Below are 115,343 nucleotides of genomic sequence, written 5' to 3' on the forward strand. Positions count from 1 at the left end.
CCACGTCCCGCCCGCCGGGGAGTGCTTCCACACCGAGCCCGCCGTCACGCCGTTGGGTCCGAGGGCGTTGGTGTACGTCAGGTAGAGCGAGCCGTCGCCGGAGAGCACGCCGTGCTGCGGGAACTGGCCGGTGGGCTGTCCGGGGACGGCCTGCCAGGTGCTGCCGCCGTCGGTGGACCGGTACAGGGAGGTGGACCTGTCGGCGACGCCGACGTAGACCGTGTGGCTGCCGACCGGGCCGTACGTCACGAAGGAGATGCCCGCGCCGCTGCTCGCCCCGTCCTTGACGGGGAACGAGGAGACCTGCCGCCATGTCACACCGCTGTCCGTGCTGCGCCACAGGCCGTTCTTGCGGGTGCCCAGCAGGAGGGTGCGGTTGTCCGAGGGGTCGATCACGAGCCGTTCGCCCGCCCCGCGGCCGTCCTCGTTGCCGCCCAGCTTGAACGGCAGATCGGTGCGCCGGAAGGTGCGGCCCCGGTCGGTGGAGCGCAGGAGCGCGCCGTTGCCCGCCCACTCGTTGGTGTAGGTGCCCGCCGCGAGGTAGAGCCGGTCGGGGTCGACGGGGTCGGTGGCCAGCGCGTCGATGCCCAGCAGGTTCCAGTCCTTCTCACCGAGCCAGTCGGTCAGCGGGATCCACTGCTCGGCCGCGCTGTCCCAGCGGTAGGCGCCGCCCATGTCGGTACGCGCGTACAGCAGCCCCTTCTCCCGCGGGTTGAACACGAGCCCGGTGACGTAACCGCCGCCGACCACCTGGGCGTTCCTCCACGTGTACGGTCCGGCCGCCTGCGCGTCGGCGACCTTCAGCAGCCTCCACTGCTGGTTGGCGCTGCCCCTGCCGGGATACTGGATGATCGCCGCGCCCTGAGCCGTGGAGCCTCCGGAGACGTCCAGGACCTGGCCGCTCCTGCGGGAGGTGAAGGTGACGGCGCCGGAACCGCTCACCTCGTCGATCCGCCACTCCTGGGAGGCGGAGGGGCTGTCGGTCTGCTGCTCGGCGGCGGCCGCCTGCGCGGTGGCATCGCCGGCTATGCCCAGCACCTTGCCGCTGTTGCGGTTCACCAGCTCGTAGTAGCCGTCGCCGGTGGGCCGCAGCCGCCACTGCTGGTTGGCGGTGTTCTGGTCGGTCCACTGCTGGATGCGGGTGCCGTCGGCGGTGGAGAAGGCGTTGACGTCCAGGGCCTTGCCGCTGCGCACGGAGAGCAGCCGGTAGTAGGCGTTGGCGTCGACGGTCGCGGCCTGCGAGTCCTCCTGGGTGAACAGGAGGTACGGGACGACGGCGGCGGGCACACCGAGCAGCAGGGCGGTGGCGCTCCAGCGACGACGGTGACGCCCGCGGCGCGCGCCGTTCGTGGGGTTGTTCATGAGGGGGGTGTTCTCCTTGGGTAACCGTGGATCGGGCGGGTCAGCGCTGCAGGGTGAGGACGCCCGGCCGGTACGGCAGTCGGTCGTAGGGGCCACCCGCGGTGCGGGACTTGCCCTGGTAGAGGAACTGCAGGTTGCAGGGGTCGATGGGCATGGTCTGATCGGGGTTGCTGCGGACCAGGTCACCGTGGCTGATGTCGTCGGTCCAGGTGGCTCCGCTGTTGGCCCTGCCCGCGAAGGGGTTGCTCTCGGTCGCGGCCTGTGGGGTCCACGCACCGCTCAGGCTGGAGGCCGTGAACGAGCGGAAGTAGCGCTGTTCGTTCACGCCCCGGGCCTCGACGATCATGAGGTACTGGTCCTGGCCCTTGACCTTGTAGACCTGGGGGGCCTCGAACAGGTTCTTCGCGGTGTCGCTCATGACCGTCGTGTACGACGAGCCGAAGCTGCCAGGGAAGTTCCCGATCGGCATGCTCGCCCGGTAGATCCTGCCGTTGTCACCGGCGAAGAACAGGTACATGTTCCGGTCGTCGGCGATGAGCGTCTGGTCGATCGGGCCGGTGCCGGATTCGGTGCGGGGGATGCTGCCGGTGAACAGTGGCTTCGGCGCGGACCAGCCGTCGGGGTCGGCGGGGTCGCTGGACGTGCGGTAGCTGAAGGGCGACGCACCCCACTGGTACGCGAGCACCCAGGTCTTCTTGGGCGCGAAGTAGAAGAGCGTCGGTGCCACCGCGTTCTGGTTCATCTTCGTCTGGCCGGCCGACGCCATGTCTGACCAGTTCGTGAAGGGGCTGAACGCCATCGAGCCGTACGAGGTTCCCGACGCGCTCGACGCGTAGACCAGGTGCTTGCCGTTGTGCATGGCGTGGGTGAAGTCCTCACCGCGGCCCATCCGTTCGCCGGCTGGGCGAGGGCGCCCGTCGAGCTCCACTTGTACGTCGAGGGAAGAGCACACGCGCCGCTGCCCGTCGCGGAGGGGGCGGTCCACTTCTGGTTGCCGACCGACGCGCAGGTGTACAGCTGGATCGTGGTGCCGTTCGCGGTGGCCGCGCCGACGGCGTCGAGGCACAGCCCGGCCTGGACGCCGGTGATCGTGCCGTCGGCGTTGATGTCCCACTGCTGGTTGGCGCCGCCGTTGCAGTCCCAGATGATCACCGGGGTGCCATTGGCGGTGCCCTTGCCCTTGGCGTCCAGGCACTTGTCGCCGTGGACCCTCAGCTGCTTGGCGGCGGTGTGGGTCCAGCGCTGGCCGGCCTGTCCGCCGCAGTCCCACAGGTGCGCCCGGGTGCCGTTGGCCGTGGCGGAGCCGGGGAGGTCGATACAGCGGCCGGAGGCCACACCCTTGATCTCCCCGGCACGGTCGGTCGGCTTGGTCGGCGTGGTGCCGGAGCCGGACGTGAGAGCGTTCATGACGGCGGTGTAGGCGGGCTTGGGCTTGCCGTTCCGGTCGAACAGCAGGGGGCTTTCGCCGCTCCGCCAGGAGTCGCTGTCACGGACGCCCCACACCGTGATGCCGGTGCACCGGGCCACGGACAGGCAGGTGCTGACCGTGTTCGCGTAGTGGGTGGGTGATGCCTGGGCGATGTCCAGCTCGGTGATCTGGACGTCGGCGCCCAGGGAGGCGAAGGCGGCCAGGGTGGTCCCGAAGCTCGCCGGTGGGCCACCCGCGCCGAAGTGGCTCTGGAACCCGACGCAGTCGATGGGCACGCCGCGGGACTTGAAGTCCTTCACCATGCGGTAGACGCCCTGGGTCTTGGCGTCCGACCAGTTCTCGATGTTGTAGTCGTTGTAGCAGAGCTTGGCCGAGGGGTCGGCCGCGCGGGCGGTGCGGAACGCTTCCTCGATGAAGCCGTCGCCCAGCACCTTCTGGAAGACCGAGTCGCGGAGCCGCCCGCCGCCGCCGTCGGCGAACGCCTCGTTGACCACGTCCCAGGCGTAGATCCTGCCCTTGTAGTGAGTCAGCTGGGTGGTGATGTGGTGGTTCATCACGCCGCGCAGCGTCTTCGCGTCGCGGATGGAGCCCACCCAGGAGGGAAGCTGCGAGTGCCAGACCGTGGTGTGGCCGCGTACGCGCTGACCGCGTGCCAGGGCACGGTCGACGATCCGGTCCGCAGGACCGAAGTCGAAACGGCCGCGGGACGGCTCGATGGCGTCCCACTTCATCTCGTTCTCCGGGGTGATCATGTTGAACTCCCGGTCGGCGATCGCGGTGTACGCCGAGTCGCCGAGCCGGCCTGCGGCCACAGCCGTGCCGAAGTACCGGCCCGAGGGAGCCGCCTCGGTACCCAGGGACGCGGCTCCGGCGGAGTTGGGGAGGAGCGTAAGGGCCCCGGCGACCACCGCGGCGGCCGACAGTCCTGTCGCCCAGGTCCGGCGACGGCGGCGGAGCCGGTGCAGGCCCTTCATGCCTTTCCTCGCGGGTCGCGGTTCGGGTGGGGGCGTTGCGTCATGGGAAGGCCTCTCTTCAGGGGGATGTGCCGGTGGGGGAAGGTCACCCCTGAAGTGGAGGCTGCCGAACTCGCGGTCGCGTAACAGAAAAGTCGCGCCGTCCGGAAGTTCGCTCAGTGACGCATGTCGCAGGCGGAAAGCGTTATGCCGAGCCCCGCGGTTCGGTCGTCCCCGCGGAGGCGGTGCGAGGCACCCGACTCTCTGCCTGGGGGAAACGGCGTGGCGCGGGAGCGACTCTCAGGACCAGGTCCGGCGCACGATGAACGACGCCTGCCCGGCGAAGGTCCGTGTTCCGTCGGAGCCGTCGAGCCAGATGCCTCCGTCACGGTGGCGGAGGACGGAGCCGGGATAGTTGTGCGCGTGCAGGGTCACCGACCCCGCGACCGACCCAGGGCGCGGACAGAAGGTCGCGTCTTCACGGAACAGATTGCTGCCGTCGTCGGCGCTCAGCCGCAGCCGGAGGTAGGAGTGGCGAAGATACCGGCCGTCCGCGGCGCGGAAGGTGACGCACCGTGTGTCGGCCAGCCCCGCGATGACCGTGAAGGTGCCCCGGTCGCGGGTCTGCGCGCCGCTGGACGCGGAGACCCGACCGAGCGTCGCGTGGTCGCCGGTACGGGTGACGAACAGGCCGGGTTCGTCCACGGACTCCAGCGACCGCGCGCCGAGCGGGACAGTGGCTGCGGCGGCGGACGGACTCACGGGGGACGGTTCGTCCGACGTCGTGGCGCGCGACGGGACCGGCGAGACGGTGCCGGCCGTGGGGGCGGCGATGACGGCGGGCACCCGAGACGCCGGTTCGGGCCAGGTCACATAGGTGGCGGTTCCGGCGATGAGCACCGCGCCGGCGGCGAGGCTCACCAGCGGGTGAGCGGTGATCGCCGCGAGTTTGCCGGTCACTGCGACGGGCAGGCCCCCTCCCCCCGTCGCGGTGCCGACAGCGAGGTGTGCCGCGGCCGGCCCGGCGGCGATCGCGGCGGTACCCGACAGCAGGCCCTTGGCGGCGAGCGCGGAGACCAGTCCGGCCGGCACGGCCAGTGTCGCGAGGCCGAGGGGGAGCAGCTCGACCGGAACCCGTTCCGCCGTCGGCGCCGTGCAGACCGGGCAGTCACGGGTGTGTCGCGCCAAGCGCTTGCGCCACACCGATGCGCGCAGGCCGTCCCAGCCGACGACGGCCTCGTCCAGTCGGGGACAGCGCGGGTCGGCCTCCAGCGCGGCGACGATCGTCCTGCACAGTTCCAGCTGCTCACGCATGCGTTGCAGGCGCACTCCGACGTGGGCGACCGTGAGCCCGGTCGCGGCGGCGATGTCGTCACGGCTCAGCGAACCGGCGCATTCCTGCCACCAGAGCGACAGCAGCACCCGATGATCCGGATCGAGCCATCGACCGGCCTCGACGACGCGACGGCGCTCGTCCGAGACATGCAGCCGCAGGATCGCCGTGTCCACAGGCTCCGCGCCGGCGTCCGGTATCTGGTGCGCCTCGTCGATGACCGCGGTCCGTTCGGCGACGGCGTGCTTCCGGTACAGGTGGGTGTTGATCTGGCGGAGCGTGATCGACACGAGCCAGGACCGGAAGCTCTCCGGGGCGCGCACGGCCGACAGGTCGCGCACCACACGCAACAGGGTCTCCTGGACGACGTCGTCGACGTCGGCATGGCCGCTCAGCGCTCGCCCTACGATGTTGTAGACCAGCGGCAGGTACGCGGCGATCAGCTCCTCGCGCGCACCGTCGTCACCGGCCTGCGCCGCGACGACCAGCCCCGCGTGGTCCACGTCGATGAGCCCCATTCCCACCCTCTCCAGGGAAGCGGTCCACCGGCGGACGGCGACCGGCCTCTGCGTCGGCAAAGAATACGACGTGAGACGGGGTCGGTCCGCCGGCGTCGCCCGGTGGGCGGTCGGCACAGGCGACGCTTCCCGGACGCGGCCCTGGCCCGCGACCATGGCGGGCCCGGGTGACGACCTGGCCCGCCACGTGGTCAGCGCTGGAGCGTCAGCAGACCCGGTCGGTAGGCCCACTGGCCGTAGTCGCCACCGGAGTTGGGATCACGCCCCTGGTAGAGGAACCGCAGGTCGCAGGGGTCGATCGTGAAGGTCTGGTCGGCGCCCGCGCGGATCAGCTCGCCGTGGCTGATGTCGTTGGTCCAGGTGGCTCCGCTGTTGGCCTTGCCGGCGAAGGGGTTGCTCTCGGTCGCGGCCTGCGGCGTCCACGAGCCGTTGAGGCTGGTGGCCGTGAACGAGCGGAAGTAGCGGTGCTCGCTCGCGCCCCGGGCCTCGACGATCATGAGGTACTGGTTCTGGTCCTTGACCTTGTAGACCTGGGGGGCCTCGAAGAGGTTCTTCTCCGTGTCGCTCATGACCGTCGTGTACGACGAGCCGAAGCTGCCCGGGAAGTTCCCGATCGGCATGCTCGCCCGGTAGATCCTGCCGTTGTCACCGGCGAAGAACAGGTACATGTTCGTCCCGTCGCCGATGAGCGTCTGGTCGATGGGGCCCGTTCCCGACCCGGCGATGCTTCCGGAGAACAGCTCCTGCTCCGCAGACCATCCGTTCGGGTTGGTGGGGTCGGTCGACGTCCGGTAGGAGAAGGCGGTCCTGCCCCACTGGTAGGCGAGCACCCAGATGTTCTTCGGCGCGAAGTAGAAGAGCGTGGGTGCGACGACGGAATTCGACATCTTGTTCTGGCCCGTCGTGGCCATCTGCGACCAGTCGGCGAACGGGGTGAAGTTCATCGAGCCCCAGCCCACTCCCGTCCCCGTGGTGCCGTGGGTCGTCGCGTAGACGAGGTGCTTGCCGTTGTGGGGGGCGACGGTGAAGTCCTTGAGCGAGGCCCATCCGGCCTTGGGCTGCGCCAGCGCGCCCGTCGACGACCAGCGGTACGTCGAGGGAAGGGCACAGGTGCCGGGGGTGGCGCCACCCACCTTCACGAACTGCCACTGCTGGTTGGCGCCGCCCCAGTCGTCGTACTGGACGACGTTCGCGTTGTCGGCGGTGGAGGCGCCCTGGACTTCGAGGGCCTTGCCGCTGTGGCGCGCGACGAGCCTGACGTGGCCGTCCGCGCTGTCGGCCAGGCGCCACTGCTGGTTGGTGCCGTTCACGTCGGCCCACTGGACGATCGCGGCGCCATTGGCCGTGGAACTGTTCTGGACGTCCAGGACCTTGCCGGAGTGCCGGGACTTGACGCGGTAGTAGCCGTCGCCTGAGGCGACGAACTGCCACTGCTGCTGGTTCTGGTCGTTCCTGGTCCACTGGGTGATGCGGGCGCCGTCACCGGTCGCCAGGTTGTAGACGTCCAGGGCCTTCCCGCTGTCGCGGTTGACCAGCACGTACCAGGCATTGGTGTCGACCGCCGCGGCGGCTGCGGGCGGGGCGGTGAGGAGAGAGGCCCCGAGCAGCAGCGACGACAGGACCGCGAGGACGAGACTCAGGACCAGGGGTGGACGGCGAAATCTCATCAGGAGAGCTCCTTCGGAGGGTGGGGGTGAGGTGACTCCGACGAACCGCACGGCGGCCGCGTCGGGAGGTCGGGGACGGGATAGGGACGGAGACGGCCGCACATGCCGAAGGCCGGGTCCTCCGGGCGCTCCAGCCGCGACACCACGCCGTGATCGAGGTGGGAGAGGTCTCCGGCCTTCAGCCCTGCCAGTTGGCAGCCGGTCGCGAGGGTCGCCGCCAGCGGGCCGTCCCGCCAGCGGACCCACCAGGCGTCGAGCAGCTCGCTCTTCAGGCGGTGCGCCGCGCTGTGGAACTCCCGCAGCCCTCCTTCGCGGCGCAGGGTCAGGAATCCCTCCAGCGCCAGGTCACGGCGGCGGCGCGCCGCCGCGGCATGGTCGCCGGTCAGGACGGCCGCCGCCCGGTAGGCGTCGGGATCGGCGAGCACGGGCGCGGGGAAGGTGAAGACGGCGTCGCCGGCCTCGGGGAGGCCGCTGTTCTGCATGAGGACCACGAGACGCAGGCCGCCGGCGTTGACGAGGCGGTGGATCGTTCCGGGGGTGAACCAGACGACGTCGCCGAGGCGCAGCGGGGTGTCGGCGAAACCGGAGGTGGTGAGGGTCTGGACGCTGCCCTCGCCGCCGATGACGACGTACGCCTCGGAGCAGACGAGGTGCATGTGCGGGGTACCGCCGCACAGCCCGTCGGCGGCCTCCCAGTCGTACACGGTCAGCCCGGAGATCCCCACCGCGCCGGGAAGCGGGGTCACCACGGGTGTTCCTCGACGTGGCGGGACAGGCGTGAGGGGGTCCACGCGCCGTCGGCCACGACGATCCTGTAGCGGCGCGACAGGGTGGCGCCCGGGGCCAGGCGCAGTTCCTTGTCGAACGCCAGGGACGGGTTGACGGCGGGGAAGGGCTCGCTGCGGACGAACCAGTGGCAGGGGGCGTCCGGATCGTCCAGGAACAGCAGCGTGGAGGAGCGGTCGACCTCGTCGTGCGTGCCGACGAAGGCCAGCCAGTCGCCCTGCTCGCCCATGCCGGGGCCGATCACCCCGCCGCCGGTGAAGTCGCGCGGGCCGCGCCAGAAGAGGCCCGAGTATCCGGCGAGTTCTCTGCCCTGGGTTCCGGGGCTGCCGAACATCAGGTCGGTGTCGAGGACGTTGGTCAGCGCGGTGGTGATCTCCAGGGTCCAGGAGTCGGCCTCGACGTCCCGCGCGGTGAGCGTGCGACGCTCGTCGATCCAGTGCTCCTCCGCCATCGTGTGCCAGGCCAGGCGCTCGGTGACGACGGCACGGCCGTGACTCGTCTCGCCGGACACAGTGAGGCTGCGCATCGTGCCGAGGTTCGGCAGGTCGACGTAGCCCCGGCCGCGCAGATAGGTGCCGCCGCCCCAGAAGTTCTGGCCCGACACCCATGACGCCGTGAACTGGACGCCCTTGTGCCAGCGGTGGTCGTGCGGGCGGTACGCGGTGACCACGTCGCCGGCGAGGGTGCGCACCGGATGAAGGTAGGGCTTCGGCGCCTCGAAGGGGTCCATGACCGGCCGGTGCACGTACCGGAAGAGGTCGGTGCCGCGTGCCCGGACGGTCAGCGCGTCCTCGTGCTCCAGGAGCTCGAAACGCTCCGGGAGTCCGACGTGCTCGGGTGGTTCGGACGTCATCGGAACACCTCCGGGTGGCCCCCGTCGAGCGAGCCGTGGAACGGGTCGGTCCCGTCGATCTCCCCGCGCCGGACCGGCAGGCCGGTGATCGCTGCCTTGTACAGGGCGGTGATCAGTTCCATGGTGGGTCGGCCGAGGTCGGGCCGGATGCCGGCCTCATAGCCGTCCAGGAACTCCGCGAGCTGGGCGGTGTGCGAGCTGGGCAGGTCGTCCGGCGGCTCCCACTTCGCGTGGGGCGACCTGGCGGTGAACGTCCAGTCCGCGTTGGAGTATCCGTACAGGTGCCGCAGCTCGACCGTGGCACCGGTGAGGTCGAACCGCAGGTAGCTCTCCTCGCGTGGCGAGAGGACGCTGTTGACGACCGTCGCGAGGGCTCCGTTCTCGAACCGGACCAGAGCCGTGGACACGTCCTCGGTCTGCACGTCGCGTGCGAGGCGGCCGGCCATCGCGCGCACCTCGGCCCATGGGCCGAGCACCGCGAGCATCAGGTCCATCTGGTGGATGCCGTGGCCGAGCGTCGGGCCGCCGCCCTCGCTCCGCCAGGTGCCGCGCCAGGGCACGTCGTAGTAGGCGTCGTCGCGGTACCACGCCGTGACGCACTGCGCGACCAGCGGACGGCCCAGGGTCCCGGCCGCGATCCGGTCGCGCAGGTACCGGGCGCCCGAGCCGTACCTGTGCTGGAACACGGCGCCCGCGGCGGCGGTGCCCTCGGCCGCGTGGATCCGGTCGAGCTCGGCCAGCGACAGGGCCACCGGCTTCTCGCACCACACCCATGCCCCGGACTCCAGGCAGGCCACGGCCTGTTCGGCGTGCAGGTACGGCGGCGTGCACAGGTGCACGAGGTCCGGCCCCTGCTCGTCGAGCATCGTGCGCAGGTCGGTGTAGACGGCGGGAATGCCGTGCTCGGCCGCGAAGGCCCCGGCGCGTGCGGCGTCCACGTCGACGGCGGCCACGATCTCGGCGCGGTGTGCCTGCGCCCGGAGAGCGGGTACGTGGCAGATGCCCGCGATCCCGCCCGCTCCGACGATCGCCGTCCTGATCATCCGCCCAGCACCTTCCTGATCGCGTGGTAGGCGGGCTTGGGCGCCAGGTTCTCGTCGTAGGGCAGCGCGGCGCCCTCACCGGGGAAGACGGAGGGGATCCACGAGTACTTGTCGGTGTAGTCCCAGATGGTGACGCCGACGCACTTCCTGACCTCCAGGCAGGCCTTGACGTAGTCGGCGTACCAGGTGGCCTGGGTGGCGAGCTTTTCCGGGGTCGCGGGGAGGTTCATCCGGATGTCGAGCTCGGTGACCGCGACCTCGACGCCGAGGTCGGCGAAGCGCTGCATGTTCTGCTTGACGCCGGCGGGGAAGCCGTACTGGAGCGCCAGGTGCCCCTGGATGCCGAAGCCCTCCACCGGGACGCCGTCGGCCTTCAGCTGCTTGATCAGGCGGTGGTAGGCATCGCTCTTGGGGCCGATCCCGTCGACGTTGTAGTCGTTGAGGTACAGCTTGGCGTGCGGGTCGACCTCGTGGGCCCAGCGCAGGGCGTCGGCGATGTAGCCGGGGCCGAGCGTCTTGTAGAAGACCGACTCGCGGTAGGTACCGTCCTCGTTGAAGGCCTCGTTGACGACGTCCCAGTGGATGACCTTGCCCTTGTAGTGCCGGGCCACCTTCTGGATGTGGTTCTTGAGCACGGGGCGCAGCTCTTCGGCGGTCCAGCTGCGCTCGGTGAGCCAGGCGGGGAGCTGGCTGTGCCAGACGAGGGTGTGGCCGCGGACCTTCTGGTGGTGGGCCTTGGCGAAGGCCACGACCTCGTCGCCGGCGGTGAAGTCGAAGACGCCGGGCTCGGGTTCGGTGGCGTACCACTTCATGGCGTTGCCGGGGGTGGTCTGCCCGAACTCGCCGCCGAGGAGCTTCAGATAGGCGGCGTCGGTGAACTCGGGGTTGTCGGTGGCCGAGCCGAAGTACTTGTGGTGCTTCCTGGCCAGTTCGCCGAGCGTCCTGGGACGCGGCTCGGCGCTCGCGGGCGCGGCGGCGAGGCCGGCCGCGAGGCAGACGGCGGCGGACAGGGCGATGAGGTGCCGGGACATGGACACGGACATGAATGACTCCTCGGAGGGGGTCCGTCGTTTCAGTCGAGGACGATCGTGGTCAGCGCGCGTGGGGCGAGCGTGGCCGTGAGGGTCGTACCGTGCGCGGAGGCGACGTCGGCCGGGGTGATCGAGCGGGTCTCGTCGGTGACGTAGCCCTCGGGGTGCCGGTCGTGGCCGCCGCGGAGGGCGAACTCGGCGGACTTCTCGGTGGTCGCGGTGTTGAGGATCTCGATCACGCGGCTGCCGTCGGTGTTGCGGAAGGCCGTGACGCTCAGGGCCGGGTCGGCGTTCGTGACCGGCACGCGGACGGCGTCGGGGCGGATGAACCGGCTGAAGGCGGCCAGCGCCCAGTACCGCTTGGACACCCGGTAGTCGTCACCGGGGTCGGCGAGCTGGATGAGTCCCCGGGTCGCGTTGAGGGACGCGCCGGTCCAGTAGACGTAGGCGTTGGCGTTGCCGACGGTCAGGGTGTTCTGGATGTCGGCGGCGACGGTGAGGCCGTCGTAACCGCTGCCGTCGTCCCAGTTCTCGTTCCAGGTGGTGCCGTCCGGTGACCACTCCGACATCCAGACCCGCTTGTCGGTCGGCTGCGGGACCGTGGTCGGACCGCTGTAACGGTGGCCGGTGACGGTCCGCACGGCCTTGTCGGCCTCGGGGTCCGCCTCGATGGCACCGGTGTAGGCGACCTGCCGGTCCCAGCCCGCTGCGTCGCAGCAGACGACGCCGGTCTTCAGTCCGGACGCGCGGACGGTCGGCCCGAGCACCTTGAGGAAGTCGATGGCCTGCCGCGGGGTGAAGCGCATCGAGGCGTAGGTCGCCGTCCAGTCGGGTTCGTTGGTGAACCCCAGGTCGGTGATCGGGATGCCTTCCCGCTGGTAGAACTTCGCGTACTGGACCAGGTAGTTCGCGTAGGCCTGACGCCATTCGGGCAGGAGCTCGCCGCCGTCGTTCTCGCTGCCGTTGGTCTTCATGAAGGCCGGCGCGCTCCAGGCGTCGGCGAAGAACCGCTTGACCCCGTACGCCTTGGCCTCCTTGGCGAGCCAGACTTGTCCACCGTCCCAGCCGTCCCAGACGTACTTCGGCGGGGCGCCCGGCCCGCCGGGATCGGCCGGCAGGATCGTCGGCATGTGGTCGTAGACCCGGTCGGTCGACGACCCGATACCCAGGCGCAGGATCGACAGGCCCGCGCCCTTCTCCTTGCCGAGCAGCAGGTCGAGCACCTCGCGCCGCTTGGCAGGGCTGAGGCCGCGCGCGCCGTGCAGCAGGTCGGCCCGCTGGAAGGCCATGGAGAAGCCGAATCCGTCGATGGGCTGGAGTTCGGTCCGGAAGTCGATAGCGGAGTCGGTGGCGGGTGGCGCGGGGTCAGCGGCGGCAACGTGGGTTGTTAGCGCTAACAACATGACTGCGGTCAGCACGGTCAGGCGTTTCACGGAGTCTCCTCGGGGGTGGAGGTCACGCGGGACAGGTCAGCCCTTGGTGGCGCCGGCGGTGAGGCCGCCGATCAGCTGGCGCTCGGCGACGGCGTAGAAAACGAGGGCGGGGACCATGGCGAGCACGATGTAGGCGAGGACGAGCGCGAAGTCGGTCGAGTACTGGCCCTGGAACTGCTGGACGCCGACCGGGATCGTCTGCCATTTCGGGTCGTTGAACACGAGCAGCGGCAGGAAGAAGTTGTTCCAGCTCGCGACGACCGACAGTACCGAGACCGTACCGAGCGCCGGACGCGCCATCGGCAGAAGGATCTTCCAGAAGAAGCGGAGCTTGCCGCAGCCGTCCATGGTTGCGGCCTCCTCGATCTCCGCCGGGATGGTCCGGAAGAAACCGCGCAGGATCACGATCGTCATGGGAAGACCGAAAGCCGCCTGAGGGAGGATCACTCCGAGCGGGTTGTCGAGCAGGCCGAAGGTGCGCAGCATGAGGAAGAGCGGCAGGACGGCCACCGCGAACGGGAACATCAGCCCGAGCGTGAAGAGCGTATAGAACAACTCCCTGCCCCGGAAGGCATAGCGGGCCAGTACGAACGCCGCCATCGCGGAGGCCGCCACCGTGCAGACCGTCGTGCCGATCGCGATGCCCGCACTGTTGGCGATCTGCCGCCAGAACATTCCGTCGCCGAGAATTCCGGTGTAGTTGCCGATCTTCCACTGCTCCGGCAGGCCGAACGGGTTCGTCGTGAGCTCGCCGGTGCTCTTGAACCCGGAGATCACCGCGTAGATCAGCGGCACGACGACGAACGCGGCGATCAGCCAGACCACGGCGTGCAGCGAAAGGCCGCGTGCCGTCCGACGGGCGTTCATCGGGCACCTCCCGAGGTGACGGCCCCGCTCAGGTCACGGCGGAGCACGTACCGCTGGTAGAAGAGGGAGAAGACCAGACTGATCATGAACAGGACCACGCTGATCGCGCTGGCGTAGCCGACCTGGTACCGCTTGAACCCGAACTGGAACATCGCGATCGCCATCGTCTCGGAGGAGTGGTTGGGCCCGCCCGCGGTCATCACCCAGACGAGGTCGAAGAGCTGGATGGACCCGATGATCGACAGGAAGACGCTGATCCGGATGGTCGGCCCGAGCAGCGGCAGCGTCACGTGCCGGAAGCGCTGCCAGGCGCCGGCGCCGTCGATGGCGGCGGCCTCGAGGATCTCGGACGGGATGCTCTGCAGTCCGGCGAGGAAGAGCATCATGTGGAAGCCGAAGTACTTCCAGATCATGACCACGAAGAGGGTCGGCATGACCGTCGAGGGATCGGCGGTCCACTTGCCCTGCAATCCCTCCAGGCCCAGGAGGCCGACGAGATGGTCGGCCATGCCGGCGCCGGGCAGGAAGATCATCGTGAAGAGGACCGCCGTGACCACCTCGGACAGGATGTACGGCGCGAAGAACAGCATCCGGTAGACGGCCCGGCCACGGAGCCTCTGGTTGAGCAGGACCGCGGTGAGCAGCGCGAACGGCAGCTGCACCGTGACCGACAGGACGATCAGGTAGAGCCCGCGCCCCAGGTCGCCGAGGAAGACCTGGTCGTCGAAGAGCTTGGTGTAGTTCGCGAAGCCGACGAAATCGTCCATGGGGCCGATCCCGCCCCATTTGAAGAAGCCGGTGTACACGGCGACGACGATCGGGGCGAGGACGAAGACGAGGAAGAGGACGAGGGCCGGGACGAGGAACCAGGCGACCGACACCCAGTGTCCCCATCCGCGCAGGCGCGACCGGGCCGGGCGTGGCGGGGGCGTCGGCACGGCCTCCTCCGTCCGCTCTTCTGTCAGGGTGGACACGGAGCTAGGCACTCTTCGCAGCCTCGGTGATCGAGGCGGTGACCTGTTCGGGCGTCTTCTTGCCCGCGATGAGGTCGGCGACGCTGTCGTTGACCTCCTGGCCGACCGCCGGCGGATAGGCCTGGTCGAGGAAGAGCTGGAAGCCCGTCGCCTTGACCAGGCTGCCGGCCACCACCTTCTTGTTGGCGTCGGTGAGCCGGCTCTCCGCTCCCTTGACCACCGGCAGGTAGCCGTTGGAGGCCAGCAGCTTGGGCTCGTTCTCCAGGACGAAGAACTTCAGGAAGTCCAGGGCCTCCTTCGGGGCGCCCTTGCGCAGCGCGAAGCCACCGCCGCCGCCGAACACCTCGGTGGCCTGTCCCACACCGCCGTCGACCGTCGGGAAGGGAAAGAAGCCCAGGTCCGCTCCGAGGTCGGCGCCCGCGTCCTTCTGCACCGACGGTCCCCACTGCCCCATCAGCTCCATGGCGGCCTTGCCGTTGCCCATGGTCGCGGCCTGCCCGCCGGGGGTGGCGTAGCCGGCGCCGAGAAAGGCCGTCTGGAACGGCTGGAGGTCGACGAGCTCCTTGAGGTGGACGCCCGCCTGGACGAAGCCGGCGCCGGTGAAGTCCTTGGTGGTCGCTGCCTTCTCCAGCGCGGGGAGGCCGGCGACGCGCATCGCGAGGTAGGCCCAGTAGTAGTGGCCCGGCCACTTCTCCTTGCCCGCGAGGGCGATCGGGGTGATGCCCGCCGCCTTGAGCTTCCTGACGTCGTCGAGGAACTCGGCCCAGGTGGACGGTGGGGTGGTGATCCCGGCCCTGGCGAAGAGCTTCTTGTTGTACCAGAAGCCGACCATGCCGATGTCGTAGGGCACCCCGTAGGTGCGGCCGCCGAACTGGTAGGCCTGCAGCGAGACCGGGGTGAGTTGGGACGACCAGTCCAGGAGGTCGGTGAGGTCCTCGACCAGCCCCGCGTCGACCTGCTGCTGGAGCACGCCGCCGCCCCAGGTCTGGAAGACGTCGGGGAGCTTGCCCGAGGAGGTGGTGGCGGTCAGCTTGGACTTGAACGCCTCGTTCTCCAACGAGGTCGTGTTGATCGCGACATTCGGGTGAGCGGTCGTGAACGCCGTGGCGATCTGCGGGAAGAGCGACTTGCCCGGTTCCGTCGTGGCGATGTTCCACCACTCGAACGTCACCTTGCCGTCGGCCGACGCACTGCCGCCCGACGCGCCGGCCCCGCAGGCCGCGGTCATGGAGACGGACAGTGCGGTCAAGCCCGCGAGCGCCAGGAAGTTTCGTCGGCTCGGGGGAGTGCTGGCCATGGGACCTCCGTGATGGGGATGCCGGGTGCGACGCCACTTCTGCGCCCGAAAAACTTTCGAAACACTCTCGAATTCTGTGGTGCCACAAACTAGGAACGCCAGGCTGCACGGTCAAGACCTCTCACCGATTTATCTCGGAACAGCGCGTGATCCTGGGCTTGACAAGCAGTCGCGCCGACCAGAAACTCTTCGAAAGTTTGCGATATCTATCGTCGATCGACGGCGACGAAGAGGAGAGAAGTTGAGCGAGCAGCGTGCGACTCTGGCGGTCATCGCCGCGGAGGCAGGGGTCTCCCAGGCCACTGTCTCCAAGGTGATCAACGGCCGCTCCGATGTCGCGCCCTCGACACGTGAACGGATCGAGGGCCTGCTGCGGTCCCACAACTACCTCCCGCCCGGCCGACAGGGCAGGGCCCGCAGATCGGGCCTGGTCGACCTGATCATCGGCGGTCTGGACAGCGCGTGGGCGGTGGAGATACTGCGCGGCGTCGAGGCCGAGTGCGCCCGACGGGGCGTCGGCACCGTCGTATCGCTCGTCCCGCCCGGCGAGGCAACGCCGTCGAGTTGGGCCGCACTGCCGGTGCTGCACCACAGCGACGGCGTCATCCTCGTCACCGCGTCGGTCACCCAGGCTCAGCGCGCCCAGGTCGAGCGGAGCGGGGTGGCGCTCGTCGTCATCGACCCGATCGACCTGCCGGGCAACGGCGTGCCGAGCATCGGCGCGACCAACTGGGCGGGCGGTCTCGCCGCCACCGAGCACCTGCTGGAACTGGGGCACCGCCGGATCGCCGCGATCGGCGGGCGCAAGGAGATGCTCTGCAGCCAGGCCCGCATCGACGGCTACCGGGCCGCTCTGGAACGGGCCGGGATCGAGGTCGAGCGCGACCTGATCCGGTTCGGCGACTTCCAGCACGAGGGCGGGTTCCGGTGTGCCCAGGAGCTGCTCGCCCTGCCCGATCCACCGACGGCCGTCTTCGCCGGGAGCGACCAGCAGGCGATGGGCGTCTACGAGGCCGCCCGGCAGGGCGGACTGAGCATCCCGCAGGACCTCAGTGTGGTCGGTTTCGACGACCTGCCGATGTGCGAATGGCTGTCGCCTCCGCTGACGACGGTGCGTCAGCCGCTGGAGGAGATGGGCCGGCTCGCCGCCCGCACACTGTTCCAGCTTCTGGAGGACCAGCCCCTGGTCAGCCCTCGGATGGAGCTCTCGACCGAGCTCAAGGTCCGGGTCTCCACCGCCCCGCCCCGTCCCTAGGAGAACCCCTTGACCGAGCCCTGGCGTGATCCTCTGCTGCCCGCTTCCGTGCGAGTCGCCGATCTGCTGAGTCGGATGACGCTGGAGGAGAAGGCGGGGCAACTCGCCGGCTTCTGGGCACTGCCCTCGAATCCCGGGACACCCGTCGCGCCGATGGAGGACGATTCCGGCGAGCCCGCGCCGCGTCTCGACGACATCGTCGGGCTCGGGCTCGGCCAGCTCACCCGGGTGTACGGAACCGCGCCGATCACCGCGGAAGCCGGGATGGAGCGGCTCGCCTCACTCCAGCGGCAGGTGGCCGGGGCCGGCCGGTTCGGTATCCCGGCGATCGCTCACGAGGAGTGCCTGACCGGGTTCATGACGTTCGGGGCCACGGTCTTCCCCGGGCCGCTCGCCTGGGGCGCGTCCTTCGATCCCGGGCTGGTGCGGCGGATGGCCGGCGCCATCGGCGAGGGGATGCGGCGGGTCGGCGTCCACCAGGGGCTGGCTCCGGTGCTCGACGTGGTCCGCGACTACCGGTGGGGCAGGACCGAGGAGTGCATCGGTGAGGACCCCTATCTCGTCGGAGCGATCGGCACGGCGTACGTGCGGGGCCTGGAAGGCGCCGGCATCGTGGCGACGCTCAAGCATTTCGCCGGTTACTCGGCCTCGCGCGGCGGCCGGAACATGGCCCCCGTCGCCTCGGGGCCGCGCGAGTTCGCCGACGTTCTGGTCGAGCCCTTCGTGCGGGCGCTGCGCGAGGGAGGCGCCCGGTCGGTGATGAACAGCTACACCGACGTCGACGGCGTCCCGGTCGCCGCCGACGAACGCCTGCTGACCGGACTGCTCAGGGACGAGCTCGGTTTCGGCGGCGTCGTCGTCGCCGACTACTACTCCATCTCCTTCCTGGAGAGCCGGCACGGCGTCGCGGGGTCGCGCGGCGCGGCCGGCGCGCTGGCGTTGACCGCCGGAATCGACGTCGAGCTGCCCACGGCACGCTGCTACGGCGAGCCGCTGACCGCGCTCGTACGGTCGGGAGACGTATCCGAGGAGCTCGTCGACCGGGCCGCGGAGCGGGTCCTGCTGCAGAAGGCCGAACTCGGTCTGCTCGACCCCGACTGGGAACCCGTCAAGCCCGAACCGGTCGACCTCGACCCGCCGGAGAACCGGGCACTGGCCAGGCTCCTGGCCGAGCGGTCCACCGTGCTGCTCGCCAACGACGGCATCCTGCCGCTGCGTCCGTGCCGGGTCGCGGTCAGCGGGCCGTACGTCGACGACCCCCACTCGTTCCTCGGCTGCTACTCCTTCCCCAACCACGTGGCGCTGCCCGGCGCCCCAGGGCTGGAGATCCCGACGCTCGACGAGGCACTCACCTCTGCCGGGTTCACGGTCACCGCGGAGGAGCCGGAGGTGAACGTGCTGGTACTCGGCGACCGGGCGGGCATGTTCGGCCGGGGCACCTCGGGAGAGGGCTGTGACGCCGAGACCCTCGACCTGCCCGGCGACCAGGCCGCACTCGCCTCCGCCGTGCTGGACTCCGGGGTGCCGACCGTCCTGGTCCTCGTCTCCGGACGCCCCTACGCGCTCGGCTCGCTGGCGGAGCGCGCGGCGGCCGTCGTCCAGGCCTTCTTCCCCGGCGAGGAGGGCGGGACGGCGCTGGCCCGGATCATCAGCGGGGCCGCGGAGCCATCCGGGCGGCTCCCCGTCTCCATCCCCCGCCAGGCCGGGGGACAGCCCGGCACCTACCTGCACTCCACGTTGGGCGGGCACACCGACTGGAGCTCGGTGGACCCGACCCCGCTGTTCCCGTTCGGGCACGGGCTGAGCTGGACCAGCTTCACCTGCTCGGATCTCTCCGTGGATCCCGTCGCCCCGACGGACGGAGCGGTCTCCGTCGCGGTCACGGTACGCAACGTCGGCGAGGTGGCCGGGACCGAGGTGGTCCAGCTCTACCTCTCGGACCCCGAGGCGTCCGTCGTGCGACCGAAGCGGTGGCTCGCCGGATTCGGCAGGGTAGAGCTGCGGCCGGGCGAGGCCGCCCGGATCACCTTCTCCGTCCACGCCGACCGGACTTCCTTCACCGGGGTCGACCTGCGCAGGAGAGTGGAGCCCGGAGAGATCGGCGTGGCCGTCGGACGGTCCAGCGGCGACCTCCCGCTCCAGGGCTCCTTCACCCTGCACGGCCCCGTACGTCACCCGGCGGCCGACCGGGTGCTGTCCGTGCCGGTCGAGATCGTCCCGGTACCGTGACCACGTCCTTCGGGGATCCCGTGCTGCCCGGGTTCCGGCCCGACCCGTCCGTCTGCCGGGTGGGGGCGGACTACTACCTGGTGACGTCCAGCTTCGAGTGGTTCCCGGGGCTCCCCGTGTTCCACAGCCGTGATCTCGTGAACTGGCGACGTCTCGGCTCCGCGCTGGACCGGCCGTCCCAGCTCGATCTCGACGGGTGCGAGCCCTCCCGCGGCCTGTTCGCGCCGACGATCCGCCACCATGACGGGCTCTTTCACCTCGCCTGCACGCTGATGGACGGCCCCGGACATTTCGTCGTCACGGCGGCCGACCCGGCCGGGCCCTGGTCGGAACCGTACTGGCTGGAAGGAGAGGGCTTCGACCCGTCGCTGTTCTTCGACGACGGGCCGGACGGCGACGGCCGGGCCTGGTTCACCGCCGCCCGTGTGCTGGACGAGGCCGCCGGCCGCACCGAGATCTGGATGCGTGAGTACCTTCCCCGCGAACGACGGCTCACGGGACCCGAGTACGTCCTGTGGTCGGGAAGCCGACCGGGCGCCCGCTGGTCGGAGGCCCCGCACATCTACAAGATCGACGGTACCTATCTCCTGCTCACCGCGGAGGGCGGTACCGACGTGGACCACAGCGTGGTGGCCGCCCTCGCCGACCACGTGACCGGCCCGTACGAGGGCGCCCCCGACAACCCTGTGCTGCCTCCCGCCACGGGCACCGTGACCTGCACCGGGCACGCCGACCTCGTGCAGACCTCGGACGGCGACTGGCGGGCCGTCCTGCTGGGCGTCCGCCCGGGCTCCGCCATCGGACGCGAGACCTTCCTCAGCAGGGTCACCTGGCACGACGGCTGGCCGGTCTTCTCCCCTGTCGACCACACGAGCCCCCGGCGCCGTCTCCAGGACGACTTCGCCGCGCTCTCCACCGACTGGAGCACCCTGCGCACCCCACGCGCGCCGTTCTGGACCACCGGCGACGGAATACGCCTCCAGCTCCGCCCCGAACGCCTCGGCGAACGCACCGTCCCCTCCCTCCTGGTCCGCCCGCAGGAACAGCCAGACTGCGACGTCTCCACCGAACTGCGCTTCACCCCCGCCGCGCCCGATGAACAGGCCGGCCTCGCCGTAGTCCTCGACGACGACACCCACCTCCTCTTCCTTCGCACCGAGGAAGGGCTCGTCCTCCGCCGCGGGCCCGAGGTCCTGGCCGGCGCTCCCGTCCCCCCGGGGCCCGTGCGCCTGGGGGTGCGCGTCCGGGGCTTCAGCCACACGTTCGCCCACGCGGCGCCCGACGGCACCTGGCAGGACCTGGCCACCGTCGAAGCCACGTTCCTCACGCCGCTGTTCACCAGCGTCCAGCTCGGCCTCTACGCCACCTCCCACGGCCACCCGTCCACGAACCACGCCCACTTCACGTGGTTCGACATCGCGTATCCGCGCCGGTCCTCCGGGGCGACGGGCATCGACGACCCGGAAATGTGAACCGAAGCAAGAACTCGCTTATGAACGGAGCAGTCCCTATCGAAATACTTTCGATAGGGACTGCTCCTTCATGGCGCTCCCGACATTCCTTGAGGATCCTTTCGAGAGGCCTCAAAGGCCCCATTATCGGCCCGCATCACCGAAACACCTTCGAAACACTTGACATGTTCCTGCAATGTTTCCAGACTGAATCCCGAGGCCGCCACTGCCCCTTGACCTGCGTGTCGCGGCGCCGGCCTCGCATCATTGCGCCCTGATGGTCCGCGTCCTTTTCCACGCACGCGGACATCACCCTCGCGGAATCTTTCCGCCGCGCTCGCATCCATCCGTGATTTCCGTACTGGAGGTCCAGCCATGCGTTCACATGCCATTCCCCCGTCCACCGTCCGCCGGAAAATAGGTGGCCTCGGCGCGGCGCTGATCGTCGGCGTCCTCGGTTCCGCCACCGTGCTGGTGGCGCCGCTGACCTCACACGCCGCCGAGAGCACGCTCGGCAGCGCGGCGGCGCAGAGCGGCCGGTACTTCGGCACCGCCATCGCGTCGGGCAGGCTCGGCGACTCGACGTACACGACCATCGCGAACCGCGAGTTCAACTCGGTGACCGCCGAGAACGAGATGAAGATCGACGCCACCGAACCCCAGCAGGGCCGGTTCGACTTCACCGCCGGCGACCGCGTCTACAACTGGGCGGTGCAGAACGGCAAGCGGATACGGGGCCACACCCTGGCCTGGCACTCCCAGCAGCCCGCCTGGATGCAGAACCTCAGCGGCAGCGCGCTGCGCCAGGCCATGAACAACCACATCAACGGCGTGATGTCCCACTACAAGGGCAAGATCGGCCAGTGGGACGTCGTGAACGAGGCCTTCGTCGACGGCACCTCGGGAGCCCGGCGCGACTCCAACCTGCAGCGCACCGGCAACGACTGGATCGAGGTCGCCTTCCGCACCGCACGTGCCGCCGACCCGGCCGCCAAGCTCTGCTACAACGACTACAACGTCGAGAACTGGACGTGGGCCAAGACCCAGGCCATGTACGCCATGGTCAAGGACTTCAAGCAGCGCGGCGTGCCCATCGACTGCGTCGGCTTCCAGTCGCACTTCAACAACGACAGCCCCTACAACAGCAACTTCCGCACCACCCTCCAGAGCTTCGCGGCCCTCGGCGTCGACGTGGCCATCACCGAACTCGACATCCAGGGCGCCTCGGGCACGACCTACGCCAACGTGACCAACGACTGCCTGGCCGTCCCGCGCTGCCTCGGCATCACCGTCTGGGGTGTGCGCGACACCGACTCCTGGCGAGCCGAGCACACGCCGCTGCTCTTCAACGGCGACGGCAGCAAGAAGCCCGCCTACTCCTCCGTCCTCAACGCGCTCAACTCCGCCTCCCCCAACCCCAACCCCACTCCGACCCCCTCCCCCGGCTCCGGACCGATCAAGGGAGTCGCCTCGGGCCGCTGCCTGGACGTACCCGGTGCCGTCACCACCGACGGCACCCAGGTCCAGCTGTGGGACTGCAACAACCGCACCAACCAGCAGTGGACCCACACCGCCGCGGGTGAGATCAGGGTCTACGGCGACAAGTGCCTGGACGCCGCCGGCACAGGCAACGGCGCCAAGGTCCAGATCTACAGCTGCTGGGGCGGCGACAACCAGAAGTGGCGCCTCGACCCCGACGGATCCATCGTCGGCGTCCAGTCCGGCCTCTGCCTCGACGCCGCTGCCAACGGCACCGCCAACGGCACGCTGATCCAGCTCTACTCCTGCTGGAACAGCGGCAACCAGCGCTGGACCCGCACCTGACACGCTGCGGCACACCATGGAGGGGAGCCGGGATGATCCTGGCTCCCCTCGGTGCTGTCAGGCGGAGGAAGAGTTGCCGTAGTAGGCGTCCGGGCCGTGCTTGCGTGTGAAGTGGCGGTCCAGGAGGTGCTGCGGAGGCTCGACCGTGCCCAGGGCGATGGTGTGGAGGGCCATCTCGGCCACCGCCTCACAGATGATGGCGTGCTCCAGGGACGCGGTGGCGTCGGCGCCCCAGGTGAAGGGGCCGTGGTGGGCGACCAGGGCACCGGGGACCTCGCGGGCCCGGGAGTCGTCACCGCCCAGCAGGTCCACGATGACCTGGCCGGTGTTGTACTCGTAGCCCATGGCGCACTGCTGGGGGGTGAGAGCCGCGGTGACGGGGACGGGGCCGTTGAAGGTGTCCGCGTGGGTCGTGCCGAGCACCGGTATCGGACGACGGGCCTGGGCGAAGGCGACGGCATGGGTGGAGTGCGTGTGGGTCACGCCTCCGATGGAGGGGAAGGCCAGGTAGAGGCTCCGGTGCGTCTCTGTGTCGGTGGACGGTCGCAGGTGGCCCTCCACGACGCTTCCGTCGGACAGGGAGACGACGACCAGGTCCTCCTCGCTCAGCACGTCGTAGGCCACACCCGAGGGCTTGATGACGAAGACGCCGGCTTGTCGGTCCACTCCGCTCACGTTGCCCCAGGTGAGGGTGGCCAGACCGGCCCGGGGGATGCGGAGGTTGGCCTCCAGCACCTCCCGGCGCAGTTCCTTGGAGACGGCGGTGCTCACGGAGGGCTCCGTCCTCGTGGGGGTGGATGGGGTGGCGGGGGTGCTCACAAGCTCTGGGCCAGACGGTGGTACGCCTGGTTCCAGCGCAGCTCGCGCGTGAAGGTCCGGACCGTGGTGCCCTCGTCGATGACGGCGAGTTCGGTCCGCAGCATCTCGGCGAGGTCGTCGAGCTCCTCGGCGCCGAGAGCGGTCGTCAGGACGGTGTGGTGCGGTGCTCCGGCCGTCAGCCAGGCCTCGGTGGAAGTGCGCAGGTCGGGACGGGGGCGCCAGACGGCCCGGGCGACGGGGAGCTTGGGCAGCGGCTCGGGCGGGGCGACGACGTCGACGTGGTTGGCGACGAGGCGGAACCGGTCGCCCATGTCGGCGAGACCGACGACGACGGCCGGACCGGGATCCGCGTCGAAGACGAGTCGGACCGGGTCCTCGCGTCCGCCGATCCCGAGCGCGTGGATCTCGCAGCTGGGCGTGGCCGTCGTGAGGGAGGGGCAGACCTCCAGCATATGGGCGCCTAGGATGAGTTCCTGGCCTGGTGTGAGGTCGTAGGTGTAGTCCTCCATGAAGGAGGTGCCGCCGGGGAGGCCGTGGGCCATCGCCTTCAGCGCGCGCAGGAGCGTGGAGGTCTTCCAGTCCCCTTCGCCGCCGAAACCGTAGCCGTCCGCCATCAGGCGCTGCACGGCGAGGCCGGGCAGCTGGCGCAAGCCGCCGAGGTCCTCGAAGTTGGTGGTGAAGGCGCGGAACCCGCCTTCCGTGAGGAAGGCGCGCAGACCGGCTTCGACGCGGGCGGCGTAGCGCAGGGATTCGTGGCGCTCGCCGCCGGGGCGCAGCTCGGGCGTGAGGGCGTAGAGGTCCTGGTACTCCTTGACGAGGGCGGTGACGGTGTCCTCGTCCGTGGCGTCGATCACGGCGACGAGGTCGTTGACGCCGTACGTGTTGACCGAGACCCCGAACCGCAGCTGCGCCTCGACCTTGTCGCCCTCGGTGACGGCGACGTCGCGCATGTTGTCGCCGAACCTGGCGAGCTTGAGGGTGGTGAGTTCGGAGCGGCCGACGGCGGCGCGGGCCCAGCCGGCGATGCGGTCGACGACCTCGGGGGTGGTGACGTGGCCCGCCACGGTCTTGCGCGGGACACCGAGGCGGGTCTGGACGAAGCCGAACTCGCGGTCACCGTGGGCGGCCTGGTTCAGGTTCATGAAGTCCATGTCGATGGTGGACCAGGGCAGTCGGCGGTTGGCCTGGGTGTGCAGGTGGAGCAGGGGCTTGCTCAGGGCGTCGAGGCCGGCGATCCACATCTTGGCCGGGGAGAAGGTGTGCATCCAGGCGATGAGGCCGATGCAGCGGTCGTCGGCGTTGGCCTCCAGGCAGATCGCGCGGATGGAGGCCGCGTCGGTGAGGACCGGCTTCCACACCAGGCGGACGGTCATCCGGGGCTGCCCGGCGAGGGTGTCGCAGATGGCGCGGGACTGGTCGGCGACCTGAGCCAGGGTGTCGTCGCCGTAGAGGGCCTGGCTTCCGGTGAGAAACCAGATCTCGCGGTCGGGCGGGGCGAGCGTCATGTCGGGTGTGCTCCTCGGAGGTGCTGGGGCGGAGAGGTCGGGCCGATGGAGGCCGGGGCGAAGAGGCGCCCCGGTCAGCCGGTGGTGACGAGGCGTGCGGTGTTGCGGATCCGTCGCAGGCGGTGCAGGAGGAGGTCCGCTCCGGTACCGAAGTGGTCGTGCAGGGCGCGGTACTCGTCGAACAGCGCGTCGTAGGCGTCCGCCCGTGCGGGGTCCGGCACGTACGCGTGGCGCTGGACGCTGCCCATCACGGAAGCGGCGGAACGGACGTCGGGGTAGGCGCCCGCGGCGACGGCGGCGTGGATGGCCGAGCCGAGCGCCGGACCCTGCTCGGAGGTGCCGACGGACACTGGGCGGCGGAGCACGTCGGCGTAGATCTGCATGAGCAGCGCGTTCTTCCTCAGCCCTCCGGTGACGATGAACTCCTCGACGGGGATCCCGCCGCCCTCGAAGGTCTCGACGATCATCCGGGTGCCGTAGGCGGTGGATTCGAGCAGGGCCCGGTAGACGTCCTCGGGCCGGGTGTCGAGGGTGAGGCCGGCGATGACTCCGGAGAGGCGGTGGTCGACCAGGGTGGAACGGTTGCCGTTCATCCAGTCCAGGGCCACCAGGCCGTGCGCGCCGACCGGCTGGTCGGCGGCCTTGCGGGTCAGGAGTCGGTGGAGGTCCTCACCCGCTGCCTCGGCCTCGGCGCGGTAGTGGTTCGGGACGCCCTGGCGGAGCCACCAGGCGAAGATGTCGCCGACCGCGCTCTGGCCGGCCTCGTAACCGTAGGCACCCTCGACGATGCCGCCGTCGACGACCCCGCAGATGCCGGGGACCTCGGCGAGGGTGGCGCCGTTGAGTACGTGGCAGGTGGAGGTGCCCATGATGGCGAGCATCCGGCCGTTCTCCACGGCGCCCGCCGCGGGTGCGGCGACGTGGGCGTCGACGTTGCCCGCCGCGACGGCGATGCCCTCGGCGAGACCGGTCCAGTGTGCGGCCCGGCTGCTCAGGGAGCCGACGCGGGAGCCCAGCGGGGAGAGGGGGTGCTCCAGGCGGGTGGCGGGGAAGTCGGCGAAGTCCGGGTGGAGTCCGGCGAGGAAGTCGGGCGAGGGGTAGGTCCCGTCCTGGTGGATGCCCTTGTAGCCGGCGGTGCAGGTGTTGCGGGACTCGGTTCCGGTCAGCTGCCAGACGATCCAGTCGGCCGCCTCGATCCAGCGGGCGCAAGCGGCGTAGACGGCCGGGTCCTCTTCCAGGACCTGCAGGGCCTTGGCGTACTGCCACTCGGAGGAGATCTTGCCGCCGTACCGTGCGATCCACTTCTCGCCGCGTGCGTGAGCGAGGGCGTTGATGCGGTCGGCATGGGCCTGGGCCGCGTGGTGCTTCCACAGTTTGGGCCAGGCGTGCGGGCGGTCGGCCCACTCGGGCGTCAGGGCGAGCGGAGTGCCGTCCTGGGCGGTCGGCAGGACCGTGCACGCGGTGAAGTCGGTGGCGATGCCGATGACGCGGGCCGGGTCGACCCCGGCGTCGGCGAGCGCCGCCGGAACAGCGGTACGCAGGACGTCGCGCCAGTCCTCGGGGTGTTGCAGGGCCCAGTCGGGGGGCAGGGGGGCGCCGGTGGAGGGAAGGTGGTCCTCGATGACTGCGTGGCGGTACTCGTGGACCGACGAACCGAGTTCTGCGCCGTCCCGGACCCTGACCACGACGGCGCGCCCGGAGAGGGTGCCGAAGTCGACTCCGATGGTGCATGCCTCGGACTGGTGAGGGGCTGCGGGGCCGGAAAGGGCGTGTGTGGTCACGATGCGGTCTCTCTCGTCATGAACAGGGCCAGAGGAGCACCCTGATTGTTAACGCTCACAATTGACTGGGCAAGAGTTGCGTGCAGTTCTGTCGAACATTCGGCAAGAAGAAGGGCCGCTGAAGTGAGCGCTCACCTATCGCCCCCGGGGGCAACCCGGCATCGCGACCGGCCTGCCGGGAGGCGGTAGGGCCGAGCGGACGGAACGGTCGACGGAGCGCTTGCGCGGGCGGACCGACGCGCGTGCGCCGCCGGACGCCGGACATCGGACGGCAGGCCCCAGTCGGCGGACACAGCAGACCGGAGACCTGTCACCGGCCTCCAGGACGGCCGCCAGGAGGTGGTGGGAGAGCCCGGCCCCCCGCGTCAGGACTCGTTCGAGGGGCGCGTGCTCGCACGCATGATGAGCTGCGGTTCCACCAGGAGGTGCTCGGCCTTCCGGGCGCGACCCTCGATGTGGTCCACCAGCAGCCCGATGCTCCGGCGCCCGATGGCGGCGAAGTCCTGGCGGACCGTCGTGAGCGGCGGAGGAAAGAACTCGGCCTCCGGGATGTCGTCGAAGCCGGCGACGGCGACCTGTCCGGGGGTGCGGATCCCGCCCTCGCGCAGCGCCCGCAGGACGCCGAGCGCCATCTGGTCGTTGGCGACGAAGACGGCCGTGACCGGTGTCGCCCCGCGACGGGCCAGGGCGAGTCCCGCGAGTTCCTGTCCCGCCCGGTACCCGGACAGCGGGCTCCAGTCCCCCGTCAGCACGCGCGGAGGGCGGATGCCGCCCTCCTCCAGGACGGCGCGCCATCCCGCGGTGCGGGCCTCGCTCTCCAGCCAGTCGTCGGGACCCGCCACGTGCCAGACGTTGCCGTGCCCGGCGGCGAGCAGGTGCTCCGTGACCATGCGGGCGCCGAGCTCCTGGTCGAGGGAGACGCCGGGCAGGTCGAGCTGGTGTCCACCCTCCACGGTGACCACGGGGAAGGGTGCGTCCAGCTCGGCGAGCGCCTGCACGTGCGAACGTTGCGGGGTGATGGCGACGACGCCCTCCACGCCCCAGGACGCGAGGTGGTCGATGGCGTCCTTGAGCCCCTGCCCCTCTCCGGTGCGCAGACTGACGGTCGAGACGAGGTAGCCCTGCTCCCGGGCCGCCTCCTCCAGGCCGGTCAGGGTGCTGGCAGGGCCGTACAGGGCGGTGTTGACGGCGATGACACCCAGCGTCCTCGTACGGCGCGTCACCAGGGCGCGTGCGGCGGAGTTGCGACGGTAGCCCAGCCGCTCGATGGCCAGGGTGACCTGTTCCCGGGTGGCCGCGCGCACGTTGGGGTGATCGCTCAGCACCCGGGAGACGGTCTGGTGGGAGACCCCCGCCTCTCGTGCGACGTCGGCCATCGTCGGCGGGCGGACGTCTTCCGCGGGATGCGCCACGTTCGCCTCCCTTCTCCGTGCTCACGGCTGTACATCGATGCGAGAAAAACCTTAGCGCCTCTTGTATCACGCTGTTGTGAGCGCTAACAATCAACCTCGACCGGGGCGCCGACGCCCCGGCCACCCAGCCGGAACGGCGCCGTCCCGGTGGTGCGAGCTCACGCGCCGCCGCCGGACCCGTCCCTCGGCCGGAGCCGCCCTCGACGACGGGATTGCCAGGTAACCCATGAAGAAGTTCCGATCCGCATCCGCTCTCCTGGCCGTGACCACCGGCTGTGCGCTGCTCCTGACAGCCTGCGGGCAGAACAGCGAGGGCGGCAGCCAGGAGTCGAAGGACACGAAGGACCTCACCATCGGCATCGCGATGCCCACCAAATCCTCCGAGCGGTGGATCGCCGACGGCCGCAACATGACCGAAAGCCTGAAGAAGGCCGGCTTCGCCACGACCCTGCAGTACGGCGAGGACGACCCCGACCAGCAGGTCTCCCAGATCGAGAACATGATCACTCAGGGCGTCGACGCCCTGGTCGTGGCCGCCATCAACGGCGAGGCACTGTCCAACGTCCTGCAGCAGGCGGCCGACGCCCACATCCCGGTCATCTCCTACGACCGGCTCATCCTCGGCTCCCCGCACGTCGACTACTACGCCTCCTTCGACAACGAGAAGGTCGGCGAGCTCCAGGCCACGTACATCGTCGAGAAGCTGGGGCTGAAGGCCGGCTCGAAGAAGGGCCCCTTCAACATCGAGTTGTTCGCCGGGTCCAACGACGACAACAACACCAAGTACTTCTTCAACGGCGCCATGAAGGTGCTGAAGCCCTACCTCGACAAGAAGCAGCTCGTCGTGCGCTCCCAGCAGACCCAGCTCAACCAGGTCACCACGTTGCGCTGGGACGGAGGGACGGCGCAGAAGCGCATGGACGACCTGCTGACCTCCTCGTACTCCACCGCCCGGGTCGACGCCGTGCTCTCCCCCTACGACGGCATCTCCATCGGCATCCTGTCCGCCCTGAAGTCCGACGACTACGGGAGCGCCGCCAAGCCGCTGCCGGTCGTCACCGGCCAGGACGCGGAGGTCGCCTCCGTGAAGTCGATCATCGCGGGCCAGCAGACGCAGACCGTCTACAAGGACACACGCGCACTCGCGCAGGTCGCCGCAGACATGGTGACCGCCGTCCTCGCCGGCAAGAAGCCCGAGATCAACGACGACGCCACCTACGACAACGGCAAGAAGGTGGTCCCGGCCTTCCTGCTCGATCCGGTCAGCGTCGACAAGACGAACTACCGGAAGGTCCTGGTCGACTCGGGCTACATCAACGCCGAGGAACTGCGGTGACGCCCGCCCCGGCCGACTCCCCCAAGGTTCCCGTCTCCGTCTCGCCCCCGTCCGGCCCCGTCCTCGAGATGCGGTCCATCGTGAAGACCTTCCCCGGGGTCAGAGCACTGTCCGACGTGACCCTGTCCGTGGAGCGCGGCGAGGTGCACGCCCTGTGCGGAGAGAACGGTGCCGGCAAGTCGACGCTCATGAAGGTCCTGTCCGGCGTCCACCCGCACGGCACCTACGAGGGCGAGATCCTCTTCGAAGGCGAACCGTGCCGGTTCAAGGACATCAGGGCCAGCGAGCGGCGCGGCATCGTCATCATCCACCAGGAGCTCGCACTCGTCCCCTATCTGTCGATCGCCGAGAACGTCTTCCTCGGCAACGAGCCGTCCCGGCGCGGGATCATCGACTGGCACGAGGCGCTGCGCCGTGCTTCCGAACTGCTCAGGCGGGTCGGGCTCGACGAACATCCCGAGACACGGGTCGCCGACATCGGTGTCGGCAAGCAGCAGCTCGTGGAGATCGCGAAGGCGCTGGCGAAGAACGTCCGCCTGCTGATCCTCGACGAGCCCACCGCGGCGCTCAACGACGAGGACAGCGCGAAACTGCTGCGGCTGATGCGGGAGTTGAAAAACCAGGGCATCACGTCGATCATCATCTCGCACAAGCTGAACGAGATCGCCCAGATCGCCGACTCCGTCACCATCCTGCGCGACGGGCGCTCCATCGAGACCCTCGAGGTCCGGGACCCCGCCACCACCGAGGAACGCATCATCCGCGGCATGGTGGGGCGGGACCTCGACAGCCGGTTCCCCGACCGCACGCCGTACGAGGGCCCGTCCGCCGCGGACCCCGCCCTGGAGATCCGTGACTGGACCGTACGTCACCCCCTCGACCGCGGCCGCAAGGCGGTCGACGGGGTCTCGCTCCAGGTCCGCCGCGGGGAGATCGTCGGCGTCGCGGGACTCATGGGTGCCGGCCGGACCGAACTCGCGATGAGCGTCTTCGGCCGTTCCTACGGCCACTACGAGCAGGGCACCGTACTCAAGGACGGCCGCGAGGTTCGGACCCGCACGGTCCCCGAGGCGGTCGCCCACGGCATCGCGTACGTCACGGAGGACCGCAAGCACTACGGTCTCAACCTCGGGGACTCCGTGAGCCGGAACATCTCGCTCGCGTCCCTCGGCGCCCTCGCCCGCCGCGGCGTCGTCGACGGGCATGAAGAGCGCAAGGTGGCCGAAAGGTACCGGCGGATCATGAACATCAAGGCTCCGAACGTCCTTGAGCCGGTCGGCCGCCTTTCCGGCGGCAACCAGCAGAAGGTCGTTCTCAGCAAGTGGATCCTCGCCGGGCCGGACGTCCTGATCCTCGACGAGCCCACCCGCGGCGTCGACGTGGGAGCCAAGTTCGAGATCTACACCGTGATCGACCGGCTCGCCGCCGAGGGCAAGGCGATTCTCCTCATCTCCTCCGAGCTGCCCGAACTGCTCGGCATGTGCGACCGCGTCTACACCATGGCCGCGGGCCGGCTGACCGGCGAAGTCGCCCGCGAGGACGCCACCCAGGAAGTCCTGATGCGGCACATGACGCAGGACACCCCCGCGCCACCGGCGGTCACCGCAGGCGCCACCCCCAGCGAAGGACACCAGGCATGAGCACCGACGTCAGCACGAAAACGACCACACCGGCGCCCCCGGGCCGCGGGGCTCCGTCCACCGGGGCACCGCTGACCCGGGTACTTCTGGACGGCGTCCGGCGGAACATGCGCCAGTACGGGATGCTCTTCGCACTCGGCCTGATCGTGCTCCTGTTCCAGATCTGGACGGGCGGCGACCTCCTGCTGCCGCGGAACGTCTCCAATCTGGTGCTGCAGAACAGCTACATCCTCATCCTGGCCATCGGCATGATGATCGTCATCGTCTCCGGGCACATCGACCTGTCCGTGGGCTCCCTGATGGCCCTGGTCGGTGGCATCGGGGCGGTGCTCATGGTCGAGCACCATGTGGCCTGGCCCGTCGCGGTTCTCCTCACCCTGCTGCTGGGAGCCGTCGCCGGCGCCCTGCAGGGCTTCTTCATCGCGTACGTCGGCATACCGTCGTTCATCGTGACCCTCGCCGGCATGCTGCTGTTCCGCGGGCTCACGGAGATCTTCCTCAAGGGGCAGACGCTCGGCCCGTTCCCGGACGGACTGCAGAAGATCGCCAACGGCTTCCTGCCGGAGGTGGGACCGCAGACCAACTACCACAATGCGACCCTGCTCCTCGGCCTGGGACTGGTCGCCTACGTGGTGTTCCAGGAGGTGCGGGACCGTCGTCGCCAGCGCGAATTCGCTCTGGAGCCGCTCCCCACGGGCCTGTTCGCGCTGAAGTTGACGGCACTGGTCGCCGCTGTCCTGGTCACCACCCTGCTGCTCGCAAGCTACAAGGGCGCCCCCGTGGTCCTCCTGATCCTGGCCGCGCTGCTGGTCGGCTTCGGCTACGTGATGCGCAACGCGGTGATCGGCCGTCACGTGTACGCGATCGGGGGGAACCTGCCGGCCGCCAGGCTGTCCGGGGTCAAGGACAAGAAGGTGACCTTCGCCGTGTTCCTCAACATGGGAATGCTCGCGGCGCTCGCCGGGCTCGTCTTCGCCGCGCGCTTCAACGCGGCCTCGCCGAAGGCCGGCGTGAACTTCGAACTGGAGGCCATCGCCGCCGCGTTCATCGGCGGGGCGTCGATGAGCGGTGGAGTCGGGACCGTCCTGGGAGCGATCATCGGCGGCCTGGTCCTCGGCGTGCTCAACAACGGCATGAACCTCGTCGGGGTGGGCACCGACTGGCAGCAGGTCATCAAGGGCCTGGTGCTCCTCGCGGCGGTCGGCTTCGACGTGTGGAACAAGCGCAGGGCGGGTGCCTGACACCGCTCCGGACATGGCTGTGCCCGCCGGCTCCTCCGCCGGCGGGCACAGCCATGTCCACACGGTCAGTCACAGGTGTCGAACCGCAGGACCGTACTCGACCTGTACTCCTCGCCAGGCCGAAGCACCGGAGACGGGTCACCGGCGCGGTTCGGCGAGTCGGGGAAGTGCTGGGTCTCCAGCGCGATGCCGGCGCCCGCCCCGTAGGGCGTACCGCTCTTGCCGAGGACCGTGCCGTCGAACTGACCCGCGGTGTAGACCTGGAGCCCGGGCTCCGTGGTCAGCACCTCCATGCGGCGGCCGCTGGCCGGCGCGTACAGGACGGCGGCGGGGCGCAGTGCCTCGTCGCAGTGCGGGCTCAAGACGAAGTTGTGGTCGTACCCGCCGTCCGCGCCGGGGCGGGCCAGGGCGTCGGCGATCCTCAGCGGCCGGCGGAGGTCGAACGCGGTGCCGGACACGGGGCGGTGGTCCCCGTGGGGAAGGAGGTCGTTGTCGACCGGAGTGTAGTGGGAGGCGTGCACGGCGAGTTCGTGTCCGAGGATGTCGCCGGCGCCTTCGCCGTCGAGGTTGAAATACGCGTGGTTGGTCAGGTTGACCAGGGTGGCCGCATCGGTGACCGCCGAGTAGGTGAGGGCGAGTTCGCCGGCGCGGCCGATGAGACAGCTGACGGTGACGTCCAGGTTTCCCGGGAACCCCTGGTCGCCGTCCGGGCTCCGAAGGCGCAGGAGCACACCGGTCCACTCCGGGGTGTGCACGCTCTCGGCTTCCCAGAGGCGGGTGTCGAAGCCGTCGGTGCCGCCGTGCAGGCAGTGGCCGTTCTCCTGCGTGGTCAGTTGGTACGGCTTCCCGTCCAGGGAGAACCGGCCGTGTGCGATGCGGTTGGCGTAGCGGCCGACGGTGGAGCCGAAGTACCGGGCGGTGTCGGCCGCCCGGGCGGGGTCGTGGGGAGCGAGGACGATGTCGGCCGGGGTTCCGTTCCGGTCCGGAGCCCACAGCCCGTGGAGGCGGGCGCCGCGAGTGTGCACCTCCGCCGCGAGTCCGCCGGGGAAGCCGAAGGTCCATCGTTGTCCGGCGTACGGATCGGGGCGGCAGACCGGAGGGACCCCCGTGAAGGGGGACGGTGCTGGGTTCATGGAGGTTCCTTGTCGGCGAGAGGGCGCAGCCGGAAAGGGGGCAGGGACGGCCCTGCCCCCGCCCCGGGCGCCTCCGTACGCGGAGGACGGCTCGGGGTCCGCATTCGGCGAGGGGTCTATTCCGCCTGGCGCGATCCTCCGAAGAGGCGTTGGAGGAGGATGAAGACGAACAGCAGACCGCCGATGACGATGCGGGTCCACCACGAACTGAGCGTGCCCTGGAAGCTGATGATGGTCTGGATCAGACCGAGGACCGTCACGCCCAGGGCGGTTCCCAGCACGAAGCCGGAACCACCGGTCAACAGCGTCCCGCCGACCACGGCGGCGGCGATGGCGTCGAGTTCCATGCCGACGGCGTGCAGGGCGTAGCTGGACAGCATGTAGAAGGTCAGCAGCAGACCGCCGAGGGCGGAACACAGGCCGCTCACGGCGTACACCGCGACCTTGGTGCGCCCTACGGGCAGGCCCATGAGACGGGCTGAGGACTCGTTGCCGCCCAAGGCGTAGACGGTGCGGCCGAAGCGGGTGTGGTGGAGGACGACGAAGGCGAGTGCCAGCACGACCAGGGCGATGATCACGGCGGGTGAGACGAACAGGCCCCCGGGCAGGAGCACCCGCGTCTGGGCGATCCGCGTGGTCGTCGGGTCGGTGAGGGAGATGGACTCGGTGCTGATCATGTAGCAGAGGCCGCGGCCGAGGAACATGCCCGCGAGAGTGACGATGAAGGGCTGGATCTCGAAGGCGTGGATCACCCAGCCCATGAGGGCACCGCCCCCTGCTCCCACCAGGAGGACCACCGGCACCGCCAGCGCGAGAGGCAGGCCGTTCTGTTCGACGAGCCAGGCCGTCAGCATGGTCGACAGGGCCACCATCGAGCCGACCGAGAGGTCGATCCCGCCTGTGAGGACGACGAACGTCATGCCGATCGCCACGACGAGCAGGAAGCCGTTGTCGATCAGGACGTTGAGCAGGACCTGCGCGGAGAAGAAGCCTTCGTACTGCACGGACCCGATCGAGAACATCGCGACCAGCAGCGTGGCCGTCACCATGACCGGCAGGCGGGCGGCGTGCCGTGCCGAGAAGCGGTGGAGCGGCTTGGTGAGGGTGGTGCTCACGAGTGGACCTCCTGCCGGCGGGCCGTCAGGTCGCCGGCCGCGGATGCCGGGTCCGGGGCGGCCGTTCGGCGACGGCGTGAGAGTCGCACGCGGAACGCGGGCGACTGGACGAGACACACGGCGATGACGACCAGGGCCTTGAAGACGAGGGTGGTCTCGGGCGGTACGCCGAGGGTGTAAATCGTGGTCGAGAGGGTCTGGATGATCAGCGCGCCCAGGACCGTCCCACCGAGGGAGAAGCAACCGCCCGTCAGGGCGGTGCCGCCGATGACGACGGCGAGGATCGCGTCCAGTTCGATCCACAGGCCGGCGTTGTTGCCGTCCGCGCTGGCCACGTTGGAGCTGATCATCAGGCCCGCCACCGCGGCGCACACGGCGCTGACGACGTAGACCGTGACCAGGAGGCCGACTGCCCGGATGCCGACGAGTCGGCTGGCGACCGGGTTGCCGCCCACCGATTCGATGAGCAGCCCGAGCGCGGTCCGCCGGGTGACGAGGGAGGTGACGGCGACGAGGGCCGCGGCGAGGAGGACGGCGAAGGGGAGGGTGAGCCAGTAGCCGCCGCCGATCATCTTGTAGGCGCTGCTGGACACGCTGATGATCTGGCCGTCGGTGATCAGCTGGGCCACGCCGCGCCCTGCGACCATGAGGACCAGCGTGGCGATGATGGGCTGGACGCCGAGCCGGGCGACGAGAAAGCCGTTCAGCAGTCCGATCGCGGCGGCCACGCCGACCGCCAGCGCTGTCGCGGACAGGACGGTGGACAGGCTCCCCGGGTCCTTCGCGGTGGCGATGTGCTCGCACGCGAGGGCGCCGGCGATGGCGACCGTCGAGCCGACCGAGAGATCGATGCCCCGGGTGGCGATCACGAGCGTCATGCCGAGCGAGACGAGGATCAGGGGAGCACCGAACTGCAGGATGTCGATCAGGCTGCCGTACAGGTGTCCGTTCTGGACGCGGACGGCGAGGAAGTCATGGGTGAACACGACGTTCCCCACCAGCAGGGCGGCCAGCACGGCGGCGGGCCAGAACAGGCGGTGCTCCATGAGCCGCCGGGTGCCGGGCGCCCGGACCGGGCGCCCCCCGGCGCCGGTGTCGTCAGGTGGTGTCATGAGGTGGCTCCGGTGGCGATGGCGCCCAGGATCCGGTCGGGCGTCAGGGTCGTGTCGTTGGGGAGGGTGGCGACGAGCCGGTGGTCGCGCAGGACGCCCACGCGGTGGCTCAGCCGCAGCACCTCCTCGAGTTCGGCGGAGATGAAGAGGACCGCTGTGCCTTCCGCGGCCAAGCTGGTGACCAGTTTCTGGATCTCCGTCTTGGCACCGATGTCGATGCCCCTGGTGGGTTCGTCCAGGATCAGCAGCTCGGGGTCGGTGAGCAGCCATCGGGCGAGCAGCACCTTCTGCTGGTTGCCCCCGCTGAGGTTGCGGACCTCTGCCTCGGGGTCGGCCGGGCGGATGTCGAGGACCTCGGTCCACCGGGCGGCGATCTCGTCCTGCCGGGTGCGGGAAAGGGGTCTGGTCCAGCCGCGTGCGGCCTGGAGGGCGAGCACGATGTTCTCGCGGACGGTGAGTTCGCCGATCAGTCCCTCCGCCTTGCGGTTCTCCGAGCAGAAGGCGATCTTGTGGGCAATCGCGGCGCGCGGCGAGCGCAGGACGGCGCGCTTGCCGTGGATCCGCAGCTCGCCTCCGTCGGCGTGGTCGGCGCCGAAGAGCAGCCGGGCCGCCTCGGTGCGTCCGGAGCCGAGGAGCCCGGCCAGGCCGATGACCTCGCCGCGGTGGATGTCCAGGTCATAGGGCTGGACGCCACCGGCCCGCGCGAGGCCGCGGGCGCTGAGGAAGGGCGTGTCCCCGGAACCGGGGTTGTCAGTAGTGCCGGTGTGGGATGTCTCGGCCAGTTCGTCGAGAATGCCCAGTTCGCTGCCGACCATGCGGTGTACGAGGGTGACGGGTGTCAGCTCGTCGATCCGGTACTCGCCTTCGAGGCGCCCGTTGCGCAGGACGGTCACCCGGTCGCACAGGTCGAAGACCTGGTCGAGGAAGTGGGTGACGAAGAGGATCGCGACCCCCCGGTCGCGCAGTCTGCGGACCAGGGTGAACAGCTGGGCGACTTCGTCCCGGTCGAGGCTGGAGGTGGGCTCGTCGAGGATGAGGACCTTCGCCTTGACGTCCACGGCCCGTACGATCGCGACCAGTTGCTGGACGGCGAGGGAGTACGTGCCCAGCGGCATGCGGACGTCGAGGTCGAGTTCCAGTTCGGTGATGAGCCGTGCCGCGCGTTCGTGGAGGGCCGACCAGTGGACCAGCCCCAGGCGCCGGGGTTCACGGCCGATGAGGATGTTCTCCGCGACCGAGAGGTTGGGGCACAGGTTCACCTCCTGGTACACCGTGCTGATTCCGGCGCGCTGAGCTTCCAGCGGTTCGGCGAATCGCTGGACGCTGCCGTCGACGGAGACCGTTCCCCCGTCGGACGGGTGGACGCCGGTGAGCACCTTGATGAGGGTCGACTTCCCGGCGCCGTTCTCGCCCATCAGGGCGTGGACCTCGCCGGGGAAGAGGCGCAGGTCCACGCCGTCGAGGGCGAGGACGCCGGGGAACGCCCTGCGGATGCCCTGGGCCTCCAGGACCGGCCGGTCGGTGCGGGTGGGTGTGGGGGTGGGTGGGACTGCCATCCGCCCTCCTCTCCTGAGGGGTCGGGGGCGGCGCGAGGACCGCCCCCGGTCTGTTGCGGGCGTCGGGTCAGTACTGGCGGCCGGGCAGGGCGGCCGCGGCCTGGTCCTGGGTGAAGACGCCCTCCGTGACCTCGACCCGTCGCGGGACGCTCTCCCCCGCCGCGACCTTCTTGGCGAGTTCCATCAGCTGGTCGCCGAGGAGCGGGTTGCACTCGACCACCACGTTGATCTTCTTCTCCTGCATGGCGACGAAGGCGTCCTTGATGCCGTCGACGGAGATCACCTTGATGTCGGTGCCCGGCTTCCTGCCCGCCTCCTCGATGGCCTGGATGGCGCCCAGGGCCATGTCGTCGTTGTGGGCGTACAGGACGTCGATGTCCTTGTGGGACTTGAGGAAGGCCTGCATGACCTCCTTGCCCTTGGCGCGGGTGAAGTCCCCGGTCTGCGACGCGACGACCTTGAACTTGGGGTCGCCCTTGACGACCTCGGCGAAGCCGGCCTTGCGGTCGTTGGCCGGTGCGGAGCCGGTGGTGCCCTGGAGCTCGACGACGTTGACCGGTTCGGAGGTCCCCTCGTACTCCTTCACGAGCCACTTGCCGGCCTCCTGCCCCTCCTTGACGAAGTCGGAGCCGAGGAAGGTCCGGTAGAGGGAGGTGTCCTGCGAGTCGACCGCACGGTCGGTGAGGATCACCGGGATGCCTGCGCTCTTGGCCTCCTTGAGGACGGTGTCCCAGCCGGACTCCACCACCGGGGAGAAGGCGATGACGTCCACCTTCTGCTGGATGAACGTGCGGATCGCCTTGATCTGGTTCTCCTGCTTCTGCTGCGCGTCGGAGAACTTCAGCGTGATGCCGGCCTTCTCGGCCGCCTCGCGTACGGACTTGGTGTTGGCGGTGCGCCAGCCGCTCTCGGCTCCCACCTGGGCGAACCCGAGCACCAGCTTGCCGTCGGAGGAGCCCTTGCCGGTGCCGCCGGTGGTACCGGTGGGCGCGGGCTCGGTGGTGCAGGCGGTCAGCACACCAGCGGCCAGAACGGCGGCGGTGATGACGCGGAGGGCTCTGTGGGCCATGTCGTGGTTCCTTTCGGGGACGTGCGTCGTACAGGGCGGTGCCCTGAAGGGGCCGGGCCCGGCGAAGGTGCGGCTGCGCAGCGGTGGTTGCGCTGGGCGAGGCGGAGTGTGCGTAGGCCCCCGACGACCGGCGGGCTGCCGAACGCGACACATTGTGAGCGCTAACAGACTCGCAACTCAAGGGTTCGTACGGGCGTTACCGGTTTTTGATGCGGAGAGACCAGTCGCTGCGTAGCCAGTCCAGACTCGAAGATGTGAGCGTTAACAGGCTACTGAGGGCCTCCCGGCACAGCGCTCCCAAGAAGGTGGCGTCGAAACCCTGCCACCACCTTGACGGCCTGTCAGGCCGTATGCGGCGCGCGAGTCAGCGCGGAAGGGCGCACGCGTGAGCGGGGAAGGGGGGCGCACCTAGAGCGCGGGCCGGAGCACGGGGCCGTACGCCAGGCCCGGTCGGGAGGCGGTTCGTCAGGCGCTGGCGCGGGTGACCAAACGCGTGGGGAGGATCAGTGGGGTGGGGGCCTGCCCGTTGATGAGCGCGACGAGCATGCGCGCCATCTCACGACCGAGACCCTCTACGGGCTGGTGCACCGTGGTCAGCGGCGGATCGGAGATCCTGGCCACGGCCAGGTCGTCGAAGCCGATCACGGCGACGTCGGCGGGGACGCGGCGGCCGGCATCACGCAATGTGCGCAACGCCCCGGCCCCCATGTTGTCGCTGGCGGTGAACACTCCGTCCAGCTCCGGGTGCCGCGCCGACAGCGCCGCCATGGCGGCCGCGCCGCTCGACTCGGTGAAGTCACCGACTTCCGGCGGATACGGTTCGAGGCCGGCCGCCAGCATGGCGTCCTGGTAGCCGCGGTAACGGGCGCGCCCCACCTCGGTGTCCAGCCGCCCGCAGATCGTCACGACCCTGGTCCGGCCGAGCGAGATCAGGTACTCGGTCGCCGCGCGCGCTCCTCCGAGGTTGTCCACGTCCACATACCACCGCGGGTCCAGACCGACCGGGCGCCCGCCGAACACCACGGGAATCTCCGCCTCTTCCGCCAGGCGGGCCAGCGGATCGTCCTCGCGCAGCGCCATCAGCATCAATCCGTCGGCCCCCTTGGACCGGAGAAGCTGCTCCACGCGCCGGCGCCCCCGGTCGGAGGCCGCCAGGCACAGCATCAGGTGCAGTTCGGCCTCCTCCAGCGCGGCCGAGGCACCCACGATCACCTGAGCGAAGAACGGGTCCGCGAAGATCGACGGATCCTCTCCCGAGACGACCAGGGCGGCCGCACCGGTCTGACGGGTCGCCAGCGCCCGGGCGGTCGGATTCGGCACGTATCCGAGTCGATGGACCGCCCGCTCGACGGCCTCGCGTTTCGCGCGGCTGACGTGCGGGGCGTTGTTGAGCACGCGCGAGGCCACCGATCGCGAGACGCCGGCCAGTTCGGCCACCTCGTCGAGTGTCGACTGCCGGTTCGGCACACCTTGCGCCATGAGCTGCCGACCTCCCGCCATCTGAACACCTGGAAGTCTGGAAGCGCTTCCAGTTTCAGGACTGTAAGCCCTTCCTCTAGTCCTGTGAAGTGCTGTTCAAGTGGGCGCACTTGACAGTCGCGATGGGCGCGCCACACGATACGGCCACACCTCGGCCGCACAGACCACGGCCTGGGAGCGCTTCCAGTGGGAGCGCTTCCACAGGTTCTTGTGCGTCCGGAGTGCGCTGGTGTCCCCGCCGGGGCACCGCCTCCGTGAGCCGCCGCACGGGGAACTTCGTACCACCGCAATTCCTCACCGCGTCGCACCGCTCGGGACGAGAGCGGTCGACGCGTCCGCCGTCAGGAAATCGAGGTACAGCCATGCGCCGCAGACTCCGCGCCCTCGTCGCAGCCCTCTCCGCACTGCCATTGGCGCTCGTCGTCGCCCCGTCCGCCCACGCCGCGGATCCCACCACCATGACCAGCGGGTTCTACACGGACCCGGACTCCAGCGCGAGGAAGTGGGTCGCCGCCAACCCCGGCGACGGCCGGGCCCCCGCGATCAACACCTCCCTCGCCAACACGCCCACGGCCCGCTGGTTCGGCGCCTGGAGCGGCACGATCGGCACGGCGGCGGGCGCGTACGTCGGCGCAGCGGACTCCCACGACAAGCTGCCTGTCCTGGTCGCGTACAACATCTACCTCCGCGACTCGTGCGGCGGGCACTCCGGAGGCGGAGCCTCGTCGGCCTCCGCCTACGCGACCTGGATCGCGCAGTTCGCCGGCGGAATCGCCAACCGCCCGGCCGTCGTCGTCCTCGAACCCGACTCCCTCGCGGACTACGGCTGCCTGAGCCAGACCCAGATCCGCGAACGCCAGGGCATGATCAGCGGCGCCCTCGCCGAGTTCAACCGCCAGGCCCCCCACACCTGGGTCTACCTCGACGCCGGCAACCCCGGCTGGGTGAGCGCGGCGACGATGGCCCAGCGCCTCCACGAAGCCGGGCTCCGACAGGCGCACGGCTTCTCCCTCAACATCTCGAACTACTACACCACCGCCCAGAACACCGCCTACGGCAACGCCGTCAACAGCGAACTGGCCGCCCGCTACGGCTACACCAAGCCGTTCGTCGTCGACACCAGCCGCAACGGCAACGGCTCCAACGGCGAGTGGTGCAACGCGGCCGGCCGCCGCATCGGCACGCCCACCCGGCTGGGCGGCGGCGCCGAGATGCTGCTGTGGATCAAGGCCCCGGGCGAGTCCGACGGCAACTGCGGCGTCGGAACCGGTTCCACGGCCGGCCAGTTCCTCCCCGAGGCCGCCTACAAGATGATCTACGGCTACTGACACCCGCCTCCTGGCCCGGTATCCGCCGCCCCGCGACCGGGCCACAGGCACCACCGGCCCTTCTCGCTCCCACCCCTCCGACCAGGAGCCCCCGTGAATCCACGCAGCCTCCGGCGCCGTACGGTCAGCCGGTACGACGCGGAAGAGGAGGCGGCGAAGTGGGGGGTCCCGGCGGCGGTTCGGGCCACACGAGCAGCACCGGGCAGGGGGCGTGGTCGACGACGAAGCGTGCGGCGGGACCGAGGCTGTGCGGTCCGACGTGGGCACGGTCGCCGTCCCGGGCCAGGATCAGCAGGTCGCAGCCCTCGGCCGCGGCGACGACCTCGCACTCGACTCGTCCGGTGCGCTCGGTACGCGTGCAGGGGCGCCCCAGACGGTCGGCGGCATCCTGGAGCAACTGCCTCGCGGAGTCGGCCGCGAGGTGTTCCAACTGCGTTCCGGGGTCCCTCCCCCAGCCTTCGGCGGGGCGGTTCCCCGAGGGGTGTCCACGGCCCATGAGCCCGGCGAAAGCGCCATGGGCCGCACCCGGGACGTCGACCGAGGTCACGTGCAGCAGGACGGTCTCGGCGTCCGCCGGGGTGTGCGCGCGGGCGGCGTCCACACAGGCGGGCCAGGTGCCCTCGGCGATCCAGACGACCACGGCCATGGGTATCAGCCTCCTCCGATGACGGTCAGCGAGAGCCACAGTGCCAGGACGGCGGCGAGGAGGCTCGCGGGGACCGCGTACACGCCGAGCCGGGTGAACTCCTTCAGCTCCACCTCACCGTCGTGGGCGTGGACGATACGCCGCCACAGCAGGGTGGCCAGCGAGCCGGCGTAGGTGAGGTTGGGGCCGATGTTGACCCCGAGCAGGACGGCCAGGACGGCACCGGGTCCCGCTGGGGCGGTCAGCGGCAGCAGCACGAGTACCGCGGGCAGGTTGTTGATGACGTTCGCGAGGACGGCGGCCAGCCCGGCGAGAGCGAGGAGTTCCGGGAGGCCGGTGCCGTCGGGGATCAGGTGCCCCAGGGCTTCGTCGAGACCGTTGTCCACCACCGCCAGAACCACGATCCCGAGAGCGAGGACGAAGGCGAGGAAGGGCACGGAGGCAGCCCGGACCAGGGCCCGGGGACCGGTGCGGTGGCGGATGAGGGCACGGAGGGCGAGCGCGAGTGCCCCTGCCAGGGCGGCCCACGCCGGGTCGACGCCGGCCATCGAGGTCAGCACGAAGCCCGCGAGCGTGCATCCCACGGTCACCAGGGCGAACAGCGGCAGTGGCGGCGGTTCGTCGGCGGCGGGCGCCCGCGCCCCGGCGTCCAGGTCGGTGGCGAAGAAACGCCGGAGGACCAGGTACTCGACGCCGATCGCCACCGCCCACGGCAGGGCCATCAGCGCGGCGAACCGGGTGAAGCTGAGCCCGCTGGCGGCGAAGGCGAGCAGATTGGTGAGGTTGGAGACGGGCAGCAACAGGGAGGCCGTGTTGGACAGGTGGGTGCAGGCGTAGACGTGTGGCTTCGGCCGGGCGCCGATCCGGGCCGCGGTGGCGAACACCACGGGCGTGAGCAGCACCACCGTGGCATCAAGGCTGAGCACCGCCGTGATCGCCGACGCGGCCAGGAACACCTGGGTGAGGAGCCGGCGTGGCCGACCCGCCGCCGTACGCGCCATCCAGGCTCCACATGCCTGGAACAACCCCTCGTCGTCACAGAGCTGGGCCAGCACCAGTACCGCCGCCAGGAACCCGATCACCGGCGCGAGCCGTTCCGCCTCCGCCAGTGCGTCGCCGTAGGAGACGGCTCCGGTCGCGATCACCACGACTGCGGCCGGGACGGCCACGACCGCCTCCGGCCACCCGAAGGGGCGCATGACCGCACAGGCCAGCACGAGAACGAGCAGGGCCACGGAGAGCGTCTCCGCCAACTGGGGGGCCAGTGTCCGTTCCTTCCCTCGCGACAGGTGGGTCACCTGCACCAGCGCGCCGAACGCTACCCCGGTGGATCACGCGCGTCGCGCTTCGACGGGCAGCCGACTTCGTGGTGCCCGCGTCGGGACCGTTGACGACGACTCCGGGCGTCGCTAATGTCCGCCGCAGATCTCTTTGGGAGCGCTCCCATCACTGTGCCCCACCAGTAGAGCCGACGAAGGAGAAGTGCGCCGCAGGCGGGAGTCGATACCCGCTCATCCGAGATGACCCCCGGCTCTCCGCCGGCCAGCGACGCCACCGGCGCTTCTTCCCGCTGACCCCCACATCCCGTAGGAGCCGCCCATGCCCCCCGCCACGGCCTCGTTACCGCGCCGCCCCGCACGCCTCTCCGCCACGCTCCTGACGGGTGCGCTCCTCGTCGGGGGTTTCGTGCCGGCCGAGGCTGCTGCGGGCGCATCCGCCGCGACGGCGGCGGCCACCACAGCCGTACGCGTCAACCAGGTCGGCTATCTGCCCGACGGGCCGAAGCGCGCCACCGTCGTCACCACGGCCGCGCAGGCACTCGGCTGGCAGGTGCGGGACGCGTCCGGGGCGGTGGTCGCCTCCGGTTCGACCGTCCCTCGCGGGGCGGACGCCCCCTCCGGACAGTCCGTCCATGTGGCGGACTTCTCCTCGCACCGGACGGCGGGCACCGGATACGTCCTGACCGTGGACGGCACCAGCAGCGCTCCCTTCGACATCCGCGTGGACCTCTACGACGCACTGCGCTCCGACACCATGGCGTTCTTCCACCACCAGCGCAGCGGCATCGCGATCGACGCCTCCCTCGTGGGTTCCGCCTACGCGCGCCCGGCCGGACACCTCGGCGTCGCACCCAACAAGGGCGACGTCTCCGTCCCGTGTCAGGCCGGCGTGTGCGACTACACCCAGGATGTCAGGGGCGGCTGGTACGACGCCGGCGACCACGGCAAGTACGTGGTCAACGGCGGCATCTCGACCTGGCTGCTCGTCAACTCCTTCGAGCGGGCCGAGCGAGCGGGCGAGGAAGCAGCGCTGGGCGACTCCACCCTGCGCGTCCCCGAGCGCGGCAACGGCATACCCGACGTCCTCGACGAGGCGCGGTGGGAACTCGACTTCCTGATGCGGATGCAGGTGCCCGACGGCAAGCCGCACGCGGGCATGGCGTTCCACAAGATCCATGACGCCGCCTGGACCGGCATGCCGACGCGCCCCGAACAGGATTCCCAGCCACGCGAGCTGCACCGCCCGTCCACGGCGGCCACCCTCAACCTCGCGGCAGCCGCCGCGCAGTGCGCCCGGGTCTTCCGGCCGTACGACTCCGCCTACGCCGACCGCTGCCTGTCGGCCGCACGCCGGGCGTGGAGCGCCGCGCAGACCAGCCCGGCGATGTACGCACCGGATTCCGACAGCACCGGCGGCGGGGCCTACGGGGACACGCGGGTCACCGACGAGTTCTACTGGGCCGCGGCCGAGCTGTACGCGGCGACCGGCGAGAGCGCCTACCGGGACGCGGTCACCTCCTCGTCCTGGCACACCTCCGCAGACGCCTTCAGCCCGTACGGTTTCGGCTGGGCGGACACCGCCGCACTCGGCCGGCTCGTCCTGGCCACCGTCCCGAACGGGCTGCCCGCCGCCGACACGGCCCGGATCCGCACCTCGGTGACCGCCGCGGCCGACGCCTACCTGTCCAGGATGGCCACCCAGGGGTACGCCGTACCCGTCCCCGCCGACGGCTACTTCTGGGGATCGAACGGTGCGGTCGCCAACGATGCCATCGTCATGGCCGTCGCCGGGGAGCTGACGGGCGACGCGCGCTACCGCGCCGGTGCCCTGGAGACCATGGACTACCTGCTGGGCCGCAACGCCTTGGGCGTGTCCTACGTCACCGGCCACGGCGAGTCGTCTTCGCAGAACCAGCACCACCGCTTCTGGGCACACCAGCTGGACGCCTCGCTGCCCCACCCGCCGGCCGGTTCGCTCGCGGGCGGCCCCAACAGCGCGCTCCAGGACCCCGTGGCCCAGGAGACGCTGCGCGGCTGCGCCCCCGCCGCCTGCTACGTCGACCACATCGACTCGTACTCGACCAACGAGGTGGCGGTCAACTGGAACGCGCCGCTGGCCTGGCTCGCCGCCTACGCCGCCGAGCGGACCTCCGCCGGCGGCGAACCGCCCACCGCCTCCTGCACGGTGACGTACGCGGTGAGCAACGTCTGGGCCACCGGCTTCACCGCGAACATCACCGTCAAGAACACCGGTCCGACGGCGGTGGACGGATGGCAGCTGGCCTGGACCTACCCGGCCGGCCAGCGCGTCACGAGCTCGTGGAACGCCGCCGTCACCCAGAGCGGCACCGCCGTCAGCGCCCGCCACACGGACTGGAACCGGACGATCGCCCCGGGGGCGACCGTGAGCTTCGGAGTCCAGGGAACCCATACCGGCTCGACTCCCTCTCCCACGGCCTTCACGCTCGACGCCGGCGCCTGCGCCTGACCCGACCGGCCGGGCCCGGACGGGCACCTCCGTCGGGCCCGGCCGACGCCCCGACACCGCCCACCCGTACCGCACGCCCACCAGCGGCGGGGCCGGCATCGGGAGCGGTCTCGACACGCTGGCGAAGTCTCCCTACGCTGCCGACGACTTCGCACGGGTGCGCTGGACCTCCTGCCCGTAAAGAACGTCGCTTCCCTCCGGCGTACGACACCGGCCCGGCGCCCCTCCGGGAGAGGGGTGCCGGGCCGGTGGTTCATCGGGTGGGTGTCAGCAGCCGCTGACGCATTCGCCGTTCACCCACGAGCGGTTGACCTTGAACTTCGGATCCGCGGGGATGGAGTCCAGCCCGGTCGGGCTGGCCATGCTGTCATGGGCGATCACCCGTGGCTCGACGCCCTTGCGGTACTGGAACACTTCCATGTCCGGATAGGGGTCGCCCTTCCGTGTGATCTTCACGTCCGTCTTCGTCGCCTCGACCGTGAGGTTGGCGTCCACCGCGAAGAGCCTCATGAGGCTGTTGACGGCGTGGATGCCCACGTCGAGCTTCTCCGGGGACACGCTCGCTCCCTTGTTGTGCAGATTGACGACGTTGTGGCCCTCGACGACCGTGTCACCGCTGAATCCGTCGACGTCGATCGGGCGGGCCGGGATCTTTCGGCCGGGGATGGTCGTCGTCTCCCACTTCCACGGCGCCTTGCTCCCCGGGTCCGCGGCCACCTTCTTGGCCTCGTTCCTCGCCGGTGTCTCCGACGCCGTGACGGTGAACAGACACTGGCCCGTGGCGGTGTCCCACAGAAGCGTCATCCGGAACGGCGCGTTCGGGTCGGAGGTCGATTTGCGGTTGTCGCCGACGAGCATGCCGAGGGCGGCCTTCTCCGTGTGGATGTAGAAGCGGACCATGATGATGCCGCGGTCCTCTCCCGGGCCGACCTCGAACGGCGCCCATCGGGAGCCTTCCGGGTGGTCGTTGAAGAGCTCCACGACCTCTTCCCACTCGTCCTCCGCGGACTCCTCCTCCTTGAGGCGGTCCCCGGCGCACTCCGACCGGTTCTGCCGGCAGTAGTCCCTCAGGTCGGGGTCGTACAGGCCCGTCGGATCGCTGGAGGCGAGCGGGTTGTTGTGGGCGTACGCGTAGCCGTTGATCTGCTGTGTGTCGCTGAGGTCCATCACCGGGTCGGCGGAGATGAAGCGGCCGATCGCCGGGTCGTACTCACGTGCCCCGAGGTGGGTCAGTCCGGTGGACACGTCGCGCGTGCCGCCGATGAAGCCCCGGTCCCCGGTCCACCCGGCGGGCTGGGCACCCCGGGCGGCCCCGAAGGGCATCGTCCGCCGCGTGGTGACGGCGTTCGTCGCGGAGTCCACCTGGATCGTGCCCGTGCCGTGGTGGTCGGTGAGGGTGAAGGACAGCTTGCCCTGGCTGCGCACCGCGACCGTGCCGCCGTTGTGGGCGTAGTAGCGCGTGCCCACCAGCGTGTTGTCCGGCTTCATCAGCACCTCGGTGCCGCCGGGCAGGGTGAGCGTGGCCCCGGAGGCGTCCTTGCGGATCAGCCGCTGTCCCTCGCTGTCGTAGACGTACGAGGTGGTCCTGGTGCCTTCGGTGACCTTGGCCAGGTGTCCTTCCTTGTCCCAGGCCAGCACCTGGGTGCCCGACGGCAGTTGCCTGCGGACGGTGTGGCCGGCGTTGTCGTAGGCGTAGGTCTCCGTCTTCCCGTGGTCCGGGCCGCCGGAGATGGAGACGGACGGCAGCCGACTTCCGGTGACGGGCGTGCCGTAGGTGCGGGTGACGTCGGCGGCCGGACCGCCCGGTGCCTTGTGCTGCACCTCGGTCCTGCGGTTGCCGATGGCGTCGTAGGTGTACGAGGTCCAGTACGCGTCCGGGCCCCCGACGGTGGTGCCCGACGGGGCGGCGGCGCAGCCGTCGTTCGCCGTCCACGCCTCGGTGATGCGGCGCAGGCCGTCGATGCCGAAGCACTGGGTGTCCGTGGTCAGCTGGGCGCCCTGGCCCGAGGCGGTGACGACCTTGGTCAGGTTCCCGGCCGGGTCGTACCCGTACCGGGTGTCGTCCAGGCGCTGCGGAGCGGTCTCGCGGTCGGTGACCGTGCGGGTCGGCCGGCCGGTGTGCTCGTCGTACTCGCTGACCTGCCGGACCTTCCTGCCGACCTCGCCCAGCTCGGTGCTGATGGTCCGCCCGTAGTGGTCGAAGGTGGTGGCACCCGCCAGCATGGCGCCGCCGACCGTGGTGGCGACGGGCAGACCGTCGCCGTCGTAGCGGATCGCGACCCGCTCCTTGGGGAGGCCGCCGACCGCGGGCTCCTCGGAGTACTCCGGCTTGCCCGTGTTGGCGTTGAAGCCGGCGGTCCACTTGTAGACGCCGGCCAGGGCGCCCTCCACGGCCGGGATGGTGAGCTGTGAGGCCGTGGCCTGGTAGCGGTTGTTGTACCAGGTGACCTCGGAGACGTAGGCGTGGCCGTCGACGTAGTGCTTGGCCGCGGTCTGCTTGCCCTTGGCCACGGTGTCGAAGACGTACTCGGTGGTCAGGACGCCGTTGACCTTGACCGCGGTCTTGCGTCCCAGGGCGTCGTAGTCGGTGTGGTGGACGGTGCCCAGGGAGTTCCTCGTGTCGGTCTCCCGGTCCCCGATGTCGTACGTGATCAGGGTGGTGCCGGTGTCCGGGTCGTCGACGGAGGTCTTGCGGCCGCGTACGTCGTAGCCGTACGTCCAGTTCCGCCCGGCCGCGTCGGTGACCTTCGCCAGGCGGCCGAGCCGGTCGTAGGCGTAGTGGGTGGACTCGTAGGCCGTGCGTGCGGTGTTCGTGTACTCCCGGGTCTCGACGGTCCGGCCGAGGTCGTCGGTGAGGGTGGTCCTGGCGGTGCCGCCCGCCGGCGGGACGATCGTGGTCCGGTCGCCCTCGTCGATCGTGGTGATCCGGCTCTGCTCGTCACCGAACTTCTTGCTGACGACGGCGGTGACGCGGCCGGCGCCGTCGAAGACGGTCTCGGTGGCGGCCGGGTACCTCAGCTCCGCCCCCGTGACCAGGACGTCGGAGGGGTCGCCGGCGGCGTAGTACTTGCCGGAGTTCCTCCAGTTCTGGTTGAGGGTGTTGAACGACGATTCGCTGACCAGTCGGCCGCCGCCGGGCGACGGCTGCTGGATCTGCCGGCTGCGGAGCAGGCCGTCCATGAACTCGTACGTCGTGCGGTAGCCGCTGTTCTCCGTGAGGGTGCTGGTCGCCACGACGATCGGGCCGTCGGTGCGTACCAGGTAGGTGTAGGAGAGGTGCGGGCTGTCCGGGTACGTGGCGGCCGCGCGGCCCGGGAGCCAGACCTTGGTCACCCGTCCGAGAGCGTCGTACTGGGTGGTGGAGACCTTCTTGTTGAGGTCCTCCTGGACGATCGGGAGGGCGCGCAGCGGCTCGTAGGTGGTCGTGGCGACATGGTTGAGCGGGTTGGTCACCACCGTCTTCGTGGCGACCTCGCCCGTGGCCGGCGTGTAGTCGGTCCGGGTGCTCTTGCCGTAGGGGTCGGTGACGGTGGTCGGGCGGCCGTACACGTCGTACGTGGTGCTGCCCTTGGGCGAGTAGCCGTCGCCGTCGGGGTTGATCACCTCGGTGCGGGTGACGTTGCCCTGGGTGGGCGCGCTGCCGTAGGAGCCGCCGTCGTACACGTTGCGGTGGTCGGAGATGACGTCGGCCGGGCGGCTGACGGCGGAGTCGCAGGAGACGGCCACCGTCTCGACCTGGGCCTGGAGTGACAGCAGGTTCAGTCCGGTGTTGCGGGCGTACTGGGTGCGCGTGCACTTCTCGTCGCCGCTGCGGGACTCGTCGCCGGAGTCGGCGGAGGTGGTCTCCATGCCGACGGAGTCGAAGGTGCGGGTGGTGGAGGTCCTGCGTTCGCCGGTGGAGGTCTTGACCCGGGTGATCTCCTTCTCCACTCCCCCGAACCGGGCCTCCAGGTCGGGCAGCCCGTCCCGGTGCCGGGTCGCGGTCACGTCGGACCGCCACGGGACGCTGGACGTGGCCTTGACCCAGGCGCCGCCCTCCCCGTCGTACACGATGCTCTCGCGGGTCTGGCCGGCGAACTCGGGGCGGTCGGTGACGACGGCCCCGGTCGAGTCGGCGACCTCGGCGCCGTCGATCCCGCGGAAGTGGCGGGACTCGGTGAGGGAACGGCGGTCGAGGCCGTCGCCCTTGCGGACCTGGATCCGGCCGTAGCCGCGGAAGTCTCCGTACGTGCGGTCCTCGGGCTTGGTGAACTCGTCGTCGCCCTGGGCCCAGGCGGCGCCGCCGAGGTAGCTGTAGCGGGTGACGACGTCCGGGGTCTCGGCCAGGTTGTCGCCCTCGTCGACCTCCTCGACGAGGTACTTGTTGAACCAGTCCAGCTTCGCGGTCTCGCCCTCGAAGGCCCACTTCACCGGGTAGCAGGTGGTGGTGTTCGTCGCGTCGGCCGGCGGCAGGGCGGTGGCGGTGCAGCCGGGGGCGGAGTAGATGATGCCGATGCTGCCGCCGGTGTCGGTGTTGATCTGGTAGACGCGGTAGCGGATGAAGGGCGCGAGCCCGTCGCCGAGTTTGTCGACGCGGTTGGCGAGCTGCTGGCCGAGGAAGGTGACCTTGGGCAGGGTGATGCTGCCGTTCGTGTGACCGGTGCGCTGGATGGTGGACAGCCACAGGGGGCGTGCGGTGCCGTCGCCGGAGGGCGGGAACGTCTGCTCCAGGGCCCAGGTGTCGACGTCCTTGTACGTGCCGCCGGTCAGCACCTTGGAGGTGATGCCGGTCAGCCGCTTCTTCGACCAGAAGGTCGGGCTGTACTGGCCTTCGCACTGGGCGGCGCCGTCGGCGCAGTGCTGGTCGACGGGTACGTCGGGCCAGTTGTCGGCGTGGTCCTTGTCGAACAGCCCGCACTCGTCGGTGCAGCGGTCGGCGACGTCGAACTTCACCTGGGCCATGGCCGGGGCGGAGTACACGGAGTCCGCGCGCAGACCGTAGTCGATCCGGTCGAGCCAGCCGCCGCGGGTGTACGTGGTGGGGGTGCCCTTGTCCGCGCTGGCGACGGCTCCGCGGTCGTAGTTGTTGGTCTCGGCGTTCCAGTAGTACGCCTGCGCGTTGCCGCGCACGTCCACCACGTGGTCCAGCTGCCAGCGCCAGGCCTGCTTGCACCAGCCGGCGGAGAAGGAGCTGTTGTGGCAGGGCTCCCCGGCGTGGTTGCCGTAGACCGGCACGGTCCAGGCGGAGTTGGTCTCGGTCTTGCCGGCGGACCAGCCCGGGAGGCGGTTGAGCCCGAAGAAGTACTGGGTGCCGTCCGTCGTGGTGACCTTCCAGTACTCGCCGTCGTCGTCGCCGTTGGAGGCGCCGGTGAGCTTCTCGATCCGCTCGCCGTTGTCGGACTGGGCGTGCCAGCCCTTGCCCTGCTCGAAGACGAGTTCGGTGGTCCGGCCGCCGAGGCTCAGGGTGGCGTTGTCGGTGAACCAGCACTGGTCACCGGACTTCTCGGTGTTGGTGCCGCCTTCCATGTCGTCGTTGCAGGAGCGGTAGCGGCGTTCGATGAACCCGGGCTCCATCGACCAGCCGTCGCCTGCCCAGCCGGGCTGGTTGTTCGTGGCGGAGGTACGGCCGTCCACGCTCTGCGAGGAGTAGTTCAACGACAGCTTGGGCGCCAGACCGGAGGGCACGGCGGGGAAACCGAGGGGGTAGGTCCAGCTGAAGCCGCCCGAGGAGCTGCCCGCACTCCAGGAGCCGGAGGCCTGCAGGGATGTGGCCTTGTAGTCGCCGTTGGTACCGGAGCTGCCGGCCTCGGCGGCCAGCACGGTCGCCGCCGCGCCGGCGGCGAGTGAACGGGCGGAAGACGTCCCGTCCTTGGGGGCCACGGCCACCGGGGCCGTGGCGGTCAGGCTGCCGGCTCCGGTGTCGTTGACCGTGGGCAGGGGGGTGCGCACGCGGCAGCGGGGCACGGCGGGGGTGGTGAGCGCGCAGCCCGGCAGTTGGACCAGGCGCAGGCGGGAGGCCCAGTCGCCGCCGTAGGTGTCCCGGAGCGCCGAGTAGTCGACGCGGATCTTCGCCCGGCCCGGGGCGGTCGACGTACCGGCCATGCTGAACAACAGCCCCTGGACTCCGGAGCGTCGGGCGGCCTCGTGGTCGGCGACGGTCACCTTCACGCGCTGCGAGGGCTTCGCGGGTGCCGCGTGGGGCGCCCGGCCGGAGAGCGAGACCAGGGTGACCGGGAAGGACTCGGCGTCCTCTGCACCACTGGCCGTCAGCTCGGCGGAATACGGTTTCGACGGCAGCCGACTCGGGTTCGGATGGCGCGAGGCGGCCGCCTCGGCCAGGGCCAGTGCCGTCTGGTCCGGCCTGCTGAGAGCGGCGCTGTGGCCGCTCCTGGCCGGGGCGACGGGTATCGCCGAGGGCTGCTTGAGCTGTGGGGGCTGCCAGCCCGAGGTGGTCACGGCCGCGGCGCTCGCCGGGACGAGCCCGGTGAGCACCAGCGTGGAGGCGAGAGCGTGCCGTACGGCCCAGCTCAGTGGCTTGCGTACCCGGGGAGAGCCCCCCGCGGAACGACTTGTGAACCTACTCACTTCAACTCCCAGGCTGAACCACATGGTTGGAGGCAGGTACGCTAACACCGCCGGATCAACCACAGTTGATTCCATTACAACTGGAATTGATGACCCCCACATGGGACAGCCTCACGTGAGCGATGGGCGCCCTCCGTGGTGGGGCGGTCGTGGTCCGCCGCAACATCAGCCCACAAAGGAGCAGTAGGTGTCTGCCTTGCGAGAAAGACCGTCCTTGCGGTTCCTCGGCCGCCGGGTCGCGGCCGCCGGACTGGCGACCGCCATGCTGGGCGCGGTCGCCGCCCTGCAGCCCCCGGTACCGCAGGCATCGCGCCTGCTCCCCGTCGCCGACGCCGCCCCCACCGGGGCCGAACCCACCGAGGCGGAGACGGCCTCGGCCCAGGCGAAGGCGACCGGGAAGCGCGCCGAGCTGCTCTCCCGCCGGACCGAGAACTCGGACACCTGGGCCAACCCCAACGGCTCGTTCTCGGTGGACCGTTACGGATCGGCGGTCCGGGTTCTGGTGGGCCAGGACTGGGTGCCCACCGACCCCACCCTGACCTTCGCCGCGGACGGCCGGGTCGTTCCCACGGCCACCACGGTGGCCATGTCCTTCTCCGGCGGCGCCGGCCCGATGGCCCAGGTCGCCGAGGACGGCCGGCGGATGGACCTGAGCTGGCCCAAGCCGCTGCCCAGGCCGACCCTGGACGGCAACGTCGCGACGTACGCGAACATCCTCCCGGACGTGGACCTTCAACTGAAGGCGGACGTCGACGGGTTCTCCCAGCTGCTGGTCGTCAAGACCCCCTCGGCGGCCGCGCACCCGGACCTGGCCACCCTCAAGCTCGGCATCGGCACGGTGGGGCTCTCCGTCACCGCCGATGCCACCGGCAACCTCTACGCCCGCAACCCCGCCGGCCAGGCCGCCTTCGTCAGCCCCGCGCCGATGATGTGGGACTCCACCGAGATCGCCGCGCCGGGGTCCGGTACGGCGCGGGCCGCGGCCGCTGACGGCGACGACCCCTTCGAGCCGGGCCCCGGTGCCAGGGACGCGCTCATGACCACCCGGGTCGTGGGGCAGTCCTTGGAGATCACCCCCGACCGCGGCCTGCTGACCGACCCCGAGACGGTCTACCCCGTCTTCATCGACCCGTCCTGGGCCGAGGGCAAGCGGCAGAACTGGACCCGCGTCTCGGCGGTGTACAAGGACAACACGTACTGGAACGCGAACGACGTCGCCCGAGTCGGCTACGAGAACAAGACGAACGGGCTGTCCCGCTCCTTCTTCCAGCTGGACACCTCCAACATCAAGGGCAAGGACGTGAAGGCGTCCACCTTCCGGATCAAGAACACCTGGTCCTGGTCCTGCCAGGCCCGTGTCGTCCAGCTCTGGGACACCACGGGCGGCATCCACGCGGGCACCAACTGGTACAACCAGCCGACCCAGAGGACGCTGCTGGACTGGAAGAACGAATCCAAGGGCTGGAAGGGCAGCTCCGACTGCCCCGAGGGCAACCTGGAGTTCGACGTCACCCACAAGGTCCGCCAGGTGGCGGCGGCCGGTGACAACTCGATCACCCTGGGCATGTACGCCGCCGACGAGGGCGACACCTTCGCCTGGAAGAAGTTCGACCCCAAGACGGCCGTCCTGTCCACCGAGTACAACACCGCCCCGGACGTCCCGACGGAACTGGGCACCAACCCGAGCAACCCGCTGATCGGGAACACCCACATCAGCGTCCACGCGCTCATCAACGACGCCGACGCCGGAAACCTCCAGGCCAACTTCCAGGTGTGGCAGCCCGGTCAGGCCCCCGTGGTCGACGAGCACATCTCCGCCCAGCGCGGCCGCATCGCCACCCTCGCCCTGCCCGACGCGAAGATCCCCACCGGCTCCTACCAGTGGCGGGTCCGCGCGAAGGACCAGGACGGCGCGTACTCCGGCTGGAGCGCGGTCAAGTCCTTCGAGGTGGACCGCGAACGGCCCAGCAAGCCGCCGACGGTGGCCTCTCCCGAGTACCCCGACGGCGACGCGGGCTGGCCCGCCGTCACGGGCAAGGCGCGTGTCACCGCCGGCAAGTTCACCTTCGGCGCGGCCGGCATCGGCGACGTCGTCGCGTACCGCTACCGCACCAGCTGGGACCCGCAGGAGCGCGGTGTCAACGTGAGCAGCGCACCGGGCAGTTCGGCCACCGTCACCATCACCCCGCCCGCCGTCGGCCCCGGCTACGTCTACGCGTACAGCCTGGACCGGGTCGGCAACCGCTCGGACGAGCGCGCGTACCTGCTGTACGCCAACGGCACCGGCGCCAAGGACCGCCCCGGCGACCTCAACGGCGACGGCAACGCCGACGCCTGGTCGCTCGACCCCTCCGGCACCCTGCGCAGCTACCTCGGCCAGGGCAACGGCAGGTTCGGCACGGCCGCCTACGGCGGCGCGGCCCTCCAGGGCGGCCTGATCAGCCACCGCGGCGACTGGAACAACGACGGCATCGAGGACCTCCTGGTCCGCCGGTACGACGACGTGGACAAGCGGCAGAAGCTGTACGTCTACCCCAACACGGGCTACGGCATCGTGCGCCCCGAGGACGCCTACGAGCTCACCGTGGCCTGCCCGCGCCACGCCGCCGAGGCAGGCGACTGCCAGGGCCCCGGCACGGACTTCTGGCACGACGCCGACACCCAGATCCTGGCCGTCGACGATCTCACCGGCGGTCCGCGCTCCCTCAACGGCACCCACGCCCTCGCCGACCTGCTGGTCCGCGAGGGGGACAAGCTGTGGCTCTACTACGGCTCCGAGAGCCGGTACCTGGACGAGCAGAGCGACCCCATCCAGATCGGCGGCAACAGCTGGCGCGGTCACACCCTGATCGCTCCCGGCGACACCACCGGCGACGGCATCGCCGACCTGTGGGTGCGCCGGGACGACACGGGTGACGTCTACCAGTACGTCGGCAAGAAGACGCCCGACGGGCGCTTCGACCTCGGCTCCTGGGGCGAGTCCGCCCAGCCCGTGAAGATCCTCACCGGGGTCGGCGCCTCCACCTACCCCGAGCTGTCCTCCAGCACCGACCTGACCGGCGACGGCCGCCCCGACCTCTGGGGCCGCGCACAGGGCAACTCCCTGACGGTCTGGCCCGGCAAGGGTTCCAGCCAGGGCGGCTACACGTTCGACACCCCGCTGACCGCCGGCTCCGCCCACACCGGTCCCAACCTCGCCAAGGGCGTCCAGGTGACCGCCACCACCAGCTACGAGGCCGATGGCTGGAGCAGGAGCGCCCTGGTGGACGGCCGGCGCGACTCCCAGCCCGGCTCGAACGGCTGGAGCACCACCACCGCCAGCCCCAACAGCGACCGCACCGAATCGGTGACCGTGGACCTCGGCGTACGCCAGGCCCTGAACTCGGTCGACCTGTACCCGCGCAACGACGGCGCCGACACCGGCAAGGGCTTCCCCGTCGACTTCACCATCGAGGTCTCCGAGGACGGCGCCACCTGGGACAGCGTGATCGAGCGCACCGGCTACCCCAAGCCGGGCAACGCCGCCCAGTCCTTCTCCTTCGAGACCGCCAACGCCCGTTACGTCAAGGTCACCGGCACCAAGCTGTCGACCGACCCGCACGGCGACTACCACCTGCAGTTCGCCGAACTGGAGGTCCACGGTCCCCAGAAGCTCGCGACGGGTGCCTTCAACTTCGCCAAGAACATGACCGTCACGGCCAGCAGCAGCTACGAAGGGCCCGGATGGACCCTGAACGGCCTGGTGGACGGCAGCACCAAGAGCGGCTGGAGCAGCGCCGACAACACGGGCGCCAGCCACACCGAGTCCGTCACCGTCGACCTGCGGGCACCGCGCTCGGTCAACTGGATCAACCTGCGTCCGCGCGGTGACGGCGCCAACACCGGAGCCGGCTTCCCCGTCGACTTCACCGTCGAGGTCTCCCCGGACAACGCCACCTGGACCAAGGTGGTGCAGCGGACCGGCTACCCGCGCCCCGACGCCGCCGCGCAGGAATTCCCCTTCGACACCCAGCAGATCCGCTACATCAAGGTCACCGGAACCAAGCTCTCCAAGGACACGCTCGGCGACCACCACATGCAGTTCGCCGAGCTGGAGGCGTTCAGCGACCAGGCCTACGATCCGCGGGTCCCGGACCTCGCCGTGGGCACGGCCGTGACCGCGAGCAGCAGTGTCGCGAGCGGACCCGCCGGCGCCCTCGTCGACGCGAACCCCTCCACGTGGTGGAGCAGCAACGCGTCTCTGGACAACCACACCGAATCCGTGACGGTCGACCTCGGCGCGAGCCAGTCGCTCAACTGGGTCAACCTGCGCCCGCGCAACGACGGTGCCGGCACCGGCTTGGGCTTCCCCGTCGACTTCACCGTCCAGCTGTCGGGCGACGGCACCACCTGGGGGACCCCGGTCGTCAACCAGACCGGTTACCCCCGGCCCGGTGACGCCGGCCAGTCCTTCTGGTTCCAGGCGCAAAATGCCCGCTACATCAAGGTGACCGGCACCAAGCTGTCCCAGGACCACCTCGGCCGCTACCAGATGCAGCTGGCCGCGCTGGAGGCGAGCGGCGGCCGCTACCTCCTCTCCTCCGCCGTCAACCTCGCCAAGGGCGCCCCGGTCACGTCGACGAGCAGCTACGAGGCCGACGGCTTCAGCCGCTCCCACATCGTGGACGGCCGGCGCGGCTCCACCGCCGCTTCGCAGGGCTTCAGCAGCAACGACACCACCGGCGCGAACCACACCGAGTCCGTGACCGTGGACCTGGGCACCCGCCAGTCGGTGAACTGGGTCAGCCTCTACCCGCGCACCGGCACACCGGAGTCCACGGGCTACAGCTTCCCGGTCGACTTCACCATCGAGGTCTCCGAGAACAACACCACCTGGACCAAGGTCGCCCAGCGCACCGGCTACCCCCGGCCCGGGAACGCCGTCCAGGCCTTCCCGTTCAACCATCGCAACGCGCGGTACGTCAGGGTCAACGCGACCAAGCTGGCGGTTCCCGGCGACTACCGGCTCCAGCTGTCCGAGATCGAGGTGTACGGCCAGAAGGCCTTCAACTCGGCTCAGCCCAACCTGGCCCTGGGCACCGCGGTCACGGCCAGCAGCAGCTACGTGGACGCGACCTGGAGCCCGGGCGGCCTGGTCGACAACAGCACCGCCACCGGCTGGAGCAGCTCCAGCGACATCGGCGCGAACCACACCGAGCACGTGACGGCCGACCTCGGCACCCTCCAGAGCCTCAACTGGATCACGCTGCGGCCGCGCACGGACGGGGCCGACGCCGGCAACGGCTTCCCCGTCGACTTCTTCGTCGAGGTCTCCCAGGACGGTACGACCTGGTCCAAGGTGGCCCAGCGCACCGGCTACCCCAAGCCCGACGGCTCACCGCAGCACTTCCTCTTCGAGCCGCGGCCGGGCAGGTTCGTCCGGATCACCGGGACGAAGCTGAGCACGGACAGCGGCGGCGAATACCACATGCAGTTCAGCGGGCTGGGGGCGTACAGCGGCAAGTCGCTGCCCCGGGAGAGCCGTAACGTGGCGAAGGGCGCGGCGGTGACCGCGAGCAGCAGCTACGCCGGCCCCGGCTGGTCGGCCGCCGCGCTCACCGACGGCAACCCCTCCGCACTGCCCGGCCTGCAGGGCTGGAGCAGCGACAACACGCCCACGGCCAACCACCAGGAGTGGGCCAAGGTCGATCTCGGCGCGTCCCTGCCGGTGGGCTGGATCAACCTCTACCCCCGCAACGACGGCGCCGCCGACACCGGCAGCGGCTTCCCGGTCGACTTCTTCGTCGAGGTCTCCCAGGACGGTACGACCTGGACCAGGGTGGCCCAGCGCACCGGCTACCCCAAGCCCGCCAACGCCGTCCAGCAGTTCCCGTTCCCGACCCAGAACGCCCGGTACATACGGGTGACCGGCACCAGCCTCTCCAAGGACTCCGCCGGCCACTACCGGATGCAGTTCGCCGAACTGGAGGCGCACGACCCGTCGGTGTCCTAGCCGACGGTCGCAGGACCGAGTGACACAGCGCGGGGCCGCCGGTATGACCGGCGGCCCCGCCGCGTCGTGGGCTCGGCACGCTTCACAGATCCTCCGGAGCGACTCCGCCGGCCGGGCCGTCCCGATCCCAGGCGGAAGGGTCACGGTGTCCACACGGTGCCCCGGGCCTCGTACTCCAGCATGGTCTCCACGCCGGTCGCCGTGTCGGCGCCGAGTTCGCGGCGGGTGAGCCAGAGGGCGAGTTCGAGGCCCGAGGTGATGCCGCCCGCCGTCACGAGGGCGCCGTCGTCGACGACCCGCGCGTTCTTCACCAGGCCGCCCTGCCGGGCGAGATCGGCCTTCGCCTTGTGGTGCGTGGTGCAGGGGCGGCCGCGGGTGAGCCCGGCGGCGGAGAGCAGCATGACCCCGGTGCACAGGGCCGCGACGGTGAGGCCGGGGCGGGAGGAGGCCGCCGCGAGGGCGCGGGGCAGGATGCCCCGGTCGATCTCGGCCCACACCCCGGGGCTGTCACGGCGGGCGTAGCCGCCGCCGGGGACGACGAGGACGTCCGCCTCGTCGGGCGCCCAGCGGTGCGGGCCCCTGACCTCCGTGCCGTAGGCGGCGATGACCGACCGGGCTCCGGTCGCCGACACGTAGCGGACCTCGACCGGGCGTGGGGTGAAGAACCCGGCCGCCGAGAAGACCTCGTACGGGGCGGCGAAGTCCAGCTCCTCGACGCCGTCGAACATCACCACGTGGACCCGCAGCGGCCCGCTCGGTCCGGTCGCTCCGGTCGCTCCGGCGGTGGACGCCTGGGCGGTCGTCGGGGCCGCGAGCGCGCCCGCGGCCCCGCCGGCCGTGGCGCCGACGGCCGTGGTCGCGCGGAGCAACTGCCTGCGATTCATGGGGACTCCTGCTTCGGAAGGGACGTCGGGGAGGAGGTCGGGCCGCGGTCCCCCGCGGTTCCCGCGGCGGTCCGGGAACTCGGCGGCCCCGCCGTACGACTCCTCCACCGCACCGGCACGGAAGCGGCGAGAGGCAGGGGATGGGCGGACTGGACATACGCATGCGCGGGGTCGCCTGCCGGCACGGCCGCGCCGAGGCCGTGGTGGGCGTGGACCTGGAGATCGCCGCCGGCGAGCGGGTCGCCCTGACGGGGACGAACGGGTCCGGGAAGACCACGCTGCTGCGGGCGGTCCTCGGGATGCACCGGCGGACGAGCGGCTCCATCGAGGTCGGCGGGCGCGTCGCGCGCTCGGCCGCCGACTGGGCCTGGCGGCGCCGGTCGTGCGCCTGGATCCCACAGAAGCCCGCCGCCGGCCGGTTCCCGCTGCGGGGCGACGAGCTGCTCGCGAGCAGCGGGGCGCCCGGCGAGGCGCTGCTCGCGGCCGGACGGCTCGGGGTCGGGGCACTGGCCTCGCGTCCCGTGGGCACCTTGTCCGGCGGGCAGTTGCAGCGCATGTACCTGGCGCGGGCGATCGGCTGTGTCGCGGCGGGCGCCCAGGTGCTGCTCGCCGACGAGCCGACCGCCGCCCTCGACTTCGAGGGGCAGGAGGAGGCGGCCGACGTGCTGGCCGCGCTGCCGGTCACGCTCGTGGTCGTGACCCACGACCGGGCGCTGGCGGACCGCTGCGACCGGGTCCTGGAGATGGCCGCGGGGCGGCTGCGGGAGGTGCGGTGAGCGCGCTCGCGGCGGCCGATCTCGGCGCCATGCTCCAGCTCGTACCGGTCCAGCGGGCGGGGGTGGCGCTGCTCCTCGCGGCCGTCGGCCTGCCGGTGATCGGCGTCGTCATCGTGGGCCTCGACATCATGCCGGTGCGGTTCGCGATGATGCACGTGGCGCTGCTCGGCATCGCCGTCGGGCTGCTGACCGGGATCGATCCGATGGTGTGCGCCCTGGTGGCGTGCGCATTGTCGGGGGCGGGTGTCGCGCCGCTGGCCCGGACGCCGGCGGGGCTCTCGGGGGCGATGGGTCTGCTGATGAGCCTCGCCATCGCCGCCGCGCTGCTCGTCCTGGCCGTCTCCGGCGTCAACGCGTCGGGGGCCTTCGCCCTGCTGTGGGGGTCGATCCTCTCGGTCGGCACGGCGGACCTCGTGGTCCTCGGCGCGCTCGCCGTGGTCGTCCCCGGACTGTTCTGGTGGCGGCGCCGCGAGGTGGCGCTGCTGCTGTACGACCGTGAGCTCGCCCAGTGCTCGGGGGTGCCGGTCGGCTTCCTCACCACGGCTCTTCTCGTCCTGGTCGCGGTCGCGGTCGCCGGCGCGATCAAGCTGACCGGGGCGCTCCTGGTCGACGCGCTGACCCTGCTGCCCGCGCTCGCGGCCCGCCGACTGGGCCGCTCGCTGGGGTCGATCACGCTGTGGGCGGTCGGCATCGGCGTCGCGGTCAACGTCACGGGCTTCCTGCTGGCCCTGTGGCTGGACTGGCCTCCGGGCCCGGTCCTCGTCCTGACGGCGGGGGTTGTCGTCCTCGCCGCGCATCTCATCCCCGAACGGAGAAACAGCCCATGGCGCGCACCCGCGTCCGTACCGCCCGTCTCGCTTCCCTCGTCGCACTGAGCGCGGCGCTGCCGCTGCTCGCGGGGTGCGGGGAGGACAAGCCGGCCTCCGGCACCGGCACCGAGGGGGCGGGGGACAAGCCGGTGGTCGTCGTGACGACCACCTGGGAGGGCGCCTTCGCCAAGGCCGCCGGCGCCGAGGACGTCACGGTGATCGTGCCGCGGTCCGTGCACCACGCGCCGGACTACGACCCGAAGCCGTCCGACCTGGCGGCCGTCGCGAAGGCGGACTTCGTGCTGTACGCGCCGTTCGAGCCGTACGCGGCGAAGATCAAGGAGGCGGCCGGCTCGAAGGCGAGGCTCGTCGAGGTGAACCTGGACAACGACCCGGCCGAGGCCGGAGCCGAAGTCGAGCGTCTCGGCGGCCTGTTCGGCACGAAGGACACCGCCTCGCGGTGGAAGGCCCGTCTCGACGAAGAGGTCACGAAGCTGAACGGCGAACTCAAGGCCGCCTGGCCGGACGGCAAGAGCCCGACGGTCGTCGCCCAGGTGTTCACCGCCTGGGCGGCCGGTCTCGCGGGTGCCACACCGGTGGGCACGTACGGCCCCGAGCCGGTCACCCCCGCGCAGCTGGCCTCCCTCTCGGCGAAGAAGCCCGCCTTCGTGCTCGACAACGCGCACATGTCGACCGGCACCGTGCTGCCGGACTCGGGCGCGAAGCAGGTCACGGTCGCGAACTACCCGGGCGAGGACCTGGATCTGCTGGCGGTGTACCGCGACGCGGCGGCCGAGCTGAAGAAGGCCATGAGCGGTTCCTGACCGCGCGGACCGCACGGCGGGGCGTAGAGCGAAGGGGGAGGGCCGTGGTGCGGCCCTCCCCCTTCGGTTCGTCCGGCGGATCAGGGCCGGGGGCCGCGCCCGATCCGCCGGACACGCCGTGCCGTCACGCGCGATCGGCGGGGCGAGCCCGCGTCGTCACGCTCGACCGGCCGGGCAGGCCCGTGCCGTCACGCCTGGACGAGAACGGCCTTCCGGTCCTCCTCGATCCGGGTCCGCAGCGCGGCGCGGTCGGGCTTTCCGGCGGCGGTGAGCGGCAGTTCGGGCAGGACGAGAAGGTGCTCGGGGTGCTTGTGCCGGTCGAGTCCGCGCTCGGCCAGATACGCCACCAGCTCGGCGAGGGACGGGGCCGTCGGGCCCTTGGCTACCAGGCAGGCGGCGAGCCGCTCGCCCATGAGCGGGTCGGGCACGCCGACGCAGACCGCGTCCCGGACCCTCGGGTGGGAGACGAGTTCGCGCTCGACCTCGGCGGGGCTGATGTTGGTGCCGCCGCGTATCACCACGTCCTTGAGGCGGCCGGCGACGTGCAGGACGCCGTCGGCGTCGAGGAACCCGAGGTCGCCGGTCCTGACCCAGCCCTCGGGAGTGCGGTAGCGGGCGTCGAGCTCGGGCGAACCCACGTAACAGAGCGGGGTCATGGGGCCGCGGGAGACGATCTCGCCGATCCGCCCGTCGGGCAGCGGCTCGTGGGTGTCGGGGTCGGTGATGCGGATCTCGGCGACCCGGGGGTCGGGCCGGCCGACGACGACACCGGAGCGGTCGGTGGGCGGCACGGTGTGCTGGAGCCCGGTGTGGCAGTTGACGCCGTCGGCCGATCCGTACAGGTTGACGACGGGACAGCCGAAGGCGTCGGCCGCGGCCTCGGCGGTCGCCTCGTCGAGAGGCGCGCCGCCGAGGACGAGCGCGGTCGGGGCGGGCAGCGGTTCGTCCGTCCGCTCCAGGGCCTCCAGCATCATGCGGATCATGGTGGGCACGCCGAGGATGTGGGTGGGCCGGTGGTCGCGTACGGCGGCGAGGGCGGCCTCGGGGGTGAAGTGGTCGAGCAGGACGAGCGTGCCGCCGTGCCGGGCGAGGGCGACGGCCGTGCCGTTGGAGCCGAAGGCCGAGGCCAGGGGAACCAGGAAGAGGCAGCGGGGCGGGGTGTCGTCGGGCATGAGGGAGGCGAGGAAGTTCCCTCGGCCCCCGGCCAGGGCGTTGTGGGAGTACGCCACCATCTTCGGCTCGGCCTCGGAGCCGGACGAGACGAGGATGCGGGCGGCGCTGTCGGGATCGGGGCGGGACGGGACGAATCGGGCGGGGTCCGTACGCAGCAACTGGGACAGCGGAATCGTTCCGTCGGGTGCGGGGCCACGGCCGGCGGCGATGACGTGCCGCAGGGCCGGCAGCGCCGGTGCGAGGGTCAGGAGGTCGGCGGCGTGGGTCTGCCCCCGGTGTTCCACGGCGGCGATGACCGCGACGGCCTCCGCGCGGCGCAGCAGGCATTCGGCCTCCACCGCGCCGCGCCCGACCGGGAAGGGCAGGGCGATCGCGCCCAGAGCGGCGAGCGCCAGGTCCGCGATGACGGCGTTGCGGTGGTTGGGCAGCTGGACGCCCACGACGTCCCCGGCGCCGACGCCGAGCCCCCGAAGGCCCTCGGCGAGGGATCGGACCTTACGGTCGAGGGCCGTGTAACAGAGCGTGCCCTTGGCGTCGATCACGGCGGTGCGGTGCAGATCGGCGATCTGTCTGGCCCGGTAGAGGCTGTAGACGTCGAGGTCGGGGCAGATGCCGTCCACCGCCCAGGAACGGCGGAGGTCGGCGGGGAGCAGGTCGGTCAGGGTGACGGTCACGCGAGGCTCCAGGGGTCGGGAACGGCGGGGGCTCCGTGCGCGTCCCGGCCGATCGGGCCGGACAGGCGCGGGTCGTGGTGAAGGGCGGACAGGTCGGTGGTGACGGCCGTGGCGGTCAGCCCGTGGCCGCGCAGCTGGTCCAGGGCGTCCTCGGTGCACATGCCCGTGACGTCGTACGCCGCGGCGGCCGCCGCGCTGGTGTCGCTCGGCGCGATCCAGCCGTCGGAGGTCCGGAGCGGGTGCCGGAACCCGGCGGGGCGGCGGGGTTCCGCGCCGGCGGCGGCCCGGCGCAGGGCGGGGGCGAGGAGGGTGTCGGCCGCGCCGAGCAGTGAGGATTCGGCCCGTACGCCGTGGCCCGTACGCTCGCGCAGGAGCAGGGCCGCGAGGACGGCCTCGGTGCCGTGCAGGCCGCCCAGGACGTCGAGGAGCGTCATGAGGGAGGGCACGGGCGGTTCGCCGGCCGGGTGGGCGGCCTCCCCCACGCCGGTCCGGGCCTGCACCATGAAGTCGGTGCCCATGGGGGCGTCGTCGATGCGGTCGGCCCAGCCGCCGGTGTAGGCGTACACGAGGGACGGGTTGACGGTGCTGAGGTGCTCGGCGTCGAGATCGAGCTCCGCCGCCTTGCCCGGGGCCCAGTTGTGCAGGAACACATCGGCCTCGGCGACGAGTTCACGCAGTCGTGTCCGGTCCCCGGGCGCCTTGATGTCGATCTCGACGGCCTCCTTGCCCCGGTTGAGCGCGAGCCAGCGGGCGGAGATCCCGGCGCAGGCCGGCGGCATGCCGCGGAGCGGGTCACCGCCCGGGGGCTCGATCCGGATCACGCGGGCGCCGAGCAGGCCGAGGAGGTGGGCGGCGAGCGGTGCCTGGATGCGGCGGCCCGCCTCCAGGACGGTCAGTCCGGCCAGCGGCCGGTCCCCCGTGGCGGCGGTGGCAGCCGTGGTCGTCGGGCGGCCCGGGCCGAGCGCGCTCAGGGACCAGGGGTCGGCGCCGTCGTCCTCGGCGGCGCGCTCGACGAGCGTGCGCAGCCGGCACACCTCGGCCTCGGACCGCGCGGCGGCCTGCCGGATCCGTGCCCACGGGTGCCGTCGGGTCACCTCGTGCAGGTCGACGGGAAAGGGCGCGCAGGCGGTGGCGTACCGGAACTGGAAGGGCCGCCAGCCCGCCCGTATCGCGTCGGCGGGAGCCTCCAGGGAGCGCCAGAACGCCGCCCAGGCCCCGGGGTCGAGCGTCTCCAGTTCGAACAGGACGCCGTCGGCGGAGGTGAACGGCGGCCCCCCTGGTGCGTGTTCGACGGCTTCCGGTTCCTCGGCACCGGCTGCCGCGAGGTACTGGGAGAGGGTGAGCAGCCCGGCCCTGTCGGCCGTGGTCGTCCGCACGCGGGCCGGCGGGCCGCCCCGGGCCTGGCCGACGAGCCCCGCGAGCAGGCCCTGGACGGCGAGCACACCGGTGGCGGTGGCCAGGTATTCGACGGCGAGGCCGCGCGGGGCCCCGTGTCGGCGGCCGTGGACGGCCATCACGCCGGTGACGGCCTGGGCGGTGGCCTCGTCCTCGATCCCGGAGCCGGGGGCTCCCCATGCGGTACGGGCGAGGACGGGCGCGAACTCCCCGCCGCCCAGGGCGATGTCCCCCGGACCGCCGTCCCGCACCGTCGCCCCGAGTCGTCGCAGATGGTCGGAGACGACCCTGGTCAGGGGCTCGGGGCCGCCGATGTCGCACCGCAGTGCGTCGAGCGGACGGGCTGTGTCGAGCGGGCGGCGGACCGCGGTGTGCGCGGTCGGCGATGACGCCATGCCTCTCCTCTCCTGGTACGGCGGCGATGGCCGTCGCACGGGGACTGTCACGGTCACGGGAACTCGCGGGCCGGTGGGCCCGACCAACTCCACGGGCAGGCAGTCGGACGCGTGTTCTGCCGAGTTCCCGAGACGGAGGAAACAGTGACGGATCATGACGTACCGGATGTCGATCTGCTGCGGAAGCGGGTCTCCGCGTTCGTCCGTGACCGCGTGTTTCCCGTGGAGCGGGTGCTCGACGCCGGCGGACCGCCCGCCGGGGACCTGCGCGAGCGGCTGCGCGAGGAGGCCCGGAGGGCCGGCCTGTGGGCGCTTCCCCTCCCGGCCGAACTGGGCGGCGGAGGACTGCCCTTGGGCGCGTACGCGTCGATCGCCGAGGCGGAGGGTGCCAGCGACCACGGCCCCGTGGCGCTCGGGTCGGCCTCGCTCCTCGACGTGACCATGCTGGCCCGGCGCGGTTCGGCCCGGGTGCGCTCGGCGTACCTCCCGGGACTGGTCTCCGGCGGTCTCCGCACCTGTTACGCGATGACCGAGCCGGACACGCCGGGGACGGAGCCGGCGCTGACGTCGACCCGGGCGGAGCGGCTGCCGGGCGGCGGCTGGCGCGTGACCGGCCGGAAGTGGTTCGTGTCGAACGCGGGACACGCGGACCTGGTGACCGTGCTCGCCCGGACGAGCGGATCTGCGGGGGACCGCACCGGACTCTCGCTCCTCCTCGTGCCGACCGGCTCACCCGGCTTCCGGGTCGTGCGCGAGCTGCCGATCCTGGGCGCGACCGGGCAGTACGAGATCGACTTCGATGGTGTCGAGGTCGCCGAGGACCATCTCGTGGGCGACACCGGGCAGGCCTTGGCGATCGCGGGCGAACGTCTCCAACTGGGGCGTACTCTCCGGGCGTTGCGGTGGCTCGGCCAGGCCCAGCGGGCCTTCGACCTCCTCTGCGACCGCGCCACCGGACGTCGGGGCGCCCGGGGCCCGCTCGCGGACCGCCAGCTCGTCCAACAGCACGTCTTCGAAGCCTTGTTGGCACTGAGGACGACGCGCCCGCTCGTGTACGAGGCGATGGCGCTGGTCGCGGACGGACGCGACGCCCAGGTGGAGGTCGGCCTGGCGAAGACGGCGGCGGCCCGCACCCTCCAGGACGTCGCGGACCGGGCGGTCCAGGTGTTCGGCGCTGCCGGGCTGGGCCCCGACACGCCCCTGCCGGCGCTGTTCCGTACCGGGCGGACGGCCCGGATCCTCGACGGGCCGGACGAGCAGCACATCTCCGCCGTCGCCCGGCGCGTCCTGCGGGGCCGCCAGGGCTCCGCCGTCACACCCGCCTGAGGTCGGCCCGGCCGAGGAGCGCCGCGAGCCCGAGAGCCAGGAAGAAGTCGCCCCAGACGAGTTCGTGGCGGACGGCCGTGCCGCTGTGCGCGTCGTAGCAGCCGTCGAGGAGCATCCCCGCCGGACGGGTTCCGCCCGGCCGGGTGAGGTGGTCGTGCGCGAGCCGGTGCAGCACAGCCTCCGCCCGGGCCGCGCACGCGGTCGACCACGCGGTCGACCACGCGGTTCCGGGGACGAGCGCGAGCTTCAGGAGGGCGACCGCGGTGATGGCGGCGGCGGAGGTGTCGAGCGGGCCGTCGGCGTGACGGGCGTCCGCCGGCGGGACCGGGGGTCCGACGAGCATCGAGCAGTCGGCGAGGAGGAGTTCGGCCGCTTGGGTGAGCCGGTCCACGCGCCAGGAGGCGGCTTCCGCGCGTGGCAGGGCGTCCGCGAGGAGCAGGGCGTCCGCGACGGCCAGGAGGAGCCATGCCTCACCGCGGGTCCAGCCGGGTGCGGGGTCGGCTTCGGCCAGCCAGCCGCGCGTCCGGTCCAGGCGCCACGCCGGGGCGGGCCGCCCCGTGCCGTCGTGGGGCAGGCACAGGTCCAGATGCCGGTGGAGGTGCCCGGCCGCCGCCTCCCGCCCCTCGGGTCCAGCCGAGGCAAGCAGGGGTACGAGACCGGGGACGCCGTCCGCACGGGCCCGTAGCCGCTCGCCGCCGAGGGCCGAACCCCAGGGGACGAGGCCGAGTTCCGGGTCGAAGGCGCCGACGGCGGCCTTCGCCGCCCGCTCCCGAAGGGCTGGCGCCGCCGTGTCCTCGGTGGCCGGGGCCGTGCCGTACCAGAGGATGAGGCCGCGGGTCGCGGTGTCCGCCTCGGCCCAGGGGGCGAGCCGGCCGGTGACGGCGGCGGCCGCCGTACGGTCCTCGTCCCTCCCGGCGCGGCCCGCCCGGAGCCACAGCAGACCCGCCCAGAAACCGCCCGCCCATGATCCGCGTCCTGTGGTCGTCCACCGGCCGTCGGCCGGATCGGCGTACAGGGGAAAACGGTCGCCCACCTGCTCCGAGGTCTCCCCCACCCGCCCCAGGAGAAGGCCGAGGGCCTCCTCGGCCCAGTCCGTGACGGTCACCACGGACCCTCGGCGCGGGTACGGCGGTCCGTGACGGTCATCGCGGACCGTCCACGCGGACACGGGGGTCCCGCGACCGTCATCGCGAACCGCCCGCGCCCGTACGGCGGCCCCGCGACCGTCACCGCAGACCGCCCGCGCCCGTACGGCGGTCCCGTACCGCCCAGGCGAGCGCGACCGACCCCGCGACGGCGAACTCCACCGCGACCAGCGCCCAGCCCTCCCCGTACCGCCCGCGCTCCGCGAGGAGTCCGAACAGGGGTGGGCCCACCGCGAATCCGGCGAAGAAGCCGGCGGCGACCAGGGCGGAGTCCTGCCCGGCCCGGCCGGGCGCGGAGCGCTGCATGACCAGGACCATCGAGACCGCGTTGCCGGACACGGCGAACACGCCGACCGCCACGGCCGCCGCCCACACCAGCAGGTCGACGTGGACGGCGGCGGTCAGGAGCACGGCCGCCCCCACCGCCCCGCCCGAGAGCAGCGCCGGCAGCCACGGAGCCCGGCCGGGCGTCGCGGCCCGGGACCAGCCGACGCGACCGCCGATCCCGGCGACGCCGAGGACCGCGACCAGGGCGCCCGCCACCGTCGGCCCCATGCCGAGGCGTTGGACTCCGAAGAGGGCGAGGTAGGTGTTGACGGAGGCGATGCCCGCGCCGAGGAAGAGCGAGAACGCGGCTAGCCAGGGCACGGGGCCACCGCGGCGGGACGGTGCCGGGCCGCCTGCGGCCCCCTTCGGCGGCGGTGACGCGTCGGCCGGCAGCGCTCTCCAGGCCCACAGGGCCGCGATGAGCGCGGCACCGGCGGCCACCCAGACGGCGCCCCGCCAGCCGATCGCGCCGGCGGCCACGGCGAGCGGCAACCCGGCTACGAAGGCCCCGAGTTGGACGCCGGACTGCTTGGCGCCGGTGACCGCGCCCCGCCTCGGCGCCGGTACGGACGCCAGGATCGCCTTGTTCGTCGCCGGGTTGGCGAGCGCCTGGGGCAGCCCGCCCAGCGCGACGGCCACGAGCAGCAGGCCGGGGCCGGGCGCGGAGCCGATCAGGCCCAGCGCCACCGCCGAGAGGGCGAGCAGGGCCACGAGGGCCCGGCGGGGGCCGACGCGGTCGACGAGCCTGCCTCCGACGGGAGAGAGCACGGCCGCCGTGCCGAAGCCGACCGTGGTGGTCAGTCCCAACAGGGTCTCGGAGACGTCGAGTCGGTCGACGAGACGCGGACCCAGCGCACCGAGCAGGAACAGCTGCATCATCGAGAAGGCCATGGCCGTCGTCAGGAGCGCGGTCAGCCCGCGGGCCGGTCCCGCTCCGGTTGCGGCGGGTGCCTCCGCCGCCGTACCCGCGCTCGTCACCGCGTACTCCTCCCCCGTTCGGCGCTCGGGCCGAACGCCGTCGCCTTCGAGAAGTCGTGGCGACCGTGCCGGAAGTTCCCGAGGCGCTCTTGTGGGACCCGTCACAGTCGCGTACTCATGTCCCGACAGGTCGTGGGGGCGGCCGCGGGACGGCCGCTCCCGCCCTCATACCTCCGGGGAGGGTGCAAGGATGGGCGCGCCATGACACCAGGCCGATGTTCGCGAGGGGTGAGGGCCGCGATGTTCGCGGCCGTCTGTGTGCTGCTCGCTGCCACCGGCCACATCCTGATGTCGGGCCAGGGAGTGCCCGCCTGGACCCTTTCCCTCGCCTTCGCCGCCACCATGGCGGTCACCTGGGCCCTCGCGGGACGCGAGCGCGGCCTCCTCGCCGTCACCGCGGCGAGCGTGGTCGTGCAGAGCGCGCTCCACACGGCCTTCTCGTGGTCCCAGACGACGGCCGTGCCGACGGCCACCACGCCGATACCGATACCGATACCGATGCCGATGCCGATGCCGATGAACGCCATGCACGCGGCGCACGCGCACATGGCGCACGCGGCCATGGGTCACGGAGACGCGACCGCGTCCGTCGGCATGATGTCCACGGCTCCGGCCGGGCACGACATGACAGACATGTCGTCGTCCTCAGGGATGCTGTCGGCCCATCTCCTGGCCGCGCTCCTGAGCGGCCTGTGGATGGCGTTCGGCGAGCAGGCGGCGTTCCGCCTGCTGTTCGCCGCCTCCCTGCGGCTCTTCCGCCCCCTGCGTCCGCTGCTCGCGTCCTTCGTCCCCGTCGTGGGGAACCGGCCCCGGCTCCGGCCGGTGCGAGCCGGTGACGAGCGGCCTCCGCGCCGGCTCCTCCTCGCCCATTCCCTCATCTCCCGAGGTCCTCCCCAGGCACTCGCTGTCCTCTGACAGCCGGCTCCCCGAGCTCGACGGCCCAGTTCCGTCCCTCGGGCATCGGTCTTGCCGCTTCCGCCCGGTCGCGGCCGGCCGTACCAGTCACCGGCCACGGCGCCGACCTCCTCCGCGTGCCCGGCCGGATTCCCTTTGCCTCGTAAGGACTTGTGGCGATGACTCCTGCCCACGACACCCTCCTTCAGCGCCCGACGAGCACCTCCCGCTCGGCGCACGCTCCGGACGCCGACACGGACGCGGCGACGACCCGGCTCGCGCTGGCCGCCCGGGACGGCGACCCGGCGAAGGCCGATCTCTTCGTACGTGCTCTGCACCGCGACGTCCGGCGCTATGTGACGTATCTCAGTGCGGACCGCCAGGCGGCCGACGACCTCACCCAGGAGGTCTTCCTCCGGGCGCTCGCCGCGCTACCCCGTTTCCAGGGGCGCTCCTCGGCCCGCACGTGGCTGCTGTCGATAGCCCGCCGGACGGTGGTCGACAGCCTGCGGCACGCGGCCGCCCGCCCGCGCCTGTCCGACCGGGACGACTGGCAGGCGGAGGCCGAACACACCCAGCCCCGGGGGCTTCCCGGTTTCGAGGACGGCGTCGCGCTCGCCGAGCTCCTGACGGCGATCCCGGCCGAGCGGAGAGACGCGTTCGTCCTCACCCAGTTGCTCGGCCTGCCCTACGCAGAGGCCGCCGAAGCCATCGGCTGTCCCGTCGGCACGGTCCGCTCACGGGTCGCACGGGCCCGGACCTCCCTGGTGGCCCTGGTGCGCGGCGCCGAGGAACCGGTGCCGTCGCCGGTGCTCGTCCCGGGTGGCGACGCTCCGGCACGCAGGCGGTTCACGCGGGCGCCCGCGCTCGCCTGACCGTTCGCCTGTCCGCTCGCCTCGCGTAGCCGACGGGAGCGGGGCGGGGTCGGGGTCAGGTCAGGTCGGGTCGGGTCGGGTCGGGTCGGGTCGGGTCACTGCAGCGCAGGCAGCGCGCCGCGATGCGCCCCGCCCCCGTCCCCGTGCCCGTAACCGCGCCCGCCCCGTCCCCGTACGCGTGCAGTCCCCGCCCCCGTACGCATCCCCTCTCTCGGGAACCGGACCGCCGGGCCATCCGACTCCTCCGGCAGCACGGCCCCACCCCTCCGGTGCCGTACGACGCGCTCTGGAGAGGCGACCGATGGAAAAGCCACGCGCATCCTCGTCCCCCGCGGGAGCCACGGGGCGGTTCGGTTCTCCTCCCGTCGTCCTGGGGGGCTTCCTCCTGCTCCTTGCCCTGGTGTTCACCGGGTCCTACGCCCTGGGATCGGCGGTGGGGCCGATCGGCCCCACGCCGGACCCGCCGCCGACGACCGCCCCGACGCCCGCCACGGAGCACCCGCACCACGGGGGTCACTCGTGACGCGCGGACCGGCCGCCGTGCGGGCGGACCTGGAGGGATCCGCCGGACAGATCCCGGGGCAATGACAGGGGCGACGAGGCGGGCTACTCGGCCGTCGCGTCCAGGAGTCTGCGGGTGCGGGCGCTCGCACCGCTCAGGGTGAGCGGGATGTTCAGGCTCGCGCACATCCGGTGGGCCCGGGCAAGGGCGCTGACGGTGGCCGGGGTGGGGTCGGCGCTCGGGACGGCGACGGTCACCCTGTCCGGGCGGATCATCTGGACCAGGGCCTGGATCTGGAGGGCGACGGCGGCCCGGTTGGTGACGTCCAGGTCGCGGTGGAGCGTCACGTGCAGCACATGGTGACGTACGACGTGGCTGATGAGCATGGTGTCCCTCCGCGCAGGACGACGAAGGCCCACAACTGGACACGCTGCGGGCGGTTCGTCCGAGGATGTCATGGCTACCGGCCCGGAGGCCTTCTCGTGACGCCGACGGCGTGGAGTGTCCGGCCGGACCCGGTCGACATGCACGCATATGAATCCGCGTGCGGTCCCGCGCCTCAGGCGGCTCCGGCCGGGAGAACCGATCGAGACCCTCGACGCCAACCGCCGCCCGTCATCGTGGAGTTCCCCGGGTACGGCGGGGGGGGGCTCGGCCTGCCGCACATCCGTCTGCTCCGGGCCCCCGCCTGGTTCGCGCACTTCGTGATGGACACCCGCGGCCAGGGCAGCGGATGGGCCACCGGTCCGTACACCCGACCTTCCAGCGGGCGGCCCGACTCCGCCGGCTGCCGGGGAGGCTGCGGGGCCACACCCGGTTGGTCGAGCCGGCCGCTCCGGCAGTGAAAGGATCACTGTCGTGAAGAGCACGCGTATATGGAGTGACGGACCGGTCGGCGACGAGGCGGCCGCGAGCGGCGGCCTGCTGCGACTGCTCGGCGGCGTCGGGGGCTGGACCGGAGCCGACGGTCGAGCCGATGCCGGGGCCTGGGCCGGGACCGGGGCCCGAGGGGCCGAGCGGCGGGTCGTGACCGGGCCCCTCGTCTGCCGGTACTGCGACTGGGACCGGTTCGAGGTGACGTCGGACGAGTGCTTCTGCGAGGGCTGTTGCCTGCCGCTCGACGTACAGGACGAGGAGGGGTGCGGGGGTGCGGACCCGGTGGTCCGGGAACTCCGGCCGCCCACGGTCCAGGCCCCCGTGACGGGCCTGAACATCGTCACGTGCCCTTCCGACCACGACCTTTTCCAGGTGGCCGCCGCGTACACGCTCGGCCCGGACGGCGACATGCGCCGCCTGTCGGTCGGTCTGCGGTGTCCCGTCGACGGCGCGCTCAGCCTGCTCGTCGACGACGCGCGCATGGCGCCGGCCACCGGCCGGTGAACCGCTACTCGGCCTGACCCCCCGGCTCCACAGCTCATCGGCTCCTCGTCGAGCGCGCGTCGTGCGCAAGGGCCGGAGCCCGAGCCGTGCAGCGGGCTCGGGCTCCGGCGAGGTGCACGGGTCTCGTGCACGGGCGTGGTTCCCGCCTCATGGACGGGCCGCACGCTCACTGGTTTCAGTGCCAGTACTTCATGGTCGTACCTCCTCCCCCGTGTCTGGACGCAGGGTGACCTCGAAGCGGTCGAGACCGCGGAGGGTCAGATTGCGCCGGTGTTCTGGTTCCGCGACCGCCCGTGCCTGCGGATAGTCCCTGGCCAGGGCGCCGAGGACGGATCCGGTGAGCCGGATCGCCATGGACGCGCCCAGACAGGCATGGGCCCCGCGGCCGAACCCGAGGTGAGGCTTCGGGGCGCGGTCGAGTCGCAGCTCTGTGGGGTGGGCGAAACGGAGCGGGTCGTGGTTGGCCGCGCCCAGGAAGAGCGTGACCGGATCACCCGCCTTCATCGTCACGCCACCCAGTTCGGTGTCGGTGACGCAGACCCGGGCGTCCGCCTGGACCGGTGCGTCGTACCGGATGAGTTCGTCCACGGCCGTGGCCGGGGTCGCCCGGAACGCTTCGAGCGCGCCGGGGGTGGTGAGGAGTGCGGCCGCCGCGTTGCCGAGGAGCCGGGAGGCGGATTCGTAGCCGGCGTGGAGGACGGCGCGCAGACTGTTGCGCAGAACCGTTTCTGCCACGCCGCTGTCCGCCGCGTGCTCGGCGACGTACGCGATCAGGCCTTCTTTGGGCGGGTCCGCGAGCCAGCCGCCCGCGTACTCCGCGAGCCGGGCGCGGGCCGCGACGGCCGGTTCGTGCTTCTCGGGCCAGAGGCCGGCGTCCATGCCGTCGACGACGGTACGGGACATCGGGACGAACCAGTCGAGCCCCGGGGCCTCGACGCCCAGGAAGGCGGTCACGAAGCGGAGCGCCACCGGCTCGGCGAGCTCCCCGACGAGGTCGAAGGAGGGGCGCCGGGCCAACTCCGCGAGCAGATCGGCGATCTGCCCCTCCAGGTCGCCATGGAGCGCCTGCCGGTCCTGTGCCCGGAAACCGTCGAGCAGCAGGTGCCTGATGGCGGTGTGCTCCGGCGGGTCGAGGGTCTGCACGCTGAGCAGCGGGGCGGGGATCTCCTCCCCGGCGCGCCGCCAGTCGGAGGCGAAACGGTTGCTGTCGGTGAGCACGGCGAGGCAGTCGGCGTGCCGGGTCAGGACCCAGGAACCGAGCAGTTCGTGCCAGAGGACGGGAGAGGCCTCACGCATCCGGGCGTACGAGGGGTACGGGTTCCGCAGGATCGACGGACGGGCCAGATCCAGAATCGGGTCCACGGCTGCCGCTTGCTCCACGAAACGTCTCCCCTGCGCATAGGGCCTGGTTGAGGCCTTGGCTGCTACCGAGTCGAGCGATACGAGGCGCCGGTCACCGGTGGATGGAGCGCCTCGCTGATCTGGTCACCGACTGTTCGCCGGTCCTTCTCCGAACATCAATCCGAGCCGAGCGCCGGTGACGCTACCACGCAACTGGGGTGGCTGGTATGACTACCTGCCAGAGATCTTTCACAAAGCTTCGGGGAGTTACGGAAGATGACCGGTCAAGAGCCGACAATCGTTCACGATGTCCCGGTAAACGTTGCCCAACAGCCCAATCCCTACCCGCTCTTCGAGCGCATCCGTGAGCACGGTGTCGTTCAGCGCGTGCGACTGAATCCCACTCTTGAAGTCTGGATGGTCACCGGTTATGACGAGTCCGTCGCCGCGCTCACCGACCCCCGGCTCAGCAGTAGTCCCGTCGGGGTGAACGGACTTGAGGAGGAGATGGCCCACCAGGAGCGCACCAACGTCCTGATGGCCAGCATGCTCGTCGCCAACGGCGAGGACCACACCCGGCTGCGCAACCTCGTCTCGAAGGCCTTCACGGCCCGCCGGGTGGAGCAGCTCGCGCCCCGCGTCCAGGCGCACACGGACACCTTCCTCGACGCCATCGCGGCACGCGGAACCGCCGATCTGGTCTCCGAGTTCGCGCTGCCGCTACCCATGGCCGTCCTCAGCGAACTCATCGGCATCCCGGCCGAGGGGCAGCCCGACTTCGCCCGCCTCGCGGTCGGTCTGATCATGCCGCCCAACACCCCGGAGCGGCTCGCCAAGGGCGCTCGCGCCCGGGCCGAACTCACCGAGTTCTTCGAGCCGTTGATCGCACAGCGGAAGGCGGACCCGAAGGACGACCTGCTGAGCGCGCTGTGCGCCGCACAGGCGGAGGAGCGGATCAGCGACCGCGAGCTGACGGCGATGACCATCCTGCTCACGCTCGCCGGACACGAGACGACGGCGAGCCTCATCGCCAACGGCGTCCACGCCCTGCTGCGCCACCCGGACCAGTTCGCCGCGCTCCGCGACGACCCCTCGCTGCTGCCGGGGGCGATCGAGGAACTCCTGCGCTACGAGGGCCCGGTGAGCCGTGGCGTCGCCCGTTTCACCACCGACGCGTACGAGATCGGCGGGGTCACCGTCCCGCCGGGCGAGATGATCATCATCGGGCTCGCCGCAGCCAACCGCGACCCGGCCCGTTACGACCGTCCCGACATCCTCGACGTGGCACGCCGCGAGGTTCCGCAACAGCTCGCTTTCGGCCATGGTATGCATTTCTGCCTGGGGGCCCCGCTGGCCCGCGCGGAGGCGAGGATCGCCATCGGTACGCTGCTGCGCCGCTTCCCCGACCTGCGGCTCGCCGACCCGGACGCGGACCTGAGCCGGCGCGACGGCATCCTGCGCGGCATGGCGACCCTGCCCGTGACCTTCACGCCCGAGGCCTGACCCGCCGTCCCGACGACGGAGAGACGAACGGAGACAGACGGATGACTTCGGCCTCCGGTACGGCGGAGTTCGACGCGATCGCCCCCGGCTACGACGCCTCGCGCGGCGGGACGGCCCGGGCCGCCGGCTTCGCCGAGCAGCTCGCGCCGCTGCTCGACCCCGGCCGCCCGGTGCTCGACATCGGGGTGGGCACGGGCATCGTGGCGGCCGAGCTGACCGCGCGCGGCCACGTGGTGTACGGGCTCGACCTGTCGACCGGGATGCTCGCCCGGGCCCTGGAGCGGCTCGGTCCGCGGGTGGCGGTGGCGGACGCCTGCCGCCTTCCGGTGCGGACCGCCTCGGTGAGCCAGGCGGTGTCCACCTGGCTGCTGCACACCGGGCCCGACCACGGCATGGTCTTCGACGAGGTCGCCCGGGCCCTGCGCCCGGGCGGCCGCTATCTGGTGATCCCGGCCGGGGGCACCCGACCCACGGACGACATCGGGGTCGTGGTGGGCGAGCTGGAGGACCGGCTCGACCCGCTCCGGACCCGCCAGGACGGGCCGTGGACCCTGGCGCCGATCGCCGAGGCGCGGGGACTCGTCTACCGGGGCACCGCCTCCGAACGCCCCACGACCTTCCGCGTGTCGCCCCGCGCGATGGCCCGCTCCCTGTCGGGCGGCCTCTTCACCGGCGCCTGGTCGGTCACGGGCGATGCCACCCGCCTGGTGGCGGAGGCCCAGGAGCGACTCCTCGCACTCCCCGACCCGGACGTTCCCCGCGTACGGGAGATGGCGGACTTCGTCATGGTGTTCGAGAAGCCCTGAGGCCGCGCGCCGGGGCCGGCGCGTCGACCCGGTCGCGCGCGGGCCCGTCCAGGTCCCGTCCCGCGGACCCCGCGAGCGCGGGCAGGTGTCCCGCGAGCTCAGGCGTGGGACCGCAGGTCGGATGTCGGCCTGGTTCCGCCGCGGCCGCGCAGGGCCGCCGCGTAGGCCTCGTCGGGGTCGAGGCGGCGCAGTTCCTCGGCGATCAGCTCGGCCGTCGTCCGGACCTTGAGGGCGAGGACCCGGCTGGGCTGACCGGGAATGGCGAGCCGCGCCACCGGCCCCTCGGGCCGGTCGATGCGGATCTCGCCGTCCGCGGTGCCCATGCGGACGGCCGTGACGACGGGCCCGTCGGTGACGACCCGGTCGACGGGGACGCCCAACCGGACCTCGAACCAGCGGGCGAGGAGTTCGGCGCTCGGGTTCTCCGCCTCGCTCTCGACGGCGGCCGAGGTCACGGTCAGCGGGGCCTGGTCGAGCGCGGCGGCGAGCATCGAGCGCCACGGGGTGAGCCGGGTCCAGGCGAGGTCGGTGTCGCCGGGTGCGTACGAGGCGGCCCGCTGCTCCAGGGCGGCGAGGGGGTCCTCGACCGCGTACATGTCGGTGATACGGCGCTGGGCGAGTGAGCCCAGCGGGTCGAGGGACGGCACCGCGGGGGCGTCGACGGGCCACCAGACGACAACGGGCGCGTCGGGCAGGAGCAGCGGCAGGACCACGGAGTCGGCGCGGTCGCCGAGTTCGCCGTGGAGCCGGAGCAGCACCGTCTCGCCCGAACCGGCGTCGCTGCCGAGCCGGACCTCGGCGTCGAGGCGGGTCTCGTGGCGCCCGTGGGGCGAGCGGGCGTGGCGCTTGATGACCACCAGGATGCGGGAGGGGTGCTCCCGGGAGGCCTCGTTGGCGGCCCTGACCGCGTCGTAGGCGTTCTCCTCGTCGGTGACGACGACAAGGGTGAGCACGACACCGGCGGCGGGTGTGCCGACGGCCCTGCGGCCTTCCAGGATCGCCTTGTTGATCTTGCTGGAGTTGGTGTCCGTCAGATCGATCTTCATGCGCGGCGACCGTCCCTTCCTCTGCGGCGAGCCTAACCCTCCCGCGCGGTGGACGCGTGCGGGCCCCCGCTCTCGACCGGTTTCACGCGGACTCCGGTCCCGCCTCCTCCGCCGCGGCCGCCGCGGCGGCCTGCTCGTCGGCCCGCCGGTTGACCACGGCCGCGGCGGCGATCGCGGTGCCGAGGAAGGCGGTGACCACCACCCAGGGACGGTCGAGGACATGGTCCGTGGCATGGTCGAGGGAGTACCGGCCGGCGCCGGTGACCCCGATCGCGGCGGCGACGAAGCCCAGGAACGCCGGGTACTCGTAGCCGCCGCTCTGGGCGAAGAAGCCGGCCGGTGCGTGGACGGCGACGGCGCCGGTCATGGCTCCGGCGGCGGCGGCTCCGGCTGCCGGGGTGGCGAGGCCGAGGGCGAGCAGGGCGCCGCCGCCCGCTTCTCCGAGACCGGCGGCGATGGCGCTCTCCCGGCCCGGGTGGAAGCCCATGGCCTCCATGGCCTTGGTGGTGCCCTCGATGCCGCCGCCGCCGAACCAGCCGAAGAGCTTCTGGGTGCCGTGCGCGGCGAGTACGGCTCCGGTGCCGACCCGCAGCACGAGAAGCCCGAGGTCGCGTCGGTTGGGGTGGCCCATGTGATGCTCCAGGTGCGGGAGGAGGAAAGGGCGGACTCGTACGCGGTCCACTGTCGTCGCCCTGTCCGGCCCCCGCCGCCCGACGCCCCGGGGGAATACTCCGTTCGAGTCACCTTTTGCGGCAGTTGTCCACTGGTGCTTGGGTGAGAGGGCCGTCGCCGTCCCGGGCTCCGCGAGCCGCGCCCGCCACGGCCCGAGGGAAGTGGGTACGCATGACCGCCGAGTCCACCGGGACCGCAGCCCTGCGGGAGAAGGTCCGGGCCCTGATGCCCCGGGCGAAGGAGGACCTGACCGAGCTCGTGGCGATGCGGTCGGTCGCCGACCCCCGCCAGTTCCCGCCGGAGGAGTGCGCGAAGGCCGCCGACTTCCTCGTACGGGCCTTCACGGAGGCGGGGCTCACGGGCATGCGGCGGGTGACGACCCCCGACGGCACGGACGCGGTCGTGGGACACGCGCCGGGCCCCGAGGGGGCGCCCACCGTGCTCCTGTACTGCCACTACGACGTACAGCCGCCGCTGGACGACGCGGCATGGGAGACCCCGCCGTTCGAGCTCACCGAGCGCGACGGTCGCTGGTACGGCCGCGGCGCGGCCGACTGCAAGGGCAACATCGCCATGCATCTCACGGCCCTCCGCGCGCTCGGCGGTCCTGACGGCCGCGGCTTCCCCGTGAACATCAAGTTCGTGGCGGAGGGTTCGGAGGAGCAGGGCACCGGCGGCCTGGAGCGGCTCGTCCCCCTGCAGCCCGATCTCTTCGCCGCCGACACCCTGCTGATCTGCGACACCGGCAACTTCGCGCGCGGCCTGCCCACCGCGACGACCTCGCTGCGCGGGCTGGCCAACGTCGTCGTCACCGTCTCCACCCTCAAGGGGGCGATGCACTCCGGCATGTTCGGCGGTCCCGCGCCCGACGCCCTGGCCGCGCTGATCCGGATCCTCGACAGCCTGCGCGACGAACACGGCAACACCGTGATCAAGGGGCTGCCCGGCGACGGCGTCTGGGACGGGGTGGACTACCCGGCCGAACAGTTCCGCACCGATGTCGGCGTCCTCGACGGGGTGTCCCTCGTCGGCACGGGTTCGGTCGCCGACGAGCTCTGGGCGCGGCCCGCCGTCACCGTGCTCGGTATCGACTGCCCACCGGTGGTGGGGTCCTCGGCCGCCGTGCAGGCGACGGTCAGCGCCCGGGTCAGCCTGCGGATCCCGCCGGGGGTCGACGCCGACGACGCCCAGCGCGCCCTCGCCGCCCATCTGACCTCGGCCGCCCCGTGGGGCGCCCGGGTGGAGGTGGAGCCGGAGAGCGGCGGCCAGCCGTTCCGGGCGCGTACCGACGGCCCCGCCTACCGGGCCCTGGCGGCGGCGCTCCGCGAGGCGTACGGGAAGGACATGGTCCAGTCCGGGCAGGGCGGTTCGATCCCGCTCTGCAACGTGCTCGCCGCCCACTTCCCCACCGCCGAGATCGCCCTGATCGGCGTCGAGGAACCCGGCTGTCTCATCCACGCGCCCAACGAGAGCGTGGACCCCTCCGAGATCGAGCACATGGCGCTCGCCGAGGCGCTCTTCCTCAGCGGTTACGCCACCCCGCTCTGACCCGACCCCAGTTCCGCCCACCCCCTCCACGGAAGGACGGGAACCGTCCATGGCACAGACTCAAGAGGGCCCGAGGCACCAGGACGTACCGCCCGGCCCGCTGAGCGCGCTCGCGGGCGCCGCCTGGCAGGCGCTCCTCTTCGCCGGATTCGCGTCCCTGGTCCTCGGCATCATCGTGCTGGTCTGGCCGGACGCCTCGCTGTTCGTGGCCGGCCTGCTCTTCGGCCTCTTCCTGCTGTTCAGCGGTGTGATGCAGCTGGTGGCCGCCTTCGGCACGCACACCACGACCGCGCTGCGCGTCATGGCCTTCATCAGCGGTGCCCTCTCGATCCTGCTCGGTCTGCTCTGCTTCCGGGGCGCGACGCAGTCAATCCTGCTGCTCGCGCTCTGGATCGGGATCGGCTGGCTCTTCCGCGGCATCACCGAGACCCTCGCGGCGGCCTCGGACGCCACGATGCCGGCGCGCGGCTGGCACATCTTCCTCGGCATCGTCAACGCGCTCGCCGGTGTGGTCCTCATCGTCTCCCCGCTGGAGTCGGCCAGGGTGCTGATGGTCCTGGGAGGCATCTGGCTGCTCGCCGTCGGCGCGGTCGAGATCGTCACGGCGTTCAAGGTGCGCGCCCGTGCCAAGACCCTGCCGCCGGGGGCCTGACGGCGTCCGCGCCTCCCCTACCCCCGGCCGGTCGCCCGACCGCTCCCGCGACCGCTCGCCGTCCGCCCGATTCCCGGGCGGGCGGCGAGTGCTGTTGACGCGTGCGCTACATTTTGCCGGTCCTTGACCACCGATCCCCCGTGATCGTGATTCCCCGGAGACCGGCACACCATGAGCGACATCGTCAACGGCCTCGGCCGGGCCGGCGCCTACGGCGCCCTCGGCGTGGTCCTGCTGATCCTCGGCATAGTCCTCGTGGATCTGCTGACCCCCGGGAAGCTCCGCCGGCAGATCTGGGAGGACCGCAACCGCAACGCCGCGATCCTGCTGAGCTCGGCGCTCCTGGGCATCGGCGGCATCGTCTTCACCTCGATCTGGACGACGTACGAGAACTTCGGCAAGGGCCTGGTGTCGACCGCCGCGTTCGGCCTGCTCGGCCTGGTGATGATGGCCGTGGCGTTCCTGGTCGTGGACCTGGTCACGCCGGGCAAGCTGGGCGCCACCCTGGTCGACCCCGAGCCGCACCCCGCGGTCTGGGTGACCGCCTCCTGCAACATCGCGGTCTCGGCGATCGTCTCGGCCTCGATCGCCTGAGCCCACCGGGGACGCCCGAGACCACCGGCGCCGTCCTGGACGCCGGGGACGCCGGGGACGCCCGAGCCCATCGGCGCCGTCCGGGCCCTGCGGTGTTCAGCCCGCCATCGGCTCCACCTCCAGGAAACGGCGCCCGCGCGGCCCCTTGTACAGCAGGGCCTCCCAGCCGAGTCGCGTCAGGGCGGGTACGCATGCGCCGAGGGCCTTCGCCTCCTCCTGGGCGGCTCCCGAGCCGGCCGGGCCCAGCCACTCGACCACGGCCGTTCCCGTCCGGTCCCCCGGCCGGACGCGGTAGCCCGTGGCGATCCGCGCCCCGGAGGCGTCCACCGCCGAGGGCGTGAGGCCGCCCGACTCCAGGGCGAGGGCCACCGCGCGCACCGGCTGCCGGCGCTCCCAGTCCGCCGGGACGGCCTTCGGACCGCCGCCGTCCCGGCCGTGGGTCAGCCGTCTGATCTGTCGCAGCCCGTCGAGGGCGGCCCTGACCTCCCTCGACCTCTGCTCGGCGTCCGCCAAAGACACCGGCGGGCCGTCCCCCGTGGCCGCCTCGAACGTGCCGCCACCCCCGTGGCCCGCCGTCACTGCAGCCGCCGGATGTCACCGCGGACCCGGTAGAAGCCTCCCGCGGCCGCGTGCAGGGCATCGACCACGTACCGCGCGCCGGGCTCCCGGATCGCACGCGGGAACTGCACGTTCCACGCGGAGTCGTAGCCCTCGGAGACGACCCGGACGCGCGTCCTGCCCGACTCGTTCACGCACTCCACTACCACCGAGCCGGCCGGGGCGACCGTGACGGTCGTGACGGCGCTGACCGTCGTCGCCGGCTCGTACACCGGCATGGCCGCGGCGAGCTTGATGTCCCGCGCGACGGGCACCGTGCCGCCCTGGGCGGCCTGGATCGCCGCCTCGCTCGCGTCCACGCACACCAGCGAACCGTCCGTGGTGACCAGGTACAGGCGCTCGTCGCGGTACTGCATGGAGAGCGCGGAGCCCCCTCCCGTACCGAGCTTCCACAGCCGGGTGCCGTCCTCCGCGAAGCAGTAGACGGAGGAGGCCGAGTCGGCCGCGAAGACGAACCGGCCGCCGGGCGAGGTGGCGCAGGAGTACACGGGGCTGTCGCAGCTGTAGACCGCCTCGACGCGCCCGTCCTTCTTCGCGAGCCGCTGGACCTTCTTGCGGGCCGTGCCCGCGTAGACCGCGGTGTCCTCCTGCCAGCCGAAGAGCACCCCGCCCTCGGTGGCCGTGTGCCACAGTTCCCCGCCGCCGTCCGGCGCGTGGGCGGCGACGCCCCGCGTGTCCCCGTAGTAGACGGCGTCCCCGTCGGCGCGGACCATCCAGGCGTGCTCGCCCTGGCCGCCGCGCGCCCACTGGTGCTCGTCCTCGTGGTCGATGACGGTGAGCCGGCCCGAGCGGTCGGCGACGTGCAGGACGCCCTCGTGGATGTCGAGCCAGAAGATGTCGACGTCGGTGGCGATGTCGTAGGCGGCGAAGGGCAGCTTGGACGACAGGTCGTACACCTTGCCGTCGTCACAGCCTGCGTAGATCCAGAAGTCGTCGGCGACCAGGCACTTGACGCCGTCCGGCAGGCTGAACCGGGCCTGCACCTCGCCGGAACGGTCGAGCGTGAAGACGTCCCCCGCCTGGTTGCCGACCCAGCAGCGCTCCTCGTCGACATGGATGCCGAACGCGGCCGACCCGGTCCGGAAGCGCCACAGGACGGGGGCGACGGCGCGCGCGGTGGAGGGCGCGGAAGTCACCGCGCGGCGCGTCACGGCGCGGGCCGCCCGCTGTCCCCGGACCGCCGGGGCGTATCCCTTGCGGACCTTCTCCCCTATCTTCTTCGCCGCGGCCGCCTGCGCCTTCGCCGCCGTGGGGAACGTGGAGCTCTGCGTCTGGCCCGCCGTCCCGATCCGGCCGTAACGGACCGACACCGCGAGGTCCTCGACGGTCACTTCGTAGAACTTGTGGGCGCCGCCGTCGTCCTGCGACAGCTCCAGATAGGTCGTCGTCGTCATGGAGAAAACGGTAGGGGCACCCACTGACAACGGCCCGCGGTGAAGCCTTGGCCAAGGGACCTAAGTCCCCGACATTCGGGACGTTCGTCGCGGCATTCCGGACATACACCCCTGTGACGATGGTTCCTGAAGATCATCCGACGTGCCGTCACCTCAGGAACGGCCGGAAGGGCCTCATGACCGAGTACCAGAAGCGGCCCCTGCCCGTCCGTGCGCGCCGGCACGCGGACGGCATACCGATGGACGACCTCTTCCGGTCGGACCCCGCCCGGCGACCGACCGCACCCCTGCCCGGGACCACGGTCCTGACGAAGGGTCGGACCGAACCCGAACCCGAACCCGGACGCGGACGCGAACGCAGACCCGGACGCGGACGCGGACCCGAATCCGAAGTCGCCGACCCCTCGGAGCCGTCGGAGCCGTCAGCGTCCTCCGGAGCGCCGGAGGCGCCGGAGGCGCCCTCCGCCCCGCTCCCCCGCCGCCCCCCGCCCGTCGCCCCCGGCCTCCAGGAACGCCCCGGGCCCGCCGTCCCCGGCTGGGCGGCCGTCCTGACCGGACTCACGGCGCTCACCGGCATCGCCACCACGCTCTGGCGGGCCCGGCCGCTCCGCGAGGCCGAACTGCCGTCCTGGCAATGGGCCGCGCTCGCGAGCTGCGTCGTCGTCGCCGTCGTCTCGTTCGGCGGCCTGACCCGCGGGCGGACCGGTTCCGCCTGGGTGCTCTCGCTTTTCGGCCGCTACCGGGGCAGCGTCCGGCGCACCGGCCTCGTCTGGATCAGCCCCTTCGTGCTGCGCCGCCGGATCGACGTACGCCTGCGGCACTGGCGCAGTGAGCCGATCGCCGTCGTCGACGCCGAGGGTTCGGCGCTGCGTGTCGTGGTCCTGGTCGTGTGGTCGGTACGGGACACGGCCCGCGCGCTGCTCTCCGTCGACGACCATCTCGGCTATCTGCGCGAGCAGGTGGAGGCGGCCGTCGCACGGGTGCTCTCGCGGCTGCCCGCCGACGCCTTCCGGGGCGACGCGCCGACCCTGCGGGACGCCGATGCGGTCGGCGACGCGCTGACGCGCCTGCTCGCCGCCGAGTGCCGGCCGGTCGGCGTCGCCGTCTTCTCCGCCCAGCCGACCCGGATCGAGTACGCCCCCGAGGTGGCCGCCGCCATGCGGCGCCGGCAGATCGCCGTCCTGGACGCCAAGCACCGGGACTCCGTCCTCACCGGCGTGATCGACGCCGTGGACGACACCGTGACCCGGCTGACCGCGCGAGGCCTCGTCGAACTCGACGACTTCGAACGCCAGGCCCTGGTCAAGGACTTGACCGTGGCCTTCTACACCCGGGGTGGCAGCCCGGCCGACCCCCGTCAGGAGTGATGAGGAACATGGACACCACCGACGCGTTCACCGCCCCCGCGTTCACCGATGAGATACCGCTGGGCTGCGCCTGCCTGGGCTGCGCCGACGCCGCTCGGCGTACGGCCACGCACGGTTCACGCCCCACCGCCACCCTGCACGGTGTGCGCCGCGCGGTCGTCGCGACCGTGGGCGCGGTCGCTCTGGCGGGCGCGGCGGCGGGACCGGCCGCCGCCGAACCCGCCCCGGCGCACGCCGGCTGGGACGGCTCGAAGTACTGGTTCCGGAACGCGGCCGGCGAGTGGCGCTGGACCAGCCACGCCACGACGTACCGGCAGCGCACCGGAGCGTCGGCCGCCGCGTCCGCCGGGGGTGGCAGCCGGAGCGGTGAGCCCGTGTTCCGGGGGCGGCAGGGCTGGGACGCCCGGGACAGGGTCTACTGGTTCACGTCCCGCGGCCACTGGCACTGGACCAGCCACGCCTGGAAGTACCGGCAGCGGACGGGCCTGTCCGGCGACACCTCCACGCCGTCCGGGCCGTCGAAGCAGCCGGAACCGCTGAAGCCGTCCACGCCGTCCGGCTCCTCCCGCGGCTGGACGGCCCCCGTCTCCTCGTACGTCTACACCGGCCACTACGGCCAGCGCGGTTCCTGGTCGAAGGGGTATCACGGGGGGCAGGACTTCGCCGTGCCGACGGGGACGACAGTCCGCTCGGTCGGCCCCGGCCGGGTGGTGACCGCCGGGTACGGCCGCTCGTACGGCTACGAGGTGGTGATCCGCCACCCGGACGGCCGCTACACCCAGTACGCCCATCTCTCCCGTATCGACGTGACGCCCGGCCGGCGCGTGTCGGCCGGGCAGCGGATCGCGCGGTCGGGGGCGACGGGGCGGGTGACGGGTCCGCATCTGCACTTCGAGGTGCGGACCACGCCGTCCTTCGGTTCGGACATCGACCCGCTGGCCTACCTGCGCGGCCACGGCGTACCCGTATAGCCGCCACGAGCCGGACCGGTCGGGGCGGTCGGGGCGGTAGGGGCGGTAGGGGCGGTAGGGGCGGTAGGGGCGGTCGATCAGGCCTCGACCGGGTCCGAGGCAGGCTCCGACGCTCGCTCCGACACCCGGTCCGGTGTCGCCGCCCGGGGGTTCTCCTTGATCGTGATCCGGCCCTTGCGGATCGTGGCGAGGCGGGGCGCCCGGCGGGCGATCGCGCTGTCGTGGGTGACCATGACGAACGTCAACCCGTGTTCCTTCCAGAGTCCTTCGAGCAGCTCGACGATCTCGTCGCGCATCGACTCGTCGAGGTTTCCGGTGGGTTCGTCGGCGAGCAGCACCTTCGGGCGCTTCACGAGCGCGCGGGCGATCGCCACCCGCTGCTGCTGACCGCCGGAGAGCTCGGACGGAAGATGCCCGCTGCGTTCGCCGAGCCCGACCGACTCCAGGGCCTCGGCGGCCCGGCTCCGCCGCTCGGCGGGCCTGACGCCGAGCGGGACGAGCGCGGTCTCGACGTTCTCCTGGGCGGTGAGCGTGGGGATGAGGTTGAAGCTCTGGAAGACGAACCCGATGTTCTGGCCGCGGACCGCGGTCAGCTTGCGCTCGGGGAGCGCGGCGAGGTCGGTGCCGTCGAGCAGGACCTGGCCCGAGGTGGGGCGGTCGAGGCCGCCGAGCATCTGGAGGAGCGTCGACTTGCCGCCACCCGTGGGCCCTTGGATGACCAGCCGGTCACCCTGGGCGAGCGTGAGGTCGATCCCGGCGAGCGCGTCGACTCTCTCCTGCCCCCGCCGGTACTGCTTGGTGACGCCGATGAGTTCGTACATGGTCCAACTCCTTTGGTACGTGGGTGGGTTCGGGCGCAGCTACTCGACGCGGCGCAGCGCGTCGGCGGGGCGCAGCCGCGAGGCGCGCCAGGCGCCGAAGGCTCCCGCGACGAGGCCGCCGCCGAGGGCGAGGAGGACGGCGAGACCCACCGTGGTGACGCTGACCGGTGCGGTGAGGGCGATGTCGACGGTCCTTCCGGCGGCCGTGGCCGCGGGGCCGCCACCGAAGGCCATGCCGCCTCGGCCGCCTCCCCCGCCGAACATGCCGCCGGTGGAGCCGAGTTCGGCGGTCAGCGTGGGACTGACGGCGGTCACGGCGTACGCGCCGGCCAGGCCGATCGCGATGCCGAGGGCGCCGCCGATGAAGCCGTTGACGAGGGCCTCGCCGACGACCTGGCGGGTGACGCGGCCGCTCTTCCAGCCGAGCGCCTTGAGCGTTCCGAACTCACGGACCCGGCGGGTGACGGCGGAGGAGGTGAGGAGACCCGCGACGAGGACGGCGGCGAACAGCACGGCGTACGAGAGCCATTTGCCCACGTTCGAGGCGAGGTCGGCCGCGGTGTCGAGCGATCCGGAGACCGTCCGGGCCAGGTCGGCGGAGGTCGTGACGGTGGTGCCGGTGACGTTCTTCTGGATGGCGGTCTTGACCGCGTCGATCCGCGTCGAGTCGGTCGCCTTCACATAGATCGTGGTGATCTTGGCCGTGGAGGCCGAGAGCGTCTGCGCCTGCTTGAGCGGCAGATAGACCTGGGCGGCGGACTGCCCGCGGTCGGCGGTCGCGATGCCGATGATCTCGAACGTGACGTTCTTCACGGCCATTTCGTCGCCGACGGCGAGGTCTTTCTCCTGGGCGTAGGCGCTGTCCACGACGGCGACCTCGGCGTCCGTCTCGGTGGCCTTGAACGTACGGCCCTGGGAGACGGTGGAGGTGGTGAGGGGGCCGAGGTCGGGGGCGGTGACGTCGGTGCCGTAGAGCGTGAAGGAGTCGACGTCGAAGGCCGCGCCGCCGCCGGTGACGGTGTCACCGGGACCGGAGCCGCCACCGTTCCCGCCGCCGCCGGTGTTGCCGCCGGTCTCGGCGCCCGGCCCGCCCTGCTGGGTCTGGCCGCGCTGGATCCGGCCCCGCGCGAACTCTCCGTTGATCTTCAGGTTGACGAGGCTGAGTCCGCCCACCGCACGGTCGACACCGGGCTGTCCGGCGACCGTGGCGACGGTGGAGTCCGCGAGGGTCTGGAAGCCCTGGACCATCAGCCGGTCGCTGCTCTGCTCCTCGCCCTCGTCCTTGCCCTGGAACTCGAACCGGGGGCGCTGCGGCTGCGCCCCGTCCGCCGGCCGTTCCTGCGCCTTGGTCACCGTCAGGTCCGTACCGAGGCCGTAGAGGGACTGGAGGACCTTGCCCTGTGCCTGGTTCATGCCGGAGGACACGGAGTTGACGACGATGACCAGCGCGATCCCGAGCGCGAGCCCGGAGGCGACGACGAGCGCCGCCTTTCTGCGGCGGCGCAGTTCGCGCCGGAGGTAGGTGAAGAACATGGGCGTGAAGCTAGGGGCGGCGTGTGATGACGGGATAAGGCCGGCGTGAGAGCGGGATGAGAGTGATCGATCTCCTGTACGCGCAGGCCCCGGCGGTGGCAGGGTCGGTGTCATGGCGAGCAGCGGTGAGATGACGCGGATGGGCCCGGTGACGGCACTCCTGGACGCCACCGGGCTGTTCTTCGAGTCGGCGCGGGACGCCTTCCCCGGGGCGGTGGCGGCGGACTGGGCGGCCGCCGCGGCCCTCGACCCCGGTGCGGTCGGGCCCGACGGAGCGTGGCGGCTGGACTTCCGCTGCTTCGCCGTCGCCGAACCGGACGGTTCGGGCTGGACGCTGATCGACGCGGGCGTGGGGCCCGCCGAGGGCCCCGGGGCGCCCTGGTGCCCCGTGCCCGGCCGGCTGCCGGACGTCCTCGCCGGGGCCGGCGTCGACCGGGCCGACGTCCACACCGTCGTTCTGACGCATCTGCACGAGGACCACACCGGATGGGCCGCCGACGCCGCCGGCCGGCCGTTCTTCCCGGACGCCCGGTACGTCGTCCAGCGCGCGGAGACGGCGGCCCTCGACCGCCTCGACCCGGTGTGGGACTGGGTCGTGGCGCCGCTCCGCGCCGCAGGGCAGCTGCACGAGGTCGACGGCAGGCACCGGCTGCGCCCGGGCGTCACGCTGCTGCCCACCCCCGGGCACACCCCCGGCCACCAGTCCGTCCTGGTCGAGCGGCCGGACGGCCGGGACGTCCTGGTCACCGGCGATCTCCTCGTCCACGCCGTGCAGCTCGCCGCGCCCGCCGTGGCCTACGCCCACGAGCGTGACCCGGCGACCGCCCGGACCTCCCGTGAGGAGCTGCTCGCGCGCGCCGCCGACAGCGGGGCGGTCCTCGCGACGGCGCACCTGACCCGGCCGTTCGTCGAGGTACCGGGGAGTCCCGCGGGGTTGTGACGGCGGGGGCGGCCCTCGGACGGGCCCCCGGACGGGCTCCTCGGACGGCCCTCGGGCGGCCTTCGGTGGTCCCTCCGTCAGGCCCCCCGCCCCATCCCCGCCCCTGTCCCCGCTCCGGTCACCGTGGCGTACGCCAGGGGGTCGGCCAGGACGTCGTGGAGGACGAGGGCCGCCGCGCCCCGGGAGGCGTCGGTGGCGGCGGAGGCCGGACGGAGGCGGCCCACGTCCGGGCTCCAGAGGCCGGAGACGACGCGGTCGGAGAGTTCCTCGGCCAGGGTGGGGACGAGCCACGGCATCAACTGCGGGTAGATGCCGCCGAGGACGACCGCCTCGGGGTCGAGGAGGTTCACGGCGCCCGACAGGGCGCGCCCGAGCATCCTGCCCGCCTCGGCGAGCGCGGCGAGGGACCGCGGGTCCCCCGCCCCGGCGCGGTCCGCCAGTTCGGGCACGTCCGCGGCCCCAGCCGCCGCGAGGAGCGCGGCCTGGCCCGCGTACTGCTCCAGACACCCCCGGGAGCCGCAGCGGCAGCGCGGGCCCTCGGCGTCGACGACCAGGTGGCCGATCTCGCCGGCGAAGCCGTGCGCGCCGCGCAGGAGTTCGCCGTTGACGACGATCGCGCCGCCCACGCCGATCTCGCCCGTGAGGTGCAGAAAGGTGCGGCGGTCGCCGAGCGAGCCGAACCACAGCTCGGCGTGGGCCGCCATGTTGGCCTCGTTGTCGGAGATCAGGGGGAGGCCCGCGGTGCCGGGGCGCAGGGCGGTGAGGGCCTCGCCGAAGAGGCGCTCGGCGTCGACCTCGTACCAGCCGAGGTTGGGTGCCTGCCGGACGGCTCCGCCGGAGACGAGGCCCGGCAGGGCGAGTCCGGCCCCCGCCGGGGCGAGGCCTCGCCCGGCGGCCGTGTCGAGGACGTCGGCGGCGATGCGGGCGGCACGGGCCAGCACGTCGGGGGCACCGGCGGCGCGGTTGTCGAGGCGCTCGGTGCGGCGGACGCGGTCGGTGCCGGTGAGGTCGACGACGCAGACCGTCACGTAGTCGACGTTGATCTCGACGCCGAGTCCGGCGGGGCCGGTGTCCGCGGGTTTGAGGACGGTGCCCGGCCGCCCCGCCTGCCCGCTGAACGTCTTGCCCGATTCGACGAGGAAGCCCAGTTCGAGGAGCTGCTCGACGAGGGAGGAGACGGCGGGCCGGGTGAGTCCGACGCGGGCGGCGACGGCCGCCCGGGTGGTCTCGCCCGCGTCATGGACGGTCCGCAGGACGAGACTCAGGTTGTGCCGGCGCACGCCCGACTTGTCGGCCTTGGGTTCCGTGGGCTGGTTCATGGTGAGCGCGAGCCTAGCCGTCCCTTTCGCTCACCCGGAAACGTCTCCGCCGCCGGAGACCTGCACCGGCCCGCCATAAAGAGTTCAGTCACCGAACTCTTGTGCGCTAGGGTCACGGCCATGACGCTTCCGCGTGACTACCGCGGTCAGACCTGCGCGCTCGCCCGCTCCATGGAGATCGTCGGCGAGCGCTGGACGCTGCTGATCCTGCGGGACGCCTTCTACGGGGTCCGCAGGTTCGGGGAGTTCGCCGCGCACCTGGGCGTGCCCCGGGCCGTGCTCACCGACCGGCTCACCACCCTCACCGATGCGGGCGTCCTGGAGCGTCGCCCCGGGACGGGCACGGGCCGCCGCGAGGTGTACGGGCTCACGCCCAAGGGCGTCGCCCTCTGGCCGGCCGTCCGCGCGCTCACCGCCTGGGGCGAGGAGTTCCACCCGGCGGACGGCGGCCCGCGCCGCGTCTTCCTGCACGCCGGGGACGAGGCCCCGCTCGACGCGGGCGGACGCTGTACGGGCTGCGGCACGGCCGTACCCGTCGCGGACGTCGTGGTCGCCCCGGGCCCGGGCCTTGCGCCCGCCACCCCGGACGACGACCCGGTGACGGCCGCGCTCGCCCGGCCCCACCGGCTGCTCCGGCCCCTGCTCCGCCCCCCGCTCACCACCGCGCCCCCGGGGCGCCCCACGAGAGGTCCACAACGATGAAGATCCTGGTCGTCGGCGCCGGTGCCACCGGTGGCTACTTCGGCGCCCTGCTCGCCCGCGCCGGACAGGACGTCACCTTCCTGGTCCGCCCGGCCCGTGCGGCGGCGCTGCGCGAGCGCGGGCTGCGGGTGGTGGGCCGGGACGAGGAGTGGGTCCTCACGCCCCGCCTCGTGACGGCCGACGCGCTCGACACCCCGTACGACCTCGTGCTGCTGTCGGTGAAGTCCACCGGCCTCGACCAGGCGATCGAGGACATAGGGCCGGCCGTCGGACCGGACACGGCCGTCGTGCCGCTCCTCAACGGTCTCGCCCACCTCGACGCCCTCACCGCCCGCTTCGGGGCCTCGGTCGTCCTCGGCGGCGTGGCCAAGGTGGTGACCACGCTCGACGAGACCGGTGACATCCGGCGCCTCGCCCCGCTGGCCCATCTGACGCTCGGCGAGCAGGACGGCACGCGCTCCGCGCGCGCGGCGAGGTTCCGGGCGGTGCTGGAAGAGGCGGGCATCGCCTCGCCGGAACCGGAGCACGTGGTCACGGCGATGTGGCACAAGTGGGTGTTCATCACGACCTTCGGCGCCGTGACCAGCCTGATGCGGGGCACGGTCGGCGACGTGTACGACGCGCCGGGCGGTCCCGCCCTGGCCCCGGCGCTGCTCGCCGAGGCGTCGGCGGTCGCCGCCGCGGCCGGACACCCCGTACCGGAGACGGAGCAGGCGGCGTCGCTCGCCGTGGTGGCCGCGTCGGGGTCGCCGATGGTGCCGTCCCTCTACCGCGATCTGACGGCGGGCCGCCCGACCGAGGTCGAGCACCTCTTCGGCGACCTCACCACGCGCGCGCGTGCCCTGGACGTGGCGACCCCGCTCCTGGACCTGGCGACGCTGCACCTGCGGGTGCACCAGCGCCGTGTGACGGCGGGGGCGGGCGTGGACGGCGGGGCCTGAGGGGAGGGCGGGTCGGGCATCGGCGGGGGCCGGACGCCGATGCCGGATGGCGGATGCCGATGGCGGAGCCCGGACGCCGGTGCAGGACGCCGGTGCCGGACGCCGGACGCCGTCGCCGCCAGGCCCCGTCGGCCGGGCGCCGGACGCCGGACGGAGTCGCGGCCGGACCGGACGCCCGAGGCCGGACGCCGTCGCCGCCAGGCCCCCTCGGCCGGGCGCCGGACGCCGGACGGAGTCGCGGCCGGGCCGGACGCCGTCGCCGCCAGGCCCCGTCGGCCGGGCCGGACGTCGGACTCCGGGCCTCATGGCCGCCAACCCGGTCGGCCGGGGCTCGGACTCCGGGCCCGGGCCCGGGGAATCGCCGCCGGCGGCGGCTCGCTGGGCCCGCTCCCCGGGGGAACCGCCGAGTTGGACTCTCGTGCCACTTCTTGGATCCTCGGCGAACTCCGTGGCACGCTCCCGGCCCGCTCACGATCATGACGTCATGAACGTCGACACCTCACTCCCCCTCGGCCTCGACTGGGTGACCGCCCCCGCCGCCTGGTCCCTCACCGACGGTGTCCTCACCGTCACGGCCGCCCCGCACACGGACGCCTTCACAGACCCGGTCGGCGGGGCGGCCCGGCGTGACGCCGCCGTGGCCCTGACCACTCCGCCGGACGGCGACTGGCAGCTCTCGGCCCGCCTTCGCGTCGGCTTCCGGTCCGCATGGGACGCGGGGGCCCTGTTCATCCGCTCCGACGACGACCACTGGGCCAAGCTCAACTTCGAGCAGGCTCCCGACGGAACTCCCAGCGTCTACTCCGTCGTGACCCGCGGCCGGTCCGACGACGCGCTCGCGGGCCCGGTCGCGGGAGAGGCCTTGTGGCTGCGCGTCAGCCGGATCGGCGAGGGGTTCGCCTTCCACGTCTCGGACGACGGCGCGTTCTGGCGCCTGGTGCGACAGTTCGCCCTGGACGGACCGGGTCCCGTCCGGGCCGGCATCGAGGTCCAGTCACCCGTCGGCGAGGGATGCCGCGTCGACTTCGACGACATCCGCCTCACCCCGACCACCCTGGCCCACCTCTTCGACGGTCGATGACAGCAATGTCGGCGTCGCGGCCGACAGGACCCCCGCGATGCGGTTCCAGGTCTCCTCGTCGCGGCCGACCGCGGGCAGGACCTCGCCCGTCCCCGTGCCCCAGGCCGTCGTCAGGGCCACCGGGTCCGTGCCCGTCACCGCGCCCGCCGCGAGGGCGGCGGCGCCGAGGGCCACGAGTTCCTCGGCGGCCGGGACGACGAGGGGGCGGCCGGAGAGCCTGCGGACGGTCTCGGTCCAGGCCCGGCCGCGCGCCCCGCCGCCGATGAGGCGCAGCGGCCGGTCCCGTACGTCGGGGGCGGCCGGGTCGAGGCCGCAGGCGGCGAGGAGGTGGTCGAGGGCGCGCAGCACCGTGAAGGCCGCGCCCTCGTAGGCGGCGCCGAGGATCGACCGCGGGTCCGTGGCGTGCCGCAGGCCGGTGACCAGGCCGGCGGCGTGCGGCAGGTCGGGGGTGCGTTCGCCGTCGAGGTACGGCAGTACGACGACGCCACCGCCTCCGTCGCCGCTTCCGCCCGGTGCCGCGTCCTCGCGGTCCAGGCCGAGGAGCGTGGCGAAGCGGTCGACGGCGAGGGTGCAGTTGAGGGTGCAGCCGAGGGGGAGGTAGGTCCCGTCGGTGGCGGCGAACCCCGCGAGTCCGGGGTCCGCCGGGCGCGCGCGGGTCGCGGCGAAGACCGTGCCCGAGGTGCCGAGGCTGACGACCGCGTGGTCGAGGAGACCGGCACCGCCGAGTCCGAGGCCGACGGCGGCGGCCATGTTGTCGCCGGTCCCGGCGGCGACGACGACGGTACGGGGCAGTCCGAGGGCCTCGGCGGCGGCCGCGGTCAGGGTGCCCACACGGGTGGCGCCGCCGGGCGCGACGGCGGGCAGCAGAGCCGGGTCGAGTCCGATGAGGTCCAGGATCTCCGGGTCGTACGTACCGGAGCCGTACGCACCGCGGTCGTACGCACCGCGGTCGTACGCACCGCCGTCGTACGCACCGCGGCCGCCCGCACCCGTCCCGTACCAGCAGGTCCCCGACGCGTCCCCCGGGTCGGTCACCGCGATTCCGGTCAGGCGCTCCGTCAGGTGGTCGTGCGGGAGGCGGACCCCCGCGACGGCCTCCGCGTGGCGGGGTTCGTGTTCGCGCAGCCACTGCCACTTCGCGGCGGTCATGGAGGCGACGGGGACCGAACCCGTGCGGGCCAGCCAGCCGGCCGGGCCGCCCAGGCGGGCGGCGAGGGCGGCGGCCTGCGGGGCGGAGCGGGTGTCGTTCCAGAGCAGTGCGGGCCGCAGGGGGCGGCCGTCGGCGCCGAGGGTGACGAGACCGTGCTGCTGTCCGGCGACGGCGATCCCGGTCACGGCCTCGGCCGGGACGCCCGCGTCCCGTACGGCCGCGCGGACGGCCGTGACGAGGGCGGTCCACCACTCCTCGGGGTCGCTCTCGCGCGCGCCGGCGGAGCCGGTGACGGTGTGCGGGGCGCGGCCGACGGCGAGGAGCTCGCCGGTGTCGGCGTCGACGGCCGCGGCCTTGGTGGACTGCGTGGAGCTGTCCACGCCGATCACGACGGAGCGCCTCGTGGGCACGTCCTCACCTCTTCCCTGTGGTGCGTCACGGTAGGTCGTCACGGGGGCCGATTCGTGGCTGGGGCTGGCGCCCCGGTGTGTCCGTCCCGTATTAGTTATCTCAGAAAACAAATCCCGAGAGCAAGAGAAGGACACACCATGCCGGACCTCTTCGCCCCCACCCCCGAGGACCGTTTCACCTTCGGCCTGTGGACCGTGGGCTGGCAGGGCCGCGACCCGTTCGGCGAGGCCACCCGCCCGGCCCTCGACCCCGTCGAGACGGTCGAGCGCCTCGCCGCCCTCGGCGCCTACGGCGTCACCTTCCACGACGACGACCTGATCCCCTTCGGCGCTCCGGAAGCCGAGCGCGACGCGATCGTCAAGCGCTTCCGGGCCGCGCTCGACCGCACGGGGCTCGCGGTGCCGATGGCCACCACGAACCTCTTCACCCACCCCGTCTTCAAGGACGGCGGCTTCACCGCCAACGACCGGGACGTGCGCCGCTTCGCGCTCCGCAAGACCCTCCGCAACATCGATCTGGCCGTCGAACTCGGCGCCACGGTGTACGTGGCCTGGGGCGGCCGGGAGGGCGCCGAGTCCGGCGCGGCGAAGGACGTCCGGGTCGCGCTCGACCGCATGAAGGAGGCCTTCGACCTGCTCGGCCAGTACGTCACCGAGCAGGGCTACGACCTGCGCTTCGCCATCGAGCCCAAGCCGAACGAGCCGCGCGGCGACATCCTGCTGCCCACCATCGGGCACGCCCTGGCCTTCATCGAGCGTCTGGAGCGCCCCGAACTCGTCGGCGTGAACCCGGAGACGGGCCACGAGCAGATGGCCGGGCTCAACTTCCCGCACGGCATCGCGCAGGCGCTCTGGGCGGGCAAGCTCTTCCACATCGACCTGAACGGCCAGTCCGGTATCAAGTACGACCAGGACTTCCGCTTCGGGGCGGGCGATCTGCGCCAGGCGTTCTGGCTGGTGGACCTGCTGGAGACGGCCGGCTACGAGGGCCCGCGCCACTTCGACTTCAAGCCGGTGCGGACGGACGGCTCCGACGGGGTGTGGGAGTCGGCGAAGAACTGCATGCGCAACTACCTGATCCTCAAGGAGCGCGCGGCGGCCTTCCGCGCCGACCCCGACGTCCAGCAGGCCCTGGCCGCCTCCCGTCTGCCCGAACTCGCCGTCCCCACGGCCGCCGACGGCCTCGCGGGGCTGCTCGCCGACCCCACGGCGTACGAGACCTTCGACCCCGACGCGGCGGCCGCCCGCTCCATGGCCTTCGAGCACCTCGACCAGCTGGCCCTGGAGCACCTGCTCGGCGTCCGCTGACGCCCGCGCCGCGGGAAGGTCGGTACCCGTCGAGCGGCGGACGACCGGTTCCGGCTGGAGCACCACGTGCTCGTGCCGGCGGTCGGCCGCCCGCTCGCCGGTCACGTCCGGGGGGGCCGCCGGGCTCATCGGCGAAACAAGCGCGAGGCGTCGGCTCGTCGCACGCACACAGCCCCTGCCACACTACGAACCCGTGAAGGCAGAGCAGCGCGTGAAGGCAGAGGAGCCCGAGGACCCCGTGAAGCGTGTCGCCCTCTTCGTGACCTGCGTCAACGACGCCGTCTTCCCCGCGACGGGCGTGGCCACCGTCCGCGTCCTCGAACGCCTCGGCGTGGAGGTCGACTTCCCGGCCGCGCAGACCTGTTGCGGACAGCCGCAGTTCAACACCGGGTACCGCGCCGAGACCGCGCCACTGGTACGACGCACGGTCCGGGCCTTCGAGGGGTACGAATACGTCGTCACCCCGTCGGGCTCGTGCGCGGCGATGGTGCGCCACCACTACGCCTCGTTCGGCGCGGAGGCGGCGGACCTGGCTCCGCGCGTGTACGAGCTGACGGAGTTCCTGGTGGACGTGCTCGGGGTGACGGACGTGGGCGCGTACTTCCCGCACCGGGTGACGTACCACCCGTCCTGTCACGGTCTGCGTCTCCTCGAGCTCGGGGAGCGGCCGCGCCGGCTCCTGGAGGCGGTGAAGGGGCTGGAACTGGTGGAGCTGCCGGGCGCGGAGGAGTGCTGCGGCTTCGGCGGCACGTTCGCGGTGAAGAACCCGGACGTGTCGGCGGCGATGGGCGCCGACAAGATCGCGAACGCGCTGTCCACCGGCGCCGAGGTCCTGTGCGGCGCGGACAACTCCTGCCTGCTGCACGTGGGCGGCATGCTGAGCCGGCAAGGGGCGCCGCTGCGCGCGGTGCACCTGGCGGACATCCTGGCGAGCACGGAAGAGGAGCCCTGGCGATGAGTGAGACGTCCGGCGGGACCTTCGTCGGCATGCCGGCGTTCCCGGAGGCGGCGCGGGCGGCGGTCGGGGACGCGACGCTCCGCGCCAACCTGCGGCACGCGACCCACACGATCCGCGACAAGCGGGCGCGGGCCGTGGCGGAGCTCGACGACTGGGCGGAGCTCAGGCAGGCCGGGAAGGAGATCAAGGACCGGACGCTCCGTCATCTCGACGAGCACCTGCTCCGGTTGGAGGAGGCGGTGACGGCGGCGGGCGGCACCGTGCACTGGGCCGCCGACGCGGCCGAGGCCAACCGGATCGTCACGGGCCTCGTCAGGGCGACGGGCGAGACGGAGGTGGTCAAGGTCAAGTCGATGGCCACCCAGGAGATCGGGCTCAACGAACACCTGGAGGCCGAGGGGATCGCCGCGTACGAGACGGATCTCGCGGAGCTGATCGTGCAGCTCGGCGACGACCGGCCCTCGCACATCCTGGTTCCCGCCATCCACCGCAACCGGGGCGAGGTCCGTGACATCTTCCGGGAGAAGATGGGGAGTTGGGGGCGGCCGGCGCCGGAGGGGCTGAGTGACACCCCGGCCGAGCTCGCGGAGGCGGCCCGGCTGCACCTGCGGGAGAAGTTCCTGCGGGCCAAGGTCGGGATCTCCGGGGCGAACTTCATGGTCGCCGAGACGGGCACCCTCGTCGTCGTCGAGTCCGAGGGCAACGGCCGGATGTGTCTGACGCTTCCCGAGACCCTGATCTCGGTCGTCGGGGTGGAGAAGGTGGTGCCGGCCTGGCGGGATCTTGAGGTGTTCCTCCAGACGCTGCCGCGCTCGTCGACCGCCGAGCGCATGAACCCGTACACGAGCATGTGGACCGGCACGAGCGACGACGACGGGCCGTCCGCCTTCCATCTGGTGCTCCTCGACAACGGACGCACGGACGCGCTCGCCGACGAGGTCGGGCGGCAGGCGCTGCGCTGCATCCGCTGCTCGGCCTGTCTCAACGTCTGCCCGGTGTACGAGCGGGCAGGCGGTCACGCGTACGGCTCCGTCTACCCCGGGCCGATCGGCGCGATCCTCACCCCGCAGCTCCGGGGCACGGTGAGCGAGGTCGACGCCTCCCTGCCGTACGCCTCCTCGCTCTGCGGGGCCTGTTACGAGGTGTGCCCGGTGGCCATCGACATCCCCGAGGTCCTGGTGCATCTGCGCGAGCGGGTCGCGGCCGAGGGCGGGAAGGGACACCGGCTCGAACGGGCGGCGATCAGGGCATCCTCGTGGGTGCTCGACCACCCGACCGTCCTCGCGGCGGGCGAGCGGATCGCCTCCGCCACGCGCGCGCTGCACCCGAAACGGCTGCCGGGGCCGGGCGCCCGCCAGTGGTCCGAGCACCGGGACCTGCCCGAACTGCCCGCCGAATCGTTCCGCGACTGGTGGAGGAAGAACCGCCGATGACCACCGACTCACGCGCGCGCGTGCTCGCCCGCATCCGCGCCGCCGTCGCCGACGCGCCCGAGGCCCCGGCCGTCACCCGCGCCTACCGCGCGAGCCACAGCGCCGAGGACCCCGACGCGCTCCTCGACCTGCTCCACGAGAACCTCGCCGACTACCGCGCCCACGTCCACCGCTCCACGCCGGACGGTCTGCCGGAGCTCATCGCCCGGCTCCTCGCGGACCGCGGCGCCCGCAGTGTCGTCGTACCGCCCGGGCTGCCCGAGGAGTGGCTCGCCGCGACCGGCGCCGAGCGGCGGACCGACGCGCCCCGGCTCACCCCGTACGCACTCGACGGCATCGACGCGGTGGTGACGGGGTGCGCGCTCGCGATCGCCGAGACCGGCACGATCGTCCTCGACGGCGGTCCGGGGCAGGGCCGTCGGGCCCTCACCCTCGTGCCCGATCTGCACGTGTGCGTGGTCGGGGCCCCCGAGCAGGTGGTGGCCTCCGTGCCCCAGGCGCTCCCCCGGCTCGACCCGACCCGTCCGCTGACCTGGATCTCGGGGCCGTCCGCGACCAGCGACATCGAACTCGACCGGGTCGAGGGCGTCCACGGCCCCCGGACGCTGGAAGTGATCCTGGTCCAGGCCTAGGCCGATTCCCTCCGGACCAGCCGCGTCGGCAGGATCACCGTCGCCGGGTCCTCGCCCGCTATCCGGGCGAGGAGCGTCCGTACCATCTCGGTGCTGATCCGGTCCCAGGGCTGGCGGATGGTGGTCAGCGAGGGGCGGGAGGACAGCGCCGCCGGGGAGTCGTCGAAGCCGCCGACGGCGATGTCCTCGGGGACCTTCCGGCCCGCGCGGGAAAGGGAGTCGAGGACCCCCTGTGCCATCAGGTCGGAGGCGACGAACACGGCGTCGATGTCCGGGGCCCGCTCCAGGAGGGCGCGGGCCGCGTCCTCGCCGCTGGCCCGGCTGTAGTCGCCGCAGGCGATCAGGGTCTCGTCGGCGGGCAGCCCGAACTCGGCGAGCGTCTCGCGGTATCCGGCGAGGCGCTCCACCCCGCCGGGGGTGTCGAGGGGGCCGGTGACGGTGGCGATCCGGCGCCGTCCGGAGGCGTACAGGTGGCGGACCATGTCGCGGGCGCCCTCGCGGTCGTCGGCGGCGACGTAGCCGATCCTGGCGGTCTGGCCGAGGGGCTTGCCGCAGGCGACGACGGGGACGCCGGCCTCGTGCAGCCGGGCCACCACGGGGTCGCCGGAGTGGCTGGAGACGAGGAGGACGCCGTCGACGTGACCGGCCTCGATGTAGCGGAGGTTGCGGCGGCGCTCGTCCTCGGTGCCCGCGATCATCAGGAGGAGCGGGATGTCCTGGGCCGCGAGCGCCTGGGTGCAGGCGCGGAGCAGCACGTTGAAGTTGGGGTCCTCGAAGAACCGTTCCTGGGGCTCGGTCAGGAGGAAGGCGACCGAGTCGGACTTGCCGGTGATCAGCGAGCGGGCGTGCCGGTTGACGACGTAGCCCGTTCTGCGGATCGCGGCGTCCACGGCCGCCTTGGCCGTGGGGCTGACGTAGTGGCCGCCGTTGAGGACACGGGAGACGGTGCCGCGCGACACCCCGGCCTCGCGGGCCACGTCGTGGATGGTCGCCGGGCGGCGCCTGCTCGCTGCTGTGCTCATGCTGTGTGTTTCCCCTCGATCCCCTGTGCTCAGGACTTTACGGCGCCGGACAACAGGTCGAGGCTCCAGAAGCGCTGGATGACGAGGAACAGGGCGATCAGCGGGGCGATGGCGAGGAGCGCGCCGGTGATCACCAGGGTGTACAGGGAGGGCTGGGAGGCGCCCTGCTTGAGCAGGGTGAACAGGCCGACGGTCATGGGGAACTTCTCGTCGTCGCCGAGCATGATGAAGGGGAGCAGGAAGTTGTTCCAGATGGCGACGAACTGGAAGAGGAAGATCGTCACCAGGCCGGGGGCCATCATGGGGACGGCGATCCGCCGGAAGATCCGCCACTCGCCCGCGCCGTCCATGCGGCCGGCCTCGACGAGCTCCATGGGGATGGCGGCCTCGGCGTAGACGCGGCCGAGGTAGACGCCGTACGGGGAGAGGATCAGCGGCAGCAGCACCGAGGCGTAGCTGTCCGTCAGGTCGGCCTCGGCCATCAGCAGGTACTGCGGGATGGCGAGGATGACCGGGGGCATGAGGACGCCGGTGAGCATCACGTTGAAGAAGGCCTCGCGGCCGCGGAAGCGGTAGATCGCGAGGGCGTAGCCGGCGAGGGCGGAGACGACGGTGGACAGGACGGCGCCGAGGCCCGCGTAGAACACGGAGTTGAGCATCCAGCGCCAGTAGATGCCGTCGCGGTACGCGCTGAGGTCGGTGACGTTGTCGGCGAGGCCGCCGCCGGGCAGGAAGGTGAAGGTGGAGAAGAGCTCGTCGTCGGGCTTGGTGGCGGCGACCACGACCCAGGCGACGGGCAGCAGGCAGTAGAGCGCGCCGAGGACCAGGGCGGCCGTGGGGAGCAGCGCGGTGCGGCGGGGGCGGCATGGGCCCTGGGGGGTGCCGGGGGTGGTGCCCGCGGCGGTGGCTTCCTCGTGGAGCGGCGGGGAGGCGAGCCCGGTCATCGGCTGGCTCCTTGCGTGGTGCGGCGGTTGGAGATCCTGAGGAGGGCGAAGGAGAGGACGAAGGTGGCGAGGGCGAGTACGACGGCGGTGGCCGAGGCGGCGTGGATGTTCCCGCCGGTGAAGGCGTCGTTGTAGACCTTCATGAGGGGGCTCCAGGTGGAGGGGATGCCGTTGGTGAGCGGCTTGAGCGTGGTGGGCTCGTTGAAGACCTGGAGGGTGGCGATGATCGAGAAGAAGAAGGTGAGCACCAGCGAGGGCACCACCATCGGGATCTTGACGCGCAGGGCGATCTGGAGTTCCGAGCAGCCGTCGAGCTTGGCCGCCTCGTACACCTCGGCGGGCAGCGAGCGCAGCGCGGTGTAGATGACGATCATGTTGAAGCCGGTGCCGCCCCAGACCGCGATGTTCGACATCGCCAGGTAGAGCGGTCCGCCGTCCATGAGGTCGGGCTGGGGCAGGCCGAGCTCGTCGAGGACGTAGTGGAAGGGGCTGACGTCCGGGAGGTAGAGGAAGCCCCAGAGGACGGCGGCGATGACACCGGGGACGGCGTACGGCAGGAAGATCGCGAGCCGGGCGAAGGAGCGGCCCCGGACGCGCTCGGAGTCGAGCAGGAGCGCGAAGAAGAGGGCGAGGCCGAGCATCACGGGGACGACGATGGCGCCGTAGCCGAGCACGCGGAGGGCGCTGGCGGCGAGTTCGGAGTCGGTGAGGGCCGAGGTGTAGTTCTCCAGGCCGGCCCAGACCTCGGATTTGGCGCCCTTGCCGAGGCCGAGGCCCTTGACCTCGACCTTGTGGAAGCTGAGCCACACGGCGTAGCCGATGGGGAGGGCGAAGAAGAGGGCGAAGAGGACGGCGGCGGGGAGGAGGAAGAAGTAGGGGGCGCTTCGCGGTCGTTCGAGGGTGGTGGTGGGCGACGGGTGGGCGTACGGGGCCGCCTTGACCCCGTACGACCGGCGCGCGCCCTTGGGGGGCTGCGTCACTTCGCGACCTCGAAGCCCTGCTTCTTCAGGTCCGTCACGGTGGCGGACTGGACGGCGGCCAGGGCGGTGTCGAAGCCGGACCTGGCCTTGGCGGCCTTGCCGAACTCGTCCTTGAAGGCGGTGTAGGCGACGTTGACGTTGGGGCCCCAGGCGGCGGGTGCGGTGGTCTTCGCTATCTCGGCGGCGCGGGTGTAGAAGTCGGGCTGGTTGGCGAAGTAGTCGGGGGCCTTGGCGAGGGCGCCGCTGGTCTGGGCGGCGGTGGCCGCCGGGTAGATGCCGCTCTCCTTGACGAGGGCGGCGAGGGCGACGGGGTCGGTGTTCAGCCAGGTGGCGAACCGCGCGGCGGCCTTCTTGTGCTTCGAGTCGGTGGTGACGGCGGTGGAGGAGCCGCCCCAGCTGCCGGTGGACGAGCCGCCCTCGGTCCACTGCGGGAGGGGTGCCATGGCCCACTTGCCCTTGGTGTCGGGGGCGGCGGTGGTCAGGGTGCCGGGGGCCCAGACGGCGGAGACCCAGGCGAGCTGCTCGCCGGTGTTCATGGCCTTGTTCCAGGAGGGGGTGTACATCGGCTGGTTGTCGATGGCGCCCTCGGCGACCAGGCCGCCCCAGAAGTCGGAGACCTTCCGGGTGGCGGCGTCGTCGATGCCGACCTTCCAGGTGTCGCCCTCGAAGGTCCACCACGTGGCGCCGGCCTGCTGGGCGAGTCCGGCGAAGAGGCCGGAGTCGTTGGCGGAGAAGGTGGTCAGTGACTGCTTCGGGGCCTTCTTCTTCAGGTCGCGCGCGGTGGCGGCGAACTCGTCCCAGGTGGTGGGGACGGAGAGGCCGTACTGCTTGAAGAGGTCCTGGCGGTAGAAGAACATCAGCGGCCCGGAGTCCTGCGGCAGGGCGTAGACGGCGTCCCCGCCGAAGGTGGTCTGCTGCCAGATGCCGGGGGCGAACTTGTCCTGGACACCGGCGACATCGGGGGCGATGTCGGCGAGGGCGTCGTTGGAGACGAGGGTCGGCAGGGCCTGGTACTCGGCCTGGACCAGGTCGGGGGCCTTGTGCGCCTTCGCGGCGGTGATGATCTTGGTGACGAGGTCGTCGCCGGAGGCCTGCTTCTGCACCGTCACCTTGATGTCGGGGTGTTCGGCGTTCCAGAGGGCCACGACCTTGTCCATGCCGGGGGCCCAGGCCCAGTAGGTGAGCGAGACGGGACCGGAGTCGGCCGCCGCCTCGTCCCCGGATTCGGAGGATCCACAGGCGGTGAGCGCGGTGGCGCCGAGCAGGACGGCGGTGGCGGCGGCGAGGCTGCGGCGCATCGTGTGGGGCATGGGGTGCTTCTCCCTGACCGAAAGGGCCTCTCCCTAGGGCGGGGAGGCCGACCATGCATCTGTGAGCGTTCACAGTAGAGAAACGTTCCGGACACTTGTCAATGGTTGTTCGTGTGCGGTTATGTTGCGTCGTCACATCGATATCGACTGTGTGCACGTTCACAACGAACCAGAGCTTTCATCGTTCGAGGCTTCAGGAGAGACCCATGCCGCAGACCACGCCCAAGGGCCTGCACCGGCTCGCGTTCGGCGGGGACTACAACCCCGAGCAGTGGCCGGAAAGCGTCTGGCAGGAGGACGTCCGGCTCATGCGGGAGGCCGGCGTCACCATGGTGAGCGTCGGAATCTTCTCCTGGGCCCTCCTCGAACCGGAGCCGGGCCGGTACGACTTCGCCTGGCTCGACCGGCTCCTCGACCTGCTCCACGAGCACGGAGTCCGCGTCGACCTGGGCACACCGACCGTGGCGCCGCCCGCCTGGTTCTACCGGGCGCACCCCGAGGCGCTGCCCGTCACCGCCGAGGGGATGCGCCACTCGTACGGCTCACGCGGGGCGATCTGCCACAGTTCCGCCGCCTACCGGACGGCCGCCGCGGGCATCACCACCGAGCTGGCCCACCGCTACGGCAGCCACCCGGCGCTCGCGCTCTGGCACGTCCACAACGAGTACGGCGTCCCCGTCAGCGCCTGCTACTGCGACGGCTGCGCCGCCCACTTCCGCCGCTGGCTCGACGGCACATACGGCTCGGTGGAGGCGGTGAACGAGGCCTGGGGCACCGCGTTCTGGGGGCAGCGCTACTCCTCGTACGCGGAGATCGACCCGCCCCGGGCCACCCCCACCGTCGGCAACCCCGCCCAACAGCTCGACTACCGGCGCTTCGCCGACGCCACCCTCCGGGAGAACTTCCGGATGGAACGGGACATCCTGCACGAGCTCGCGCCCGGCGTCCCCGTCACCACCAACTTCATGACCGCGCTCAGCCAGTGCGACTCCATCGACTACTGGGCCTGGGGACGCGAGGTCGACCTCGTCACCAACGACCACTATCTGATCACCGACGGCCGCCGCACCCATGTCAACCTGGCCATGGCCGCCGACCTCACCCGCTCCGTCGCCGACGGCGCGCCCTGGCTGCTCCTTGAGCACTCCACCTCGGGCGTGAACTGGCAGCCCCGCAACCCGGCCAAGCGCCCCGGCGAGATGGCCCGCAACTCCCTCGCCCATGTCGCCCGCGGCTCCGAGGGAGCCCTGTTCTTCCAGTGGCGCCAGTCCCGGCGCGGCGCCGAGAAGTTCCACTCCGCGATGGTCCCGCACGGCGGCACCGACACCCGGATCTGGCGCGAGGTCGTCGCCCTCGGCGCCGACCTGGAGGCCCTGGAGGAGGTACGCGGCAGCCGGACCGTCCCGGACGTCGCCATGCTCTGGGACTGGCACTCCTGGTGGGCGCAGAACCTGGAGTGGCGGCCGAACGCCGCCCACGACGCCCGAGAGCGCGCCGACAGCTTCTACGAGACCCTCTACGACCGGCACCTCACCGTCGACTTCGCCCACCCCGAGGCCGACCTGTCCGCCCACCCGCTGGTCGTCGTCCCCGCGCTCTACCTCATGACCGAGGCCGCCGGGCAGAACCTCCGGGAGTACGTCGAGAACGGCGGCACGCTCGTCGTCTCGTACTTCTCCGGGATCGTCGACGAGCACGACGCGGTGCACCCCGGCGCCTACCCGGGCGCCCTCCGGGACGTCCTCGGCCTCACCGTGGACGAGTGGTCGCCGCTCCTGGACGAGCAGCGCGTGCGGATCACCGGTCCCGGCGGCGCCTCGCTCACCGGCGACGTGTGGACGGAGTTCGTCCGGCCACGCGGCGCCGAGACCGTGTGGACGTACGCCGACGGGCCGGCCGCCGGCGGCCCCGCGGTGACCCGGCACCGGCTCGGGCGGGGCACCGCCTGGTACGTCTCCACCCGGCTGGACGCGGCGTCGCTCGACGCGATCGTCGCCGCGGCGTGCGAGGACGCGGGGGTCGCGGCACGTACCGCGCTGCCGCGTGACGTGGAGGTCGTGCGCCGCGCGGGTGACGGCGGGCGGTACCTGTTCGCCCTCAACCACTCCGCCGAGGACGCCGAGGTGCCGCTCGACGGCTCCGGGACCGAGCTGCTCGGCGGCGCCTCGGGGGGCACGCCCGTCGGCGGGAAGGTCACCGTCCCGGCCGGTGCCGTGCGGGTCGTGCGGCTCGACGCCTGACCCCACCCCCCTCCCCCGGCCGGCCGGGGGTCCCTGATCCCACCCGGGGGCGGCAGCGCCCGCTGCGCCGCCCCCGGGTGGACCGCACCACCCGTGAGGAACCACCCGCACCACACTTCTCATTGGCCACCGTCGAAGGGACTCGACGATGCACCCCACCACCGTCAGAAGCCGCATCCGCCTGCGGGCCGCCGCCGTCGCCGCCGTACTCGGGGCCCTGCTCCTGGCTCCGCTGCCCGCCGCACCGCGGGCCGAGGCCTCCGCCACCCTCACGAACGCCGGGTTCGAGAGCGACGCCACCGGGACCGCGACCCCGGCCGGCTGGTCGACCTACTCGGCCGCCGGGCAGAACGCCGCCTCGTTCACCGAGGCCGGGGGCCACAGCGGCGGACACCGCCTCAGCCACTGGTCGGCGTCCGCGTACAAGGTGGAGACGTACCAGTACCTCTCCGGGCTCGCCAACGGCACGTACACGCTGAGCGCCTGGGTGCGCTCGGGCGGCGGCCAGAACTCCGCCTACCTCGCCCTGCGGAACTGCGGCTCGGCCGAGCAGCGCACCGACCTGCCGGTGACGTCCACCTGGATTCGGATCGTCACTCCCGTCACGGTGGCGGGCGGCGCCTGCACCATCAGCATCAACTCCGACGCGAAGGCGGGCAATTGGCTGAACGTCGACGACCTGACGTTCACCTCCGGCACGACCGGCCTGGCGGTCAGGGGCGTCGACGTGTCCTCGCTCAGGAAGAGCGAGGATCTCGGCGGGACCTACAAGTCGAGTTCCGGCGCCACGGGTGACGCGGTCGCCCTCCTCAAGAACGCGGGCGCCAACTACGGCCGTCTGAAGGTGTGGGTGAACCCGGCCGACGGCTACAACGACAAGGCCCGCGTCCTCGCCACCGCACAGCGGATCAAGGCCCAGGGCATGAAGCTGCTCGTGGACTTCCACTACTCCGACATCTGGGCCGACCCGGGCGCCCAGACCAAGCCCGCCGCCTGGCAGGGCCACTCGTACACCCAGCTGAAGACGGACGTCTACCACCACACGTACGACGTCCTCAACGCCCTGAAGGCGCAGGGCACCACGGCCGACATGGTGCAGATCGGCAACGAGATCAACACCGGCATGCTGTGGCCGGAGGGCTCCACGAGCAACTGGTCGCAGCTGGCGGGGCTGCTCGGCTCCGGCGTCTCCGCGGCCAGGGCGGTCTCGTCGAGCACCCAGATCGCGCTGCACCTCGCGAACGGCGGCGACAACGCCCTGTACCGCACGTGGTTCGACAACGCGACCGCGCAGGGGGTGAGTTACGACGTGATCGCGTTCTCCTTCTACGGCTACTGGCACGGCGCCCTGTCCTCGCTCCAGGCCAACCTCGACGACATCTCCGCCCGTTACGGCAAGAAGGTGATGGTCGCCGAGACCGCGTACCCCTTCCGGCTCGACAGCGAGGACGCCCACGAGAACATCATCGACCTGTCCTCGGAGCTGGTCGCCGGCTACCCGGCGAGCACGGCCGGCCAGTCGGCCTGGCTGCGCGACGTGATGAACGTGGTCGAGGCGGTCCCGAACGGCCGCGGTCTCGGGGTCTTCTACTGGGAGCCGACCTGGACGGCCGTCACGGGCAACGGCTGGGACCCGGCCGACTCCTCGTCCGGCAACGGCTGGGAGAACCAGGCCCTGTTCGACTACGACAGCAGGCTGCTTCCGGCCGCGAACTGGCTGGCGCACCGCTGACCCGACCGCGCGCAAGGCCGGCGCACCGCCGACCCGAGCCGCACAAGGAGGGGCGGGCTCGTGCACGAGCCCGCCCCTTCCGCACGCACCGGCCGCCCGTCGGCGAGGGAGCCGCCGTCGCGCCGCCAGGCCGGGTCGCGCCGGCGGTGACCGGCCTCGGCGCCTCAGCGATCGGCGTACGGAACGCCCGGCGATCCCCTCACACCCGGGCGGCAGACGAACAGCCGCCCCGCGTCCGGCTCCGCCGCGCGGCGCCGCTCGGGCAGGCCCTCCGCGGCCGTCGTGACGACCAGGACGTCGAGGTCCGGTCCGGCGAAGGCGCAGCCCGTCACGTGGGAGGCGGGCACCTCCACGCGCGCGTGGAGGTGGCCTTCCGGCGTGAAGGCGAGGACTTCGCCGCCGCCCCACACCGCCACCCACACCCGTCCCCCGGCGTCCACCGTGAGTCCGTCCGGCACCCCCCCGGTGGAGGACCGCGAACGGCCCGCGGTCGGTCAGGGCGCCCGTGGCGACGTCGCAGGCGAAGACGTCGACCCGGCCGGTCGGGCTGTCCGCGTAGTGGAGAAGCGTGCCGTCCGGGCTCCAGCCGAGGCCGTTCGAGATGGTGACCGACTCCAGGAGCGTGGTGAGGCCGTGGCCGTCGAGACGGGCGAGGTCCTCCTCCGCCCCTGAACCGGTCCGCTCAGACCGCCCAGACGCCGTCCCGCATCAGGTGGCGCCCGGCCAGTTCGGGCTCCTCCAGCCAGGCCTCCACGGCGGTGGGGCGGACCCGGAACCAGCCGTACGAGGGCCCCGAGTTCCGCGGGTCCCAGCCGCACTTCGCGGCGAAACCCTCGATCGCCTCCGTCGGTACGTCGCCGACGACGAGGGTCGTCACGTCGCCGTCGATCAGGACGACGTCCCGGGTGTGCCCGAGCGCCAGCCGGGTCCGTCCGCCGGCGGCGAGGTTGCGGCCGGTGGGATTCGTCAGCCGGGTGCACAGCCAGACGTCCGTGCCGTCCCAGTGGAAGGCCAGCGGCACGAGGTAGGGCCGAGCGTCGGCGCCCGCCGAGGCCACCCAGATGTCCACCTCCTCCACCAGCCGGGCCAGCACGTCCTTCTTGCGCTGTTCGGTGTCTCGTATCGTGGGATGCGTCGTCATGGGCCCGACCCTACGCCGCCGCGATCACCCGCCGCCTGCTCCCAGGACGCAGGCCGTGTACGGGCGTTCCGTGACCCTCACTCTCACCCGCGCCCGCGCCTCCGGGGACGCCTGCGGCGTCAGGCCGTCCCGTCCCTTTCACCATCCGGTCCCGCGCGACCGGACACCCTCCGGAGAAAGCGCTTGCGCGAACCATTGACGAAACACGAACGCCCCCTTAGCTTCATGCCCGTTGCACTTCGTACGTCATATATGAGACGCGATACACGAGATCTGAGAGTGCTCCATGGCCTTCGCCCCCAGCCCCATCCCGTCCCGCACCCAGTACGTGCTCGAAGCGATCAAGCACGACATCCTCACCGGAGGGCTCAGACCCGGCCAGGCACTCGTCGAGGCCGAACTCGCCGCACGTTTCGGGGTGTCGAAGACCCCGGTCCGTGAGGCGCTGAAGACCCTCGCGGGCAGCGGGCTCGTGGTGATGAGCCAGTACAAGGGCGTCACGGTCCGGATGGTCGACGCCGACATGGCCCGCGCCGTATACGACGTACGCCTCCTCCTGGAACCCGAGGCGGTCCGCCGCGCCGTGGCGTCCGGCGCCCCGCTCGAAGAGGCACGGGAGGCCCTGCGCCGGGCGGCCGGGGCCGAGGACCCGGCCGAACGGTCCCTGGCCAACCGGGCGTTCCACCGGGCGCTCTACCTGCCCTGCGGCAACCCGCTGCTCGGCCGGATGCTCGACGAGGTCCGCGACCAGGCCGCTCTGGTCTCCACCGTCGCCTGGGCGGCCATCCCCTCCTGGGAGCGGGAGGCCGCCGAGCACGAGGAGATCCTGCGGCTCGCGGCCGCCGGCGACGTCGACGGGGTGGGCCGCGCGGTCCACGACCACATCGCGTCCTTCGTCGAGCGCGCCTTCCCCCAGCACCCCGAGAACCAGTCCCCCCTGAACAGCGAGTGAGCATGGAATTCGAGACGATGAGGGCCGCCCTGGCCGACGTCGTGGCCATCCCGGTCACCCCGTTCGCCGAGGACGGCTCCGTGGACACCGTCACCCACCGCGCGCTGCTGCGCCGGCTCCTCGACGGCGGGGTCCGCACCCTCACCCCCAACGGCAACACCGGCGAGTTCTACGCCCTCACTCCCGAGGAGCGCCGCTCCCTCACCGAGATCACCGTCGACGAGGCCGGCGACCGTGCCGCGATCCTCGTCGGCGTCGGCCACGACGTGCCCACGGCGGTCGAGGCCGCCCGGCACGCCCGCGCCACGGGCGCCCACATGGTGATGGTCCATCAGCCGGTCCACCCGTACGTCTCCGAGAGCGGCTGGGTCGACTACCACCGGGCCATCGCCGAGGCCGTCCCGGAGCTCGGGGTCGTCCCCTACCTCCGCAACCCGCTGCTCGGCGGGGCCCGGCTCGCGGAGCTCGGCGCCGCCTGCCCCAATGTCGTGGGGGTGAAGTACGCGGTCCCCGACGCGGCCCGGTTCGCCGGCTTCGCCCGGGACGCGGGCCTCGACCGCTTCGTCTGGGTGGCGGGCCTGGCCGAGCCGTACGCCCCCGCCTACTTCGCGAGCGGCGCCACCGGATTCACCTCCGGCCTGGTCAACGTCTCCCCCGCGCTCTCCCTGGAGATGCTGGACGCGCTGCGGTCCGGGGACTACCCGACCGCGATGAAGGTCTGGGAGCGGATCCGCCGCTTCGAGGAGCTGCGCGCGGCCAACGGCAGCGCCGACAACGTGACGGTGGTCAAGGAGGCCCTCGCCTCCCTCGGGCTCTGCCGCCGGGCGGTCCGCCCGCCGAGCCGTGAACTCCCCGACAGCGAGCGGGCCGAGGTCGCCACGATCGCGGCCGGGTGGCCGATATGAGCGGCGAAGGGCCCGCCGACGCGGGCCGGCGCGCCACGGAAGGCGGACGGCGCCCCACCGAAGGCGGCGAGCGCCCCTCCGAAGGCGGACGGCGCCCCGAGGACCTGCGCAGTCACCAGTGGTACGGCACCGACGGTCTCCGCTCCTTCAGCCACCGGGCCCGCACCCGGCAGCTCGGCTATCTCCCCGAGGAGCACCTCGGGAAGCCGGTGATCGCGATCCTCAACACCTGGTCCGACATCAACCCGTGCCACGTCCACCTCCGCGACCGCGCGCAGGCCGTGAAGCGCGGGGTGTGGCAGGCCGGCGGCTTCCCGCTGGAGTTCCCGGTCTCCACCCTCTCGGAGACGTTCCAGAAGCCGACCCCGATGCTCTACCGCAACCTCCTCGCCCTGGAGACGGAGGAGCTGCTGCGCTCGTACCCGGTGGACGGGGCGGTGCTGATGGGCGGCTGCGACAAGACGACCCCGGCACTCCTCATGGGTGCGGCCTCGGTCGACCTGCCGACGGTGTTCGTTCCGGCGGGGCCGATGCTGCCGGGGCACTGGCGGGGCGAGACGCTCGGCTCCGGTACGGACATGTGGAAGTACTGGGACGAGAAGCGTGCGGGGCGGATCGGCGACTGCGAGATGGCGGAGCTGGAGAGCGGACTCGCCCGGTCCCCCGGCCACTGCATGACGATGGGGACGGCGTCCACGCTGACCGCCGCCGCTGAGACCCTCGGCGTGACCGTCCCGGGTGCCTCCTCGGTGCCGGCGGTCGACTCGGGGCACGACCGGATGGCGGCGGCCTCGGGGCTGCGGATCGTGGAACTCGTACGACAGGACCTGCGGCTGTCGCGGATCCTGACGCGGGAGGCGTACGAGGACGCGGTCGCCGCCGTCCTGGCGCTCGGCGGCTCGACCAACGCGGTGATCCATCTGATCGCGATGGCGGGGCGCTCGGGGGTGAAGCTGACGCTCGACGACTTCGACCGGATCGCGCGGACGGTGCCGGTGCTCGCGAACCTGCGGCCGGGCGGGCGGTTCCTGATGGAGGACTTCCACTTCGCGGGCGGGATGCCGGGCTTCCTCTCCCGGCTCACCGACGTCCTGCACCTGGATCGCCCGACGGTCTCGCACACCACGCTGCGGGAGCAGCTCGACGGCGCGCTCGTGCACGACGAGGAGGTGATCCGGGACCGTTCGAGGCCGCTGGCCGCCGAGGGCGGGGTCGCGGTGCTGCGGGGCAACCTCTGCCCCGACGGAGCCGTCATCAAGCACATCGCGGCCGAGCCGCGGCTGCTCAAGCACACCGGTCCGGCGGTCGTGTTCGACGACTACCGGTCGATGCAGCGGACCATCGACGACCCGGCGCTCGGCATCACGCCCGAGCATGTGCTGGTGCTGCGCGGCGCGGGCCCTAAGGGGGGCCCGGGGATGCCGGAGTACGGCATGCTGCCCATCCCCCGGTACCTGCTCGAACAGGGTGTGCGGGACATGGTGCGGATCTCCGACGCCCGGATGAGCGGGACGAGCTACGGGGCGTGTGTGCTGCATGTGGCACCGGAGTCCCATGTCGGCGGACCCCTCGCCCTCGTCCGTACGGGCGATGCGGTCACCCTCGACGTCGCCGCACGCTCCCTCCACCTGCACGTCACGGACGAGGAGCTGGACGTCCGCCGGGCCGCCTGGACACCGCCGCCGGCTCGGTACGAGCGCGGCTACGGCGCGCTCTACATGGAGCAGATCTCCCAGGCCGACACCGGCTGCGACTTCGCGTTCCTGGCGCGTCCGGGCACCACCCCCGATCCGTACGCGGGTTGAGAACCCGCCCACGGCACCTGCCGGTTCACCGGCCCTTGCCATCGATCCGCGCCACCCTGCCCGAAATCTCGAACGTCGTTCGCGAAGCGCTTCACCGAGAACGGAGCCGCCGTCATGGCCTCAGCTGTGACCCCACCGCCCCAAGCCGTCACGGCACGGCGCCGCCGCCGCACGGGGGCGACCCCCCGCCGACTGCCGTACCTACTGATCGCCCCGGCCGGTCTGCTGATGCTGGGCTTCATCGCCTACCCGGTGATCAGCGTCTTCTACTACAGCCTCCAGCACTACAACCCCACGAAACCCTGGCGGAACGGATTCGCGGGGCTCGACAACTTCACCCGGATCTTCACGGACGACCCGCGGTTCTGGGGAACGCTGACCTTCAGCCTCAAGTGGGTCGTCGTCGAGGTGACGCTCCAGCTCCTCTTCGGGCTCGCCCTCGCGCTCATCGTGAACCAGACGTTCGTGGGCCGCGCCCTGGGCCGGGCCCTGGTCTTCTCCCCGTGGGCCGTCTCGGGCGTGCTCACCTCCGCGATCTGGGTGCTGCTCTACAACTCCCAGACCGGGATCAGCCGTTACCTCGCGGACCTGGGCCTCGGCACGTACGGCACGTCCTGGCTCTCCGACACCTCGACCGTGTTCCCGGCGGCTGTCGTCGCCGACCTCTGGCGCGGGGTGCCCTTCTTCGCCATCCTCATCCTGGCCGACCTGCAGTCGGTGCCGAAGGACCTGTACGAGGCGGCCGAGGTCGACGGGGCCGGCCGGGTCCGGCAGTTCGTCCACATCACCCTGCCGCACATCCGGGACGCGATCGTCCTCTCCACACTGCTGCGCGCGGTCTGGGAGTTCAACAACGTCGACCTGCTGTACACGCTGACCGGCGGCGGCCCCGCGGGCGAGACGACCACGCTGCCGCTGTACATCGCCCACACCAGCGTCGACGCCCACAACTTCGGATACGCCTCCGCCCTCACCACGGTGGCGTTCGTGATCCTTCTCTTCTGCTCGATGGTCTATCTGCGTTTGAGCAAGTTCGGAGGCGACGTCACATGACGGCCGAGTCCACCCTGACCGCCGCCCCCTCCCCGGGGACCGCGCAGGTCCCGCCACCCCCCGACCGGACCCCGCCGGCCACCGCCCGCGCCAGGCGCAGGGCGTGGGACGAGGTGCCCCGCTGGCAGATCTACCTGCCCCTCGGTATCTACCTCGTCTTCACCCTGGTCCCCTTCTACTGGATCCTGCTCTTCGCCGTACGCCCGGCCGGTTCCACCTCGCTGCTGCCCTGGCCGATGACCACAGCGCACTTCGAGAAGGTCTGGAACGAGCGCAGCTTCGCCGTCTTCTTCCAGAACAGCCTGCTCATCGGGGTCGCGGTGCTCATCAGCACCACCGTCGTCGCCCTCGCCGGCGGTTACGCGCTCGCCCGCTTCGACTTCAGGATCAAGAAGGGCTTCATGCTGGCCCTGCTCTGCTCGCAGTTCGTGCCGGGCGCCCTGCTCCTCGTCCCGCTGTTCCAGATCTTCGCGGAGCTGCGGATGATCAACTCCCTGGGGAGTGTGATCATCGCCGAGACCGTCTTCCAGCTGCCGCTGTCGATGATCCTGATCAGCGGCTTCATCAGGAACGTGCCGTACTCCCTGGAGGAGGCCGCCTGGGTCGACGGCTGCAACCGCTTCAGCGCCTTCCGCATCGTCGTCCTCCCCCTCCTGCGGCCCGGCCTGGTCGCCGTCGGCTCCTTCGCCTTCGTCCACGCCTGGAACCACTTCCTCTTCGCCCTGATGTTCCTCAGCAGCCAGGACAAGCAGACGATCCCGGTCGGCCTCAACACCCTCATGGGCGCCGACAGCGTCGATCTCGGGGCGCTCGCCGCGGGCGGCGTCATCGCCGCCGTACCCGTCGTCATCGTCTTCGGCTTCATCCAGAAGTGGCTGGTCACGGGGTTCAGCGCCGGGGCGGTGAAGGGATGAACAGCAACCCCACGCACAGGGAAGACATGAACACCGCACCCACACCCCTGCCGGTCGTACTCGCCGGTGCCCGCGGCCACGGCCGCAGCCACCTCCTCAACATCCGCCGGCTCGAAGAGCGCGGACTCGTCCGCCTCGCCGGGGTCTGCGAGCTGCGCCCGCTCGACGCCACCGAGCTCGACGGCATCGGGGACCCTGAGCAGTCGGCCGACCTCGAGGCGCTGCTCGCCTCCACCGGCGCCCGGATCGCCGTGCTCAGCACCCCCATCCAGACCCACACCGACATGGCGCTCGCCGCCGCCCGGCACGGGGCGCACATCCTCCTGGAGAAGCCGCCGGCCCCGTCGTACGCGGAGTTCCGCCGGATGGCCGACGGCGTCGAGGCGGCCGGAGTGGCCTGCCAGATCGGGTTCCAGTCGCTGGGGTCGCACGCGGTGCCCGCGATCCGCCGGATGGTCGCGGAGGGCGCGATCGGCGAACTCCTCGGCGTCGGCGCGGCCGGGGCCTGGATCCGTGACGAGGCCTACTTCCGGCGCGTCCCCTGGGCGGGCCGCCGCCGGCTCGGCGGGGCCGACGTCGTCGACGGGGCACTCACCAATCCCCTCGCGCACGCCGTCGCCACGGCGCTCGCGCTGGCCGGCCGCACCCGCGCCGAGGACGTCGAGCACATCGAGACCGAGCTGCTGCACGCCCACGCCATCGAGTCCGACGACACGTCGGCGGTACGGATCGTCACCTCGGCCGGCACCCGGGTCACCGTCGCGGCGACGCTCTGCGCCGAGCGGTCCTCGGAGCCGTACGTCGTCGTCCACGGCACCCAGGGCCGGATCACCTTCTGGTACCGGCAGGACCGGGTGCTGGTCCAGCGCGCCGGGCACGGACCGGTGGAGACCGAGTACGGCCGTACGGACCTCCTGGAGAACCTCGTCGCGCACGTCACCGAGGGCGCGCCGCTGTGCGTGCCGCCGGCGGCGACCGGCGCGTTCATGCGGGTCGTCGAGGCGGTACGGACGGCTCCCGACCCGCTGGCGATACCCGCCGCGCACTGGCGCACCGAGCCCGGCGAGAGCGCGCCGCGCCGGGTCGTCGACGGCGTCGACGCCCTGGTGGACGCCAGTGCCGACGAGCTCAGGCTGTTCTCCGAACTCGGCGCCTCCTGGGCTCCGTCGACCCGGGCGGTGGCCCGATGATCCCCGAGTCCCCGACGGTCCTGCGCTGCGCGGGCCGCGCCGTCGCCCGGTACACGACCCGGCCCGCACTGGCCCCCGACCGCTCCCCCCGGCCGTACCTCCACCCGGTCACGACCCTCGCCGGCCGGCCGGTGACCGAGACGGCGCCCGAGGACCATCCGCACCACCTCGGCGTGGGCGTCGCGGTGCCCGACGTCGCCGGCCACAACTTCTGGGGCGGCCGCACCTTCGTCCGCGACCGCGGGTCGGTGGCGCTGGACAACCACGGGGTGCAGCGGCACGACGGGTTCAAGCTGTGCGACCCCGACGGCTTCGTGGAGGAGCTGACCTGGACGGCCGGGGGCGAGCGGCTGCTGCGCGAGCACCGGACGGTGGCGGCCACCGCGCTCACGGAGACGGCCTGGGCCCTCGACCTCACCCTCTCGCTCACCAACGTGTCCGGGCGGGACCTGTCGATCGGCAGCCCCGCGACGAACGGCCGCCCGGGCGCCGCGTACGGCGGCTTCTTCTGGCGTGCGCCGAAGGAGGCGGCGGCTCCGGTGGTGTTCGCCGCCGGGGCGGGGGCCGACGGTCCGGGCGCGGACGGCGAGGAGGCGGTGCACGGGGCCCCAGCCGACTGGGTGGCGCTCGCGGGCGAGGGGTGGACCCTGGTGTTCGCCGGGGCGACGGCCCGGACCCGTGAGGACCCGTGGTTCGTCCGGGCGGCCGAGTACCCGGGCGTCGGTTCCTCGCTCGCGTACGGCCAGCGGCTTCCGGTGGCCGCCGGAGAGACGTTCGTACGGCGGGTGGTGACCGTCGTCGCCGACGGACGCCTCGACCGGGACGGGGCCGCGTCCCTGGTACGCAAGGCGGTGACGTCGTGACGGGGGCCGGTGCCGTCCTTCCGACGGGGGCCGGTGCCGTCCTTCCGACGGGGGACCTCGGTGACGGTACGTACCGCAATCCCGTGCTCGCCGCAGACTGGTCCGACCCCGACGTGGTCCGGGTCGGCGAGGACTACCACCTGACGGCGTCCAGCTTCGGCCGCGCCCCCGGGCTGCCGCTCCTGCACTCCCGGGACCTGGTCAACTGGACGCTCGTCGGACACGCCCTGGAGCGGCTCGAACCGGCCGCCGCGTTCACGGAGCCCCGGCACGACCGCGGGGTCTGGGCGCCCTCGTTCCGGTACCACGACGGCCGTTTCTGGATCTTCTGGGGCGACCCCGACCACGGGATCTTCCAGGTCAACGCCCCATCCGTACGCGGCCCGTGGACGAC

86 protein-coding genes and 2 pseudogenes (2 of these 88 cut by a window edge) are annotated in these 115,343 nt (G+C 71.9%); 42 read left to right on the forward strand and 46 right to left on the reverse strand.

Going from position 1 to position 115,343, the window contains the following annotated elements:
* The 12 genes and pseudogenes from ACIP8Z_RS10725 to ACIP8Z_RS10780 form a co-directional block, all read right to left on the reverse strand.
* Positions 1-1,362, reverse strand: partial view of an RICIN domain-containing protein gene (locus ACIP8Z_RS10725; protein WP_402081376.1) — the 5' portion only. 1,257 nt of this gene lie to the left of the window's left edge; only the first 1,362 of its 2,619 coding nucleotides appear in the window; the start codon lies at positions 1,360-1,362; the stop codon falls past the left edge of the window.
* 40 nt (positions 1,363-1,402) lie between these two features.
* A pseudogene (locus tag ACIP8Z_RS10730) lies at positions 1,403-3,765 on the reverse strand (non-reducing end alpha-L-arabinofuranosidase family hydrolase).
* A 279-nt stretch (positions 3,766-4,044) separates the two neighbouring features.
* The gene (locus ACIP8Z_RS10735; RefSeq protein WP_402081379.1) at positions 4,045-5,595 is read right to left on the reverse strand and encodes a sigma-70 family RNA polymerase sigma factor; all 1,551 of its coding nucleotides are present in this window, start codon (positions 5,593-5,595) and stop codon (positions 4,045-4,047) included.
* A 191-nt stretch (positions 5,596-5,786) separates the two neighbouring features.
* Positions 5,787-7,262, reverse strand: a complete 1,476-nt coding sequence (locus ACIP8Z_RS10740) for a non-reducing end alpha-L-arabinofuranosidase family hydrolase (protein WP_402081381.1) — start codon at positions 7,260-7,262, stop codon at positions 5,787-5,789.
* On the reverse strand, positions 7,262-8,008 hold the full coding sequence (locus tag ACIP8Z_RS10745; protein ID WP_402082344.1) for a cupin domain-containing protein: 747 nt from the start codon (positions 8,006-8,008) through the stop codon (positions 7,262-7,264). The genes ACIP8Z_RS10740 and ACIP8Z_RS10745 overlap by 1 nt, the downstream gene beginning before the upstream one ends.
* Positions 8,005-8,901: a PmoA family protein gene (locus tag ACIP8Z_RS10750; RefSeq protein WP_402081383.1), complete on the reverse strand. Its 897-nt coding sequence runs from the start codon at positions 8,899-8,901 to the stop codon at positions 8,005-8,007. The genes ACIP8Z_RS10745 and ACIP8Z_RS10750 overlap by 4 nt, the downstream gene beginning before the upstream one ends.
* A complete protein-coding gene (locus ACIP8Z_RS10755; protein WP_402081386.1) occupies positions 8,898-9,944 on the reverse strand; it encodes a Gfo/Idh/MocA family protein in 1,047 nt (348 codons plus the stop codon). Before ACIP8Z_RS10755 ends, ACIP8Z_RS10750 begins: the two co-directional genes overlap by 4 nt.
* Positions 9,941-10,987 (reverse strand): endo-1,4-beta-xylanase, encoded by a 1,047-nt coding sequence (locus ACIP8Z_RS10760; protein ID WP_402081388.1) that lies wholly within the window; start codon positions 10,985-10,987, stop codon positions 9,941-9,943. Before ACIP8Z_RS10760 ends, ACIP8Z_RS10755 begins: the two co-directional genes overlap by 4 nt.
* Positions 10,988-11,016: 29 nt before the next feature.
* Positions 11,017-12,408 carry a glycoside hydrolase gene (locus tag ACIP8Z_RS10765; RefSeq protein WP_402081390.1) on the reverse strand — a complete coding sequence of 464 codons (1,392 nt, stop codon included), beginning with the start codon at positions 12,406-12,408 and terminating at the stop codon, positions 11,017-11,019.
* Between the two features lie 36 nt (positions 12,409-12,444).
* Entirely contained in the window at positions 12,445-13,275 is an 831-nt protein-coding gene (locus tag ACIP8Z_RS10770; protein WP_402081393.1) for a carbohydrate ABC transporter permease, read from the reverse strand.
* Positions 13,272-14,261, reverse strand: a complete 990-nt coding sequence (locus ACIP8Z_RS10775) for a carbohydrate ABC transporter permease (RefSeq protein WP_402081395.1) — start codon at positions 14,259-14,261, stop codon at positions 13,272-13,274. Before ACIP8Z_RS10775 ends, ACIP8Z_RS10770 begins: the two co-directional genes overlap by 4 nt.
* Entirely contained in the window at positions 14,254-15,546 is a 1,293-nt protein-coding gene (locus tag ACIP8Z_RS10780) for an extracellular solute-binding protein (RefSeq protein ID WP_402081397.1), read from the reverse strand. Before ACIP8Z_RS10780 ends, ACIP8Z_RS10775 begins: the two co-directional genes overlap by 8 nt.
* A 241-nt stretch (positions 15,547-15,787) precedes the next feature.
* Here ACIP8Z_RS10780 and ACIP8Z_RS10785 point away from each other — a divergent pair, with 241 nt between their 5' ends.
* From ACIP8Z_RS10785 to ACIP8Z_RS10800, 4 genes are all read left to right on the forward strand, one after another.
* Positions 15,788-16,801: a LacI family DNA-binding transcriptional regulator gene (locus tag ACIP8Z_RS10785; RefSeq protein WP_402081400.1), complete on the forward strand. Its 1,014-nt coding sequence runs from the start codon at positions 15,788-15,790 to the stop codon at positions 16,799-16,801.
* A gap of 9 nt (positions 16,802-16,810) precedes the next feature.
* Positions 16,811-19,030 (forward strand): glycoside hydrolase family 3 N-terminal domain-containing protein, encoded by a 2,220-nt coding sequence (locus tag ACIP8Z_RS10790; RefSeq protein WP_402081403.1) that lies wholly within the window; start codon positions 16,811-16,813, stop codon positions 19,028-19,030.
* On the forward strand, positions 19,027-20,502 hold the full coding sequence (locus ACIP8Z_RS10795) for a glycoside hydrolase family 43 protein (RefSeq protein ID WP_402081406.1): 1,476 nt from the start codon (positions 19,027-19,029) through the stop codon (positions 20,500-20,502). The genes ACIP8Z_RS10790 and ACIP8Z_RS10795 overlap by 4 nt, the downstream gene beginning before the upstream one ends.
* A gap of 354 nt (positions 20,503-20,856) precedes the next feature.
* The gene (locus tag ACIP8Z_RS10800; protein WP_402081409.1) at positions 20,857-22,305 is read left to right on the forward strand and encodes an endo-1,4-beta-xylanase; all 1,449 of its coding nucleotides are present in this window, start codon (positions 20,857-20,859) and stop codon (positions 22,303-22,305) included.
* Positions 22,306-22,362: 57 nt separating this feature from the next.
* Here the strand turns inward: ACIP8Z_RS10800 and araD (ACIP8Z_RS10805) are convergent, their stop codons facing one another.
* From araD (ACIP8Z_RS10805) to ACIP8Z_RS10820, 4 genes are all read right to left on the reverse strand, one after another.
* Positions 22,363-23,076, reverse strand: coding sequence for an L-ribulose-5-phosphate 4-epimerase AraD (araD, locus tag ACIP8Z_RS10805; protein ID WP_402081412.1), 714 nt, complete (start codon positions 23,074-23,076; stop codon positions 22,363-22,365).
* Between the two features lie 44 nt (positions 23,077-23,120).
* Complete coding sequence (araA, locus tag ACIP8Z_RS10810) at positions 23,121-24,629, reverse strand: L-arabinose isomerase (protein ID WP_402081414.1); 1,509 nt, start codon at positions 24,627-24,629, stop codon at positions 23,121-23,123.
* Positions 24,630-24,703: 74 nt separating this feature from the next.
* Entirely contained in the window at positions 24,704-26,410 is a 1,707-nt protein-coding gene (araB, locus tag ACIP8Z_RS10815; protein WP_402081417.1) for a ribulokinase, read from the reverse strand.
* A 365-nt stretch (positions 26,411-26,775) separates the two neighbouring features.
* Positions 26,776-27,822: a LacI family DNA-binding transcriptional regulator gene (locus tag ACIP8Z_RS10820; RefSeq protein WP_402081419.1), complete on the reverse strand. Its 1,047-nt coding sequence runs from the start codon at positions 27,820-27,822 to the stop codon at positions 26,776-26,778.
* 226 nt (positions 27,823-28,048) lie between these two features.
* Between ACIP8Z_RS10820 and chvE the strand changes: the two genes are divergently transcribed.
* From chvE to mmsB, 3 genes are read left to right on the forward strand one after another with little or no spacing between them, the layout of a single operon-like run.
* Positions 28,049-29,158, forward strand: a complete 1,110-nt coding sequence (gene chvE / locus ACIP8Z_RS10825; protein WP_402081421.1) for a multiple monosaccharide ABC transporter substrate-binding protein — start codon at positions 28,049-28,051, stop codon at positions 29,156-29,158.
* Positions 29,155-30,798, forward strand: a complete 1,644-nt coding sequence (mmsA, locus tag ACIP8Z_RS10830) for a multiple monosaccharide ABC transporter ATP-binding protein (RefSeq protein WP_402081424.1) — start codon at positions 29,155-29,157, stop codon at positions 30,796-30,798. The genes chvE and mmsA overlap by 4 nt, the downstream gene beginning before the upstream one ends.
* Positions 30,795-32,039: a multiple monosaccharide ABC transporter permease gene (gene mmsB / locus ACIP8Z_RS10835; RefSeq protein ID WP_402081427.1), complete on the forward strand. Its 1,245-nt coding sequence runs from the start codon at positions 30,795-30,797 to the stop codon at positions 32,037-32,039. Before mmsA ends, mmsB begins: the two co-directional genes overlap by 4 nt.
* Before the next feature lie 65 nt (positions 32,040-32,104).
* On the opposite strand, the gene ACIP8Z_RS10840 is transcribed toward mmsB, so the two are convergent.
* From ACIP8Z_RS10840 to ACIP8Z_RS10865, 6 genes are all read right to left on the reverse strand, one after another.
* Positions 32,105-33,172: an aldose epimerase family protein gene (locus ACIP8Z_RS10840; RefSeq protein WP_402081430.1), complete on the reverse strand. Its 1,068-nt coding sequence runs from the start codon at positions 33,170-33,172 to the stop codon at positions 32,105-32,107.
* A gap of 116 nt (positions 33,173-33,288) precedes the next feature.
* Complete coding sequence (gene yjfF, locus ACIP8Z_RS10845) at positions 33,289-34,287, reverse strand: galactofuranose ABC transporter, permease protein YjfF (RefSeq protein ID WP_402081432.1); 999 nt, start codon at positions 34,285-34,287, stop codon at positions 33,289-33,291.
* A complete protein-coding gene (locus tag ACIP8Z_RS10850) occupies positions 34,284-35,399 on the reverse strand; it encodes an ABC transporter permease (RefSeq protein WP_402081435.1) in 1,116 nt (371 codons plus the stop codon). Before ACIP8Z_RS10850 ends, yjfF begins: the two co-directional genes overlap by 4 nt.
* Positions 35,396-36,955 carry a sugar ABC transporter ATP-binding protein gene (locus tag ACIP8Z_RS10855; RefSeq protein WP_402081437.1) on the reverse strand — a complete coding sequence of 520 codons (1,560 nt, stop codon included), beginning with the start codon at positions 36,953-36,955 and terminating at the stop codon, positions 35,396-35,398. Before ACIP8Z_RS10855 ends, ACIP8Z_RS10850 begins: the two co-directional genes overlap by 4 nt.
* 67 nt (positions 36,956-37,022) lie before the next feature.
* Positions 37,023-38,024, reverse strand: a complete 1,002-nt coding sequence (locus ACIP8Z_RS10860) for an ABC transporter substrate-binding protein (protein ID WP_402081438.1) — start codon at positions 38,022-38,024, stop codon at positions 37,023-37,025.
* Between the two features lie 465 nt (positions 38,025-38,489).
* Complete coding sequence (locus ACIP8Z_RS10865) at positions 38,490-39,503, reverse strand: LacI family DNA-binding transcriptional regulator (protein ID WP_402081440.1); 1,014 nt, start codon at positions 39,501-39,503, stop codon at positions 38,490-38,492.
* Positions 39,504-39,865: 362 nt separating this feature from the next.
* Between ACIP8Z_RS10865 and ACIP8Z_RS10870 the strand changes: the two genes are divergently transcribed.
* Positions 39,866-40,831, forward strand: a complete 966-nt coding sequence (locus ACIP8Z_RS10870; protein ID WP_402081442.1) for a glycoside hydrolase family 6 protein — start codon at positions 39,866-39,868, stop codon at positions 40,829-40,831.
* A 124-nt stretch (positions 40,832-40,955) separates the two neighbouring features.
* On the opposite strand, the gene ACIP8Z_RS10875 is transcribed toward ACIP8Z_RS10870, so the two are convergent.
* Entirely contained in the window at positions 40,956-41,477 is a 522-nt protein-coding gene (locus tag ACIP8Z_RS10875; protein ID WP_402081444.1) for a universal stress protein, read from the reverse strand.
* A gap of 5 nt (positions 41,478-41,482) precedes the next feature.
* Positions 41,483-42,676 carry an SLC13 family permease gene (locus ACIP8Z_RS10880; RefSeq protein WP_402082347.1) on the reverse strand — a complete coding sequence of 398 codons (1,194 nt, stop codon included), beginning with the start codon at positions 42,674-42,676 and terminating at the stop codon, positions 41,483-41,485.
* Between the two features lie 400 nt (positions 42,677-43,076).
* Here ACIP8Z_RS10880 and ACIP8Z_RS10885 point away from each other — a divergent pair, with 400 nt between their 5' ends.
* Complete coding sequence (locus ACIP8Z_RS10885) at positions 43,077-45,245, forward strand: glycoside hydrolase family 9 protein (RefSeq protein ID WP_402081447.1); 2,169 nt, start codon at positions 43,077-43,079, stop codon at positions 45,243-45,245.
* A gap of 267 nt (positions 45,246-45,512) precedes the next feature.
* Here the strand turns inward: ACIP8Z_RS10885 and ACIP8Z_RS10890 are convergent, their stop codons facing one another.
* Positions 45,513-51,809, reverse strand: coding sequence for an RHS repeat-associated core domain-containing protein (locus ACIP8Z_RS10890; RefSeq protein ID WP_402081449.1), 6,297 nt, complete (start codon positions 51,807-51,809; stop codon positions 45,513-45,515).
* A 187-nt stretch (positions 51,810-51,996) separates the two neighbouring features.
* Here ACIP8Z_RS10890 and ACIP8Z_RS10895 point away from each other — a divergent pair, with 187 nt between their 5' ends.
* Complete coding sequence (locus ACIP8Z_RS10895) at positions 51,997-57,801, forward strand: discoidin domain-containing protein (protein ID WP_402081452.1); 5,805 nt, start codon at positions 51,997-51,999, stop codon at positions 57,799-57,801.
* 140 nt (positions 57,802-57,941) lie between these two features.
* Here the strand turns inward: ACIP8Z_RS10895 and ACIP8Z_RS10900 are convergent, their stop codons facing one another.
* Positions 57,942-58,685: a DJ-1/PfpI family protein gene (locus ACIP8Z_RS10900; protein WP_402081454.1), complete on the reverse strand. Its 744-nt coding sequence runs from the start codon at positions 58,683-58,685 to the stop codon at positions 57,942-57,944.
* Positions 58,686-58,825: 140 nt separating this feature from the next.
* On the opposite strand from ACIP8Z_RS10900, the gene ACIP8Z_RS10905 reads away from it, so the two are divergent.
* The 3 genes from ACIP8Z_RS10905 to ACIP8Z_RS10915 are packed head-to-tail and all read left to right on the forward strand — an operon-like array spanning position 58,826 to position 61,094.
* Positions 58,826-59,461 (forward strand): metal ABC transporter ATP-binding protein, encoded by a 636-nt coding sequence (locus ACIP8Z_RS10905; protein ID WP_402081457.1) that lies wholly within the window; start codon positions 58,826-58,828, stop codon positions 59,459-59,461.
* Positions 59,458-60,336, forward strand: a complete 879-nt coding sequence (locus ACIP8Z_RS10910) for a metal ABC transporter permease (protein WP_402081459.1) — start codon at positions 59,458-59,460, stop codon at positions 60,334-60,336. The genes ACIP8Z_RS10905 and ACIP8Z_RS10910 overlap by 4 nt, the downstream gene beginning before the upstream one ends.
* A complete protein-coding gene (locus tag ACIP8Z_RS10915; protein WP_402081461.1) occupies positions 60,285-61,094 on the forward strand; it encodes a metal ABC transporter solute-binding protein, Zn/Mn family in 810 nt (269 codons plus the stop codon). Before ACIP8Z_RS10910 ends, ACIP8Z_RS10915 begins: the two co-directional genes overlap by 52 nt.
* Before the next feature lie 188 nt (positions 61,095-61,282).
* Here ACIP8Z_RS10915 and ACIP8Z_RS10920 read toward each other — a convergent pair whose 3' ends face one another.
* Complete coding sequence (locus tag ACIP8Z_RS10920) at positions 61,283-62,941, reverse strand: class I adenylate-forming enzyme family protein (protein WP_402081463.1); 1,659 nt, start codon at positions 62,939-62,941, stop codon at positions 61,283-61,285.
* Positions 62,938-64,731: a CoA transferase gene (locus ACIP8Z_RS10925; RefSeq protein ID WP_402081465.1), complete on the reverse strand. Its 1,794-nt coding sequence runs from the start codon at positions 64,729-64,731 to the stop codon at positions 62,938-62,940. The genes ACIP8Z_RS10920 and ACIP8Z_RS10925 overlap by 4 nt, the downstream gene beginning before the upstream one ends.
* 144 nt (positions 64,732-64,875) lie before the next feature.
* On the opposite strand from ACIP8Z_RS10925, the gene ACIP8Z_RS10930 reads away from it, so the two are divergent.
* Positions 64,876-66,057, forward strand: coding sequence for an acyl-CoA dehydrogenase family protein (locus ACIP8Z_RS10930; protein ID WP_402081467.1), 1,182 nt, complete (start codon positions 64,876-64,878; stop codon positions 66,055-66,057).
* Here the strand turns inward: ACIP8Z_RS10930 and ACIP8Z_RS10935 are convergent.
* The gene (locus ACIP8Z_RS10935) at positions 66,044-67,162 is read right to left on the reverse strand and encodes a sugar ABC transporter permease (protein ID WP_402081469.1); all 1,119 of its coding nucleotides are present in this window, start codon (positions 67,160-67,162) and stop codon (positions 66,044-66,046) included. The genes ACIP8Z_RS10930 and ACIP8Z_RS10935 overlap by 14 nt on opposite strands.
* A 121-nt stretch (positions 67,163-67,283) precedes the next feature.
* On the reverse strand, positions 67,284-68,507 hold the full coding sequence (locus ACIP8Z_RS10940; RefSeq protein WP_402081472.1) for a nitrate/nitrite transporter: 1,224 nt from the start codon (positions 68,505-68,507) through the stop codon (positions 67,284-67,286).
* A gap of 240 nt (positions 68,508-68,747) precedes the next feature.
* Here ACIP8Z_RS10940 and ACIP8Z_RS10945 point away from each other — a divergent pair, with 240 nt between their 5' ends.
* On the forward strand, positions 68,748-69,422 hold the full coding sequence (locus ACIP8Z_RS10945) for a hypothetical protein (RefSeq protein WP_402081474.1): 675 nt from the start codon (positions 68,748-68,750) through the stop codon (positions 69,420-69,422).
* A gap of 158 nt (positions 69,423-69,580) precedes the next feature.
* The gene (locus tag ACIP8Z_RS10950) at positions 69,581-70,276 is read left to right on the forward strand and encodes a sigma-70 family RNA polymerase sigma factor (RefSeq protein ID WP_402081477.1); all 696 of its coding nucleotides are present in this window, start codon (positions 69,581-69,583) and stop codon (positions 70,274-70,276) included.
* 606 nt (positions 70,277-70,882) lie between these two features.
* Here ACIP8Z_RS10950 and ACIP8Z_RS10955 read toward each other — a convergent pair.
* Positions 70,883-71,164 carry a hypothetical protein gene (locus ACIP8Z_RS10955; RefSeq protein ID WP_402081479.1) on the reverse strand — a complete coding sequence of 94 codons (282 nt, stop codon included), beginning with the start codon at positions 71,162-71,164 and terminating at the stop codon, positions 70,883-70,885.
* A 472-nt stretch (positions 71,165-71,636) separates the two neighbouring features.
* Here ACIP8Z_RS10955 and ACIP8Z_RS10960 point away from each other — a divergent pair, with 472 nt between their 5' ends.
* Entirely contained in the window at positions 71,637-72,158 is a 522-nt protein-coding gene (locus ACIP8Z_RS10960; RefSeq protein WP_402081481.1) for a hypothetical protein, read from the forward strand.
* A 189-nt stretch (positions 72,159-72,347) separates the two neighbouring features.
* On the opposite strand, the gene ACIP8Z_RS10965 is transcribed toward ACIP8Z_RS10960, so the two are convergent.
* On the reverse strand, positions 72,348-73,520 hold the full coding sequence (locus ACIP8Z_RS10965; RefSeq protein WP_402081483.1) for a cytochrome P450: 1,173 nt from the start codon (positions 73,518-73,520) through the stop codon (positions 72,348-72,350).
* A 396-nt stretch (positions 73,521-73,916) separates the two neighbouring features.
* On the opposite strand from ACIP8Z_RS10965, the gene ACIP8Z_RS10970 reads away from it, so the two are divergent.
* Both ACIP8Z_RS10970 and ACIP8Z_RS10975 read left to right on the forward strand, forming a co-directional pair.
* Positions 73,917-75,002 (forward strand): cytochrome P450, encoded by a 1,086-nt coding sequence (locus ACIP8Z_RS10970; RefSeq protein WP_402081486.1) that lies wholly within the window; start codon positions 73,917-73,919, stop codon positions 75,000-75,002.
* A gap of 41 nt (positions 75,003-75,043) precedes the next feature.
* Entirely contained in the window at positions 75,044-75,808 is a 765-nt protein-coding gene (locus tag ACIP8Z_RS10975; RefSeq protein WP_402081489.1) for a class I SAM-dependent methyltransferase, read from the forward strand.
* A 98-nt stretch (positions 75,809-75,906) separates the two neighbouring features.
* On the opposite strand, the gene opcA is transcribed toward ACIP8Z_RS10975, so the two are convergent.
* Together opcA and ACIP8Z_RS10985 are read right to left on the reverse strand one after the other, a co-directional pair.
* Positions 75,907-76,854: a glucose-6-phosphate dehydrogenase assembly protein OpcA gene (gene opcA, locus ACIP8Z_RS10980; RefSeq protein ID WP_402081491.1), complete on the reverse strand. Its 948-nt coding sequence runs from the start codon at positions 76,852-76,854 to the stop codon at positions 75,907-75,909.
* 82 nt (positions 76,855-76,936) lie between these two features.
* Positions 76,937-77,485 carry a DoxX family protein gene (locus tag ACIP8Z_RS10985; protein WP_402081494.1) on the reverse strand — a complete coding sequence of 183 codons (549 nt, stop codon included), beginning with the start codon at positions 77,483-77,485 and terminating at the stop codon, positions 76,937-76,939.
* Between the two features lie 212 nt (positions 77,486-77,697).
* On the opposite strand from ACIP8Z_RS10985, the gene ACIP8Z_RS10990 reads away from it, so the two are divergent.
* The 3 genes from ACIP8Z_RS10990 (at position 77,698) to ACIP8Z_RS11000 (ending at position 80,320) form a co-directional block, all read left to right on the forward strand.
* Positions 77,698-79,074: a dipeptidase gene (locus ACIP8Z_RS10990; RefSeq protein WP_402081496.1), complete on the forward strand. Its 1,377-nt coding sequence runs from the start codon at positions 77,698-77,700 to the stop codon at positions 79,072-79,074.
* Between the two features lie 49 nt (positions 79,075-79,123).
* The gene (locus tag ACIP8Z_RS10995) at positions 79,124-79,726 is read left to right on the forward strand and encodes an HdeD family acid-resistance protein (RefSeq protein WP_402081499.1); all 603 of its coding nucleotides are present in this window, start codon (positions 79,124-79,126) and stop codon (positions 79,724-79,726) included.
* A gap of 171 nt (positions 79,727-79,897) precedes the next feature.
* The gene (locus ACIP8Z_RS11000; RefSeq protein WP_073904594.1) at positions 79,898-80,320 is read left to right on the forward strand and encodes a DUF350 domain-containing protein; all 423 of its coding nucleotides are present in this window, start codon (positions 79,898-79,900) and stop codon (positions 80,318-80,320) included.
* Positions 80,321-80,416: 96 nt separating this feature from the next.
* On the opposite strand, the gene ACIP8Z_RS11005 is transcribed toward ACIP8Z_RS11000, so the two are convergent.
* Positions 80,417-80,839 carry a hypothetical protein gene (locus ACIP8Z_RS11005; RefSeq protein ID WP_402081502.1) on the reverse strand — a complete coding sequence of 141 codons (423 nt, stop codon included), beginning with the start codon at positions 80,837-80,839 and terminating at the stop codon, positions 80,417-80,419.
* Between the two features lie 56 nt (positions 80,840-80,895).
* Complete coding sequence (locus ACIP8Z_RS11010; RefSeq protein WP_319313862.1) at positions 80,896-82,332, reverse strand: WGR domain-containing protein; 1,437 nt, start codon at positions 82,330-82,332, stop codon at positions 80,896-80,898.
* Positions 82,333-82,508: 176 nt separating this feature from the next.
* On the opposite strand from ACIP8Z_RS11010, the gene ACIP8Z_RS11015 reads away from it, so the two are divergent.
* Together ACIP8Z_RS11015 and ACIP8Z_RS11020 are read left to right on the forward strand one after the other, a co-directional pair.
* A complete protein-coding gene (locus ACIP8Z_RS11015; protein WP_402081505.1) occupies positions 82,509-83,699 on the forward strand; it encodes an SPFH domain-containing protein in 1,191 nt (396 codons plus the stop codon).
* An 8-nt stretch (positions 83,700-83,707) separates the two neighbouring features.
* Complete coding sequence (locus ACIP8Z_RS11020; protein WP_402081507.1) at positions 83,708-84,670, forward strand: M23 family metallopeptidase; 963 nt, start codon at positions 83,708-83,710, stop codon at positions 84,668-84,670.
* 77 nt (positions 84,671-84,747) lie between these two features.
* Here ACIP8Z_RS11020 and ACIP8Z_RS11025 read toward each other — a convergent pair whose 3' ends face one another.
* Together ACIP8Z_RS11025 and ACIP8Z_RS11030 are read right to left on the reverse strand one after the other, a co-directional pair.
* Positions 84,748-85,491 carry an ABC transporter ATP-binding protein gene (locus ACIP8Z_RS11025; protein WP_402081510.1) on the reverse strand — a complete coding sequence of 248 codons (744 nt, stop codon included), beginning with the start codon at positions 85,489-85,491 and terminating at the stop codon, positions 84,748-84,750.
* A gap of 39 nt (positions 85,492-85,530) precedes the next feature.
* Complete coding sequence (locus ACIP8Z_RS11030; RefSeq protein ID WP_402081512.1) at positions 85,531-87,024, reverse strand: ABC transporter permease; 1,494 nt, start codon at positions 87,022-87,024, stop codon at positions 85,531-85,533.
* A gap of 112 nt (positions 87,025-87,136) precedes the next feature.
* On the opposite strand from ACIP8Z_RS11030, the gene ACIP8Z_RS11035 reads away from it, so the two are divergent.
* Positions 87,137-87,964, forward strand: coding sequence for an MBL fold metallo-hydrolase (locus ACIP8Z_RS11035; protein WP_402081515.1), 828 nt, complete (start codon positions 87,137-87,139; stop codon positions 87,962-87,964).
* Between the two features lie 77 nt (positions 87,965-88,041).
* Here ACIP8Z_RS11035 and ACIP8Z_RS11040 read toward each other — a convergent pair whose 3' ends face one another.
* Positions 88,042-89,283, reverse strand: coding sequence for an ROK family protein (locus ACIP8Z_RS11040; RefSeq protein ID WP_402081518.1), 1,242 nt, complete (start codon positions 89,281-89,283; stop codon positions 88,042-88,044).
* A 120-nt stretch (positions 89,284-89,403) separates the two neighbouring features.
* Here ACIP8Z_RS11040 and ACIP8Z_RS11045 point away from each other — a divergent pair, with 120 nt between their 5' ends.
* The 3 genes from ACIP8Z_RS11045 to ACIP8Z_RS11055 all read left to right on the forward strand — a co-directional run bounded on the left by ACIP8Z_RS11045 (position 89,404) and on the right by ACIP8Z_RS11055 (position 92,007).
* Positions 89,404-89,985: a winged helix-turn-helix transcriptional regulator gene (locus ACIP8Z_RS11045; RefSeq protein WP_402081520.1), complete on the forward strand. Its 582-nt coding sequence runs from the start codon at positions 89,404-89,406 to the stop codon at positions 89,983-89,985.
* Entirely contained in the window at positions 89,982-90,926 is a 945-nt protein-coding gene (locus ACIP8Z_RS11050; protein WP_402081523.1) for a ketopantoate reductase family protein, read from the forward strand. The genes ACIP8Z_RS11045 and ACIP8Z_RS11050 overlap by 4 nt, the downstream gene beginning before the upstream one ends.
* Before the next feature lie 484 nt (positions 90,927-91,410).
* Positions 91,411-92,007 (forward strand): DUF1349 domain-containing protein, encoded by a 597-nt coding sequence (locus ACIP8Z_RS11055; protein WP_402081526.1) that lies wholly within the window; start codon positions 91,411-91,413, stop codon positions 92,005-92,007.
* On the opposite strand, the gene ACIP8Z_RS11060 is transcribed toward ACIP8Z_RS11055, so the two are convergent.
* On the reverse strand, positions 91,921-93,567 hold the full coding sequence (locus tag ACIP8Z_RS11060) for an FGGY family carbohydrate kinase (RefSeq protein ID WP_402081528.1): 1,647 nt from the start codon (positions 93,565-93,567) through the stop codon (positions 91,921-91,923). The genes ACIP8Z_RS11055 and ACIP8Z_RS11060 overlap by 87 nt on opposite strands.
* A 138-nt stretch (positions 93,568-93,705) precedes the next feature.
* Between ACIP8Z_RS11060 and xylA the strand changes: the two genes are divergently transcribed.
* The 4 genes from xylA to ACIP8Z_RS11080 all read left to right on the forward strand — a co-directional run bounded on the left by xylA (position 93,706) and on the right by ACIP8Z_RS11080 (position 97,898).
* Positions 93,706-94,875, forward strand: coding sequence for a xylose isomerase (gene xylA / locus ACIP8Z_RS11065; RefSeq protein ID WP_319313842.1), 1,170 nt, complete (start codon positions 93,706-93,708; stop codon positions 94,873-94,875).
* A gap of 193 nt (positions 94,876-95,068) precedes the next feature.
* Entirely contained in the window at positions 95,069-95,833 is a 765-nt protein-coding gene (locus ACIP8Z_RS11070; protein WP_402081530.1) for a (Fe-S)-binding protein, read from the forward strand.
* Positions 95,830-97,266, forward strand: coding sequence for a lactate utilization protein B (locus ACIP8Z_RS11075; protein ID WP_402081532.1), 1,437 nt, complete (start codon positions 95,830-95,832; stop codon positions 97,264-97,266). The genes ACIP8Z_RS11070 and ACIP8Z_RS11075 overlap by 4 nt, the downstream gene beginning before the upstream one ends.
* Positions 97,263-97,898, forward strand: coding sequence for a lactate utilization protein C (locus tag ACIP8Z_RS11080; RefSeq protein ID WP_402081534.1), 636 nt, complete (start codon positions 97,263-97,265; stop codon positions 97,896-97,898). The genes ACIP8Z_RS11075 and ACIP8Z_RS11080 overlap by 4 nt, the downstream gene beginning before the upstream one ends.
* Here the strand turns inward: ACIP8Z_RS11080 and ACIP8Z_RS11085 are convergent.
* The 4 genes from ACIP8Z_RS11085 to ACIP8Z_RS11100 are packed head-to-tail and all read right to left on the reverse strand — an operon-like array spanning position 97,895 to position 102,154.
* A complete protein-coding gene (locus tag ACIP8Z_RS11085; RefSeq protein ID WP_402081537.1) occupies positions 97,895-98,920 on the reverse strand; it encodes a LacI family DNA-binding transcriptional regulator in 1,026 nt (341 codons plus the stop codon). The two genes, ACIP8Z_RS11080 and ACIP8Z_RS11085, sit on opposite strands and share 4 nt — an antisense overlap.
* 29 nt (positions 98,921-98,949) lie before the next feature.
* Positions 98,950-99,864, reverse strand: a complete 915-nt coding sequence (locus ACIP8Z_RS11090; RefSeq protein ID WP_402081540.1) for a carbohydrate ABC transporter permease — start codon at positions 99,862-99,864, stop codon at positions 98,950-98,952.
* Positions 99,861-100,844, reverse strand: a complete 984-nt coding sequence (locus ACIP8Z_RS11095) for a carbohydrate ABC transporter permease (RefSeq protein WP_402081542.1) — start codon at positions 100,842-100,844, stop codon at positions 99,861-99,863. The genes ACIP8Z_RS11090 and ACIP8Z_RS11095 overlap by 4 nt, the downstream gene beginning before the upstream one ends.
* Positions 100,841-102,154 (reverse strand): ABC transporter substrate-binding protein, encoded by a 1,314-nt coding sequence (locus ACIP8Z_RS11100; protein WP_402081545.1) that lies wholly within the window; start codon positions 102,152-102,154, stop codon positions 100,841-100,843. Before ACIP8Z_RS11100 ends, ACIP8Z_RS11095 begins: the two co-directional genes overlap by 4 nt.
* 206 nt (positions 102,155-102,360) lie before the next feature.
* On the opposite strand from ACIP8Z_RS11100, the gene ACIP8Z_RS11105 reads away from it, so the two are divergent.
* Both ACIP8Z_RS11105 and ACIP8Z_RS11110 read left to right on the forward strand, forming a co-directional pair.
* The gene (locus ACIP8Z_RS11105) at positions 102,361-104,394 is read left to right on the forward strand and encodes a beta-galactosidase (RefSeq protein WP_402081548.1); all 2,034 of its coding nucleotides are present in this window, start codon (positions 102,361-102,363) and stop codon (positions 104,392-104,394) included.
* 148 nt (positions 104,395-104,542) lie between these two features.
* On the forward strand, positions 104,543-106,126 hold the full coding sequence (locus ACIP8Z_RS11110; RefSeq protein WP_402081550.1) for an arabinogalactan endo-beta-1,4-galactanase: 1,584 nt from the start codon (positions 104,543-104,545) through the stop codon (positions 106,124-106,126).
* Between the two features lie 164 nt (positions 106,127-106,290).
* Here the strand turns inward: ACIP8Z_RS11110 and ACIP8Z_RS11115 are convergent.
* Both ACIP8Z_RS11115 and ACIP8Z_RS11120 read right to left on the reverse strand, forming a co-directional pair.
* A pseudogene (locus ACIP8Z_RS11115) lies at positions 106,291-106,744 on the reverse strand (SMP-30/gluconolactonase/LRE family protein).
* 64 nt (positions 106,745-106,808) lie between these two features.
* Entirely contained in the window at positions 106,809-107,267 is a 459-nt protein-coding gene (locus tag ACIP8Z_RS11120; RefSeq protein ID WP_402081552.1) for a pyridoxamine 5'-phosphate oxidase, read from the reverse strand.
* A 286-nt stretch (positions 107,268-107,553) separates the two neighbouring features.
* On the opposite strand from ACIP8Z_RS11120, the gene ACIP8Z_RS11125 reads away from it, so the two are divergent.
* The 8 genes from ACIP8Z_RS11125 to ACIP8Z_RS11160 all read left to right on the forward strand — a co-directional run.
* Positions 107,554-108,219, forward strand: a complete 666-nt coding sequence (locus ACIP8Z_RS11125; protein WP_402081555.1) for a GntR family transcriptional regulator — start codon at positions 107,554-107,556, stop codon at positions 108,217-108,219.
* Positions 108,216-109,124: a dihydrodipicolinate synthase family protein gene (locus ACIP8Z_RS11130; RefSeq protein WP_402081557.1), complete on the forward strand. Its 909-nt coding sequence runs from the start codon at positions 108,216-108,218 to the stop codon at positions 109,122-109,124. The genes ACIP8Z_RS11125 and ACIP8Z_RS11130 overlap by 4 nt, the downstream gene beginning before the upstream one ends.
* Positions 109,121-110,929 carry an L-arabinonate dehydratase gene (gene araD, locus ACIP8Z_RS11135; RefSeq protein ID WP_402081560.1) on the forward strand — a complete coding sequence of 603 codons (1,809 nt, stop codon included), beginning with the start codon at positions 109,121-109,123 and terminating at the stop codon, positions 110,927-110,929. The genes ACIP8Z_RS11130 and araD (ACIP8Z_RS11135) overlap by 4 nt, the downstream gene beginning before the upstream one ends.
* A gap of 114 nt (positions 110,930-111,043) precedes the next feature.
* Complete coding sequence (locus tag ACIP8Z_RS11140) at positions 111,044-111,982, forward strand: carbohydrate ABC transporter permease (RefSeq protein ID WP_402081562.1); 939 nt, start codon at positions 111,044-111,046, stop codon at positions 111,980-111,982.
* Entirely contained in the window at positions 111,979-112,896 is a 918-nt protein-coding gene (locus ACIP8Z_RS11145) for a carbohydrate ABC transporter permease (protein WP_402081564.1), read from the forward strand. The genes ACIP8Z_RS11140 and ACIP8Z_RS11145 overlap by 4 nt, the downstream gene beginning before the upstream one ends.
* The gene (locus ACIP8Z_RS11150) at positions 112,893-114,086 is read left to right on the forward strand and encodes a Gfo/Idh/MocA family protein (protein ID WP_402081567.1); all 1,194 of its coding nucleotides are present in this window, start codon (positions 112,893-112,895) and stop codon (positions 114,084-114,086) included. Before ACIP8Z_RS11145 ends, ACIP8Z_RS11150 begins: the two co-directional genes overlap by 4 nt.
* Positions 114,083-114,949, forward strand: coding sequence for a PmoA family protein (locus ACIP8Z_RS11155; protein ID WP_402081569.1), 867 nt, complete (start codon positions 114,083-114,085; stop codon positions 114,947-114,949). Before ACIP8Z_RS11150 ends, ACIP8Z_RS11155 begins: the two co-directional genes overlap by 4 nt.
* 83 nt (positions 114,950-115,032) lie before the next feature.
* Positions 115,033-115,343: the beginning of a family 43 glycosylhydrolase gene (locus ACIP8Z_RS11160; RefSeq protein ID WP_402081571.1), read on the forward strand. Its footprint extends 1,255 nt past the window's final position; the window shows 311 of its 1,566 coding nt (coding positions 1-311); it begins with the start codon at positions 115,033-115,035; the stop codon falls past the right edge of the window.

This window comes from Streptomyces sp. NPDC088553 (assembly GCF_044752965.1).
GTDB lineage: Bacteria > Actinomycetota > Actinomycetes > Streptomycetales > Streptomycetaceae > Streptomyces.

Excerpts from the sequence above, each read along its gene's own strand:
- ACIP8Z_RS10870 (WP_402081442.1), top strand. The coding sequence starts at position 39,866 with ATGCGCCGCAGACTCCGCGCCCTCGTCGCAGCCCTCTCCGCACTGCCA.
- ACIP8Z_RS10905 (WP_402081457.1), top strand. The coding sequence starts at position 58,826 with ATGGGCGGACTGGACATACGCATGCGCGGGGTCGCCTGCCGGCACGGC.
- ACIP8Z_RS10925 (WP_402081465.1), bottom strand. The coding sequence starts at position 64,731 with ATGGCGTCATCGCCGACCGCGCACACCGCGGTCCGCCGCCCGCTCGAC.
- ACIP8Z_RS10975 (WP_402081489.1), top strand. The coding sequence starts at position 75,044 with ATGACTTCGGCCTCCGGTACGGCGGAGTTCGACGCGATCGCCCCCGGC.
- ACIP8Z_RS10780 (WP_402081397.1), bottom strand. The coding sequence starts at position 15,546 with ATGGCCAGCACTCCCCCGAGCCGACGAAACTTCCTGGCGCTCGCGGGC.
- araA (WP_402081414.1), bottom strand. The coding sequence starts at position 24,629 with ATGACGCTCGCCCCGCCCGACCGCGAGATCTGGTTTCTCACCGGAAGC.
- ACIP8Z_RS10840 (WP_402081430.1), bottom strand. The coding sequence starts at position 33,172 with ATGAACCCAGCACCGTCCCCCTTCACGGGGGTCCCTCCGGTCTGCCGC.
- ACIP8Z_RS10860 (WP_402081438.1), bottom strand. The coding sequence starts at position 38,024 with ATGGCCCACAGAGCCCTCCGCGTCATCACCGCCGCCGTTCTGGCCGCT.
- ACIP8Z_RS11110 (WP_402081550.1), top strand. The coding sequence starts at position 104,543 with ATGCACCCCACCACCGTCAGAAGCCGCATCCGCCTGCGGGCCGCCGCC.
- ACIP8Z_RS10800 (WP_402081409.1), top strand. The coding sequence starts at position 20,857 with ATGCGTTCACATGCCATTCCCCCGTCCACCGTCCGCCGGAAAATAGGT.
- chvE (WP_402081421.1), top strand. The coding sequence starts at position 28,049 with ATGAAGAAGTTCCGATCCGCATCCGCTCTCCTGGCCGTGACCACCGGC.
- ACIP8Z_RS11030 (WP_402081512.1), bottom strand. The coding sequence starts at position 87,024 with ATGTTCTTCACCTACCTCCGGCGCGAACTGCGCCGCCGCAGAAAGGCG.
- ACIP8Z_RS11080 (WP_402081534.1), top strand. The coding sequence starts at position 97,263 with ATGACCACCGACTCACGCGCGCGCGTGCTCGCCCGCATCCGCGCCGCC.
- ACIP8Z_RS11105 (WP_402081548.1), top strand. The coding sequence starts at position 102,361 with ATGCCGCAGACCACGCCCAAGGGCCTGCACCGGCTCGCGTTCGGCGGG.
- ACIP8Z_RS11085 (WP_402081537.1), bottom strand. The coding sequence starts at position 98,920 with ATGAGCACAGCAGCGAGCAGGCGCCGCCCGGCGACCATCCACGACGTG.
- ACIP8Z_RS10945 (WP_402081474.1), top strand. The coding sequence starts at position 68,748 with ATGTTCGCGGCCGTCTGTGTGCTGCTCGCTGCCACCGGCCACATCCTG.
- ACIP8Z_RS10735 (WP_402081379.1), bottom strand. The coding sequence starts at position 5,595 with ATGGGGCTCATCGACGTGGACCACGCGGGGCTGGTCGTCGCGGCGCAG.
- ACIP8Z_RS11010 (WP_319313862.1), bottom strand. The coding sequence starts at position 82,332 with ATGACGACGACGACCTATCTGGAGCTGTCGCAGGACGACGGCGGCGCC.
- ACIP8Z_RS10900 (WP_402081454.1), bottom strand. The coding sequence starts at position 58,685 with ATGAATCGCAGGCAGTTGCTCCGCGCGACCACGGCCGTCGGCGCCACG.
- ACIP8Z_RS10985 (WP_402081494.1), bottom strand. The coding sequence starts at position 77,485 with ATGGGCCACCCCAACCGACGCGACCTCGGGCTTCTCGTGCTGCGGGTC.
- ACIP8Z_RS11025 (WP_402081510.1), bottom strand. The coding sequence starts at position 85,491 with ATGTACGAACTCATCGGCGTCACCAAGCAGTACCGGCGGGGGCAGGAG.
- ACIP8Z_RS10880 (WP_402082347.1), bottom strand. The coding sequence starts at position 42,676 with ATGCGCCCCTTCGGGTGGCCGGAGGCGGTCGTGGCCGTCCCGGCCGCA.
- ACIP8Z_RS10865 (WP_402081440.1), bottom strand. The coding sequence starts at position 39,503 with ATGGCGCAAGGTGTGCCGAACCGGCAGTCGACACTCGACGAGGTGGCC.
- ACIP8Z_RS11050 (WP_402081523.1), top strand. The coding sequence starts at position 89,982 with ATGAAGATCCTGGTCGTCGGCGCCGGTGCCACCGGTGGCTACTTCGGC.
- ACIP8Z_RS10995 (WP_402081499.1), top strand. The coding sequence starts at position 79,124 with ATGGCACAGACTCAAGAGGGCCCGAGGCACCAGGACGTACCGCCCGGC.
- ACIP8Z_RS11155 (WP_402081569.1), top strand. The coding sequence starts at position 114,083 with ATGATCCCCGAGTCCCCGACGGTCCTGCGCTGCGCGGGCCGCGCCGTC.
- ACIP8Z_RS10740 (WP_402081381.1), bottom strand. The coding sequence starts at position 7,262 with ATGAGATTTCGCCGTCCACCCCTGGTCCTGAGTCTCGTCCTCGCGGTC.
- ACIP8Z_RS11020 (WP_402081507.1), top strand. The coding sequence starts at position 83,708 with ATGGACACCACCGACGCGTTCACCGCCCCCGCGTTCACCGATGAGATA.
- ACIP8Z_RS10760 (WP_402081388.1), bottom strand. The coding sequence starts at position 10,987 with ATGTCCGTGTCCATGTCCCGGCACCTCATCGCCCTGTCCGCCGCCGTC.
- ACIP8Z_RS10885 (WP_402081447.1), top strand. The coding sequence starts at position 43,077 with ATGCCCCCCGCCACGGCCTCGTTACCGCGCCGCCCCGCACGCCTCTCC.
- ACIP8Z_RS10770 (WP_402081393.1), bottom strand. The coding sequence starts at position 13,275 with ATGAACGCCCGTCGGACGGCACGCGGCCTTTCGCTGCACGCCGTGGTC.
- ACIP8Z_RS11055 (WP_402081526.1), top strand. The coding sequence starts at position 91,411 with ATGAACGTCGACACCTCACTCCCCCTCGGCCTCGACTGGGTGACCGCC.
- ACIP8Z_RS10850 (WP_402081435.1), bottom strand. The coding sequence starts at position 35,399 with ATGACACCACCTGACGACACCGGCGCCGGGGGGCGCCCGGTCCGGGCG.
- ACIP8Z_RS11140 (WP_402081562.1), top strand. The coding sequence starts at position 111,044 with ATGGCCTCAGCTGTGACCCCACCGCCCCAAGCCGTCACGGCACGGCGC.
- ACIP8Z_RS11090 (WP_402081540.1), bottom strand. The coding sequence starts at position 99,864 with ATGACCGGGCTCGCCTCCCCGCCGCTCCACGAGGAAGCCACCGCCGCG.
- ACIP8Z_RS11000 (WP_073904594.1), top strand. The coding sequence starts at position 79,898 with ATGAGCGACATCGTCAACGGCCTCGGCCGGGCCGGCGCCTACGGCGCC.
- ACIP8Z_RS10990 (WP_402081496.1), top strand. The coding sequence starts at position 77,698 with ATGACCGCCGAGTCCACCGGGACCGCAGCCCTGCGGGAGAAGGTCCGG.
- ACIP8Z_RS10950 (WP_402081477.1), top strand. The coding sequence starts at position 69,581 with ATGACTCCTGCCCACGACACCCTCCTTCAGCGCCCGACGAGCACCTCC.
- araD (WP_402081560.1), top strand. The coding sequence starts at position 109,121 with ATGAGCGGCGAAGGGCCCGCCGACGCGGGCCGGCGCGCCACGGAAGGC.
- ACIP8Z_RS11075 (WP_402081532.1), top strand. The coding sequence starts at position 95,830 with ATGAGTGAGACGTCCGGCGGGACCTTCGTCGGCATGCCGGCGTTCCCG.
- ACIP8Z_RS11120 (WP_402081552.1), bottom strand. The coding sequence starts at position 107,267 with ATGACGACGCATCCCACGATACGAGACACCGAACAGCGCAAGAAGGAC.
- ACIP8Z_RS11045 (WP_402081520.1), top strand. The coding sequence starts at position 89,404 with ATGACGCTTCCGCGTGACTACCGCGGTCAGACCTGCGCGCTCGCCCGC.
- ACIP8Z_RS11035 (WP_402081515.1), top strand. The coding sequence starts at position 87,137 with ATGGCGAGCAGCGGTGAGATGACGCGGATGGGCCCGGTGACGGCACTC.
- ACIP8Z_RS10875 (WP_402081444.1), bottom strand. The coding sequence starts at position 41,477 with ATGGCCGTGGTCGTCTGGATCGCCGAGGGCACCTGGCCCGCCTGTGTG.
- ACIP8Z_RS10970 (WP_402081486.1), top strand. The coding sequence starts at position 73,917 with ATGGTCACCGGTTATGACGAGTCCGTCGCCGCGCTCACCGACCCCCGG.
- ACIP8Z_RS10855 (WP_402081437.1), bottom strand. The coding sequence starts at position 36,955 with ATGGCAGTCCCACCCACCCCCACACCCACCCGCACCGACCGGCCGGTC.
- ACIP8Z_RS11150 (WP_402081567.1), top strand. The coding sequence starts at position 112,893 with ATGAACAGCAACCCCACGCACAGGGAAGACATGAACACCGCACCCACA.
- ACIP8Z_RS11145 (WP_402081564.1), top strand. The coding sequence starts at position 111,979 with ATGACGGCCGAGTCCACCCTGACCGCCGCCCCCTCCCCGGGGACCGCG.
- ACIP8Z_RS11040 (WP_402081518.1), bottom strand. The coding sequence starts at position 89,283 with ATGAACCAGCCCACGGAACCCAAGGCCGACAAGTCGGGCGTGCGCCGG.
- xylA (WP_319313842.1), top strand. The coding sequence starts at position 93,706 with ATGCCGGACCTCTTCGCCCCCACCCCCGAGGACCGTTTCACCTTCGGC.
- ACIP8Z_RS10955 (WP_402081479.1), bottom strand. The coding sequence starts at position 71,164 with ATGCTCATCAGCCACGTCGTACGTCACCATGTGCTGCACGTGACGCTC.
- ACIP8Z_RS11125 (WP_402081555.1), top strand. The coding sequence starts at position 107,554 with ATGGCCTTCGCCCCCAGCCCCATCCCGTCCCGCACCCAGTACGTGCTC.
- ACIP8Z_RS10755 (WP_402081386.1), bottom strand. The coding sequence starts at position 9,944 with ATGATCAGGACGGCGATCGTCGGAGCGGGCGGGATCGCGGGCATCTGC.
- ACIP8Z_RS10750 (WP_402081383.1), bottom strand. The coding sequence starts at position 8,901 with ATGACGTCCGAACCACCCGAGCACGTCGGACTCCCGGAGCGTTTCGAG.
- ACIP8Z_RS11015 (WP_402081505.1), top strand. The coding sequence starts at position 82,509 with ATGACCGAGTACCAGAAGCGGCCCCTGCCCGTCCGTGCGCGCCGGCAC.
- mmsB (WP_402081427.1), top strand. The coding sequence starts at position 30,795 with ATGAGCACCGACGTCAGCACGAAAACGACCACACCGGCGCCCCCGGGC.
- ACIP8Z_RS11100 (WP_402081545.1), bottom strand. The coding sequence starts at position 102,154 with ATGCCCCACACGATGCGCCGCAGCCTCGCCGCCGCCACCGCCGTCCTG.
- ACIP8Z_RS10915 (WP_402081461.1), top strand. The coding sequence starts at position 60,285 with ATGGCGCGCACCCGCGTCCGTACCGCCCGTCTCGCTTCCCTCGTCGCA.
- opcA (WP_402081491.1), bottom strand. The coding sequence starts at position 76,854 with ATGAAGATCGATCTGACGGACACCAACTCCAGCAAGATCAACAAGGCG.